General features: G+C 64.4%; 86 protein-coding genes. 48 read left to right on the top strand and 38 right to left on the bottom strand.

Annotated features, from left to right (window positions below; genetic code table 11):
* From K289_RS0124510 to K289_RS0124500, 3 genes are all read right to left on the bottom strand, one after another.
* A partial coding sequence (locus K289_RS0124510; protein WP_035685604.1) for a transposase occupies positions 1 to 268 on the bottom strand: 268 nt, incomplete at its 3' end.
* Positions 269 to 653: 385 nt separating this feature from the next.
* Positions 654 to 854, bottom strand: a complete 201-nt coding sequence (locus tag K289_RS0124505; RefSeq protein WP_027553972.1) for a hypothetical protein — start codon at positions 852 to 854, stop codon at positions 654 to 656.
* A gap of 1 nt (position 855) precedes the next feature.
* Positions 856 to 1,977, bottom strand: coding sequence for a hypothetical protein (locus tag K289_RS0124500; protein ID WP_156918164.1), 1,122 nt, complete (start codon positions 1,975 to 1,977; stop codon positions 856 to 858).
* A gap of 416 nt (positions 1,978 to 2,393) precedes the next feature.
* Between K289_RS0124500 and K289_RS0124495 the strand changes: the two genes are divergently transcribed.
* Positions 2,394 to 3,896 (top strand): metallophosphoesterase, encoded by a 1,503-nt coding sequence (locus K289_RS0124495; protein ID WP_027553970.1) that lies wholly within the window; start codon positions 2,394 to 2,396, stop codon positions 3,894 to 3,896.
* 93 nt (positions 3,897 to 3,989) lie between these two features.
* Entirely contained in the window at positions 3,990 to 4,802 is an 813-nt protein-coding gene (locus K289_RS0124490) for a tetratricopeptide repeat protein (RefSeq protein ID WP_027553969.1), read from the top strand.
* Positions 4,803 to 4,992: 190 nt separating this feature from the next.
* Here the strand turns inward: K289_RS0124490 and K289_RS0124485 are convergent, their stop codons facing one another.
* The 10 genes from K289_RS0124485 to K289_RS0124440 form a co-directional block, all read right to left on the bottom strand.
* Positions 4,993 to 5,967 carry a type II secretion system F family protein gene (locus K289_RS0124485; RefSeq protein ID WP_027553968.1) on the bottom strand — a complete coding sequence of 325 codons (975 nt, stop codon included), beginning with the start codon at positions 5,965 to 5,967 and terminating at the stop codon, positions 4,993 to 4,995.
* Between the two features lie 9 nt (positions 5,968 to 5,976).
* On the bottom strand, positions 5,977 to 6,954 hold the full coding sequence (locus tag K289_RS0124480; protein WP_027553967.1) for a type II secretion system F family protein: 978 nt from the start codon (positions 6,952 to 6,954) through the stop codon (positions 5,977 to 5,979).
* Positions 6,955 to 6,967: 13 nt separating this feature from the next.
* Entirely contained in the window at positions 6,968 to 8,431 is a 1,464-nt protein-coding gene (locus K289_RS0124475; protein WP_027553966.1) for a CpaF family protein, read from the bottom strand.
* Between the two features lie 21 nt (positions 8,432 to 8,452).
* A complete protein-coding gene (locus K289_RS0124470) occupies positions 8,453 to 9,721 on the bottom strand; it encodes an AAA family ATPase (RefSeq protein WP_027553965.1) in 1,269 nt (422 codons plus the stop codon).
* Positions 9,718 to 10,452, bottom strand: a complete 735-nt coding sequence (locus tag K289_RS0124465; RefSeq protein ID WP_027553964.1) for a CpaD family pilus assembly protein — start codon at positions 10,450 to 10,452, stop codon at positions 9,718 to 9,720. Before K289_RS0124465 ends, K289_RS0124470 begins: the two co-directional genes overlap by 4 nt.
* A gap of 20 nt (positions 10,453 to 10,472) precedes the next feature.
* Positions 10,473 to 11,948: a type II and III secretion system protein family protein gene (locus K289_RS0124460; RefSeq protein WP_027553963.1), complete on the bottom strand. Its 1,476-nt coding sequence runs from the start codon at positions 11,946 to 11,948 to the stop codon at positions 10,473 to 10,475.
* Positions 11,949 to 11,959: 11 nt separating this feature from the next.
* Positions 11,960 to 12,760, bottom strand: coding sequence for a Flp pilus assembly protein CpaB (gene cpaB, locus K289_RS0124455; RefSeq protein WP_027553962.1), 801 nt, complete (start codon positions 12,758 to 12,760; stop codon positions 11,960 to 11,962).
* 129 nt (positions 12,761 to 12,889) lie between these two features.
* A complete protein-coding gene (locus tag K289_RS0124450) occupies positions 12,890 to 13,414 on the bottom strand; it encodes a prepilin peptidase (RefSeq protein WP_027553961.1) in 525 nt (174 codons plus the stop codon).
* A 129-nt stretch (positions 13,415 to 13,543) separates the two neighbouring features.
* Entirely contained in the window at positions 13,544 to 13,684 is a 141-nt protein-coding gene (locus tag K289_RS50670; RefSeq protein ID WP_198024755.1) for a hypothetical protein, read from the bottom strand.
* Between the two features lie 76 nt (positions 13,685 to 13,760).
* Positions 13,761 to 13,925 carry a Flp family type IVb pilin gene (locus tag K289_RS0124440; protein ID WP_027553960.1) on the bottom strand — a complete coding sequence of 55 codons (165 nt, stop codon included), beginning with the start codon at positions 13,923 to 13,925 and terminating at the stop codon, positions 13,761 to 13,763.
* Positions 13,926 to 14,200: 275 nt separating this feature from the next.
* Between K289_RS0124440 and K289_RS0124435 the strand changes: the two genes are divergently transcribed.
* From K289_RS0124435 to K289_RS0124420, 4 genes are all read left to right on the top strand, one after another.
* Entirely contained in the window at positions 14,201 to 15,028 is an 828-nt protein-coding gene (locus K289_RS0124435; protein ID WP_027553959.1) for a sterol desaturase family protein, read from the top strand.
* A gap of 158 nt (positions 15,029 to 15,186) precedes the next feature.
* Positions 15,187 to 15,684: a pilus assembly protein N-terminal domain-containing protein gene (locus tag K289_RS0124430; protein WP_027553958.1), complete on the top strand. Its 498-nt coding sequence runs from the start codon at positions 15,187 to 15,189 to the stop codon at positions 15,682 to 15,684.
* A gap of 223 nt (positions 15,685 to 15,907) precedes the next feature.
* The gene (locus K289_RS0124425) at positions 15,908 to 16,486 is read left to right on the top strand and encodes a TadE/TadG family type IV pilus assembly protein (protein ID WP_027553957.1); all 579 of its coding nucleotides are present in this window, start codon (positions 15,908 to 15,910) and stop codon (positions 16,484 to 16,486) included.
* Positions 16,487 to 16,545: 59 nt separating this feature from the next.
* Positions 16,546 to 17,127, top strand: coding sequence for a TadE/TadG family type IV pilus assembly protein (locus tag K289_RS0124420; protein WP_245283986.1), 582 nt, complete (start codon positions 16,546 to 16,548; stop codon positions 17,125 to 17,127).
* Positions 17,128 to 17,255: 128 nt separating this feature from the next.
* Here K289_RS0124420 and K289_RS0124415 read toward each other — a convergent pair whose 3' ends face one another.
* The 3 genes from K289_RS0124415 to K289_RS0124405 all read right to left on the bottom strand — a co-directional run bounded on the left by K289_RS0124415 (position 17,256) and on the right by K289_RS0124405 (position 19,542).
* Complete coding sequence (locus tag K289_RS0124415; protein WP_027553955.1) at positions 17,256 to 17,468, bottom strand: cold-shock protein; 213 nt, start codon at positions 17,466 to 17,468, stop codon at positions 17,256 to 17,258.
* A gap of 269 nt (positions 17,469 to 17,737) precedes the next feature.
* Positions 17,738 to 18,025: a translation initiation factor IF-1 gene (infA, locus tag K289_RS0124410; RefSeq protein ID WP_027553954.1), complete on the bottom strand. Its 288-nt coding sequence runs from the start codon at positions 18,023 to 18,025 to the stop codon at positions 17,738 to 17,740.
* 26 nt (positions 18,026 to 18,051) lie between these two features.
* Positions 18,052 to 19,542, bottom strand: a complete 1,491-nt coding sequence (locus K289_RS0124405) for a DEAD/DEAH box helicase (protein WP_027553953.1) — start codon at positions 19,540 to 19,542, stop codon at positions 18,052 to 18,054.
* 519 nt (positions 19,543 to 20,061) lie between these two features.
* Here K289_RS0124405 and urtA point away from each other — a divergent pair.
* The 16 genes from urtA to K289_RS0124325 all read left to right on the top strand — a co-directional run bounded on the left by urtA (position 20,062) and on the right by K289_RS0124325 (position 34,905).
* Positions 20,062 to 21,384 carry an urea ABC transporter substrate-binding protein gene (gene urtA, locus K289_RS0124400; protein WP_027553952.1) on the top strand — a complete coding sequence of 441 codons (1,323 nt, stop codon included), beginning with the start codon at positions 20,062 to 20,064 and terminating at the stop codon, positions 21,382 to 21,384.
* Between the two features lie 99 nt (positions 21,385 to 21,483).
* Positions 21,484 to 23,094 (top strand): urea ABC transporter permease subunit UrtB, encoded by a 1,611-nt coding sequence (gene urtB, locus K289_RS0124395; RefSeq protein ID WP_027553951.1) that lies wholly within the window; start codon positions 21,484 to 21,486, stop codon positions 23,092 to 23,094.
* The gene (gene urtC, locus K289_RS0124390) at positions 23,091 to 24,269 is read left to right on the top strand and encodes an urea ABC transporter permease subunit UrtC (RefSeq protein WP_027553950.1); all 1,179 of its coding nucleotides are present in this window, start codon (positions 23,091 to 23,093) and stop codon (positions 24,267 to 24,269) included. Before urtB ends, urtC begins: the two co-directional genes overlap by 4 nt.
* On the top strand, positions 24,266 to 25,027 hold the full coding sequence (gene urtD / locus K289_RS0124385) for an urea ABC transporter ATP-binding protein UrtD (protein ID WP_027553949.1): 762 nt from the start codon (positions 24,266 to 24,268) through the stop codon (positions 25,025 to 25,027). The genes urtC and urtD overlap by 4 nt, the downstream gene beginning before the upstream one ends.
* A gap of 3 nt (positions 25,028 to 25,030) precedes the next feature.
* Entirely contained in the window at positions 25,031 to 25,726 is a 696-nt protein-coding gene (gene urtE, locus K289_RS0124380; protein WP_027553948.1) for an urea ABC transporter ATP-binding subunit UrtE, read from the top strand.
* A 36-nt stretch (positions 25,727 to 25,762) separates the two neighbouring features.
* Complete coding sequence (locus tag K289_RS0124375) at positions 25,763 to 26,608, top strand: urease accessory protein UreD (RefSeq protein ID WP_027553947.1); 846 nt, start codon at positions 25,763 to 25,765, stop codon at positions 26,606 to 26,608.
* A gap of 24 nt (positions 26,609 to 26,632) precedes the next feature.
* The gene (locus K289_RS0124370; RefSeq protein WP_027553946.1) at positions 26,633 to 26,935 is read left to right on the top strand and encodes an urease subunit gamma; all 303 of its coding nucleotides are present in this window, start codon (positions 26,633 to 26,635) and stop codon (positions 26,933 to 26,935) included.
* A gap of 12 nt (positions 26,936 to 26,947) precedes the next feature.
* On the top strand, positions 26,948 to 27,250 hold the full coding sequence (locus K289_RS0124365; RefSeq protein ID WP_371260848.1) for an urease subunit beta: 303 nt from the start codon (positions 26,948 to 26,950) through the stop codon (positions 27,248 to 27,250).
* 315 nt (positions 27,251 to 27,565) lie between these two features.
* Positions 27,566 to 28,105, top strand: coding sequence for an HD domain-containing protein (locus tag K289_RS0124360; protein ID WP_027553944.1), 540 nt, complete (start codon positions 27,566 to 27,568; stop codon positions 28,103 to 28,105).
* Positions 28,102 to 28,668, top strand: a complete 567-nt coding sequence (locus K289_RS0124355; protein WP_145927459.1) for a hypothetical protein — start codon at positions 28,102 to 28,104, stop codon at positions 28,666 to 28,668. The genes K289_RS0124360 and K289_RS0124355 overlap by 4 nt, the downstream gene beginning before the upstream one ends.
* Positions 28,665 to 30,380 (top strand): urease subunit alpha, encoded by a 1,716-nt coding sequence (gene ureC, locus K289_RS0124350; RefSeq protein ID WP_027553942.1) that lies wholly within the window; start codon positions 28,665 to 28,667, stop codon positions 30,378 to 30,380. Before K289_RS0124355 ends, ureC begins: the two co-directional genes overlap by 4 nt.
* A 141-nt stretch (positions 30,381 to 30,521) precedes the next feature.
* A complete protein-coding gene (locus K289_RS0124345; protein ID WP_027553941.1) occupies positions 30,522 to 30,821 on the top strand; it encodes a putative quinol monooxygenase in 300 nt (99 codons plus the stop codon).
* Between the two features lie 13 nt (positions 30,822 to 30,834).
* Complete coding sequence (ureE, locus tag K289_RS48895) at positions 30,835 to 31,479, top strand: urease accessory protein UreE (RefSeq protein ID WP_084788698.1); 645 nt, start codon at positions 30,835 to 30,837, stop codon at positions 31,477 to 31,479.
* A complete protein-coding gene (locus tag K289_RS0124335) occupies positions 31,460 to 32,188 on the top strand; it encodes an urease accessory protein UreF (protein WP_084788697.1) in 729 nt (242 codons plus the stop codon). Before ureE ends, K289_RS0124335 begins: the two co-directional genes overlap by 20 nt.
* 108 nt (positions 32,189 to 32,296) lie before the next feature.
* Positions 32,297 to 32,920, top strand: a complete 624-nt coding sequence (gene ureG / locus K289_RS0124330) for an urease accessory protein UreG (protein WP_027553938.1) — start codon at positions 32,297 to 32,299, stop codon at positions 32,918 to 32,920.
* Positions 32,921 to 33,246: 326 nt separating this feature from the next.
* Complete coding sequence (locus K289_RS0124325; protein ID WP_027553937.1) at positions 33,247 to 34,905, top strand: HWE histidine kinase domain-containing protein; 1,659 nt, start codon at positions 33,247 to 33,249, stop codon at positions 34,903 to 34,905.
* A gap of 258 nt (positions 34,906 to 35,163) precedes the next feature.
* On the opposite strand, the gene K289_RS0124320 is transcribed toward K289_RS0124325, so the two are convergent.
* Complete coding sequence (locus tag K289_RS0124320) at positions 35,164 to 35,712, bottom strand: sigma-70 family RNA polymerase sigma factor (RefSeq protein ID WP_027521710.1); 549 nt, start codon at positions 35,710 to 35,712, stop codon at positions 35,164 to 35,166.
* Positions 35,712 to 35,942, bottom strand: a complete 231-nt coding sequence (locus tag K289_RS0124315) for a NepR family anti-sigma factor (protein ID WP_027553935.1) — start codon at positions 35,940 to 35,942, stop codon at positions 35,712 to 35,714. The genes K289_RS0124320 and K289_RS0124315 overlap by 1 nt, the downstream gene beginning before the upstream one ends.
* 250 nt (positions 35,943 to 36,192) lie before the next feature.
* On the opposite strand from K289_RS0124315, the gene K289_RS0124310 reads away from it, so the two are divergent.
* From K289_RS0124310 to K289_RS0124300, 3 genes are all read left to right on the top strand, one after another.
* Positions 36,193 to 36,999, top strand: a complete 807-nt coding sequence (locus K289_RS0124310) for a response regulator (protein ID WP_027553934.1) — start codon at positions 36,193 to 36,195, stop codon at positions 36,997 to 36,999.
* Between the two features lie 191 nt (positions 37,000 to 37,190).
* Positions 37,191 to 37,790 carry a nuclear transport factor 2 family protein gene (locus K289_RS0124305; protein WP_027553933.1) on the top strand — a complete coding sequence of 200 codons (600 nt, stop codon included), beginning with the start codon at positions 37,191 to 37,193 and terminating at the stop codon, positions 37,788 to 37,790.
* A 302-nt stretch (positions 37,791 to 38,092) separates the two neighbouring features.
* Complete coding sequence (locus K289_RS0124300) at positions 38,093 to 38,497, top strand: hypothetical protein (protein WP_027553932.1); 405 nt, start codon at positions 38,093 to 38,095, stop codon at positions 38,495 to 38,497.
* Positions 38,498 to 38,537: 40 nt separating this feature from the next.
* Here the strand turns inward: K289_RS0124300 and K289_RS0124295 are convergent, their stop codons facing one another.
* From K289_RS0124295 to K289_RS0124285, 3 genes are all read right to left on the bottom strand, one after another.
* Positions 38,538 to 38,993, bottom strand: coding sequence for a hypothetical protein (locus tag K289_RS0124295; protein WP_027553931.1), 456 nt, complete (start codon positions 38,991 to 38,993; stop codon positions 38,538 to 38,540).
* 79 nt (positions 38,994 to 39,072) lie between these two features.
* Entirely contained in the window at positions 39,073 to 39,438 is a 366-nt protein-coding gene (locus tag K289_RS0124290; RefSeq protein ID WP_027553930.1) for a YqjD family protein, read from the bottom strand.
* A gap of 78 nt (positions 39,439 to 39,516) precedes the next feature.
* Complete coding sequence (locus K289_RS0124285) at positions 39,517 to 40,632, bottom strand: AI-2E family transporter (protein WP_027553929.1); 1,116 nt, start codon at positions 40,630 to 40,632, stop codon at positions 39,517 to 39,519.
* Positions 40,633 to 40,837: 205 nt separating this feature from the next.
* Between K289_RS0124285 and K289_RS0124280 the strand changes: the two genes are divergently transcribed.
* Positions 40,838 to 41,635, top strand: a complete 798-nt coding sequence (locus tag K289_RS0124280) for a L,D-transpeptidase (RefSeq protein ID WP_027553928.1) — start codon at positions 40,838 to 40,840, stop codon at positions 41,633 to 41,635.
* Positions 41,636 to 41,652: 17 nt separating this feature from the next.
* Positions 41,653 to 42,303, top strand: coding sequence for a DUF2865 domain-containing protein (locus tag K289_RS0124275; RefSeq protein WP_027553927.1), 651 nt, complete (start codon positions 41,653 to 41,655; stop codon positions 42,301 to 42,303).
* A 79-nt stretch (positions 42,304 to 42,382) separates the two neighbouring features.
* On the opposite strand, the gene K289_RS0124270 is transcribed toward K289_RS0124275, so the two are convergent.
* On the bottom strand, positions 42,383 to 44,476 hold the full coding sequence (locus tag K289_RS0124270; RefSeq protein ID WP_027553926.1) for a methyl-accepting chemotaxis protein: 2,094 nt from the start codon (positions 44,474 to 44,476) through the stop codon (positions 42,383 to 42,385).
* Between the two features lie 262 nt (positions 44,477 to 44,738).
* A complete protein-coding gene (locus tag K289_RS0124265) occupies positions 44,739 to 46,832 on the bottom strand; it encodes a methyl-accepting chemotaxis protein (protein WP_027553925.1) in 2,094 nt (697 codons plus the stop codon).
* A gap of 278 nt (positions 46,833 to 47,110) precedes the next feature.
* Between K289_RS0124265 and K289_RS50665 the strand changes: the two genes are divergently transcribed.
* On the top strand, positions 47,111 to 47,266 hold the full coding sequence (locus K289_RS50665) for a Thivi_2564 family membrane protein (RefSeq protein ID WP_145927457.1): 156 nt from the start codon (positions 47,111 to 47,113) through the stop codon (positions 47,264 to 47,266).
* Positions 47,267 to 47,325: 59 nt separating this feature from the next.
* Here K289_RS50665 and K289_RS0124255 read toward each other — a convergent pair whose 3' ends face one another.
* The 4 genes from K289_RS0124255 to cysD all read right to left on the bottom strand — a co-directional run bounded on the left by K289_RS0124255 (position 47,326) and on the right by cysD (position 52,812).
* Entirely contained in the window at positions 47,326 to 47,526 is a 201-nt protein-coding gene (locus K289_RS0124255; RefSeq protein ID WP_027553924.1) for a CsbD family protein, read from the bottom strand.
* Between the two features lie 80 nt (positions 47,527 to 47,606).
* Complete coding sequence (locus K289_RS0124250; RefSeq protein WP_027553923.1) at positions 47,607 to 49,772, bottom strand: malate synthase G; 2,166 nt, start codon at positions 49,770 to 49,772, stop codon at positions 47,607 to 47,609.
* A gap of 306 nt (positions 49,773 to 50,078) precedes the next feature.
* Complete coding sequence (cysC, locus tag K289_RS0124245) at positions 50,079 to 51,995, bottom strand: adenylyl-sulfate kinase (protein ID WP_027553922.1); 1,917 nt, start codon at positions 51,993 to 51,995, stop codon at positions 50,079 to 50,081.
* A gap of 22 nt (positions 51,996 to 52,017) precedes the next feature.
* Positions 52,018 to 52,812, bottom strand: coding sequence for a sulfate adenylyltransferase subunit CysD (gene cysD / locus K289_RS0124240; RefSeq protein ID WP_027553921.1), 795 nt, complete (start codon positions 52,810 to 52,812; stop codon positions 52,018 to 52,020).
* A gap of 244 nt (positions 52,813 to 53,056) precedes the next feature.
* Here cysD and cysG point away from each other — a divergent pair, with 244 nt between their 5' ends.
* From cysG to K289_RS0124180, 12 genes are all read left to right on the top strand, one after another.
* Positions 53,057 to 54,475 carry a siroheme synthase CysG gene (gene cysG / locus K289_RS0124235; RefSeq protein ID WP_027553920.1) on the top strand — a complete coding sequence of 473 codons (1,419 nt, stop codon included), beginning with the start codon at positions 53,057 to 53,059 and terminating at the stop codon, positions 54,473 to 54,475.
* Entirely contained in the window at positions 54,472 to 54,789 is a 318-nt protein-coding gene (locus tag K289_RS0124230) for a DUF2849 domain-containing protein (protein ID WP_027553919.1), read from the top strand. The genes cysG and K289_RS0124230 overlap by 4 nt, the downstream gene beginning before the upstream one ends.
* An 11-nt stretch (positions 54,790 to 54,800) precedes the next feature.
* Entirely contained in the window at positions 54,801 to 56,456 is a 1,656-nt protein-coding gene (locus tag K289_RS0124225; protein WP_027553918.1) for a nitrite/sulfite reductase, read from the top strand.
* Positions 56,443 to 56,958, top strand: a complete 516-nt coding sequence (locus K289_RS0124220) for a DUF934 domain-containing protein (RefSeq protein WP_027553917.1) — start codon at positions 56,443 to 56,445, stop codon at positions 56,956 to 56,958. Before K289_RS0124225 ends, K289_RS0124220 begins: the two co-directional genes overlap by 14 nt.
* On the top strand, positions 56,955 to 57,686 hold the full coding sequence (locus tag K289_RS0124215) for a phosphoadenylyl-sulfate reductase (RefSeq protein ID WP_027553916.1): 732 nt from the start codon (positions 56,955 to 56,957) through the stop codon (positions 57,684 to 57,686). The genes K289_RS0124220 and K289_RS0124215 overlap by 4 nt, the downstream gene beginning before the upstream one ends.
* 112 nt (positions 57,687 to 57,798) lie before the next feature.
* On the top strand, positions 57,799 to 58,800 hold the full coding sequence (locus tag K289_RS0124210; protein WP_156918160.1) for a sulfate ABC transporter substrate-binding protein: 1,002 nt from the start codon (positions 57,799 to 57,801) through the stop codon (positions 58,798 to 58,800).
* Positions 58,801 to 58,869: 69 nt separating this feature from the next.
* The gene (gene cysT / locus K289_RS0124205) at positions 58,870 to 59,676 is read left to right on the top strand and encodes a sulfate ABC transporter permease subunit CysT (protein WP_027553914.1); all 807 of its coding nucleotides are present in this window, start codon (positions 58,870 to 58,872) and stop codon (positions 59,674 to 59,676) included.
* 10 nt (positions 59,677 to 59,686) lie between these two features.
* On the top strand, positions 59,687 to 60,598 hold the full coding sequence (cysW, locus tag K289_RS0124200) for a sulfate ABC transporter permease subunit CysW (protein ID WP_027553913.1): 912 nt from the start codon (positions 59,687 to 59,689) through the stop codon (positions 60,596 to 60,598).
* Entirely contained in the window at positions 60,588 to 61,625 is a 1,038-nt protein-coding gene (locus tag K289_RS0124195) for a sulfate/molybdate ABC transporter ATP-binding protein (protein ID WP_027553912.1), read from the top strand. Before cysW ends, K289_RS0124195 begins: the two co-directional genes overlap by 11 nt.
* 89 nt (positions 61,626 to 61,714) lie before the next feature.
* The gene (locus tag K289_RS0124190) at positions 61,715 to 62,218 is read left to right on the top strand and encodes a CAP domain-containing protein (RefSeq protein WP_027553911.1); all 504 of its coding nucleotides are present in this window, start codon (positions 61,715 to 61,717) and stop codon (positions 62,216 to 62,218) included.
* 78 nt (positions 62,219 to 62,296) lie between these two features.
* Entirely contained in the window at positions 62,297 to 63,472 is a 1,176-nt protein-coding gene (locus K289_RS0124185) for a patatin-like phospholipase family protein (protein WP_027553910.1), read from the top strand.
* Between the two features lies 1 nt (position 63,473).
* Positions 63,474 to 64,262, top strand: a complete 789-nt coding sequence (locus tag K289_RS0124180; protein ID WP_027553909.1) for a 3-hydroxybutyrate dehydrogenase — start codon at positions 63,474 to 63,476, stop codon at positions 64,260 to 64,262.
* A gap of 203 nt (positions 64,263 to 64,465) precedes the next feature.
* On the opposite strand, the gene K289_RS0124175 is transcribed toward K289_RS0124180, so the two are convergent.
* From K289_RS0124175 to K289_RS0124165, 3 genes are all read right to left on the bottom strand, one after another.
* Positions 64,466 to 65,290 (bottom strand): sulfite exporter TauE/SafE family protein, encoded by an 825-nt coding sequence (locus K289_RS0124175; RefSeq protein WP_027553908.1) that lies wholly within the window; start codon positions 65,288 to 65,290, stop codon positions 64,466 to 64,468.
* 189 nt (positions 65,291 to 65,479) lie between these two features.
* Positions 65,480 to 66,847, bottom strand: coding sequence for a flippase (locus K289_RS0124170; RefSeq protein ID WP_027553907.1), 1,368 nt, complete (start codon positions 66,845 to 66,847; stop codon positions 65,480 to 65,482).
* Between the two features lie 115 nt (positions 66,848 to 66,962).
* Positions 66,963 to 67,805, bottom strand: a complete 843-nt coding sequence (locus K289_RS0124165) for a protein-disulfide reductase DsbD domain-containing protein (protein WP_027553906.1) — start codon at positions 67,803 to 67,805, stop codon at positions 66,963 to 66,965.
* Between the two features lie 141 nt (positions 67,806 to 67,946).
* On the opposite strand from K289_RS0124165, the gene K289_RS0124160 reads away from it, so the two are divergent.
* Both K289_RS0124160 and K289_RS0124155 read left to right on the top strand, forming a co-directional pair.
* On the top strand, positions 67,947 to 68,591 hold the full coding sequence (locus K289_RS0124160) for a YqgE/AlgH family protein (protein ID WP_027553905.1): 645 nt from the start codon (positions 67,947 to 67,949) through the stop codon (positions 68,589 to 68,591).
* Positions 68,592 to 68,788: 197 nt separating this feature from the next.
* Positions 68,789 to 69,643: a lysozyme inhibitor LprI family protein gene (locus K289_RS0124155; protein WP_027553904.1), complete on the top strand. Its 855-nt coding sequence runs from the start codon at positions 68,789 to 68,791 to the stop codon at positions 69,641 to 69,643.
* Between the two features lie 42 nt (positions 69,644 to 69,685).
* Here K289_RS0124155 and K289_RS0124150 read toward each other — a convergent pair whose 3' ends face one another.
* Both K289_RS0124150 and K289_RS0124145 read right to left on the bottom strand, forming a co-directional pair.
* Positions 69,686 to 70,573, bottom strand: a complete 888-nt coding sequence (locus K289_RS0124150) for a TauD/TfdA family dioxygenase (protein WP_027553903.1) — start codon at positions 70,571 to 70,573, stop codon at positions 69,686 to 69,688.
* 208 nt (positions 70,574 to 70,781) lie between these two features.
* Positions 70,782 to 71,561 carry an SDR family NAD(P)-dependent oxidoreductase gene (locus K289_RS0124145; protein WP_027553902.1) on the bottom strand — a complete coding sequence of 260 codons (780 nt, stop codon included), beginning with the start codon at positions 71,559 to 71,561 and terminating at the stop codon, positions 70,782 to 70,784.
* Positions 71,562 to 71,658: 97 nt separating this feature from the next.
* Here K289_RS0124145 and K289_RS0124140 point away from each other — a divergent pair, with 97 nt between their 5' ends.
* Positions 71,659 to 72,396 (top strand): SDR family NAD(P)-dependent oxidoreductase, encoded by a 738-nt coding sequence (locus K289_RS0124140; RefSeq protein WP_027553901.1) that lies wholly within the window; start codon positions 71,659 to 71,661, stop codon positions 72,394 to 72,396.
* A 61-nt stretch (positions 72,397 to 72,457) separates the two neighbouring features.
* Positions 72,458 to 72,835 (top strand): CsbD family protein, encoded by a 378-nt coding sequence (locus tag K289_RS0124135; RefSeq protein WP_027553900.1) that lies wholly within the window; start codon positions 72,458 to 72,460, stop codon positions 72,833 to 72,835.
* Positions 72,836 to 72,897: 62 nt separating this feature from the next.
* Here K289_RS0124135 and K289_RS0124130 read toward each other — a convergent pair whose 3' ends face one another.
* Entirely contained in the window at positions 72,898 to 74,634 is a 1,737-nt protein-coding gene (locus K289_RS0124130; RefSeq protein ID WP_027553899.1) for an SGNH family hydrolase, read from the bottom strand.
* A gap of 171 nt (positions 74,635 to 74,805) precedes the next feature.
* Complete coding sequence (locus tag K289_RS0124125; protein WP_371260847.1) at positions 74,806 to 76,128, bottom strand: lytic murein transglycosylase; 1,323 nt, start codon at positions 76,126 to 76,128, stop codon at positions 74,806 to 74,808.
* A gap of 261 nt (positions 76,129 to 76,389) precedes the next feature.
* Here K289_RS0124125 and K289_RS0124120 point away from each other — a divergent pair, with 261 nt between their 5' ends.
* Positions 76,390 to 77,265, top strand: coding sequence for a UTP--glucose-1-phosphate uridylyltransferase (locus K289_RS0124120; protein ID WP_027553897.1), 876 nt, complete (start codon positions 76,390 to 76,392; stop codon positions 77,263 to 77,265).
* An 81-nt stretch (positions 77,266 to 77,346) separates the two neighbouring features.
* On the opposite strand, the gene K289_RS0124115 is transcribed toward K289_RS0124120, so the two are convergent.
* Complete coding sequence (locus K289_RS0124115) at positions 77,347 to 78,843, bottom strand: diguanylate cyclase (protein ID WP_027553896.1); 1,497 nt, start codon at positions 78,841 to 78,843, stop codon at positions 77,347 to 77,349.
* A 147-nt stretch (positions 78,844 to 78,990) separates the two neighbouring features.
* Here K289_RS0124115 and K289_RS0124110 point away from each other — a divergent pair, with 147 nt between their 5' ends.
* The gene (locus K289_RS0124110) at positions 78,991 to 79,260 is read left to right on the top strand and encodes a hypothetical protein (protein ID WP_027553895.1); all 270 of its coding nucleotides are present in this window, start codon (positions 78,991 to 78,993) and stop codon (positions 79,258 to 79,260) included.
* A gap of 196 nt (positions 79,261 to 79,456) precedes the next feature.
* On the opposite strand, the gene K289_RS0124105 is transcribed toward K289_RS0124110, so the two are convergent.
* Both K289_RS0124105 and K289_RS0124100 read right to left on the bottom strand, forming a co-directional pair.
* On the bottom strand, positions 79,457 to 82,333 hold the full coding sequence (locus K289_RS0124105; protein ID WP_027553894.1) for an EAL domain-containing protein: 2,877 nt from the start codon (positions 82,331 to 82,333) through the stop codon (positions 79,457 to 79,459).
* Between the two features lie 141 nt (positions 82,334 to 82,474).
* On the bottom strand, positions 82,475 to 83,473 hold the full coding sequence (locus K289_RS0124100; RefSeq protein ID WP_027553893.1) for an NAD(P)H-quinone oxidoreductase: 999 nt from the start codon (positions 83,471 to 83,473) through the stop codon (positions 82,475 to 82,477).
* A 113-nt stretch (positions 83,474 to 83,586) separates the two neighbouring features.
* Between K289_RS0124100 and K289_RS0124095 the strand changes: the two genes are divergently transcribed.
* Positions 83,587 to 83,778: a DUF1192 domain-containing protein gene (locus K289_RS0124095; RefSeq protein WP_027553892.1), complete on the top strand. Its 192-nt coding sequence runs from the start codon at positions 83,587 to 83,589 to the stop codon at positions 83,776 to 83,778.
* A gap of 739 nt (positions 83,779 to 84,517) precedes the next feature.
* Positions 84,518 to 85,027: a DUF1465 family protein gene (locus K289_RS0124090; RefSeq protein WP_027553891.1), complete on the top strand. Its 510-nt coding sequence runs from the start codon at positions 84,518 to 84,520 to the stop codon at positions 85,025 to 85,027.
* Between the two features lie 205 nt (positions 85,028 to 85,232).
* Here K289_RS0124090 and rpmE read toward each other — a convergent pair whose 3' ends face one another.
* Complete coding sequence (gene rpmE, locus K289_RS0124085) at positions 85,233 to 85,460, bottom strand: 50S ribosomal protein L31 (RefSeq protein ID WP_027553890.1); 228 nt, start codon at positions 85,458 to 85,460, stop codon at positions 85,233 to 85,235.
* Positions 85,461 to 85,479 lie beyond the last annotated feature (19 nt).

Genomic DNA, 85,479 nt, shown 5'->3' with positions numbered 1-85,479 from the left:
TGCGGCGTGCCTCGCGTTCCAGGCGCCGGCTGGATTGCACCCGATTGAGATAACCGTAGATGTACAGCTTCAGGAGGACTGCCGGATGATAGGAGGGCCGGCCCGTCTCCTTGGCGATCACACGTTCGAACCCCATTCCATGTAGGTCGAGCGCCTCGACAAAGGCATCGATGACATAAACGGCGTTGTCCTCGCTTACCCAATCCTCCAGGCATTCCGGCAAGAGCGTCAGCTGGGATCTATCCGCGCCTTCAACGAAACGTCCCATCCGCACCCCCCATCAGGAAACGGAGGAATCGTAGCCGACTCGCGACTTTTCACACAGCCAGGGTCACGAGGCGACATTCCGGGGGCGGGATCGCGTGTCCGCATTACCCTCGAAAACAGACATCCCGGATTTATGAGTTCACGACCCAGCTCAATCTTCCGGGACGAGGTCAGCCGAAGCATGTCGCGGATAATCTGCGCCGGCCCGGAAAACCGGGCACGAAAATGCGCTCTAGCGGCGAGTTGTGGTTTCGACCTCGATGCTACTGACCTCCAGCCCGCAGGATCGTGCGAGAGCCCGCAGCTCGAGTTGGATCGTCTCGAGCTGATGGCTGTCGAGGTCTCGATCGATCGTGACCGTAGCGACGAGCGGCTTCTCCGTTTCGCTACTTCCTGGCCTTCTTCTTTTTCTTGGCTTTTTGCGCGTCACGATAGGCTTGGGTCGACTTCCAACCTTTCTCAAATTCCTTAACTCCGGCCTGGAATTGACGAAGCAGTTTGCGCGTCTCTGTGCTCTTGGGTGTCACCGCAATCCGGATAAACGTGCGACCCTTGTTGACGCGTTTGTGGACCTGGATATCCGCCATGCTAATTGCCCCTTGCCGTTGCCTGCAAGCGGCCCCGACGGGGGCCTGCCCCTTGCCAAGGTTTTCTGATGTTATCGGAGAATTCGGAGGCGTGGAAGATGCAGGGAGCGCCATCGATGCCTCTCAGCATGTACCAATCCGGCGCAGCGTCGTAAGTGTCCTCAATATCGACCGGCACACCTTGCGCCAGCCGGACAAAGCTCGCGGCCATGTTGTGCTTTCCAACCAGGTCGAAGATGTTGGTTGCGGAGGAAAACCGGCCTGCGTTGATTTCCGTGATGCAAGGAACGCCGCGCGCATTCTCCTTGAGATCCACGCTGAAAACGCCGGACACCTTTGCATCAAGCAATCGGATTGCACGTGTACAGGTGTCGACGACCTTCGGTTCGAACACGGTCTTTGCGAGGGCTGCTACGGAAGAAACTTGCGCTGGTTGGCTGCCCGTCCCGAGATAGGAAAGCCGTTCATAGGTCTTGATCAGCACCAGCTCGCCGTCCTTCCACAGGCTTTGACAGCCGAAATCGCGGCCCGGCAGGTACTCTGAAAGCATGAACGAGGAGACAGGCACGCCGCGCATCTCCTTCCAGTACCGGATCCAGCTGCGCGCCTGCTCCGGCGTCCGGACCGGCAGCGCACCAAGCGCGCCGGCCCCGTCCCGAACACGGCACCACAGCGGCCTGCCGCCCCTCAGCTCCTGAAAGATCTTGGTGATGTGCCTCAGATCCTTCACCTGATGGCTCGCGGGGGCGTCGACGCCGTTGTCGCGCAAGAGCGCATTGAGACGGTACTTGTCCCGGCAGATTTCCAGCACGGATGTGGGTGGCAGGAACAGATACTCGCTCAGCTGCTTGCGCACGCGCGACAGGCTATCCGGATCAGAATCAACCGTAGGAACAATGAGATCCAGGCGTTCTGTTTCGACAATCCATCGCAGTGCCTGGGACCATTCCGGGTGGTCCACGGGCGGAACGAGATAGTGTCTGTCCGCGTCGGATTTCTTCAGAGTGAACTGGTCGTCGTTACAGCCGACGATGAAGACAGGCTCGGCCCCCCTTCGCAGGCTGCGGGCCAGATTGTTGCTCGGAGCGTGACCAGCGTTCGTAAAGAGCAATCGCGCAGCCAACTGACTTCTCCTGCGTCTCACAGGGATATGTCGCCCATTGAAAAGACACTATGGATCATACGACGTAAAATAGACATTCAATTCCCACTGGGCCTTCTCCGACCGGGCCTTCGCCGCGATCGGACCGGCGGCGTGATGACCTTGCTTTTGTCCAGCATGCATCCACGCGGCTATTGCTGGCTGCCGCTGATGAGCCACGTCCTCGCGAAACGATCTTCGGACTCGCCTCGTATCTTGCTGTGAGAACAGCCGTTCACGCGACGCCGGCAAAGAAACGGGTGCAGGGCTTTACTAGCGCTGCGGTTGTGGCATTATTGTAGGGCATTTTAGATTGTGATTGCGTATTTTACCCGTATCGGGCGCAAGCATTTCTCTCATCGCTTTGGCGGCGCAGCATTCACAATGAGGCGGCGCAAATGGATAGGTCGTTCGTCATTGCGCAGATTTCCGACCTGCATCTGGACGGATCGGGCCGGCTGCTTCCCACGATCGAGGCGCTCGGGACAGCGCTAGGCGAGAGGATGGCACAGTTTTCGGCCGTCCCCGATCGTATCCTGTTGCTGACCGGCGATCTCGTGAACGATCCGACGCCGCGCGCGCTCGACGAGGCGCTTGCGGTCATCGCCTCCTTCCGGCAAAGCCGCTTGTTCACAGACATCCAGGCGATCGCCGGCAATCATGACGTCAAACGCCCGAGCCAGCGCAGCGGCCGGCACGATGCCTATGACTACCTGCATCTGCCGCGGACGTCGAAGAGCGTCTACTACCGCCAGTCAGGGCTCGACCTCGTGCTGCTGGATTCCAATAATGCCAGCCTGACCACGCTCGCAGGCAGCACGATCGATGAGAGCGCTTACAGCGCGGTGGTCACGCATTCCGCGCGGCTGAGCGTCGAGCTCGCGGGCAGCCTGGGCTCGGCCGAGCGCGCCGATTACGCCGAGCCCGTCGACAATCTGGTACGCGTGCTGGCGCTGCACCATCATCCGCTGCCGCAGGCCACCGGCGAAGGAAAACGCTTCCTCGGCGTCCCCGACGAGCCGCTGATGTATCTCGCCGCGCCCGCGACCTTTCTCGAAGCGGCCACCTCGCTCAACGTGAATCTGGTCCTGCATGGTCACCGGCATGTCGAGGGTCTCGCCCGCTATTCGATCCCCGATCCGCGCGCCACCCGGAGCGAGGGTGGCGAGGATTTCTGGCGCACGATCTACGTGCTCTCCTGTCCGTCCTCGACCGGGCAGGGCGGCGACGATGCCGGCTTCAACATCATCCATTTCGGGCCGTCGCCCGACATGGGCGGCCCGCAGCACCGGTTCGCGATCGCCCGCTATTGCCGGCCGCGCAATGACGGTGCCTTCAGGCCGCTCGACAGCAACCTGCCGGACGGCATCATCAGGCTGCCCACGGAGCGCGATTTCTCCCGCGATCCCGCCTTCCAGGCGGCGATCGAGATCGCCTCATGCGCGACGCCCTGGCGGGATCAGCTTCCGGCGCTGATTCGTCCGCTGCTGGTGCGACGCGCCTTCTACGATGACCGTGAACTGAGCTGGGCGGAGGCGCTTTACGCCTATCTCGTCACGTCAAGGGTGTGGAATGATCTCGACAGCAAGTCCACAAAATCGGTGTCCAGGCACGTGCTCAAGGCGTTGGCTGCGGCGGGGGCGCTGCTGAGCCTGTTGGTCGAGCAATCGGCGGATGTCCTCGGCATCGACCGCGGTGAGCTCGACGATCTCCGCGCAACCCGGGTGATCAATCGCGCCGACCTGCTGCGCCAACTGCCCAGGATGCCGCGCGGCGGCATCGACGAGCAGCAGCAGATCCGGCAGAGGCTGCAGCTGCTGCGGGAGCTGAACGATCAGGTGAAGGCGCTCGGCCTTGATCTCGGCCTGGGCGGCGAGGCGCCGCCACAAGCGCCGCCTTGAGAGGCCACGGAGCTGCCGTTAACCGGCCGTTAGGGTTAACAGTCTATTGCTGATGCGTTCGGCTCGATCAATCGGCTCCAGAGTCAAGGCGTCATGCGTCAACGGTTCAGTCTAGCCCGGCTTCTTGCGTCCACGTCGCTGGTCGCGGCGCTAGCCGCGGGCCTTGGCGGCTGTACGGCCATGTCGAAGCTCTCCGACGCCACCGGCTCGGTCGCGCCGCGCGCGGAAGCTGCTCCCACTGATCCCGCTCGTGCCGTCGAAGCCTATGGCGAGCGCTACCGCGCAAATCCCAAGGATGCCGACGTCGCGCTCGCCTATGGCCAGGCCCTGCGCGCCAACGGCCAGCGCGCGCAGGCCGCCGCCGTGCTCGAGCAGGCGACCATCGCCCATCCCGGCAACAAGGCGCTGCTCGCCCAGTACGGCCGCGCGCTCGCCGACAACGGCAATTTTCAGCAGGCGTTCGACGTGCTGTCGAAGGCGCACTCGCCCGACAATCCGGATTGGCGCCTGCTCTCGGTGCAGGGCACTGCGCTGGATCAGATGGGCCGGCACGAGGAGGCGCGCAGCTATTACGCGGCCGCGCTGAAGATCGCGCCGGGCGATCCCGGCGTGCTCTCCAATCTCGGCCTGTCCTACATGCTGTCGAAGGATCTGCCGAAGGCCGAGGAGGCGCTGCGGCAGGCTTACGCCTCGCCGCGCGCGAGCGCGCGGGTGCGGCAGAACCTCGGGCTGGTGGTCGGCCTCCAGGGGCGCTTTGCCGAAGCCGAGACCATCGTGAAGGCGGATCTGCCGCCGGACCAGGCGGCGGCCAACGTCGCCTACCTCAAGGACATGCTGAACCGCAACGAGGCGCCGCGCGGTGCGGCGAAGCGGACGCCGGTCGCCTCCCTCAGCCAGCCTGACTGATCAAAGCCATTGCTGACGAGAGGTTGCCGGAGCTCGTGCGCCGCGACACCGATTGTGCCTGCCGCATCAGATGCTTGGTGAGATCCGCAGGGCATCAAGCCGGCGGTTGCCGGCTACTTTGCATGGGGTTGTTTTCGATATTTTTTGGATCGGCCGCGCGCGATCAGGCGGCGCCTGACCGCAGCGCGCCTTAGTGCAGCTCCGCGACCTTGATGCCGGTCGGTCCGAGAATGACGACGAACAGCACCGGCAGGAAGAACAGGATCATCGGCACCGTCAGCTTCGGCGGCAGCGCTGCCGCCTTCTTCTCGGCTTCGTTCATGCGCATGTCGCGGTTTTCCTGCGCCATGACGCGCAAGGAGTGGCCGAGCGGCGTGCCGTAGCGCTCCGCCTGCTGGAGCGCGAGACAGACCGACTTGACGCCTTCGAGCCCTGTGCGCCTCGACAGGTTTTCATAGGCGACCTTGCGGTCCTGCAAGTAAGACAGTTCGGCGGTCGTCAGCGTGAATTCTTCCGACAGCGCAATCGACTGGCCCACGATCTCGGTGGCCACTTTCCGGAACGCCATCTCGACCGACATGCCGGATTCGATGCAGATCAGCAGCAGGTCGAGCGCGTCCGGGAAAGCGCGCTTGATCGAGAGCTGGCGCTTGGAGATCGCGTTCTTGAGGAACAGCATCGGCGCCTGGAGGCCGAGATAGGCCGCACCGATGCAGATGCCGATCTTGACCGGCATCGACTGCTGCATATGCGCGATCAGGAACACGTAGAGGATCGAGCCGATGAGCAGGACCAGCGGGGCCACCATGCGCGCGAACAGGAAAGTGATGTAGGGCGCCTGGCCGCGATAGCCCGCCATGATCAGCTTCTCGCGCGCGGCTTCCTGCGCCAGCCATTTGGTGAGGTTGAAATCCTCGACGACCTTGGAGACGAGCTGCTTGGGGGTCTGGCGCAGCGTGACCTTCTCGCCCTTGGCAAGGCGCTCGCGCTCGCGCTGCCGGATCCGCTCGCGCTCGCTCGCCACCGCCTTCATGCGCTTGGCGAGGCCTTCGCCTGCGAACAGCGGCATCACCAGCGTATAGACGGTTGCGCTGGCGGCGATGGCCGCCAGCAGCATGGTCATGAAGCGGACGTCATGCAGTTTCGAGACGAGAAATTCGACCATGCGGCACCGTCAGAAATCGAAATTGATCATCTTCTTCATCACCATGATGCCGACCGACATCCAGATGACGCAGCCGACCAGCATGAGCTGTCCGGTGGGATGGGTCCACAGCAGCGAGATGTATTGCGGGGTGGTGAGATAGACCAGGAACATCACGATCGGCGGCAGTGAGCCGATGATGCCGGCCGAGGCCTTGGCCTCCATCGACATCGCCTGGATCTTCTCCTTCATCTTCTTGCGGTCGCGCAGCACCCTGGAGAGATTGCCGAGCGCTTCGGAGAGGTTGCCGCCCGATTTCTGCTGGATCGACACCACGATGCCGAAGAAGTTGGCTTCCGGCAGCGGCATGCGATCGTAGAGCCGCGCGCAGGCTTCGCCGAGCGGCATGCCGATCGCCTGGGTCTCGATGATCGTCAGGAATTCGCTGCGCAGCGGCTCCGGCGAGTCGGCGGCGACAACCTTGATCGATTCGAACAGCGGCAGGCCGGCCTTGATGCCGCGCACGATGACGTCGACCGCGTCGGGCAGGGCTGCCAGGAACTTGTCTTCGCGTCGCTTCTTCAGGAAGCTCAGCGCCCAGCGCGGCAGGCCGAGGCCGCCGGCAAAGGCGAGACCGACGGCGCCGATCAGGCCTCCGCCGACAAACAGTGCGACCGCGCCCAGCACGCCGCCCAATATGGCGGAGGCGATCCAGAATTTCTGCGGCGTCCAGTCGAGCCCCGCCTGCGACAGGCGGACGCTGAGCGGAACGCTCTTCTCCTGCTGACGCCGCGCCTCGAGGTCCTTCAGCGTGGTCTCGACCTGCTCGCGGCGCGAACGCTGGCTCTTCTCGGCCTGGCGGGCGGTTGGGGCCTCAGCCCGGGAGATCGAAGCCCGGCGGCTCTCCGCCTGCCGCTCGCCGGACAGCAACGGATAGAGGAAGACCCAGGCGATGCCGCCGGTGGCGGCGGTCGCGAGGAAGGCGAAGGCGAGGACTTGCATGTTCATGGCGGTACCGTGCTCACGCCTTTGCCGCGACTTCGGCCGCGTCGAGCGCTGCGGCAAGGCGCTTCTCCTCGCCATAATAGCGGGCGCGCTCCCAGAACCGCGGCCGGCCGATGCCCGTCGAGCGGTGCCGGCCGATGATCTTGCCGTTGGCGTCCTCGCCCACGAGGTCGTAGACGAAGACGTCCTGGGTGATGATGGTGTCGCCTTCCATGCCCATCACCTCGGTGATGTGAGTGATGCGGCGTGAGCCGTCGCGCAGGCGCGCGGCCTGGACGATGACGTCGATCGAGGCGCAGATCATCTCGCGGATGGTGCGCGAGGGAAGGGAAAAGCCGCCCATCGTGATCATGGATTCGCAGCGCGACAGTGCCTCGCGCGGGTTGTTGGCGTGCAGCGTGCCCATCGAGCCGTCATGGCCCGTGTTCATGGCCTGGAGCAGGTCGAACGCCTCGGGTCCGCGGACTTCGCCGACGATGATGCGCTCGGGACGCATACGCAGGCAGTTGCGCACCAGCTCACGCATGGTGACCTGGCCCTCGCCCTCGATGTTGGGCGGGCGGGTTTCAAGCCGGACCACATGGGGCTGCTGGAGCTGAAGCTCGGCCGCGTCCTCGCAGGTGATGACGCGCTCGTCGTGCTCGATATAGTTGGTGAGACAGTTGAGCAGCGTGGTCTTGCCGGAGCCGGTGCCGCCGGAGATCAGCACGTTGCAGCGGACACGTCCGATGATCTGGAGGATCTCCGCGCCCTCCGGCGAGATCGCGCCGAACTTGACGAGCTGATCCAGCGTCAGCTTGTCCTTCTTGAACTTGCGGATGGTGAGCGCAGGGCCGTCGATCGACAGCGGCGGCACGATGGCGTTGACGCGGGAGCCGTCGGCGAGGCGCGCGTCGCAGATCGGCGAGGATTCGTCGACGCGTCGGCCGACCTGGCTGACGATGCGCTGGCAGATGTTGAGGAGCTGCTGATTGTCGCGGAAGCGGATGCCGGTGCGCTGGATCTTGCCGGCGACTTCGATATAGACCGTGCCCGCGCCGTTCACCATGATGTCGGCGATGTCGTCGCGCGCCAGGAGCGGTTCGAGCGGGCCATAACCGAGCACGTCGTTGCAGATGTCGTCGAGCAGCTCTTCCTGCTCGGCGATCGACATCACGATGTTCTTGATCGCGATGATCTCGTTGACGATGTCGCGGATTTCTTCGCGCGCCGATTCGGAATCCAGCTTGGCGAGCTGGGCGAGGTCGATGGCCTCGATCAGCGCGCCGAAGATGGTCGCCTTGACCTCGTAGTAATTGTCCGAGCGGCGGGTCTCGATGGTCGGGGCGGGCTTGGCGGGCGCAAGCGGCGGCGAGGCAATGGCCGGCGGGGGCGGCGCGCGCGACACCGTGGGCGCCGGAGCCTGGACAGGCTCTGGCGACACGGCACCGGGCTTGGGAGCCCGAAAGTCGGTGTCTGTTCCGCTACGCTTACCGAACACTTAACAACTCCATGCGGCGGCTTATTTTCCCCGCAACTTGTCAATCAGGGGTGAAAGCAGGGACGTCTTTTGCTTCTTGGTCTCGCTGCGGCCGGTCAGGCGCTGGGCGATCTGCAGGAACATCTCGATCGACTTGTGGTTGGCCGAGATCTCCGCGACCATCTGACCGTTGTTGGCCGCGGATCCGAAGATCTGCGGCTCGAACGGGATCGAGACGATCGGCTGGCTCTCGATTGCCTTGGCAAACTCGGTTGCGGCGATTTCCGGCCGTTTCGGGATGCCGACCTGGTTCAGGCAGTAGAGCGGCGGGCGGTCGTTGGGACGCGCGGCTTTCAAGAGATCGAACAGGTTCTTGGTGTTGCGCAGGTTGGCGAGGTCCGGCGCCGCCACGATCAGGATGTCGTCGGCCCCGATCAGCGCGCGCTTGGTCCAGCCCGACCATTGATGGGGAATGTCGAGCACGATGCAGGGCATGGTGGAGCGCAGCGTGTCGAACACGGCATCGAAGGCGTCGGTGCCGAAATCATAGACCCGGTCGAGCGTCGCCGGCGCAGCCAGCAGGCTGAGATGGTCGGTGCATTTCGACAGCAGGCGGTCGATGAAGGCGGTATCGACACGATCGGGCGAGAACACCGCGTCAGCGATGCCCTGCGGCGGATCCTGGTTGTAATCGAGCCCGGCCGTGCCGAAGGCGAGGTCGAGATCGGCGACGACCGCGTCCATGGCGAGGTCGCGCGCGATCGCCCAGGCGACGTTGTGGGAGATGGTGGAGGCGCCGACGCCGCCCTTGGCGCCGACCACCGCGATGATGCGGCCGACCGCCTTGGCTTCGGGCGCCGAGAACAGGTTGCAGATCGAGCGCACCACGTCGATGGCGCCGACCGGCGCGAGCACGTAGTCGCTGACGCCGCGGCGCACCAGCTCGCGATAGAGCATGACGTCGTTGATGCGGCCGATCACGATGACGCGGGTGCCGGCGTCGCAGACCGTGGCGAGCTGGTCGAGGCCGGTCAGCAGATCATTGCGGCCGTCGCTCTCCAGCACGATCACGTTCGGCGTGGGCGCCGAGCGGTAGGCTTCGATGGCGGCCGCCATGCCGCCCATCTGGATCTTGAGATGGGCCTTGCCGAGACGACGATCCTCGCCGGCCGATTGCACGGCGGCGGCGGTCTCCACGGTCTCGCAGAAGGCCTGGACAGAGACGCGCGGCGCAGGCGCGATATGCTCCTCGATCGGCGGCGGAGAAGCCTCCGGCTGCTCTTCTTGAGTCTGGCGAGCGTAGCTGATCATTTGCCGGTGTCGCTGAGTTTGGCCTTGTCGGCTTCAGGATAGGTGACCGCGGTTGAAGTCCCCTTGCGATACTTATCGAAGAGGACGGTGCGCCGCGGGGTGTACGATGGCGTTTCGGGCCGGGGCTGCTCGAGGTCCGACGGATTGTCGACCATGGCGGCCATGTTGCGCTGATAGGCGCAGCCGAAATTGTAGTATTGCTTGTTCTCGAACCAGCTCCTGTTCTTCATCGACGGACCGACGTCCTCGGGCCACAGGCCGCAGGGGCCCGCAACCGCGGCGATCTTCGAATAGGTCAGCCGGATCGGCGGCAGGAAGCGCTTGTCCTCGGGACGGTAGGGGCGGACCATGACTGCGCGCGGCGGCACGCCGGCGGCTGCCATCATCGCCTGGATCTCGCGCAGCGACTCCGCCGCCGGACGGGCATTGGGCGTGTCGGCCGGCACATCGATATGGATCGCACCGGTGCCCTCGCGCAGCCAGGTCGAGGCGAGGCCCATCACGTCGGCGCGCTGGGCCGCCGTCAGGCCGCCGCGGGCATGGCCGACGAAGACGACGATCGAGCGGTTTTGTTCTTCGATCGCGATCGGGTGACGCTGCTTGTAGTCGTCTGGAATGGAGGCGGTGACCGCCTCGTCGTGCTGGCAGCCGCCGAGCGCGAGCGCCATACCGACGAGCGCGCCACCGAGGCGGATGGCGCCCTTGCGAGTCTGGGGTAATCTTGTGATCATAGCGAAGTCCCCGTTCCGCCTCAGTCGGTAATGAAGCCGTAGGTGCCGCGGTAATTCCGCGCCGGTTCGGTCCGGCCAGGCACGCCGTAGATGCGATTGATGTTGCCGATCAGCTCGGCCTGCGGATCGGCGGGTGCGGCAAAGCCGTCATCCGGACGCGACAGGTCCTTCTGCGCCACTGCGCGCACGATATAGGGCGTCACGATCACGACCAGCTCGGTGGTGTTGTTGACGAAGTCGCGGCTGCGGAACAGCGTGCCGAGAATCGGCAGCTGCATCAGCCCGGGCAATCCGCTGACCGCCTGCTTGGTCTGATCCTGGATCAGGCCGGCCATCGCCATGGCCCCGCCGGAGGGAATTTCGAGCGAGGTCTCCGCCCGACGGGTCTTGATCGAGGGCACCGTCAGCGAGTTCACCGAGGTCGAGGTCACGGCCTGCGACAGGGTGACCGAATTTTCGTTGGACAGTTCCGAAACTTCGCTCATCACCCGCAGGCTGATCTTGCCTTCGGTCAGCACCACCGGGGTGAAGTTGAGCGAGACGCCGAACTTCTTGAAGCTGATCTGGGTGGTACAGACATGCGTGGTGGGATCGCACGCATAGCCGGCCGGCACAGGAAATTCGCCGCCGGCGATGAATGTCGCCGATTCACCCGAGATCGCGGTCAGATTCGGCTCGGCCAGCGTGCGGATCACGCCTGCGCTCTCCATCGCGCGCAGAGTGGCCTGCACCGAAGGGGCTCCGCCGAACTTCGCGGTCAGATTGTTGCCGTCGACGAGATTGCGGCCGAGCGCGGTGAACGGGTTGGAGTTGGTGAAGGTCACCACCGACGTGCCGTAGTTGAGGCTCGCGGAGAGGTCGATGCCGAGCTGCTTGACGATGCTGCGTTGGACTTCGGCGACCGTCACCTTCAGCATGACCTGGTCGCGGCCGCGGACCACGATCGAGTTCACTACCTTGTCGGAGCCGCCGGCGAGCCGCGCGGCGAGATCGTTGGCCTGCTGCGCCTCGACCGGGTTCGCCGCCGTACCGGTCAGGACGATGCCGTCGCCGAGACCGTCTATCTGGATGTCGGAATTGGGCAGAATTTGCTTCAGCGCGGCACGAGCGCCGTTGAGGTCGCGCTTGACCGCGATGTCATAGGCCGCGATCTGCTGACCGGCGGAATCGAAGAACACGATGTTGGTCTGGCCGACGGAGGCGCCGATGATGTAGGCGCGCTGCGCCGAGCGCACCACCGCATTGGCGATCTTCGGGTCGGCGACCAGTACGTCTTTGATGTCGCGCGGAAGGTCGATCACGATCGACTTGCCGACGCCGAGCGACAGGAAGCGCGCGTTCATCTGGCCGTCGGTGGCGACCGGCGCCACGGGGCGATAGTCGGCGGCGACCACGGGCGTGAGCGCCGGATTGAGCGTCAGCGCGGCCACGGCGGAAAACGACAGGGCGCGGACCACCGCGGTCCGCAGCTTCGCCGTGTTGACCCTGCATGTCATCTCGCAAGCCCTCATCGTGCTTTCGCCGTCTGACTTTGAATGCCGTAGCGAATGATCGAAACACCCTCGCGGTTCTGCGAGGACTCATCGAGCGTGATCTCACTCATCTTGACGTCGGCGATGCTGCGTAGTGCCAGCGACAGCGTGCCGCTCTGGCGAGCGGCCGAAAGCAGCCTGGTCTGCACGGGATTGAGCTCGAGGGTGACGGTCTTGCCGACCACCGCGCTCTGCCCGTCCTTCTCCTTCGGCGCCTGGTCGATGGCCAGGACGCGGACATTGACCAAAATGATCTCGGAGGTGACGATGTCCTGGCCGCCGGCGCTCTGGTCCGGATTCTTGAGGCGGCGAGTCAGAAGCACGTCGACGCGGTCGTTAGGCAGGATGAAGCCGCCGGCGCCCGTTTCCGGCGAGATCTCGGTCGAGACGGCGCGCATGCCGCTCGGCAGGATTGCTGCCATGAAACCGGAGCCCTCGGCCTTCACCAGCTTCTGGTCGCGGATCGGCTCGCCCTGGATGAAGGGCGCCCGGGCGATCGAACCGGTGACCTGGGTCACGCCCTCGGGGCGTTCGTTGCGGCGGATGAAGGTGGGGCTGGCGGTCGCTGCCGGCCAGGTCTGCCATTGCACGTCTTCCGGCTTCACTGTCTGGCCGAGGCCGATGTCGTTCTTGGCCACCAGCACGTCGACGGTCGGAAGCTGCGCGACCGGAGCGGCGGGGGGCGGCGCAGAATTGTCCGAACCGCTCGCGAGGTACGCGGCGACACCGCCGGCGCAGATAGCGACCGTCAGGACGACAATGCGTGCCCTATTCATACGCTTCACTTTCCAACAAGAACGCCGCGACGCTGCCGCCGCCGTGATGGGCAGTTGACCAGCTATTCGTCAAAGCATGGTTAATGAGGCGTATCTAAATCGCCTTAACGCCGGGTTTATGCCGTGCGTTCAGCGCAGTGCGAGGTGGACGAGATCGATCGCCTTCACCCACTCGGTGTCCGGGTAGACCATCAGTGCGCTCGTCGCGAGCGCGATGCCGTAGGGGATGCCGCTCTCCTTGGCATGCAGCCGCGCCAGCCAGGCCTGGCCGGCAAGCCCGTACGGCAACGGCCATTGCCGGAACTGGAGCAACAGCAGCGTGAGTGCCCCGCCGAACAGCGAGGCGTAGAGCAGGAAGTTCATCAGCTGCGCGAAGCCGAACCAGAGCGCGACGGAGGCAGCAACCTTCGCGTCGCCGCCGCCGACCCAACCCATCGCGAAGCAGGTGAAGGCCACCACCAGCATGAGCGCACCGGCGCCGACATGGGTCAGCATGTCGTAAGGTGCCATGCCACCGGCAATGGCGAGCACGAAGAAGCCGGCGACCAGCGCCAGCGACACGCGGTTCGAGATCGTCATCGTGAAGAGATCGCTCGCCGCCGCGAACGCCATCAGGGCCGGGAACAGCATAAGGCGCGCGAGGTCGAGGATCATGGGCTGCTTCCTGGGATCAGCGCATCTGTCGCGGGATCGGGACGTCGCCGCACGCTAGCGGGGAGTGCTAAAGAAACCGACAACGGCGATCGCGACCTCGACGCCGGGAAAATCCGGGTGCGGGCTGACTCACCAGATGCTGGCAATTCGCGCCGCGAGCGCGACCACCGCGAGCAGCAGCGCGAGGCAAACCCAGTAGGCCGGCGCGTCGGTCCGCACCGTTTCCGCTTCGTTTGCCGCAAACGCGGCATCGGTCCTGTACTTACGCAACACTACGGGAACTCGATGTATCCAGAAAAACAAAGGCCCCGGAGGTCCGGGGCTTTTGCTGCGGCCTGTCCGCCGCTTATTTCAGCGAGGAGCTGATCGAGCCGAACTTCGCGTTCATCGTGGTGCCGAGGCTGTTGACCACGGTGATGATTGCGAGCGCGATGCCAGCGGCAATCAGACCGTATTCGATCGCGGTGGCACCGGATTCATCCTTCACGAAACGCGCAATAAGGTTCTTCATGAGCTAAACTCCATCTCAGGTGTGTCGGCCTCGGTCAGGCGCTGTCCTCTACGCGCTCGAAGATGGGAGCCGAGCTCTTTCGGTAGGGTTAATCCGATCGCGTAAACTCGAATGCTGGGCGATGCTTTTCGCCAGAGTGAATTTGACCTTAAGACATCCGCGGAATCCGACCCTGTTCGCGGCGCACCGAAAGAGATAACCGGCGGCGGCTTCACCCTCCCTTAAAGTTCGCAGAGTACGCCTGAAGGCGCCACGAACTGGAAGGAATGGCGACGATGTCGAGCCTGCCCATGCAAGTCGCCTTGATGCTCGGCGAGACCATCGAGAAGGTCGTGCCCATCACGCTCCTGCTCGCACTGGTGTTCACGGTGCTCGAGCACTTCTGGGCCTGCAATCCCGGCGCGCCGTGGTGGCGCAAGCGGGAGATCGTGACCGACATCTGCTACTGGTTCTTCGTTCCGGTGTTCGCCCGCACGATGCGGATCGGATTGTTGATCGTCGGCGCCAGCGTCGTCTTCAACATTCACGATGCAGACGAGCTCATTGCCTTCTACGACAACGGCCACGGCCCACTGTCGCAGCTTCCGCTGTGGGTGCAGGGCGCACTGTTCCTGGTCCTTTCCGATTTCATGCTGTACTGGCTGCATCGGCTGTTTCACGGCGGCGGGTTCTGGAAGTACCACGCGATCCATCACTCCTCGGAGGAGCTCGGGTGGATCTCCGCGGCCCGCTTCCATCCCGTCAACCTCATGCTCGGCACGATCGGCGTTGACGTCGTGCTGCTGATGGCCGGCATTTCGCCGAACGTCATGATCTGGGTCGGCCCGTTCACCACCTTCCATTCGGCATTCGTGCACGCTAACCTGAACTGGACCTTCGGGCCGTTCAAATACGTGCTGGCGACGCCGGTGTTCCACCGCTGGCACCACACCTCGCTCGAAGAGGGCGGTGACACCAATTTTGCCGGGACCTTCCCGATCTGGGATGTGCTGTTCGGCACCTTCCGTATGCCGGAGGGTGAACTGCCGCAGGAATACGGCAAGGACGAAGCGACGATGCCGAAGGAGATCGCGGGCCAGCTCGCTTATCCTTTCCGTCAATAGCAATGGTCCGGCCTGAAGCGCTGTAAAACGCAAGGCCGTTCAAACAATAGTCGGCAAATTTGCGGAACGTTCACGAATTAAGGGCAGGCTAGAGGGGTCGGGCGCCGGCTCCGCCTCGGTATCGCTTCTGCCGGTATGTGACGTCCCGGGAGTAGAGTATGCGTAAAGAGTTGCTGCGCCGTCATGCGCGCGTCTGTCTTCTGGTCGCGGCCGCCGTGCTGGCGTCACCCGCTGCCGGCCTCGCCGAATCCAGTGCCGACACCATTGCCGTCAATGTCGATCAGGCCAAGCTCGTCAGGCTGTCGGGCAAGGTCGCCACCATCGTGGTCGGCAATCCCCTGATCGCCGACGTCACGCTCCAGCCGGGCGGCATGATCGTCGTGACCGGGAAGGGCTACGGCGCCACCAATTTCATCGCGCTCGACAGGGCCGGCGAGATCCTGGTCGACCGCCAGATCCAGGTCGAAGGCCCGAGTGACCGGCTCGTCACCGTCTATCGCGGGATCGAACGCGAGTCCTATAGCTGCATGCCGATTTGCCAGCGCCGCGTGACGCTCGGCGATAGCGACAACTTCTTCAACACCACGATGAGCCAGGCCGGCTCGCTGAGCAACTCCGCCAGCGGCAACGCCGGCGCGGCCGCCAAGACTAACTAAAGAGACCAACTGACAAAGCCAGCAGGCAAGTCATCCGGGCGGGATCGATGGGTCCCGCTCGGATGCTCTCATGCGCGCGGAGGATGATGCGTGCCGCACACCAGCGTGGTTAACGCATCGTCAAGGGCGCGGTCCGCCGCGGACGGATTGTCTGAAACACTTAAACAATCAGTTTTCGCTATTGATCGGGCAGATGATCGCAACTGCTGGGGAATTTGACGCGATGCCATCGCCTGCACCTTCGAGGTTCACGCTCCGGACCGCGCTGCGCCGCTTTCGCGGCAACCGCCGTGGATCCGCGGCCGTCGAGTTTGCGCTGGTCGCCCCGATGTTCTTCGCGCTCCTGTTCGCGATCATCGAGACTGCGCTGATGTTCTTCGCGAGCCAGGTGCTCGAGACCATCACGCAGAATTCCGCGCGCGTGGTTCTGACCGGCCAGTCGCAGTCCGGCACGGTGGCGCTCTGTGCGGTGAACTCCGTGAGTACACCGTGCACGCAGGCGACGTTCAAGAACTACGTCTGCAGCCAGATCCCGGCGCTGTTTGACTGCAACAGTCTCATCGTCGACGTCGAGAGCTATTCAAACTCCTTCGCATCGATACCTGCCGCCGCCAAGCTTGATGCGTCCTGCAATCTCAACACCACCAGCATGGGATTCAGTCCCGGGACCTCCAGCCAGGTCGTCGTGGTGCGGCTCTACTACATATGGCCGCTTTTTGTGACCGGGCTCGGCTACAACATCTCCTGCAACAATAAGTTTCTTCTCGTTGCGTCGGCCGTATTCCAGAACGAGCCCTTCTAACACTGTCGGATCTGAGCAGAACCATGCAGGCGATTGTGAAATTCTTGCGAGATGGCCGGATGTCTGCGTTCCTTGCGGACAGCAGGGCGCTCGCTGCGACCGAATTCGCGATGATCGTGCCTCTGATGCTCGTGACCTTCTTCGGAACGGTCGAGCTTTCGTCTGGGGTGGCGATCGACCGCAAGGTCACCTTGATTGCACGAACCCTGTCCGATCTGACGTCGCAGTCCGCGGGAACGGTAACCGATGCCAACCTGCAGAACACGTTCACGGCGAGCATCTCGATCGTGGCGCCTTACGACGATACGCCCGTGAGCGGCACGATCGCTCAGATCTATATCGACGCCAACAGCAAGGCGGTCATTCAATGGAGCAAGTCCGCCATCATCACGAGCGGTGCGACGCAAGCCACGCTGACGGCTCCGCCTCCGGCTCTGGCGGCTAACACCACGGTCACCACGATGATTCCGCCAACGCTCCTGATTCCGTCGACCTACCTGATCTTCAGCCAGGTTAGCTACACCTACACGCCTTCGGTCAAATTCGTCTTGAAGACGGGCATCACGCTGAGCGATGTGTCTTACACGCGGCCGCGCCAGGCAGCTTGCATCGCCTATGGCGGCGTCCCGACGGCGTGCTGAAAATCGCACGATGAGCGAGCTCGCCGGTATCGGCGAGTAGCGTCGCATGAAAAAAGGCCGTGCGTTGCGCACGGCCTTTTCCTTTGGTTGGTTCGCACGAGCCGATCAGGGCCTTAAGGCCCCGAGGCTCAACCGGCGGTGCGGAGGTTGTCCGCTGCCGACTTGCCCGAACGGCGATCGGCGACGATCTCGTAGGAGAGCTTCTGGCCTTCGCGCAGCGTGCCGAGACCGGCGCGCTCCACGGCGCTGATGTGAACGAACACGTCGGCGCCGCCATCGTCCGGCGCAATGAAGCCATAGCCCTTGGTCGCGTTAAACCACTTCACGGTTCCCATGCTCACGGGGGTAGTCCCTTCTCAAATATGCAGTGTCTGAGCCCGCTCGCGCAGGCAGGTTAGATCGAATTTTTGGAAGGGTCGTCAGCGTGTCTGAACCGGCTGTACCGGTGGATGCTAATGTCGTCCGGCCGAAAATCGATTGTTTGATTTTATTGGAAATAGGGCTTCAAAACAATCCTGACGCGCACGATTTTTTGATCGGCCGCGATTCGCGCGGCCGATCAGCATACAGGTCAGCATTCTAGTTCCGCGCCTAGGCGCCAGAGGGCTGGTTAGCGGCGGCGGAACTGACCTCCGCGCGCAGCACCCCGCGGCGGGCCGCCGGGCGTCGAGGGACGTTCGTCCTTGTGGCGGAAAATCAGGCGGCCCTTCTCCAAATCATAGGGCGACATCTCGACCGTGACGCGGTCGCCCGCCAGGGTCTTGATGCGATTCTTCTTCATCTTGCCGGCGGTGTAGGCCACGATCTCGTGCCCGGTGTCGAGCTGGACGCGGTAGCGCGCATCGGGGAGGATTTCGGTCACCAGTCCTTCGAACTGGATCAGCTCTTCCTTAGCCATTTGATTGGTCTCCAGGTCGTGGACGGCTAGTGCGAATGTGGATTGCGGTTCGGTCGGCCGTTGGGACGACTCTCGCGACGCAAAAAGGCAACGCCTTGTATTCCATCAGGCTTGCCGGCGCTATGCGCGGGACGCTGTTCCGACCGATCGGCTGGTGAGGAGTTCACCTTACCACCGGAACGACGGCGGCGGCGAGACCCCTTCGACGACTTGTGGGCATCGCCGGGCCGGCCATCAACAGGTCTGCCCTCGACATGCCGTCCTTCGCCATGCCGACCATCACCGTGTCTTGCGCCCTGCGGCCGCTGGCCAGGGCGACCGGACCGGCCCGGCCGGTGATGCTGCGAAGCCGCGGGAGACGGAGCATGAGCGGCCTCGCGGCCGGCATCGGTGCGATGATCCTCCCGCGGCAGCGCCACCCGGATCAACCGCTCAATGTCGCGGAGATAGCTAAGTTCCTCGCCGCCCGCGACCAGCGAGATCGCAGTGCCGTCGGCACCGGCGCGCGCGGTGCGGCCGATGCGGTGCACATAGGTCTCGGGGACGTTGGGCAGGTCGAAATTGATGACGTGGCTGATGCCGTCGACGTCGATGCCGCGGGCGGCGATGTCGGTGGCGACCAGGGTGCGGATCTCGCCGGACCGGAACTGGGCGAGCGTGCGCTCGCGATGGTTCTGCGACTTGTTGCCGTGGATCGCGTTCGCGGCGATGCCGGCCTTGGCCAGCGTCTTCACGACCTTGTCCGCGCCGTGCTTGGTGCGGGTGAAGACCAGCGCGCGATTGATCGGCTCGTCCTTCAGGAGCTTGGTCAGGAAGGCGGGCTTCGCCGAGAAGTCGACCTGGAGGATGCGCTGGTTGATCCGCTCGGCGGTCGAGGAGACCGGGGTCACCGCGACGCGGGCGGGGTCACGGAGCATCGAGTCCGCAAGCTCGGCGATGTCCTTCGGCATGGTAGCCGAGAAGAACAGCGTCTGCCGCTTGATCGGCAGCTTGGCGACGATTTTGCGGATGTCGTTGATGAAGCCCATGTCGAGCATGCGATCGGCCTCGTCGAGCACGAGGAACTCGACGCTCGAAAGCTTGAGTCCGTTGCTCTGCACGAGGTCGAGCAGGCGACCGGGGGTCGCGACCAGGACCTCGACGCCCTGCATCAGTGCGCGGACCTGACGGCCCATCGGCACGCCGCCGATGGCGAGCGCCGAGGTGAGGCGGATGTGGCGGCCATAGGCATTGAAGCTGTCGAGGATCTGGCCGGACAGTTCGCGGGTCGGCGACAGCACGAGGACGCGGCAAGTCTTGGCCTGCGGCCTGATGCGGTTCTCGAGCAGGCGGTGCAGGATCGGCAGGGCGAAGGACGCGGTCTTGCCGGTGCCGGTCTGGGCGATGCCGACCACGTCGCGGCCGGTCAGGGCCAGCGGGATGGTCTGGGCCTGGATCGGCGTGGGGGTGACGTAATTTTCTTCACGAAGCGCGCGGGCGATGGGTTCGGCGAGGCCGAAGTCCTGAAACGAAGTCAAAAGAGGGGTTCTTTCATGTCAAAAGCGAACGCCCGGCGCAGTCAGCGGGGCGCGCGCAAAAGGGTGTCGGGAAGACACCTGCGTGTTTGGGGTGTCGGATGGCTTGGGTGATATGGGGCAAGCCAGAGGCCCGAATGGGCTTAAGAACACGCGGCTCGCAACGAGCCCTTGATTCGCAAGAACTCTCGGCCGTCATATGGAACATCGAGGGGGCGCTTTCAAGGCAGGTAGCCCGGCATTGCTGATTGCAGTGCAAAAATAGTTATGCCGGAAATTTAGACAGAAGCACTGTTTTGCTCAAAAGTTAGACTGATTGCCGCATTAGCATACATTTCACTCGCTCAAGTTTTGAGCAGATTGACTGCGGCGAAACTTCGATTTCACGGAAATTCAAAAGATAAAACAACGGCTTATTGGGTGATCAACCCATGGCATGGTTCTTGCGAATCCATTAATCGCTGGCGGCCGTGGGGCCGTTCGCAGCGTTTTTCACGTCTGCGTCAGGGAGATGATAGACCCATGCTTACCAAATCCACTCACGATATAGCGGCGTCATTTAGCCGCCGCGGCGTGCTCGCCGCGACCGCCGGACTGATGCTCGGTCTGGCTTCCTTTACCGGTGCGAAGGCTGCGGACGACACCATCAAGGTCGGCGTGCTTCATTCCCTGTCCGGCACCATGGCCATCAGCGAAACCACGCTGAAGGACACCATCCTCTTCCTGATCGACGAGCAGAACAAGAAGGGCGGCGTGCTCGGCAAGAAGCTCGAGGCCGTCGTCGTCGATCCCGCTTCCAACTGGCCGCTGTTCGCCGAGAAGGCGCGCGAGCTGATCACCAAGGATAAGGTCTCGGTCGTGTTCGGCTGCTGGACCTCGGTGTCCCGCAAGTCCGTGCTGCCGGTGTTCAAGGAGCTGAACAACATCCTGTTCTACCCCGTGCAGTACGAGGGTGAGGAGAGCGAGCGCAACGTGTTCTACACGGGTGCTGCGCCGAACCAGCAGGCGATCCCTGCCGTCGACTACCTGATGAAGGAAGAGAAGGTGAAGCGCTGGGTGCTCGCGGGCACCGACTACGTCTATCCGCGCACCACCAACAAGATCCTGGAAGCCTATCTGAAGTCGAAAGGTGTCGCCCAGGAAGACATCATGATCAACTACACGCCGTTCGGTCACTCCGACTGGCAGACGATCGTGGCCGACATCAAGAAGTTCGGCTCGGCCGGCAAGAAGACCGCGGTGGTCTCGACCATCAACGGCGACGCCAACGTTCCCTTCTACAAGGAGCTCGGCAACCAGGGCATCAAGGCGAAGGACATCCCGGTGGTCGCGTTCTCGGTGGGTGAGGAAGAGCTCGCCGGCATCGACACCAAGCCGCTGGTCGGCCATCTCGCCGCCTGGAACTACTTCGAGTCGATCAAGAATCCGGCGAACGAGAAGTTCATCAAGGACTGGCAGACCTACACCAAGAATCCGAAGCGCGTGACCAACGATCCGATGGAAGCGCACGTGATCGGCTTCAACATGTGGGTGAAGGCAGTCGAGAAGGTGAAGTCGACCGATCCGGACAAGGTGATCGACGCGCTCCCCGGCATCGAAGCGCCGAACCTGACCGGTGGCGTATCGAAGATGCTGCCCAACCACCACATCACCAAGCCGGTGTTCATCGGCGAGATCAAGGGCAACGGCCAGTTCGACGTGGTCTGGAAGACTCCGAGCCTCGTTCCGGGCGACGCCTGGTCGAAGGAGCTCGACGGCTCCAAGGACCTGATCGGCGACTGGGTCCAGAAGAAGTGCGGCAACTTCAACGTCAAGACCAACAAGTGCCTCGGCTCGGGATCCTGATCCAGGGGCACCCGACCGAGGTCTGACGGTCCATTGCACGCTAGGAGAGGGCGGCGATCCCGCCGCCCCCTCCACCCATTTCTGCCGGGGTTTTTCACTGTGCCAGCCAAACTGTCCGCTCGACTCTGCTCGCTTCTGCTCGCATTGCTCCTGGTCGCGTTCGCGCTGCCGGCTTTCGCCGGTCCGTTCGAGGATGCGGTCGCCAAATTTGCCAACGACGAATTCTCCGATACGGAGGAGGCGATCGGCGTGATCGCGAGCAGCGGCAATCCGCTGGCCTTTTCGATCATCAGCGCGCTCCAGGACGGCCGCCTGATGGCCGATCCCGACAGCAAGAAGGTCTATGTCACCGGCACCGACGGCAAATCGGTCGACGCCGCGACCGGACAGCCGGTCGCCAGCGTGCCCGACAGCGCCAGCGCGGTCCGCCTCAATAACCGCCTGCGCCGTAGCGTCGATGCCGCGCTCGGCAGCCTGACGCTGCAGTCGCCGGATCTGGCGACGCGCCTGCAGGCCGCGCAATCCGTGTTCAAGTCGCATGAGGAGACGGCGCTCGATGCCGTCGAGAGCGCGCTCGCCAAGGAAACCAACAGGTCGGTCAAGTCGGCGCTGGGCGAGGCCCGCGCGGCGATCCTGCTGTACAAATCCGACGCCACCGAGGTGCAGAAGCTCGAGGCGGTCGCCATCATCAAGGCGCGCGGCGACCAGGAAGCGCTTGCGCTCCTCACCGGCATCGGCGGCGACCAGCCGGCTTCGGTGACCAAGGCGGCAGCAAGCGCGATCGGATCGATCCAGAGCTCGCTCGCGGTCTGGTCCACGGTGCAGAACGCCTGGTACGGCCTCTCGCTCGGCTCGGTGCTGCTGCTCGCGGCGATCGGGCTTGCGATTACCTTCGGTGTGATGGGCGTCATCAACATGGCCCATGGCGAGATGGTGATGATCGGGGCCTACACCACCTTCGTGGTGCAGGAGGTGATCCGCACCCGCTATCCCGGCCTGTTCGACTATTCGCTGCTGATTGCCGTGCCGCTTGCCTTCCTCGTCGCCGGCGCGATCGGCGTCTTGATTGAGCGCAGCATCATCCGCTTCCTCTATGGCCGTCCCCTGGAGACGCTGCTGGCGACCTGGGGCCTGTCGCTGGTGCTGCAGCAGGCCGTGCGCACGGTGTTCGGCCCGACCAACCGCGAGGTCGGCAACCCCTCCTGGATGAGCGGCGCCTTCGAGCTCGGGCAGATCACCATCACGTACAACCGGCTCTGGATCCTCGTCTTCACGCTCGCTGTGTTTGCGATCCTGCTCGCCATGCTGCGCTACACCGCGCTTGGCCTCGAGATGCGCGCGGTGACGCAGAACCGCCGTATGGCGGCCTCGATGGGCATCGCCACCTCGCGCGTCGACGCGCTGACCTTCGGCCTCGGCTCGGGCATCGCCGGCATCGCCGGCGTGGCGCTGTCGCAGATCGACAATGTCAGCCCCAATCTCGGCCAGAGCTACATCATCGACAGCTTCATGGTCGTGGTGTTCGGCGGCGTCGGCAATCTCTGGGGCACGCTCGTCGGCGCCTTCACGCTCGGCATCGCCAACAAGTTCCTGGAGCCGGTCGCCGGCGCCGTGCTCGGCAAGATCGCGATCCTGGTTCTGATCATCCTGTTCATTCAAAAGCGCCCGCGCGGCCTGTTCGCGCTCAAGGGCCGTGCGGTGGAAGCATGACCCCTCACATGCTCACGCGATCGCCGGACCGCGGCGCGACGATCTTCCTCGCCATCGTCGCGGCCTGCGGGATCCTCATCCCGCTCTCCAACCTGCTGTTGCCCGCGAGCTCGTTCCTCCAGGTGCCGACCTATCTCGTCGCGCTGTGGGGCAAATATGTCTGCTACGCCGTCCTGGCGTTGTCGATCGATTTGATCTGGGGCTATTGCGGCATTCTCTCGCTCGGCCACGGCGCGTTCTTCGCGCTCGGCGGCTACGCGATGGGCATGTACCTGATGCGGCAGATCGGCTCCCGCGGGGTCTACGGCAATCCGATCCTGCCGGACTTCATGGTGTTCCTGAACTGGGAGAAGCTGCCCTGGTACTGGTACGGCTTCGACATGTTCTGGTTTGCGGCGCTGATGGTGCTGGTGGTGCCGGGTCTGCTCGCCTTCTGCTTCGGCTGGCTCGCCTTTCGCTCCCGCGTCACCGGCGTGTACCTGTCGATCATCACGCAGGCGATGACCTATGCGCTGCTGCTCGCGTTCTTCCGCAACGATTTCGGCTTCGGCGGCAACAACGGCCTGACCGACTTCAAGGACATCCTCGGCTTCAACGTCCAGGCCGAGGGCACGCGTGCGGCGCTGTTCGCGCTGAGCTGCCTGGCGCTGATCGTCGGCTTCCTGGTCTGCCGCGCCATCGTCTCCTCCAAACTCGGCAAGGTGCTGATCGCGGTACGCGATGCGGAGTCGCGTACGCGCTTCCTCGGCTACCGCGTCGAATCCTACAAGCTGTTCGTGTTCACGGTGTCGGCCTGCATGGCCGGCGTCGCCGGCGCGCTCTACGTGCCCCAGGTCGGCATCATCAATCCGAGCGAATTCGCGCCGGGCAACTCGATCGAGGCGGTGATCTGGGTCGCGGTCGGCGGCCGCGGCACGCTGATCGGCGCCGCGCTAGGCGCCGTCGTCGTCAACTACGCCAAGACGTTCTTCACCTCCGGCATGCTGGCGCCGTACTGGCTGTTCATGCTGGGTGCGCTGTTCATCCTGGTGACGCTGCTGTTGCCGAAAGGCATCGTCGGCACCTTCAATTCCTGGTGGGAGTCGTCCAGAGAAAAACGCCTGGCCGGGGCCGCTGCGAGCGCCGCGGCTGAAGACGGCATCACCGAGCCGAAGCTGGCGGAGAAGCGGTCATGAACGTCATGGACACCCGCGCGACTTCCGCAATGCTCTATCTCGACGGCGTGCACGTCTCGTTCGATGGCTTCCACGCCATCAACAATTTGTCGCTGACGCTCGAGCCCGGCGAGATGCGCGCCATCATCGGCCCGAACGGTGCCGGCAAGACCACGATGATGGACATCATCACCGGCAAGACCAAGCCCGACGAGGGCACTGTGCTGTTCGACGGCGTCACCGACCTGACGCGGCTGGATGAGACCCGGATCGCCGAGCTCGGAATTGGCCGCAAATTCCAGAAGCCGACCGTGTTCGAGAGCCAGACGGTTCAGGACAATCTGCTGCTCGCGCTCAACGTCGATCATTCCGTGCGCGGAACGCTGTTCTGGCGCGGCAGCAGGGCGGAGTCGGAGCGCATCGACAAGGTGCTGGAGACGATCCGCCTTACCGACGCGCGCAACCGCCTCGCCGGCAGCCTCAGCCATGGACAGAAGCAGTGGCTCGAGATCGGCATGCTGCTCGCGCAGGATCCGAAGCTGCTGCTGGTCGACGAGCCCGTTGCCGGGATGACGGACGTGGAGACGCATCTCACCGCGGAGCTGCTCAAGGAGATCAACAAGACCCACACCGTCATGGTGGTCGAGCACGACATGACCTTCGTGCGCGAGCTCGGCGTCAAGGTCACCTGCCTGCACGAAGGCTCCGTGCTTGCGGAGGGCACCATCGACCAGGTCTCGTCCAACGAGCGGGTCATCGAAGTGTATCTGGGACGCTGACGCATGCTCGAGGTCAAGGACATCAATCTCTTCTACGGCGCGGCACAGGCGCTGCGCGGCGTCTCGATCTCGGCCGAGCCGGGCAAGGTGACCTGCGTGCTCGGGCGCAACGGCGTCGGCAAGACCTCGCTTTTGCGCGCCATGGTCGGCCAGTATCCGATCTCGTCGGGCTCGATCGTGTTCGACGGCAGCGACATCACCTCGCTCAAGCCCTATGAGCGGGCGCGCAAGGGCATCGGCTTCGTGCCGCAGGGCCGCGAGATCTTTCCGCTGCTGACGGTCGAGGAGAACCTCAGAACCGGCTTCGGTCCGCTCAAGCGCGAGGACAAGCACATTCCGGACGACGTGTTCTCGTTGTTTCCGGTGCTGGAATCCATGCTCGGCCGGCGCGGCGGCGACCTCTCCGGCGGCCAGCAGCAGCAGCTCGCGATCGGACGCGCGCTGGTGATGCGGCCAAAACTGCTCCTGCTCGACGAGCCGACCGAGGGCATCCAGCCCTCGATCATCAAGGACATCGGCCGTGCCATCTCCTACCTGCGCAACCTCGGCAACATCGCCATCGTGCTGGTCGAACAATATCTCGACTTTGCCTGCGAACTCGGCGACAGTTTTGCCGTGATGGACCGCGGTGCGGTGAAATTCACCTGCGACCGCAGCAATCTCGACCCGGGCGAAATCAGCCGCCAGATGGCGCTGTAGGCCGGGACATTCTGCGGCGACCGGCTGGGGAGACGGATGCGCAGCGAGCTATCAGCCAATTCTTCCGAGTTGGAGTCTTCCGTGTTCGAGGCCAACCGCGCCCGCGGCGCGGTGCGGTTCGACGTGCATGCCAGGGATGGGGTGACGCGGCGTGGAGCCCTGCATGAGTCCGGCTCCCTGCGCGTGCGATTTCCCTCGCCGGAGGGCGAGGGAATGTCCGGCGTCTTTGTCAACACGGCTGGCGGTGTCGCCGGCGGCGATAGCTTCGACATCGAGATCACGGCGACCGATGCCGCGCGGCTGACGCTGACCACGGCGGCCGCGGAAAAGATCTATCGCGCGCCCGGGCCGGCGGCGCAGCTCAACATCGCCTTGAAGGTCGGCGCTGGCGCGTATCTTTCCTGGCTGCCGCAGGAGACGATCCTGTTCGATCGCGCGCGCGTGCAGCGCCGCTTCGACATCGAGCTCGATGAGACAGCGTCGCTCCTGCTTTGCGAGATCGTGGTGTTCGGCCGCACCGCCATGGGCGAGCGCATGGAGCAGGGCGAGTTCGTCGACCGCTGGCGCCTCTCCCGCGGCGGCAAGCTGGTGTTTGCCGAGACCGTCAGGCTTGACGGCGACATCGGCAAGAAGCTCGCGCGGCCAGCGGTCGCCAAGGGTGGGGCTGCGATCGGCACGGCCCTGATCGTGCCGGGCGACGAGGCTCTGGTCGAGCGCATCCGCGAGGCGGCGGACTCTTTTGCCGGCGAGGTCGGGATATCCGCCTGGAACGGATTTGCAATGGCGCGCTTCTGTGCCCAAGATGCGGCGCGCTTGCGCGCCGACATGATGGCGGTGCTGGCGCGCACGGGTGCGGCCTTGCCGCGGCTGTGGCTGAATTGACGATGTGAAGGGAAGAGATTTCGCATGAACCTGTCTCCCCGCGAAAAGGACAAGCTTCTGATTTCGATGGCGGCCATCGTGGCGCGACGGCGGCTCGACCGCGGCGTCAAGCTCAACCATCCCGAGGCGGTTGCGATCATCTCCGATTTCATTCTCGAAGGCGCGCGCGACGGCCGCACCGTCGCCGAACTGATGCAATCCGGCGCCCAGGTGCTCACCCGCGACCAGGTGATGCCGGGTATCCCCGAGATGATCCACGACATCCAGGTCGAGGCGACCTTTCCGGACGGGACAAAACTCGTCACCGTGCACGAGCCGATCAGGTAGGAGCGCAACATGATCCCCGGTGAACTCTTCATCCAGGACGGCGAGATCGAGCTCAACGCCGGCCGCAAGACCGTGACGCTGACGGTCGCCAACACCGGCGACCGCCCGATCCAGGTCGGCTCGCACTACCATTTCTTCGAGACCAACCCCGCGCTGAAGTTCGACCGCAAGAAGGCGCGCGGCATGCGCCTCGACATCGCCGCCGGCACCGCCGTCCGCTTCGAACCCGGCCAGACCCGCGACGTCCGACTCGTCGCCATGGCCGGCAAGAAGACCATCTACGGTTTTCGAGGCGACGTGATGGGAAAGCTGTAGGGCAAGGCCGAGGCGAGTGCCGTGATCCACAGTGAGGTGAGCACAGCTGTCTCGCTCCCTCCCCCCTTGCGGGGAAGGGTCGGGGAGGGGGGTGAGCCCCGGGCTCTGGCAGGAGTGATTGTGCACGCTCGCGCAAGCCAGTTGCGTGGCGAAATTGATTTCACTGAGAGCGCTGCCCTCACGATACTGCAGGCCGCGGAGCAAGGTGCACCCCCCTCCCTAGCCCTCCCCCGCAAGGGGAGAGGGAACGGAGAGGCCGTGTCCAGGAACGAAGTACGTAACGGCACGGTTGAGGCGGAAACGGAGGTTCTTGCCATGCTGTCACCCGTCCGCCTCATCTCCGAAGCTGCCGAGCTTGCCGCGCGCCGACACAACGGCATGGCGCGCAAGGGCCGCGGCAATGAGCCTTACATCAATCATCTGGCTGAGGTCGCGAACCTGCTTGCGGCCGCGACCGATGGTGCCGATGCCGAGCTGGTTGCGGCCAGCTGGCTGCATGATGCGATCGAGGATACCGACACCACGCGCGAGGAGCTCGCGCAGAAGTTTTCCGAGCGTGTCGCCGCGCTCGTGGTCGAATGCACCGACGACATGAGCCTGCCGAAAGCCGAGCGGCGGCGCCGGCAGGTGGTGGATGCGCCGAAGAAGTCGGCCGGCGCCAGGCTGATCAAGATCGCCGACAAGATCAGCAATATCGGCGCACGCATCCACTCGGAACCGACCCCCGAAGAGCGCGAAGACCTCGTCGACTATCTCAGCTTCTCCGAGAAGGTTGTGGCTGGTTGCCGCGGCACCAATGTGGTGCTGGATCGCATTTTCGATGAAACAGTCGCGCTTGCGAGGAGCACGCTGTGAGTGCTGCCACGGGATCTCGTGCAAACGGGTACGTCCTGCGAGTGGTCGGTGCGTTCATCGCTTGCCCGGGTATTCTTTGCTGTATCTGCGGAGCAGCCTTCGCAGATGAAACGAAATGGCGCCTGGCAAAGCCCGTCGGCGACACGCTGATGCTCTATACGGCGGACACCGATGAGGCGACCGATGCGCTTGGAGCTCTCGTTCTTGAGTGCCAAGCCGGTTCGGGCCTTGCGAAGGTCGACAAGGTCATCGTGGATAAGAACGAGAGGAGCGCGATTGCCAAATTGGTCGTCGACGACAGTTATCCAACCGTGGAACTCAATCCCGGACCTGAGAAATCAAGTCTTGACGCGATTACCAGTTCGGACGTCAGCGGCTGGGGATACCGTTTTCAGATCAGCACGGATGCGCCGGCGTTCGACCTGTTCAGCAACACGGGCATTCTCAAGTTCAAGATCGGCGGCAGTTCGATTCAGTCCGGTATCAAGGCCGGTCTCGACAAGATAACCGAATTTCAAACAGCCTGTAGCAAGCCACTCGACAGACCAAAGGCTTCAAAATGACATCCAGAATTTCCCGACGCGTCTATGCCGACATGTTCGGCCCCACCACCGGCGACAAGGTGCGGCTGGCCGACACCGACCTCATCATCGAGGTCGAGAAGGATTTCACCACCTATGGCGAGGAGGTGAAGTTCGGCGGCGGCAAGGTCATCCGCGACGGCATGGGGCAGTCGCAGGTCACCAACCGGCAGGGCGCGGCCGACACGGTCATCACCAATGCGCTGATCGTCGATCACTGGGGCATCGTGAAGGCCGACGTCGCCATCAAGGACGGCATGATCTCGGCGATCGGCAAGGCAGGCAATCCCGACATCCAGCCGGGCGTCACCATCATCATTGGCCCCGGCACCGACGTGATCGCGGGCGAAGGCAAGATTCTCACCGCCGGTGGCTTCGACAGCCACATCCACTTCATCTGCCCGCAGCAGATCGAGCACGCGCTGATGAGCGGCGTCACCTCGATGCTTGGCGGCGGCACCGGTCCCTCGCACGGCACCTTCGCCACCACTTGCACGCCGGGCCCCTGGCACATCGCGCGGATGATCCAGTCGTTCGACGCTTTCCCGGTCAATCTCGGTATCTCCGGCAAGGGCAACGCCTCGCGGCCCGCCGCGCTGGTCGAGATGATCAAGGCCGGCGCCTGCGCGCTGAAGCTGCACGAGGACTGGGGCACCACTCCGGCCGCGATCGACAACTGCCTGTCGGTTGCGGACGATCACGACATCCAGGTGATGATCCACACCGACACGCTGAACGAATCCGGCTTCGTCGAGGACACGATCAAGGCCTTCAAGGGCCGCACCATCCATGCCTTCCACACCGAAGGCGCCGGCGGCGGTCACGCCCCCGACATCATCAAGGTCGCAGGCCTGAAGAACGTGCTGCCGTCCTCGACCAACCCGACGCGGCCCTTCACCCGCAACACCATCGACGAGCATCTCGACATGCTGATGGTGTGCCACCACCTCGATCCCTCGATCGCGGAAGACCTCGCCTTTGCCGAGAGCCGCATCCGGAAGGAGACCATCGCAGCCGAAGACATTCTGCACGATCTCGGCGCGCTCTCGATGATGTCCTCGGACTCGCAGGCCATGGGCCGGCTCGGCGAGGTCATCATCCGCACCTGGCAGACCGCGGACAAGATGAAGAAGCAGCGCGGATCGCTGCCGCAGGACAAGGGCAAGGACAACGACAACTTTCGCGTCAGGCGTTACATCGCGAAGTACACCATCAATCCGGCGATTGCGCATGGCGTCTCAAAACTGATCGGCTCGGTGGAGAAAGGCAAGCTCGCCGACCTCGTGCTGTGGTCGCCCGCCTTCTTCGGCGTCAAGCCGGACTGCATCATCAAGGGCGGCTCGATCGTGGCGGCACCCATGGGCGATCCGAACGCCTCGATCCCGACGCCGCAGCCGGTGCATTACCAGCCGATGTTCGGCGCCTTCGGCAAGGCGCGGACGGCATCTTCCGTCGTCTTCACCTCGAAGGCCGCCGTCACCGGCGGGCTTGCGCGGAAGCTTGGTATCGACAAGAAGCTCTATGCGGTCCAGAACACCCGCGGAAAGATCTCCAAGAAGAGCATGATCCATAACGACGCCACGCCCAAGATCGAGGTCGATCCGGAGACCTACGAGGTCCGCGCCGACGGCGAGTTGCTCACCTGCGCGCCCGCCGAGGTGCTGCCGATGGCGCAGCGATATTTCATGTACTGAAATAGCGCCTCAACACATGTCCCAAAAGTATGTCCCGGGGGGAGGGTCCGGAGGCAGCTTTTCCCGATTTGCGTTCGATCCCGCCTGGTCTAATGTCGCGCCCGGTATCTTACCTCAGAAGAAAAGCCGGGAGGATTTCTCGTGATCTACGTCGTTGCCACTTTGACCATCAAGCCCGAAACGCGCGCCGAATTCATCGCAGCCGCCACCGCGTGCATCAAGGAGACGCGGAAGGAGCCCGGCAACATCGCCTATGATTTGCATGAGAGCGTCACCGATCCCTCCAAGATGGTGTTCGTCGAGCAGTGGGAAAATGCCGAGGCGCTGGTGCCGCATCGTGCCATGGAGCACATGAAGACGTTCGGCCGCGTGGCTGTGAAGTGTTTTACGGCACCGCCGAAGATCGAAGTGATCACGCCGGAAAAGGTCGAGACCAGGTAACAGGGTAAAGTATATGATCCGGGCGACGCAGGTTAGGGGACAGCACCGCTTCGCGGAAGCAGCGGCGGATACGGTCGTGCTCGATTTCGACGATCGGCACCGCCGTCGCATGGCGATGACGGGCACGCGCGGGCTCGAATTCCTGCTTGATCTCGAAAACGCCGTCGCCCTGCGTGGCGGCGATGCCCTGGTGCTGGAGGACGGCCGGCTGGTCGAGGTGGTCGCGGCGCCCGAGCCGCTGCTGGAGATCCGCGGCCGGGATCCGCACCACCTCATCCGTGTCGCCTGGCATCTCGGCAACCGCCATCTGCCGACGCAGATCATGGCCAAGAGCCTGCGCATCCGCCGCGACCATGTCATCGAGGCGATGGTGAAAGGGCTGGGTGCGCGCGTGATCGAGATCGAGGCGCCATTCGATCCCGAAGGCGGCGCCTATGCCGACGCAGCTCATGGGCATGACCACACGCATGGGCATGACCATGCGCATCATGATCACGGCCATCACCATCACGATCATGACCACGATCACCGCGGCCATGATCACCATCATCATGATCATGCCGCGCATGACCACGGCCACGATCATCATCACCACGATGAGCATTGCGACCATCCGGACCATCACCACGGCCACAACCATGCTCATGACCACAAATGAGCCGGTCGAGGCCGGCCGTTTGACCGAGCATGAGGCGGCGGCGCTGTATCGTCTGATGACCTGGCTATCGCCGGCCTTTCCCGTCGGCGGCTTCTCTTATTCCAGCGGCATCGAATGGGCGGTCGAGGCGGGCGACATTGTCGACACCGCGACGCTCGCCGATTGGCTCGACGCGATGCTCGGCGACGGCTCGGGCTTCTGCGACGCGACCTTCCTCGTCCACGCCTATCTTGCCGCCGAGGCGGGCAAGGATGCCTCGCTATGCGAGATCGCAGAGTTCGCTGCGGCCTTTGTGCCCTCGCTCGAGCGGCAGCTCGAGACGACCTCGCAGGGGCGCGCCTTCGTCGACATCGCGCGAGCGGCGTGGGATGCCGACCGGCTGGATGCCATGGTCGCGGCATGCCGCACGCCATTGGTCTATCCCGTCGCTGTCGGCGTGGTCGCGGCCGCCCATGGCGTGCCGCTCGCGCCGACGCTGCACGCCTTCCTGCACGCGTTGGTCTCGAACTGGATCTCCGCGGCGAGCCGGCTCATTCCGCTCGGCCAGACCGACAGCCAGCGCGTGCTGGTGAGGCTGGAAGCTGCGGTCGCCGCGACCGCCAATCGTGCTCTGCTTGCGACGCTGGACGATCTCGGCGGCGCGACGTTTCGCGCCGACCTCGCCAGTCTCCGCCACGAGACGCAATATACGCGGCTGTTCAGGTCGTAACCACGAATGCACGTGGCTATGCATCGGTGTGGCCTCAGCTTGCCGCGACAATAGAGTTCGGTGGTAATGGGTCCTGGCTTTCGCCAGGACGACGATAGGAACGGATCAATGGCTAAATCTCACGGCCCCCTGCGCGTCGGTGTCGGCGGCCCGGTCGGATCGGGCAAGACTGCGCTGATGGACCTGCTCTGCAAGACCATGCGCGAGCGCTACGACATCGCCGCGATCACCAACGATATCTACACCAAATGGGATGCGGAATTCCTGGTGCGCTCGGGCTCGCTGACGCCGGACCGCATCGCCGGCGTCGAGACAGGCGGCTGTCCGCACACCGCGATCCGTGAGGACGCCTCGATGAATCTCGCTGCCGTAGCGGACATGCGCGCAAAGTTTCCCGATCTCGACCTGGTGCTGATCGAGTCCGGCGGCGACAATCTCGCTGCCACTTTTTCCCCGGAGCTCGCCGATCTCACGATCTATGTCATCGACGTGGCGGCGGGCGACAAGATTCCGTCCAAGGGCGGCCCCGGCATCACCCGGTCCGACCTCCTGGTCATCAACAAGATCGACCTCGCGCCCCATGTCGGCGCCTCCCTGGAGAAGATGCAGACCGATGCCAAGCGGATGCGAGGCGAGCGTCCCTTCGTAATGACCAACCTGAAGAAGAGCGAGGGGCTCGACCGCATCGTCGGCTTCATCGAGGCCAAGGGTGGTTTGAAGAGGGGGGTTTGAAGAGCGAGGTTTGAAAGGTCGGCTAGCGGTGCGCGACGACATAACGCAGGCTTTTCCGGTCGTTAACGCCTGCGGCCAAACTTATCCGCGGAACAAATTTGCGCCATGGCGATTAACGATCTTGGTGCCCGGAGCAAAGCCGTATTGGCCGGACGTTCGGCCGGGCGAATTAAGCTTTTCGGGCAACCCAAGTTGCGTCCTGATGCCTCCTCCTTCATTATTGGCTTCGTCACTGAGGTCCACTCTGTTTCGGCACTTGGCCGTTCGAGCGGCGTTCATATGCTCCGTGTTTGTTGCCGACCTCCCACTTTCTTCTGAGTAGACGCGTGGTCCGGCTGGGTTTCATCATCGGCTTCATCGCCCTGCTCGGAGCCCTGCTCTCCGGGCTCGCGGCCTATCGCGTGCACGACCAGGAGCTGGCGCTCGACCGCATCGCGCTGGCGCGCGCCATCGACGTGCATGCGAGCCTGGTGCAGGACCGGCTGACCGAGCGCGAGCTGCTCGCGCGTGTCGCCTCCGGCCTGTTCCGCGCGCCGTCCGTGATCAAGCCCAACATGCTGGAGCCGCTGCGCTCGGCCATCTACGCCTTCAAGACCGATTTCGTGGTGGCCGGCTGGATCGCCCGCCTCAAGCCAAACGAGCTGGCCGCGGCGCAGACGGCGATCGCGGGCGCGGGCTTTCCCAATCCGAAGATACGCACCTTCGACGACAAGCCGATCGATCCCGCCACCGTCACCCAGCCGATCGATGTGCTGATGGACCTCGAGCCGCGCAGCGACGAGACCAAGGCGCTGCCCGGCCGCAGCTACGATCAGGATCCGGTTCTCAGCGCCATGCTGACGCGGGCCAGGGTCGAGAAGAGGTCGGTCGCCTCCGACCCGGTGCCGCTGCTGCGCGGCAACGGGCCGGTCGGCGTCGTCGTGGCCGCGCCCGTCATTCCCGAGGGCGCGACCGAGCCGGCGGGCTTCATCACGTTTTCCTACGAACTCGCCTCGCTGATGCTGACCAATGACGATCTGTCGTTGTTCTCCGTGGCGCTGAAGGATCCGCGCAAGGACGGCAGCGAGCTCGTGGCCAATGACCAGGGCGTGGTCTCCACGCGCCTCGCGTTGGCCGATGGGCCGGCGCCGTCGGCGACGCGCACGCTGAGCTTCGGCGGCCGCGACTGGCAGTTCAGCTATTATGCCAAGACCAATTCGGCACGGCGCGCGGAGCAGACCGCCGTCATCGTGGCGGCGATCGGCTTCGCCATCACGGCGATGGTCTGCGGTCTGTTCGGTTATGTCGCCTACAACAATCTGAGGCTCAGCCGGGAAATCCAGGTGCGGATCGGCTTCGAGCGGCGCCTGACCGCGGTCATCGACGAGCTGAATCATCGCGTCAAGAACATCCTGGCGGTGATCCAGTCGATCGTGACGCGCACGCTGCGCCACGGCTCCGACATCGATGTCGCGCGCGAGCTGTTGATCGGGCGCATCCACGCCATGTCCAACGTGGTCTCGCTGCTCAGCGAGAGCCAGTGGCAGGGTGTCAAGCTGAAGGGCCTGTTCGAGGCACGCGCCATTCCACATGCCGATCGCATCGCCGTCAGCGGTCCGGACATCGCGGTGAGCGCGCGCGCAGCGCAAAGCCTGTCGCTGCTGTTCTTCGAGCTCGCCTCGCATTCCGACGAGGGGTTGTCGCTGGTCGGCAAGCATCCGCACATCACCGCGAACTGGACGGTGACGGGCGAAGAGGGCGCGGAGATCTTCCACTTCCGCTGGGAGGAGTTCAACACCAGCGAGGCGACGCGCCGTCCCGATTCTGATTTCGGTCTGATCCTGCTCGATCGCGTCGCCCCCGAAGCGCTCGGGGGCGCCGCCAAACGCTATTTCACCGACGCCTCCTACATCTACGAACTGACCGCGCCGATGGAGACCGTCGTCGACATGACCGAGCGCGACCGCACCGAGAAATTCTCGCAGCCAGTGCGGCCGGTGCGCTAGAGTTGGATGCGGTAAAAGCTGCCGCGAGCTCCTTTTCCCTCTCCCCTTGTGGGAGAAGGTGGCGCGAAGCGCCGGATGAGGGGTTCTATCCGCGAACTCAAATCGAGAGGTTCACGCGCGGAGCGAGACCCCTCATCCGGCGCGCTACGCGCGCCACCTTCTCCCACAAGAAGGGGAGAAGGGAAGACGCGCATGTGGAGGCGGCCGCCCAATCAGGCGGCCACCTCCACCTTTCCTCGCTGTTCTGACTGCTGCCGGCTAGCCGCCGCTGCCGCCGATCACGGCGCGCACGGTCTCGTCCGGGCCGAAGTCCTCGGCGCCGTCGACATAGAGCAGGGCCGCGAGCTTCGAGCGCGCGCGGTTGACGCGACTCTTGATCGTGCCGACCGCGCAGCCGCAGATCGAAGCCGCGTCCTCATAGGAGAAGCCGGAGGCACCCACCAGGATCAGTGCTTCGCGCTGGTCCTGCGGAAGCTTGTCGAGCGCAGCGCGAAACTCTTCGAACTCGAGGTGCGCGTTCTGCGACGGCTGCGTCTTCAGCGTCTTGGCGTAGTTGCCTTCCGCATCCTCCACCTCCCGCCGCCGCTTGCGATAGTCGGAGCGGAACAGGTTGCGAAGGATCGTGAACAGCCACGCCGGCAGGTTGGAGCCGGGCTGAAACGAATCGATGTTGGCGAGCGCCCGCAGCAACGTTTCCTGCACCAGATCGTCGGCGCGATCGGCGTTGCCGCTAAGCGAGATGGCGAAGGCGCGCAGGCTCGGCACGGCCGCCAGGATATCGTCGCGCAGGGATTCAGTGAGGGGCATTAGTCCCTCCCATGGTTGTCGTTGGTTCCCCCATCGTTTTCCACCTGGGGTGTCGCGCCCGGCGCATCAAGCTTTTTTATGAGCTCCGCGAACCGGTCGGGAACGCCCTGCCGCACGACATCGTCGTACATGGCGCGCAACTGGTGCCCAATCCGGGACTGAATCTCCGGCGTGAGGCCACCCTTGCCGGGGGTCGTGTTCTTGCTGGCTTGAGACTTTAGATCTTTCATGACTTGAGATCTTTCATGACCTGTTCCACGCTTCCCCGAGTTAAGTGACTGCAAAACAGAGACTTTTTCTCAATCGGGAGCCGTTCCCTGGACTGGGCTAATGCAAGCGCGAAGAAAAAGTTCCAGCCGCCGCGGAACTTTTCTTGGTTTCAGGCGTAAGTCAGGGCGAGCAGGGGAGGTCCGGGCTGGCCTCTGCCGTAACTGACGCTTGGTCCACTTGAGGATTGGCCCGAAGATGAATGGAGTGGGGATGTCCCGTTCACAGCTTGTTGCTGAACACTTGCCGTTATTGCGCCGGTATGCACGCGCCCTGACGGGCAGCCAGGCCTCCGGCGACGCCTATGTCGCAGCCATGTTGGAAGCCATGCTCGGCGATCCCTCCGTGCTCGATGAGAGCCACGGACCGCGGGCCGGCCTGTTCCGGCTGTTCACCCAGATCTGGAATTCGGTCTCGGTCAACGACGACTCCGAAGTCACCACCTTGCCGATGCCGCCGGAGCGGCGGTTGTCGAACATCACCCCGCTGCCGCGCCAGGCGTTCCTGCTGCTGTCGCTCGAAGGATTTTCGGAAGAGGAAGTCGCCTTCATCCTCGGCACCGATGTCGCGGAGACGCGCCGTCTCGCCGACGCCGCGGGACGCGAGATGGCCGCCGAGATCGCCACCGAGGTGCTGATCATCGAGGACGAGACCTTCATCGCCATGGACCTCGAGAGCCTGGTGAAGAACCTCGGCCACAACGTCGTCGGCGTCGCCCGCACCCATTCGGATGCGGTGGCGCTGGCCAAGAACAAGCGGCCGGGCCTGATCCTCGCCGACATCCAGCTCGCCGACGGCTCCTCGGGTCTCGACGCCGTCAACGAGCTCCTGCGCACGTTCGAGGTGCCGGTGGTGTTCATCACCGCCTATCCGGAGCGCTTCCTCACCGGCGAGCGTCCCGAGCCGGCATTCCTGATCTCGAAGCCGTTCCAGCCCGCAATGGTGTCGGCGGTGGCGAGCCAGGCGCTGTTCTTCCAGCGCAACTCGCGCAACCGCGCGCCGAAAGCGCCTGCGGCGTAAGGAAGGCGCCCGCACTTCGGCGCGTAATGACGATTTGATCCGGCGTACCGCAGGGTGCGCCGGATTTTTCTTGCCGGCTTTTCTTGCCGGGTTCTTCCTGGCGGCTTGCCGCGCTTGACGGGCGCCGAATGGATTGCTCATACGTCGTGCAGCAGCCGCGTTGCGGCGGCGACGCAATGGGAGATCTATCCATGGACCAGCCGCTGCTCGATCGTCTTGCCATCCGCGACCTCGTCGAGAACTGGGCGGTCTGGCGCGATGCCGGCGACTGGGAGCGCTTTGCCACCGTCTGGCACGAGGAAGGCTGGATGTCCGCCACCTGGTTTCAGGGCCCGGCGCGGGATTTCATCCGCGTCAGCCAGGAAGGATTCGCCAAAGGTGTGCGCATCCTGCATTTCCTCGGCGGCACCAGCATCGATCTTTCCGGCGAGCGCGCCATCGCGCAGACCAAGATGACCATCTCGCAGCGCGCGCCGGTCCACGACGTGCTCTGCGACGTCGTCTGCACCGGACGCTTCTACGATTTCCTGGAGAAGCGGCAAAGCAAGTGGGGCATTGTTCGCCGCCAGCCGATCTACGAGAAGGACCGGATCGATCCGGTCGATCCTTCGGCAATCCTCCCCCTCGATGCGCAGGCTCTGGCCGCGCTGCCCGAGGGGTATCGCCACCTCGCCTACATGCAGGAGCTGATCGGTTACAAGGTCAAGCGCGACATGCCGGGCCTTGTCGGCGCCGAAGTCGAGAAGCTCTATGCCGAAGGGCAGGAGTGGCTCGCGGGGAAGGCGAAGTAAGCTGGGGCAAAAGCAAACCGCAAAAAAAACAAACCGCAGAAAAAAGTAAGGCGCGACTGGCATCACCACAGTCGCGCCCTACGTCGCCGGTTTATGGGGCAGGGGGGAATAACCGGCTGTTGAGACGACTCCCGGCCGCGAAAGTCGTTCCAAGCCCGATCCAAATTTTTTTTTGAGCTGCGCGATTTTTTTGAGCCGCGCGATTTTTTTCGCACACGGTTAAGTGATCGTAGCGCCCGAGAACCCCGGACATTCCGGCAGCGTTGTTCCGCCGATCGCCATGGGGCGAGGGACGAACAATAATGTCACAGATTCACAAAGTATTTTTGGGCGCCGTCGCAATTGCCGCGACGCTTGGTGCAGTGCAATTCGCCTCCGGCCATGACCTTGCCAGCCGCTGGCAGGCCATTTCCGACAAGCCTAGTCATATCGTCAATCGTGCCGGCAAGGCAGACCGGGCCGCCGAGCTGAAGCCGGCCGCGACTCCGACCCGCACCGTATCGATGCGGCTCAACGATCTCGCCGATACGTCGGTCCTGTTGCGGGTTCCTGCGGTGATCGAGGCTGGCAATGCCAGCAATGCCAAGCCCCCGCCGTCTCTGCTGAAGAAGCAGGGCCGCAGCAAGCCGACGATCGCCTGCGAGCCGATGGTCAGCTCGCTGACCGAGGTCGCAAAGCTGCTGCAGCCTGGCCGCTGCGTGACCTGATCCCCGCGGGATGATTCTGATCTGAATTTTCCGCCAGCGCTTACTCGGCCGGCTCGGCCGCGGCGTCTTCCGCTGCGCCGCCGCGGCTCGCCATGATCCCGAGCGCGACGCCGCCGATGGCGAGGATCGGCAGCAGCCGCTTGATACCGATGGCGCGGACGATCTGAAGCCCGGTCGCGAGCAGCATGGGGTCGGTCAGCATGCTCTGCGCCGCCGACTTCGCGGCGCGCTCGGCGGCGATGCGGGCGCGCTTTTGCACCGCCCGCTTGTAGCCCCAATACGTCGCCGCTGCGGCCACGGTGAGCAGGAAGAAGATGCCGGCGCCGGCGAGGCATGCCTGCACGGGACCATATTTTTCCAGGACCGATATGAATGCTGCCGCGCACAGGAAGCATGTGGTGATGAAGAGTGCGAATGCGGCGCCGGCGGCGAGGGACGTCAGCCGTACCGTCGTGCCTGTCGACGCGCTGATGCTGTCAACGATACGCTGAAACATGGTCTTGCTCCTCAAATGCCCACAAGCCAGCCGCGGCGGCGCGGCGCGCCGCCGTCACCCGAACGGTCACCCCGCATCGTCAGCGGCGCCAGGCGAGGCCGATCAGGAAGCCGATACCGAGCGCGAGCCCGACGGTTGCGAGCGGGCGCTGGGTGATCGCGTCCTCCAGCGTCTCCTCGATCGAGCCATAGGCGTCCTGCGCCGCGTCCATCATCGCGCTGCTGCGCTCCGACATGTCATCCATCGCCGAATCCACGTTCTGGCGTGCCTGGCGATAGCCGCGCCGCGCCTGCTTGCCGGCTGAATTGGCGAAGGTGTTGAGCGCGTCGGTGATCTGTTCGGTGAGGGCTGCGATATCGCTTTTCACGGCTGCTACATCCTTCTCGAGGCGTTCTCTGGTGGCCTTGTCGGTCCAGTCTCTCATTCCGGCTTCGGTCGTTGACATCAGAAGCTCCGAATTGTTGGCGGCTGAGATGACCGGGAAACGTTTCGTCATCGGCTAAGTTCCGCCGCGGAAACCCGGTCACGCCTGCGGCAGCTGCGGCGAGTCCGCCGGCATCAGATGCTCCTTCACGATCAGCGCGACGATCAGCAGCGGCGACGACAGGAAGGCGCCCATCGGCCCCCACATCCAGGTCCAGAATGCCAGCGCGAGCAGAACGGCCAGGGCATTCAATGCCAGCCGCCGGCCGATGATGGTCGGCGTGACGAAGTGGCCTTCCAGGAAGGCGATACCGCCGAAGGCGAGCGCGGCGACGAGGCCGCCGCTGATGGTCGGGAAGGCGACGAGCCCCACCACGACGAGCACGGCGAACATTGCGATCGGACCGATGATCGGGATGAAGTTCAGCGTCGCCGCCAGCGCGCCGAGCCCGGCCGGATTCGGCATGCCGGTGAGGGCGCAGACGATTCCGGTGGCGATGCCGAGGCCGATATTGATGACGCTCACGGTCAGGAGGTAGCTGCCGAGATGGTCCTCGATCTCGTTGAGGATGCGGAGCGTGCGCAGCCGCGCATCACGGTCGCTGAACGTCATGATCAGCGCCCGCCGCAGGTCGCGCCAGCTCGCGATGAACAGGATGAGCGTGGCGAAGAACAGCAGGAATTCGGTGAAGGTCGGCGACAGGAATTCCAGCGTCGGCTGCACCCATTCGAATTTCGGCATCTGGAAGCTCGGCAGCGCTTCCGAGCCGCCGCCGACCATGGCCTGCAGCTCCTGCCACAGCGCCAGCGGCCGGTCGAAGACGTGCAGCTTGTCCTTCAGCTGCGCGCCCAATTCCGGCAGGCGCGAGCTCCACTCCATCGCGGGCGAGGCGATCAGCGCGACGACGAAGGCGACCAGAGTGGTCACTGTTATGACGATCAGCACTGCGCCGAGCGCGCGCGGCACCTTCTGCCGCTCCAGGAAGTTTGCAGCCGGCGACAGCATGGTGCCGGTGACGAAGGCCATCACCACGGGCAGGAAGAACGCCTTGCCGACATAGAGCACGGTCGCGATCGCAATGACCAGTAATCCTGCGAGCGCGAAGGCGACGAACTCGGTGCGACGGATGACGGGCGGCAGCTCACTGTGGCTGTCGGGAAGCGGTGCGCCTTCGCTGTTGCCGGGGATCAGACGTTCACTGGGAAGGACGCGCACAATACCTCTCCCGCACGGGAAATCTGCTCCGCGCCCATTGGTAGAGTGAGAACGCGTCAGCAGCGCGCGGGTTCCGTCGCGCCTTCGTGAACAAGCGCTCGCTTGACTGTGACGTCGCCGCAAGTGTTCGCGGAACTTGAGTCGGTCCGCGGGCGTTTGTTGGAGCACCGCATCACCCAGATGCACACATCCAACGGGGCAGCACATGACAAAGTTATCTGCAGTCCGCCGCCGCTTCTCGCCGCGCGCCGCCACCGCTCTTGCCTTCGCGACAGCATTGTTGACCGTGCCGTTCGGCGCCGCGCACGCGCAGATGTTCGGCTATGCGCCGGTACAGCCGCTGGCATATCCGCAGGACCAAGGCTATTCGCGGGGTTACACAAACCAAGCGCCTCAGGCCGTCGACGAGGATGCCGCGCTGCCCGAGCGCCTGCGCAAGCAGATCGTCAGCTTCGACCGCAGCGAGCCGGCCGGCACCATCGTCATCGATACCGGCAACACCTACCTCTACTATGTGCTCGGCAATGGCCGCGCCATCCGCTACGGCGTCGGCGTTGGCCGCGACGGCTTCACTTGGTCGGGCGTGCAGAGCGTCGCGCGCAAGGCGGAATGGCCGGACTGGCATCCGCCGGCCGAGATGATCGCGCGCCAGCCCTATCTGCCGCGTTTCGTCGCCGGCGGCCCGGGCAATCCGCTCGGCGCGCGCGCGATGTATCTCGGCTCCAGCGAATACCGCATCCACGGCACCAACGATCCCAGCACGATCGGCAAGTTCGTTTCCTCCGGCTGCATCCGCATGACCAATGAGGACGTCATCGATCTGTTCGGCCGGGTCAATGTCGGCGCCAGGGTGGTGGTGCTGCCGAAGAGCGCGCCGCTGATGGCCAAGGGTGGCGACAAGGGGGGCGACAGGAGCGGTGATGCCGTGCGCAAGCGACCGGCGGCGACGACGCTGCCTTCGGGCCGCCAGGCCCTGAGCATCGCGACGTCGTCGGTGAACTGAAGAGCATATGAGGCTGCATGAATAGACGTTCGATCGGCAAACCGGCCTGGATCGCGGCACTCTTTACCGTCGTGTCTCTCGGCCTGGCGCCGACCCCGTCGGCGCGCGCGCAGGATTTCTTCTCGGCACTGTTCGGCGGCTTCCGGATGCGGCCGCCGCCGCAGATCCGGGTACCGTTCCCGACCGACGACGTGCCGCGTTACGAGACGCCGCGCTCGCGCGCCAGCTATGATGGCGGCGCGGCCTATTGCGTGCGCAGTTGCGACGGCCGCTACTTTCCGGCGCAGGGCAATGATGCCGAGAGCAAGGCGCAATCCTGCAAGAACTTTTGTCCGGCCGCCGAAACCTCGCTAGTCTATGGCAGCAACATCGACGACGCCGCGACCGACAGCGGAAAGTCCTATTCCGACCTGCCGAACGCATTCCGCTACCGCAACGAGATCGTGGCGGGCTGCACCTGTAACGGCAGGGATGCGGTCGGGCTCGCGCCGGTCAAGGTCGATGACGATCCGACCTTGCGCAAGGGCGACATCGTCGCGGGCCGGGACGGCCTCGTCGTCGCCAACCGCAACGCCAGCGATCGCAGCGGCGCCGCAATGAACTTCTCCCCGCTGCCGGAGAAGGTCCGCGCCAAATTCCGCCACCTGCCGGTGGTCGCGAAGGAGTAGGGGGAGGGACTCAGCTTTACGTGCTGATCGTCGCCCAGTCTTCGCCGGGACGACACCGAGAGTGTGATGGCTGGGTACCCTACGCCGCGCGGATCTTGCCGAGGAAATCGCTGACCTGATGGCCGAGCTGCCGGCTCTGGGTCTCCAGCATTTCGGACGCCTGCCTGACGTTCTCTGCCGCGCCGGCGGCGGTGTCGGCGTCGGCTTTCACGCCGGTGATGTTGTCCGAGACATTCTTGGTGCCCTGCGCCGCATATTGCGTGCTGCGGGTGATCTCCTGCGTGGCCGCACCCTGCTCCTGCACGGCGGCGGCAATAGCAGTGGCAACCTCGTTCACCTCGCCGATGATGCCGCCGATCGCCTGGATCGCGCTGATGGCGTCGCCCGCGACCTTCTGAATGTCGGCGATCTGCTCGGAGATCTCCTCCGTTGCCTTCGCGGTCTGGCTCGCCAGCGACTTCACCTCGGAAGCCACCACCGCAAAGCCGCGACCGGCCTCACCGGCGCGCGCCGCTTCGATCGTGGCGTTGAGCGCCAGCAAATTGGTCTGTGCCGCGATGCTGTTGATCAGGCCGACGACCTCGCCGATGCGGCCGGCCGATTGCGCCAGCCCCTGCACGGTGCCGTCGGTCTCGCGCGCCTGGTTGACGGCGCGACTGGCGATGCCGGCCGCATGCGCCGCCTGCTGGCTGATGTCGTTGATCGAGGCGCTGAGCTCCTCGGCTGCGGCGGCGACGCTTTCGACACTGCCGGAGGCGTCGTTTGACGCCTTGCCCGCGACCTCGACGCGTTCATTGGTCTGGCGCGACACGGCGGACAATTCGCCCGAGGTCTTGCGCATTTCGGCCGACGCATCGCTCAACTCGCCCAGCGACTTCTGCACCACGCCCTCGAATTCGCCGACATAGGCCTCGACCGCGCGTTGGCGCGCAGCGGCGCCGGCATTGCGCTCGCGCTCCTGCGCCTCGATCTTCAGCTTGTCGATCGCCTGCTGCTTGAAGGTTTCCAGCGCGCCGGCGAGTGCGCCGATCTCGTCGTGACGGTCGAGATAGCCGCTGTCGACGCCGAGGTCGCCGCCGGCGACCTTCAGCATGGCATCGCGGATCCGGTGCAGCGGCGTGATCACGCGGCGGCTCACCGCCAGCATCGCGGCGCCGGTCAGGGCGATTGCGATCGCGAGCAGTGCCGTATTGACGATCAGCGACTGCACCGCAGTCGCGCGCTGGGCCGCCGAATGGTCCTTGGCGGCAGCAAGCGCGGCGTCGGCGAGCTTCACCGCGGTCATCATGCGGTTGACCGAATAGGGGCTCCACTGATTGGCCGTCATCGACGGCTTCTCACCCTTGGCGACGGCCGCGATGATGCCGTCACGCGTGCTCCCATATTGGGGGTCGAAATAGACGGATTTGGCTTCTGCCATCGCCGCGCTCAACGCCGGCGGCAGTTGCATACCGGTAGCGGCAAGCTCGATCGCGTTCCAGGCGGTCGCGGTGCCGCCGACCCATTTCGTATAGGCGAGCTGGACCTCAGGCGCGATCTTGCCGCTGCCGAGTGCGTTGCCGACGATCAGCGAGGATTCGCCGGCGTTCAGGCGCAGCAGCCAGGCCATCTGCTTGATCATCAGCGGCTGGTCGATGGTCGGGTCCTGGTGGTTGACGCTTGCGGCGAGGAGGGGCGACAGCTTTTCGAGGATCGCCATCAACCCGTCCTCGCTGTCGGTGTATTCCTTGGCGAGCGCCGTGCGGCGCGACGCCTTTGGCTTGGCGACCTCGGTCCAGAATTCCGCCTGCGCCGCGAGCAGCGCCTTGTTGAACCGGTCGAGGTCGGCGACCATCGCGTCGCGCTGCGGGAGGTCGATCGAAGGCAGGATCTCGATCGCGCGGGCCAGTGCCGGCATCAGGTCGTTACGGATGTCGCGGATATATGTCTCGATGTCCTTGTCCATCTGGATATCGGACGTGAGTTGCCGGTTGCTGGTCGAGCGGTCGGCGCGGATGTTGGCCATTGCCTTGAACACGTCCGCCGAGGCTGCCGAAATCGCGACGATCCGATTGGTCGCTTGCAGCCGGGTCCAGGAGCTCCAGGCATTCAGCGAGAATCCGACGTCCACGACGAGCGCGGTGGACAGGATCACTGCCTTCAGCAGCGAAGATACGGTCAAGCGATTGAGCATGGGACACCCCGGTACGTTTCGAAGTTCGTGGCCCCCAACGGCAGCCCCCACGAACTTCGAGAACCAAGGGATGCACGCACTGCGCGTATGCCTCCTGGCAGGCGCGCTGGGCGCATTTGGCCCGAAAAGGGTAAAAACTTAGACAGTGGCGCTGCCGTAAAATTACGGAGTCGTTAACGATTGGGGGCGGCGTCTCATCATCGTCCTGGCTTTCGCCGGGACGACACGGGGGCTTGTGGCCGCTTACCTGCAACCCACAGCCTTACGCCGCCCTGATCTTGCCGAGGAAGTCGCTCACCTGCTGGCCGAGCTGGCGGCTCTGGGTCTCCAGCAGCTCGGAGGCCTGCTTCACATTCTCGGCGGCGCCGGCTGCGGCGTCGGCGTCGGCTTTGACGCCGGTGATGTTGTCGGAGACGTTCCGGGTGCCCTGCGCCGCATATTGCGTGCTGCGGGTGATCTCTTGTGTCGCCGCGCCCTGTTCCTGCACGGCGGCGGCGATGGCGGTGGCGACCTCATTCACCTCGCCGATGATGCCGCCGATCGCCTGGATCGCGTTGATGGCGTCACCCGCCACCTTCTGGATGTCGGCGATCTGCTCGGAAATCTCTTCCGTCGCCTTCGCGGTCTGGCTCGCCAGCGACTTCACTTCGGAAGCGACCACCGCAAAGCCGCGGCCGGCCTCGCCGGCGCGGGCCGCTTCGATCGTGGCGTTGAGCGCCAGCAGGTTGGTCTGTGCCGCGATGGTGTTGATCAGGCCGACGACCTCGCCGATACGCCCCGCCGACTTCGCAAGGCCCTGCACGGTGCCGTCGGTCTCGCGCGCCTGGCCGACGGCGCGGCCGGCGATCCCTGCGGCATGGGCGGCCTGCTGACTGATGTCGTTGATGGAGGCGCTGAGCTCTTCAGCCGCGGCCGCCACGCTGTCGACGCTCATCGAAGCGTCATTGGAGGCCTTGCCGGCGACCTGGACGCGATCGTTGGTCTGGCGCGACACGGCCGACAGATCGCCAGAGGTCTTGCGCATGGCGCCGGAGGCTTCGCCGAGCTCGGCCAGCGTCTTGCGGACCGCGCCCTCGAATTCGCCGACATAGGCCTCGACCGCGCGCTGGCGCACTGCTGCGCCCGCGTTGCGCTCGCGCTCATGCGCCTCGATCTTCAGCTTGTCGGTGGCCTGCTGCTTGAACGTTTCCAGCGCGCCGGCGAGTGCGCCAATCTCGTCCCTTCGGTCGAGATGGCCGCTGTCGACGGTGAGGTCGCCGCCGGCGACCTTCAGCATGGCGTCGCGGATGTTGTTGAGGGGATGGATGACGCGGCGGCTGACCAGCATGATCGCACCTACGGCAAGGCCGAGCGCGAGCGCGAGCAGAACGAGCTGCACGATCAGCGCGCGCTGCGCGGCGCCGCGCTGCTCCAGCGTGTAGGTCCCGGCGGCGTCCAGGGCGGCTTCCGCGACCGCGACCGCGCTCGCCATGCGGCCGACCGTCACGGGGCTCCACTGGTTCGCCGTCATCTCGGCCTTTTCACCCTTGACCAGCGTGTCCGCAAGACGATCACGCAAGGCCAGATATTGCGCATCGAAATAGCCGGTCTTGGCCGCCGCCATGGCGGAGGCGAGCGCCGGGGGCAACTGCATGCCCGAGGTCGACAACTCCAGAGCCTTCCAGATCGCCGTCGTGCCGCCGACATACTGGGTATAGGCGTAGCGGCCTTCCGGCGTGATCTTGCCGGCCGCAAGCCCGGTCGAGACGATCAGCGAAGCCTCGCCCGCCGTGTTGCGCAAGAGCCAGGCGTTCTGCTTGATCGACAGCAACTGGTCGATCGCGGCGTCCTGGTGGTTGACGGTCGCGGCCAGGATGTTCGACAGCTTGTCGAGCGTGTCGAGCAGGCCCTGCGTCGTCTCCATATATTCCTTGGACAAGGCAGCGCGGCGTTGGTCCTTAGGCTTCGCCACCTCCTCCCAGAACTGCTTCTGTTCCTCCGTCAGCAATTTGTAGAGGCGGGCAAGCTCCGGCACTAGCGTGCCCGATTGCGGAAAGTCCAGGGTCGGCAGCAGCTCGAGCGCGCGCGCCATCGCGGGCATCTGCGCATCGCGCAGGTCCCGCAGATATTTCTCAATTGTGGGATCCATCGGCTCGGCCGCGTTGAGGAGCCGCGTGGTGGTCGAGCGGTCGGTGCGCAGATTGTGCATCGCCTTGAACAGGTCGGCGGAGGCGTAAGCGATGTGCGAGATGCGGGTCGCGGTCGCGAGGCGGTCCCAGGACTCGTAGGCGGTGAGCGAGAGCGCAATCACCACGCAGACCGACGTGATCGCTATCACTGCCTTCAGCAGCGCGGACACGGTCAGACGATTCAGCATCGAAACCCCCAATTCCAAATTCCAAGCTTCGTTAAGGGCACTCCCAACTGCAAATGAAGGAAAACAGGGAGGGCGCTCGTGATCTGCAATCGCGTGCCGCTCGCGGCTTGCCCCGAACGGTTTCGGCATTCCGAAGCAAAAGGGTAAAATTTTAGGCAGCGGGCCCGCCGGTAGAAGTACGTATTTACCAGAAGTTGTAAGGGGTTGCCGGATATGGAACCGGGAGCGAGGGGTGCGCGTTAGGACATCGTTAGGAATTGCCTGAAGGGGGCTTTGCGATGTTGATCGGCGTACTCGTCACCTTTCTCGTCGTTATTCTCGTTCTTTATCTCATCAACATGTTGCCGATGGACGGCCGCGCCAAGCAGATCGCGCGCATCATCGTCATCATCATCGGCGTCGTGTCGCTGCTGAAATATCTCACGGTGTTCTAGCGGGGCTACGAGCAAAAAAGCCCCGGCGTGAGCCGGGGCTTCGTTTGCATTATCGCGCCCTAGTGCAGCGACTTGAGCCAGTCGTCGACGTCCTGACGAACCTGATCCTTGGCCTTGCCGTAGCGCTCCTGGAGCCGGCCTTCGAGCTGCTCGCGACGGCCCTCGATCAGTTTGAGGTCATCGTCAGTGAGCTTGCCCCACTTCTCCTTGGCCGAACCCTTGAACTGCTTCCAGTTTCCTTCGATGCGATTCCAGTCCATGGCCATCTCCAATCAGTTGATGGCCGGACAACGCGATCGGCGCGCGGCCGTTCCGCCGCGCGCCGTGACCTTTCGCCCGATCAGCCCGCGGCTTTGGCCTCGCGGCGGCGCGCGGTGAGGATGTATTCGGTGTAGCCGTTCGGCTGCGTGCGGCCCTTGAAGACGAGATCGCATGCCGCCTTGAAGGCGACGCCGTCGAAGGCGGGCGCCATCGGCTTGTAGAGCGCATCGCCCGCGTTCTGCTTGTCGACAACCACAGCCATGCGCTTCAGCGATTCCATCACCTGCGCTTCGGTGATGACGCCCTGGTGCAGCCAGTTGGCGAGATGCTGGCTCGAGATGCGCAAGGTCGCGCGGTCTTCCATCAGGCCGACATCGTGAATGTCGGGCACCTTGGAGCAGCCGACGCCCTGGTCGATCCAGCGTACGACATAGCCCAGAATGCCCTGGCAGTTGTTGTCGATCTCTTGCTTGACGTCGTCGGGCGCCCAGTTCGACTTCGACACCGGAATGGTGAGGATGTCGGAGAGCTTGGCGCGCGGTCCGCCCTTGGTGAGCTCTTGCTGGCGCGCGATGACGTTGACCTGGTGATAGTGCAGGGCGTGCAGCGTCGCGGCGGTCGGCGAGGGCACCCAGGCGGTGGTGGCGCCAGCCTGCGGATGCGCGATCTTCTGCGCCAGCATGTCCGCCATCTTGTCGGGCGCGGCCCACATGCCCTTGCCGATCTGGGCGTGGCCGGGCAGGCCGTCGATCAGGCCCATGTCGACGTTCCAGTCCTCATAGGACTTGATCCACGGCTGCGCCTTCATCTCGTTCTTGCGGATCATCGGACCCGCTTCCATCGAGGTGTGGATCTCGTCGCCGGTGCGGTCGAGGAAGCCGGTGTTGATGAAGACGATGCGCTTGGAGGCCTGCTGGATGCAGGCCTTGAGGTTGACGGTGGTGCGGCGCTCCTCGTCCATGATGCCGACCTTGAGCGTGTTCTCCGGCAGCGACAGCATCTTCTCGACGCGGCTGAAGATCTCGCAGGTCAGCGTCACCTCGTCCGGTCCGTGCATCTTCGGCTTGACGATGTAGACCGACCCGGTGCGGCTGTTCTTGCTCTTGGACAGACCCTTGAGGTCATGGATCGCAAGCAGGCCGGTGACGGCGGCATCGAGGATGCCTTCCGGAATCTCCTCACCCTTCTCGTCCAGCACCGCGTCGGTGAACATGTGGTGACCGCAATTGCGGATCAGCAGCAGGCTGCGGCCGTGCAGCTTCACCTCGCCCTTGCCGTCCGGCGTCTTGTAGCTGCGGTCGGTGTTGAGCGAGCGCGTCAGCGTCTTGCCGCCCTTCTCGAAATCGGCCGAGAGGGTGCCATTCATCAGGCCGAGCGTGTTGCGATAGACCAGCACCTTGTCCTCGGCGTCGACCGCGGCGACCGAGTCCTCCATGTCGAGGATGGTGGAGACCGCGGCCTCCATGATCATGTCGGCAACCCCGGCCGGATCGTCCTTGCCGATCGTGTTGCTACGGTCGATCTTGACCTCGACATGCAGGCCGTTGTTGACGAGCAGCACCGCGGAGGGCGCGGCCGCATCGCCCTGGAAGCCGGCGAATTGCGCAGCGTTCTTCAGCGCGGTGGCATTGCCGCTCTTCAGCTTCACCGCGAGCTGGCCGGCGACCACGCTGTAGGCGGTGACGTCGGTGTGGCTGCCGGTCGCCAGCGGTGCGGCGGCATCGAGGAACGCCTTGGCCTTGGCGATCACCTTGTCGCCGCGCGATTTGTTGTAACCCTTGCCGCTCTCGGAAGGATCATGCGGAATCGCATCGGTGCCGTAGAAGGCATCATAGAGCGAACCCCAGCGCGCGTTCGCCGCGTTGAGCGCGTAGCGTGCATTGGTGAGGGGCACGACGAGCTGCGGACCGCAGATCTTGCCGATCTCCTCGTCGACATTGGCCGTCTCGACCTTCTGCGTCGCGGGCTCGGGCAGGAGATAGCCGATCTCCTTCAGGAACGCGGTATAGGCGTTGATGTCGAACGGCTTGCCCTTGTTGGCGCGGTGCCAGTCGTCGATCTTGGCCTGGAACGTATCGCGTACCGCCAGCAGCGCGCGGTTCTTCGGCCCAAGATCTTTGAGGATGGCGGCAAGCCCCGCCCAGAACGCGTCAGGCGCGATCCCGGTTTTCGGGGCCGCTTCCTTCGCGATGAAATCAAACAGGACCGGGGCGATCTTCAATCCGTGGGCGTCGACGCGTTTCATGATGGGCTTTCTCGTTGGAAATGGCTGTTTTTGCCTGCTTTTGACCCGTCAGCAGCAAAATGCGCCCATAAAGGGCGGCTTTCGGGGCCCTATTAGCCCCAAAACCAGGGCCGTGAGAAGGCCCCTAAACGCTTGTCAAAATGTCAAGGTGAGGTGCGGGCGGCCCCACGCACCGTTGTCATTTGCCGCGAAAGCGGGGAATCCAGTACGCCGCGGCCTCTTGGTATCCCAACGCTGTCTCTGAAATACTGGGTCGCCCGGTCCGCACATCAAGCCGGGCGACGACAGATTGGGAATAGGACAGACTCAAATATTCGCCGCGAGATCGACCATCTCGTCGAACAGCACGCCGGTCTCCTTCAACATCCGCTCGATCTCGTCGGCCGCATCCGCAACCGTCCGCGCGGACGTGTCGATGACGAGCTCGGCGGCCTGCGGCGTCTCGTAGTCGTTGCCGATGCCGGTGAACGAAGCGAGCGCACCCGAGCGGGCCTTCTTGTAGTGACCCTTGGGGTCGCGTTCCTCGCACACGGCCGCAGGCGTTGCGACATGGATCTCGCGGAACGTGGTGTCGGCGATCCGACGTGCCGTAGCGCGGTCTTCGCGGGCCGGCGAGACGGCGGCGACGATCGCGATATGGCCGTTGCGCGCCAGATGCGTTGCGACTTCGGCGAGGCGGCGGATGTTCTCGCTGCGGTCGGCGGCGGAGAAGCCGAGGTCGCTGTTGAGCCCGGCGCGCAGCGTGTCGCCGTCGAGCAGGATGGGCGAGCCGCCGTTGGTGAACAGCCGCCGCTCCAGCGCCTTCGCCAGCGTCGACTTGCCGGAGGCTGGCAGGCCGGTGAGCCAAACCACCGCGCCGTTGTGGCGATAGCGCGCGGAGCGCTCGTCGGGCCGCAGCGCCGATTCCACCGGCACGATGTCGACCGGCACGGCGCGCTGGCCGGCATCCACCGACAGCACCAGACCGCCGCCGGCGATGCGTCCGGAGACTTCGATCACGAGGCGGCCGGTGCGCGGGTTCTCGGTGTAGGGATCGGTCGCGATCGGATTGGACAGTGAAATGTCGATCTCGCCGACATGGTTGCGGCCGATCGCCTTGTTCTCGGTGCTCGAGAGCTCACCGGGATCGACCGCCTTCTCGATCGCGACCACGGTGGCGCGGCTTTCCTTCGGTCCGCAGCGCACCAGCAGCTGGTCGCCCTTGGCGAGAGGCTTGTCGTGCAGCCAGAAGATGCGCGCGCGCAGCCGGCGCGTCTCGCGCGGAGCCGTGCCCGCATGCGCGATGATGTCGCCGCGCTCGATGAACAGCTCGCGGTCGAGCGTGATGCCGACCGAGCGTCCCGCGCCCTGCCGGGTCGCGACCGGCGTCACCGGCCAGCTTTCGACCGTCTTGATCTTCGCGATCTTGCCGGCCGGCATGATCACGATCTCGTCGCCGGCGATGAGGCTGCCGGATTCGATGCGGCCCGCGACGATGCGGCGGTCATCGAATTTGTAGATCGCCTGCACCGGCAACCGCAGCGCCAGCGCCTCGAGCGGGCGCGCCGGCTCGAGCCGGTCGAGCGCCTCGACCACGGTCGGGCCCTTGTACCAGCCGATGCGGTCGGTGCGCGTCGCAACGCCGTCGCCGTCGCGGGCGGAGATCGGGATGATCGCGGTCGGCGTCACGCCGAGGCCATTGAGATGCGCGGAGATCTCGTCGCTGATCGCCTTGAAGCGATCGGCGGCGAAGTCGACGCGGTCCATCTTGTTGACGACGATCGCGACCTGCTTCACGCCGAGCAGATGCAGGAGATAGCCGTGCCGCCGGGTCTGGTCGCGCACGCCTTCGAGCGCGTCGATGATCAGCACCGCGCCGTCGGCCTGCGAGGCGCCGGTGATCATGTTGCGCAAGAATTCCGCGTGGCCGGGCGCGTCGATCAGCACGATGTCGCGCGAATTGGTGCGGAAGCGGATCTGCGTGGTGTCGATGGTGATGCCCTGGTCGCGCTCGGTCTGCAGCGCATCGAGCAGGAACGACCATTCGAACGGCATGCCGCGCCGCGCGCTGACGGCTTGCAGCATTTCGAGCTTGCCCTCGGGCAGGCTGCCGGTCTCATGCAGCAGCCGGCCGACCAGCGTAGACTTGCCGTGGTCGACATGGCCGACGATGACGATGCGGACCTGCGGACGCGTGGTGCCGTTCGGGGTAGCGGGCGAAGCCGTGGTGACGATCATATTCATAGCCGCGTTGCGTCCTCAGGGATCAGAGATAGCCGGCGACGCGCAGACGCTCGAAGGCGTCTTCGGTCTCGTGATCGAGCGCGCGGCCGGCGCGCTCCGGCACCTTGGTCTGTTCGAGCTCAATCAGGATCTCGTCGATGGTTGATGCGGTCGACGCGACCGGATTGGTGATGTCCTGATCGCCCAGCGAGCGATAGCGCTTGCCGTTCTGCGACAGATAGAGCGGGATGATCGGGATGTTCTCGCGCTTGGTGTAGGCCCAGATGTCGGCCTCGGTCCAATGCAGGATCGGGTGGATGCGCAGATGCGCGCCCGGCGGCGGCGAGGCGTTGAACTGGTCCCAGAACTCCGGCGGCTGGTCGCGCACGTCCCAATTGCCTTCGAGCCCGCGCGGCGAGAACACGCGCTCCTTCGCGCGGGTTGCCTCCTCGTCGCGGCGGATGCCGGCGATCAGGCCGTCAAAGCCGAATTTGCCGAGCGCCATTTTCAGGCCTTCGGTCTTGCGCGCGGCGGAGCGCGCGGCCGGCGGCAGGGTCGGATCGACGGCATCGATCGGCGGGCAGGGCTCGACGCGAAGGTCGAGGTCCCACTCTTTTCCGTAGTGATCGCGGAAGCGATACATCTCCGGAAACTTCTTGCCGGTATCGACGTGAAGGGCAGGGAACGGCATGCGGCCGAAGAACGCCTTCCGCGCCAGCCAGATCATGACGTTGGAGTCTTTCCCGAGTGACCACAAGAGCGCGATCTTCTTCAGCCGGGCGAAGGCCTCGCGGAAGATGTAGATGCTCTGCGCCTCAAGCTGGTCGAGATGGTCCATACTCGGAGCAAGGTCGGCAGAAAATTCTTGCGCGCGCACGCGCTCGGCGAGCGCCGGGCTGCTCAGTCCGTCAGCTGCGGAATCGTCCTTGAGAAGATGCATCTCTGCCACTTTGCGTTTGGAGGCGAAAATTCTATAGTCGCAGCGCAGAAGAGAAGAAAAAATTTTCTCTTTGCGCGCTCGAAACGACACATATATAGAAAATAATTCCAGTCAACCCCGAATTGGGGGAAACGAGTATCGCATGCGGTTCTTGCCGGTGTTCCTCGATCTCAAGGCCGGTCCGGTGGTCCTCATCGGCGCGGGCGAGCTTTTGCGCGCCAAGCTGCGCGTGCTCGCGGCCGCCGGGGCGCGCATTCGCGTGCATGCGATCGACCGCAATCATGACCTCGGCGATGCTGGCACCGCGCACATTGAATTCGATGCCGGCGATCCGCTTGTCGCCGATCTCGCTGGCGTCATCGCCGTCGTCTGCGCAGGAGCGGGCGATGTCGGCGTTGCGATGTCAGCGCGCGCCAAGATGCTCGGCCTGCCCGTCAACGTCATGGACGACCTCGAGCATTCCAGCTTCATCTTCCCGGCGATCGTCGATCGCGGCGATGTCGTGGTCGCCGTCGGCACCGGCGGCACCTCGCCGGTGGTGGCGCGGCGCGTGCGCGAAAAGATCGAGGCGCTGCTGCCGGCCCGCATCGGCGAGCTTGCCGAGTTCATCGGCGGCTTCCGCAAATCGATCAACGAGCGCATCGCCGAGTTTCCGTTGCGCCGCCGCTTCTGGGAGCGCGTGGTCGACGGTCCGATCGGCGCCGCCGTGCTCGCCGGCCGCAAGGATGAGGCGGATGCGGCACTCAAGGCTGTTTCAGATCCGTCCGCCTTCGCGCGCGCCGACAAGCCGGAGGGCTCCGTCACGCTGGTCGGCGCAGGCCCCGGCGATCCCGATCTTCTGACCATCAAGGCGCTGCGCGCGTTGCAGGACGCCGATGTCGTCTTCCATGACGAGCTGGTCTCGGTAGAGATTCTCGACCGCATCCGTCGCGACACCACGCGCGTTCCCGTCGGCCGCCGCGTCGGCAAGCCCGGCATCGGCCAGGACGCCATCAACCGGCGGATGATCGAGGCCGCACAGGCCGGCCAGCGCGTCGTGCGGCTGAAGGGCGGCGATCCCTTCGTGTTCGGCCGCGGCGGCGAAGAGGTTGAAGCGTTGCGGGCGGCGGGCGTCGCCTATTCGATCATTCCCGGCATCACCGCCGGCATCGGCGGCGCCGCCGATTTCGAGGTGCCGCTCACCTACCGCCATGAAGCCACGCGCATCACCTTCCTCACCGCGCACAAGGCGCGCGATGCCGAAACCGTCGACTGGTCGACACTGACCGATACGAAAATGACCGTCGTGGTCTACATGGGCATGACTGCCGCGCCTGCCGTGCGCGCCGGCCTGTTCGCGGCCGGCCGTTCGCCGGAGACGCCGGTCGGTGTGTTCGCCCGCGTCACCCGGCCCGATGCGCAAGCCGCGATCGGCACGCTGCGCGACCTGCCCGAGCTCGTGCGGCGGACCAATGGCGGTCCTGCCATTCTCATCATCGGCGAGGTGGTCCGGCATGCCGGTTCCCTTCGCCGCCAAACTCCCAAACAAATCATCTCTGACCTGTTGGATGCAGCCGAATGACCTCCCCGCTTGAACAAAAGAAGATCCGTATCGCCGGTACCTCGGTCGTGACCGCCAATCGCACCTGGGATGGTGCGGTGGTCTATCGCACCGCCAGCAAGGGCTGGTCCGCCGACCTGTCGGAGGCTGCGATCGTGCGCAACTCCGATGAGGCAAAAGCGTTGCTTGCGGAGTCCGTTGCCGATGACGTCGGCGCCGTGGGTGCCTATATCGCTCCGGTGCAGGTCGGCGAGGACGGCAAGGTCGAACCCGGCAATCTGCGCGAACAGATCCGCCGCACCGGCGTGACCATCGGACAGCCGGCCCAGGTTTAAGGCACTCTCTTATGTACGCTTACGATGAAATCGACCGCACGCTGGTCAACGAGCGTGTCTCGGAATTCCGCGACCAGGTGAAGCGCCGCCTCTCCGGCGAGCTCACCGAGGACGAATTCAAGCTTCTGCGGCTTCAGAACGGCGTCTATCTGCAACTGCACGCCTACATGTTCCGCGTCGCGATCCCCTATGGAACGCTGGCGTCGAACCAGTTGCGCGCGCTCGCCCATGTCGCGCGCAAATACGACCGCGGCTACGGCCACTTCACCACGCGGCAGAACATCCAGTTCAACTGGATCAAGCTCGCCGAGCTGCCGGACGCGCTGGCTGATCTCGCCGAGGTCGGCATCCATGCGATGCAGACCTCCGGCAACAACATGCGCAACGTCACTTCGGACCAGTGGGCCGGCGTCGCGCCGGGCGAAATCGAGGATCCCCGCATCTGGTCGGAGCTGATCCGCCAGCACACCACGCTGCATCCCGAATTCTCGTTCCTGCCGCGCAAGTTCAAGATCGCGATCACCGCGTCGGATCACGACCGCGCCGCGATCAAGATTCACGACATCGGCCTGCGCCTGATCAAGAACGAGAAGGGCGAAACCGGCTTCGAGGTGCTGGTCGGCGGCGGTCTCGGCCGCACGCCGTTCATCGCCAAGACCATCAAGCACTTCGTGCATGGCCGCGATATCCTGAGCTATATCGAGGCGATCCTGCGCGTCTACAATCAGTACGGCCGCCGCGACAACATCTACAAGGCGCGCATCAAGATCCTGGTGCACGAGCTTGGCATCGAGAAGTTCTCGCGCGAGGTCGAGGAGGAGTGGCAGCACATTCGCAACTCCTCGCTTCAGATCGACGACGAAGTGATCGAGGACATCCGCTCGCGCTTCACCTATCCGGCCTATGAGAAGCTGCCGCACATGCCGGACGAGCTGCGCCAGGCCGCGGCCGATCCGGACTTCGAGGCGTGGCGCAGGAACTCGGTCGCCCCGCACAAGATCCAGGGCTACTCCATCGTTACGATCTCGCTGAAGCCGACCGGCAAGCCTCCGGGCGATGCGACCGCCGAGCAGATGGACGCTCTGGCCGATCTCGCCGACAAATATTCCTTCGGCGAAATTCGTGTCGGTCACGAGCAGAACCTGGCGCTGCCGCATGTCGCCAAGCGCGACCTGCCGGCGTTGTGGAAGGCGCTCGACAAGCTCGGGCTCGCCACGCCCAACGTGAACCTGATCACCGACATCATCGCCTGCCCGGGTCTCGACTATTGCTCGCTGGCGAATGCGCGCTCGATCCCGATCGCGCAGGAGCTGACGCGGCGCTTCGCCAATCACGAGCTTGCCAACCTGATCGGCCGGCTGCACATCAACATCTCCGGCTGCATCAACGCCTGCGGTCATCACCATGTCGGGCACATCGGCATTCTCGGCGTCGAGAAGAACGGTGAGGAGGTCTATCAGATCACCATCGGCGGCCGCGCCGACGAGAGCGCCGCGCTCGGCAATCTGATCGGCCCCGGCGTGAAGTTCGACGAGGTCGCAGACGTCGTCGAGGACATTGTCGAAGCCTATCTCGCGCTGCGCGAGCGACCGGAAGAGCTGTTCATCGACACGGTGAAGCGTCTCGGTGTCGAGCCCTTCAAGGAGCGTGTCTATGCCACTCGTTAATGGCGGAAAGATCGTCGACGACAGCTTCGTCAAGCTCGCCGTCGATACGCCGCTGCCTGAGGGCGGCGACATCCTGGTGCCGGCCGAGCGCTTCCTCGGCGATGCGGAGGCATTCCTCGCACGCGCCGGCAAGGTCGGCGTGATCTGGCCGAACAACCGCGACATCGACGAGCTGGTGCCCTTCCTCGGCAGGCTGGCCGCGGTGGCGCTGGTGTTCCCAACCTTCCGTGACGGACGCGCCTATAGCCAGGCACGGCTCTTGCGCGAACGCTTCAATTATCGCGGCGAGGTGCGCGCAACGGGTCAGGTGCTGCGCGACCAGTTCGTGTTCATGCTGCGCGCAGGCTTCGATGCCTTCGACGTCAAGAAGCAGGCCGACGCCGAGGCCTTCATGCAGACGGCGAAGCGCTATTCGGTGTTCTATCAGCCGACCGGGGACGGCCGCATCACGGCGCTGCACCGGCGCATGCAGCTGCGCCATTCGGAAGGTGTCGGCACGTGAACGCGATCGCGGCACAGGTTTCATCAGCGTCGGTCTCTGCGCTGCCGTCGGCGGAAGAGCTTGATCGCACTCTGCGCGACGCCTCGCCCGCGGAGGTCATCGCTGCCGCTCTGAAGGCCGTTGGCCGCGACAAGCTCGCTCTGGTGTCGTCATTCGGCACGGAATCGGCGACGCTGCTCAAGGTGATGGCGGATGTCGATCCCGCCATCCCCGTGATCTTCCTCGACACCGGCTGGCTGTTCGAGGAGACGCTCGCCTATCGCGACACGCTGATCGCAACACTCGGGCTGAAGGACGTCCGTTCGATCAAGCCGGCGGAGGAAACGTTGTCGCGCGAGGATCCGGACCGCGAGCTCTGGTTCTCCGATCCCGACGCCTGCTGCCGTATCCGCAAGGTTGAGCCGCTGGCGCGTGCGCTCAAACCGTTCTCGGCCTGGATCAATGGCCGCAAGCGCTTCCAGGGCAATGCGCGCGCCGATATTCCGGTCGTCGAGGACGACGGCGCGCGGTTGAAGTTCAATCCCTTCGCCAATGTCTCGCGCGAGGAGCTGGAGGCGATCTTCGTCCGCGCCAAATTGCCGCGGCACCCGTTGGTCGCGTCAGGATTCCTGTCCGTTGGCTGCATGCCCTGCACCAGCCGGGCGGCCGAAGGCGAGGATTCTCGCGCCGGCCGGTGGCGGGGCCGGGCCAAGACAGAATGCGGCATTCACACGATGAAGATTTCGTAGCACAGTCAGGTTGCCACGCTGCGAACAAGGAAATCCAGTTCCGTTGACTTAAGCGCGTTTCGCCCCGAGTTATGGCTGCACGCCTTCGCCGACACTGTCGTCGTCGAAGTGAATGGAGATGGATATGATGCGTCGTATCGTTCCGCTCGCTGCAGGACTCCTCTGGGCAAGCTCGGCTCTCGCCGCTGACATCAATTTGTTGAACGTGTCGTACGATCCGACACGCGAGCTCTATGTCGAATTCAACAAGGCGTTTTCGCGCGTCTATCAGAAGGAAACCGGCAAGAGCGTCGAGATCAAGCAGTCGCATGGCGGCAGCGGATCGCAGGCGCGTGCGGTGATCGACGGATTGCAAGCCGATGTCGTGACGCTTGCGCTCGCCTATGACATCGACGCGATCGCCGGCAAGGGCCTCACCGCCGCCGATTGGCAGAAGCGGCTGCCGCAGAATTCGTCACCCTACACCTCGACCATCGTCTTCCTGGTGCGCAAGGGCAATCCCAAGGGCATCAAGGACTGGGACGACCTTATCAAGCCCGGCGTTGCCGTGATCACGCCGAACCCGAAGACCTCGGGCGGCGCGCGCTGGAATTATCTGGCGGCCTGGGGTTTTGCGCAGAAGAAATACGGCTCGGCCGACAAGGCCAAGGAGTTCATCGGAAAACTCTATCAGCAGGTGCCGGTGCTCGATACCGGTGCGCGCGGCGCGACCGTGACCTTCGTCGAGCGCGGCGTCGGCGACGTCTTGCTCGCCTGGGAGAACGAGGCCTACCTCGCCCTCAAGGAGTTCGGCGCCGAGAAGTTCGAGATCGTGGCGCCGCCGCAATCGATCCTCGCCGAGCCGCCGGTCGCGATCGTCGACAAGGTTGCCGACAAGAAGGGCACCCGCAACGCCGCCGATGCCTATCTGCAATATTGGTACACCAAGGAAGGTCAGGAGATCGCCGCGCGCAATTTCTACCGCCCGCGCGATCCGGAGATCGCCAAAAAGTACGAAAACGCCTTCGCCAAGGTCGAGCTGTTCACGATCGATGATTTGTTCGGTGGCTGGACCAAGGCGCAACGGGAACATTTCGCCGATGGCGGCGTCTTTGATCAGATCTACAAGAACTGATCGGGCGTTGCCGTAGAGAGGGCTGTCACAGGGGGACTGGTGAGCGCTATCACAGCACGACGCCGGACACTGCCGGGCTTCGGTCTCACGATGGGACTGACGCTGTCCTGGCTGTCGATCATCATCCTGATTCCGCTCGCCGGCCTGTTCCTGAAATCCTTCGAGCTCAGCCCCGAGCAGTTCTGGAACATTCTCTCCAGCCGCCGCACTTTGAACGCGCTGCGGGTCTCGTTCGGGCTCGCCTTCGCGGCGGCCTGCGTCAATCTGGTGATGGGCAGCATCATCGTCTGGGCGCTGGTGCGCTACCGCTTCCCCGGCCGGCGGCTGTTCGATGCCATTGTCGACGTGCCGTTCGCGCTGCCGACGGCGGTTGCCGGCGTCGCGCTGACCTCGCTGTTCGCCGAGAAGGGCTGGCTGGGCGCGCCGCTGGCGGCGCTCGGCATCAAGGTGGCGTTCACGCCGGTAGGCATCTTCGTCGCCATGATCTTCATCGGCATTCCGTTCGTGGTCCGCACCGTGCAGCCGGTGCTCCAGGATCTCGATCCCGAGATCGAGGAAGCCGCGGGCAGTTTAGGGGCAAGCCGCTGGCAGACGATCATTCGCGTGATCCTGCCTTCGCTTGCGCCGGCGCTGCTGACCGGACTGGCGCTCGCCTTCGCGCGCGCCGTCGGCGAATACGGCTCGGTGATCTTCATTGCCGGCAATCTGCCCAACGTTTCCGAGATCGCGCCGCTGCTGATCGTGATCCGGCTCTCCGAATTCCGCTATGCCGATGCGACCGCGATCGCGGTCATCATGCTCGTCGTGTCATTCGTCACGATCTTCGCTGTGAACCGGTTGCAGCGCTGGGCGCAAAACCGGATCCCGGCGCGTTGAGGTGGATGCGATGACCCTGCAGATCGCAGATACCGTCTCGCTCTCGCCGTCGCAAGCGAAGGCGCGCGCGCATGCGGTTGCCGCGCGCGACAACCTCCGCACCGAGCCGAGGGCGGTGCGGATTGCCATCATCACGCTGGCTGTGCTGTTCCTCACCGTCTTCGTCGTGCTGCCGCTGGTGGTGGTGTTCGCGCAGGCGTTCTCGAAGGGCATTCTGGCCTATCTCGCCGCGCTCTCCGAGCCGGAGGCGCTGGCCGCGATCAGGCTGACGCTGCTGGTCGCATTGATATCGGTCGGGCTCAATCTCGTGTTCGGCCTGGTCGCGGCCTGGGCGATCGCCAAGTTCGACTTCAGGGGCAAGACCTTCCTGATCACGCTGATCGATCTGCCGTTCTCGGTGAGCCCGGTGATCTCGGGCCTCGTCTTCGTGCTGCTGTTCGGCGCGCAGGGCTATTTCGGCGGCTGGCTGCGGGAGCACGACATCCAGATCCTGTTCGCGGTGCCCGGGATTGCGCTGGCGACCACATTCGTGACCTTCCCGTTCGTGGCGCGCGCGCTGATCCCCTTGATGCACGAGCAGGGCACGCAGGAGGAGGAGGCCGCGATCTCGCTCGGCGCCTCGGGCCTGCAGACCTTCTTCCGCGTCACGCTGCCCAATATCAAATGGGGCGTGCTCTACGGCGTCCTGCTCTGCAATGCGCGCGCGATGGGCGAGTTCGGCGCGGTGTCGGTCGTCTCCGGCCACATCCGCGGCGAGACCAACACCATGCCGCTGCTGGTCGAGATCCTCTACAACGAGTACCAGTTCGTCGCCGCCTTCGCGATCGCCTCGCTGCTCGCGATGCTGGCGCTGATCACGCTGATCGCAAAAACCGTTCTCGAACGTCATCTGGGCGAAGGACACGCATCCCGTGACCATTGAAGTCAGGAATCTCGTCAAGAAGTTCGGCAGCTTCGCGGCGCTCGATGGCGTCGACCTCAAGGTCGACAATGGCGAATTGCTGGCGCTGCTCGGCCCGTCCGGCTCCGGCAAGACGACGCTGCTTCGGATCATCGCCGGCCTCGACTGGCCTGACAGCGGCGAAGTGTCCTTCAACGGCGAGGACGCGTTGGCGCAAGGCGCGCGCGAGCGTCACGTCGGCTTCGTGTTCCAGCACTACGCGCTGTTCCGCCATATGACGGTGTTCGAGAACGTCGCCTTCGGCCTGCGCGTGCAGCCGCGGGCGGTTCGCAGGGACGAGGCGACCATTCGTGCGCGCGTCAAGGATCTGCTCGATCTGGTGCAACTCGACTGGCTCGCCGACCGCTATCCGAGCCAGCTCTCGGGCGGCCAGCGCCAGCGCATTGCGCTGGCGCGCGCGCTGGCGATCGAGCCGCGCATCCTGCTGCTCGACGAGCCCTTCGGCGCGCTCGATGCCAAGGTGCGTAAAGAGCTGCGCAAATGGCTGCGCTCGCTGCATCACGAGATCAACGTCACCTCGATCTTCGTCACCCACGACCAGGAGGAGGCGCTTGAGGTCGCCAACCGAGTCGTGGTGATGGACAAGGGCCGGATCGAGCAGATCGGCTCGCCCAACGAGGTCTACGAAAGCCCGGCGACCGCGTTCGTCCATGGCTTCATCGGCGAGTCCATCGAGCTGCCGGTCCATGTTGCCGACGGCGTGGTCCGGCTCGGCAACCGGCCGCTCGGGCTTGCGGTGGACGGGTCGGCGTCTGGCGCGTCACGACTGTTCGTGAGGCGACACGACATGCAGGTCGGCCCGGCCGGCAGCGGGGCCTTCGAGGGCGCCGTGCAGCATGTGCGGAATTTCGGCCCGGTGCAGCGAGCCGAGGTGGCGCTGTTCGGCGGCGAGACCATCGAGATCGACGCCCCGCGCGACAAGGAACTGCGCGCCGGCGACAGGATCGGCCTCGAGCCCCGCCGCTACCGGATATTTGCGGGCGGCTGAGGCCGTCACACAGGGCAAATTTTCCTCAAAATTCACCTTTCAGCCACGGTTGGTATGCAACAACGGCCCCTTCATTGGGGGCCTTACTCATGCGCGCCGCGGCCGCAATTCTCATCCTTTTGCTGTTGGCCGGCTGTGCGGGCAACGAAGCGCCGGTCCAGCAGCCCTCGATGTATGCAGACATGGCGGTCCCGGGCGCGAAGCTCGATGCACAGGCCGCCGCGGTGATGATCTCGCAATACCGCCAGAACAACGGGCTCGGCACCGTCATCATCGACCCCGATCTGACCATGCTCGCCGAATCCCAGTCCAGCGCCATGGCGGCGGCGAACAAGATGGACCACGACGTCCGCGCCCCCCTGGGCAAGCGTCTCAATGCCGGCGGCTATCCGGCCACCGTCGCGGTCGAGAACATCTCGGCCGGCTATCATACGCTGGCAGAAGCGTTTTCCGGCTGGCGCGACTCGCCTCCGCACCGGGCCAATATGCTCAAGAGCGGTGTCACAAAATTGGGCATAGCAGCGAGCTATGCTCCGGGCACCAAATACAAGGTGTTCTGGACCATGATCCTGGCCTCGACGGACCCCCGATAAGCCAGACTTGATCCCGGGATGCATTGACGCCGCGGCAGACTGTCGCCACGGTGGCTCGCCTTTTGCTATTGTTCCCGTATGACAGATCATAGCCCGGAAGTCGCAACTGTCCCCGCGAATGCGCAACGCGTCCTGGTCCTGCAGGGCGGCGGCGCGCTCGGCTCCTATCAGGCCGGTGCCTATCAGGCGCTGTGCCATTTCGGCTTCGAGCCGGAATGGGTCGCCGGCATCTCCATCGGCGCGGTCAATGCCGCCATCATCGCCGGCAATGAGGGAGAGACCCGCATCAAGCGGCTGAAGGAATTCTGGGAGATGGTCTCCGCGCCGGTGCCGTGGAAACCGATCGGCAAGAGCGATCACAGCCGCGAGCTGTTCAACTCCACCAGCGCCGCGCTGATCGCGACCTTCGGCGTGCCCGGCTTCTTCGTCCCGCGCGTTCCGCCCGCGCCGCTGTGGCCGCCGGGCCATCCCGAGGCGGAAAGCTATTACGACACCGCGCCCTTGAAGAAGACGCTGGAGCGGCTGGTCGATTTCGACCGCATCAACGACCTGAAGACACGCCTGTCGGTCGGCGCGGTCGGCGTCACCTCGGGCAACTTCAAATATTTCGACAATTACGAGTTCAAGAAGCTCGGCAAGAAGATCGGCCCCGAGCACATCATGGCCTCCGGCGCGTTGCCGCCGGGCTTTCCATCCGTCATCATCGAGGGCGAGCATTATTGGGACGGCGGCATCGCCTCGAACACGCCGCTCGATTACGTGCTCGATGCCGAATTCCAGCGCGACATGCTGATCTTCCAGGTCGACCTGTTCAGCGCGCGCGGGGACTTGCCGGTCTCGCTGCTCGAGGCCACCGAGCGCGAGAAGGATATTCGCTTTTCCAGCCGGACGCGGATGAACACCGACAAGAACAAGCAGATCCACAACGCCCGCCGGGCCGTGCGCGACCTGATCGGCAAGCTGCCGGATTACCTGAAGAACGATCCGTCCGTCGAATTCCTCGCCAAGGCGGCGCGCGAAAGCACCGTGACCGTCGTGCACCTGATCTATCGCAGCAAGAACTACGAATCCTCGTCCAAGGATTACGACTTCTCGCATGTCGCCATGGTCGAGCACTGGGAAGCCGGCGTGCGCGACGTGCACCTGTCGATGCGCCACAAGGATTGGCTCGAGCGGCCGCAGTCCGGCGAGACCATGGTGACCTACGATCTCACGGGGGACGTCTCCGTGCCCCCGGCAAAAAGGAGCGAATAAAATGGGTAGTCTGTCAGGCAAGAACGCCGTCGTCACCGGATCGACCAGCGGCATCGGGCTCGCTTATGCGCGTGCCTTCGCGCAGGCTGGTGCCAACGTCGTCATCAACGGCTTCGGCTCGCCCGAGGATATCGAGAAGGAACGCTCGAAGATCGAGTCCGACTTCAAGGTGAAGGCGATCTATTCGCCCGCCGACATGACCAAGCCGGCCGAAATCGCCGACATGATCGCGCTCGGCGAGAAGACCTTCGGCTCGGTCGACGTCCTCGTCAACAATGCCGGCATCCAGTTCGTCTCGCCGATCGAGGAATTCCCGATCGAGAAGTGGGACCAGATCATCGCGATCAACCTGTCCTCGGCGTTCCATGCCATCCGCGCCGCGGTTCCCGGCATGAAGAAGCGAAGCTGGGGCCGCATCATCAATACCGCGTCGGCGCACTCGCTGGTCGCCTCGCCCTTCAAGTCGGCTTACGTGTCGGCCAAGCACGGCATCGCCGGCCTGACCAAGACGGTGGCGCTGGAGGTCGCGACTCACAAGATCACCTGTAACTGCATCAGCCCGGGCTATGTCTGGACGCCGCTGGTGGAGAAGCAGATCCCGGATACCATGAAGGCGCGTAACCTGACGCGCGAGCAGGTCATCAACGACGTGCTGCTCGACGCGCAGCCGACCAAGGAATTCGTCACCTCCGAGCAGGTCGCGGCGCTGGCGCTGTTCCTGTGCAGCGACGATGCCGCGCAGATCACCGGCACCAACCTCTCGATCGACGGCGGCTGGACCGCGGAATAGGGCTTCGGATTCGCATGACGCAAGCGGCGGGAGCGCTATGCTCCCGCCGTCTTTCGTTTGATGGCTCCAGGCCGTAGGCTCGGCAAAGGCGCCTCAGCGCCGTGCCTACCCTCTTTCTCCGAGTGAGAAGTGGTGGGCACGCTTCGCTTTGCCCACCCTACGAAGCAGGGCGATGATTGATGGAGAGCGCAGCGTTTTTCGGCTCAATGGCTCCAGGCCAGAGCCGTCACGATGGCGGATGGCAGGTTCAGCTCGGTGAACATGATCTTGCCGGAGACCACGATGAGGACGCAGGCGAGCGCGAGGCGCAGCACCGTCTCCGGCATGCGGGTCGCGCTGTAGCTGCCGACGATGATCCCGGGCAGCGAGCCCATCAGCAGCACGCCCATCAGGTGCCAGTCGACCGAGCCGAGCATCCAGTGACCGGTGCCGGCCACCAGCGTCAGCGGCACCGCATGCGCGATGTCGGAGCCGACGATGGTCGCCATCGGCAGGCGCGGATAGAGCAGCAGCAGCACGGTCACGCCGACCGCGCCGGCGCCGACCGAGGAAATCGACACCAGCACGCCAAGCACGACACCGGTGACGACGGTCGCAATCGCCGTGGTGCGGTCATCGAGCTTCTCCAGGCGGCGGCGATAGCGTTCCATGATCGACTTGCGGAAGATCAGCGAGGCCGCCGTCAGCATCAGCGCAAAGCACAGCACCAGATTGACGAGATTGCGCTCGGCATCGCTCTTGAGATCGAGCTTCCACAGCACGAGGAGCGTCAGCGCACTCGCCGGGATGCTGCCGCAGGCGAGCCGCAGCACTGCTGGCCAATGCACGCTCTTCGACCAGCCGTGCACGACGCTGCCGCCCGTCTTGGTGGCTGCGGCATAGAGCAGATCAGTTCCGACCGCAGTCGACGGGTGGACGCCGAACAGCAGGATCAGGAGCGGCGTCATCAGCGAGCCGCCACCCACGCCGGTCATCCCGACAAGCAGGCCGACGCCGAATCCCGAGGCGACGTACAATGGATCGATCATGCTGGGAGAATCTTAGGTTTATCTCGTCATTTGGGCAATATGACGTAGAATAAACTTTCCCTGAGGCGCAACCGCTCGGATCAAATAAGAAAGATCATACTACGGGCCCAAGATGGGGCAGCCATTTTGTCCTGCTCGCAGGCGTCTCGCGAAATGGCGTTCCCCACAGGGGAAGGCAAGTTGTCAGGTCTATTTCCCGAACGCCAGCACGTGCAGCCCCAGCCGCTGCCTGACGATCCAGAACAGCAGCACAGTCTCGAAGGTCAGCGAGATCGAGGTCGCGGCCGCAGCGCCGTGGCCCCCGAAGCGCGGCACCAGGGCAATGCAGAGCACGACGTTCATCGCGAAGGCGAGGGCGTAGGCCAGGGCGCAGATCTTCTGCTGGCCGAGCATGTTGAGCAGACGTTCGACCGGGCCGATCGCGGCGCGCACCACGAGCCCGATCGCGGCAACGAACATGATGTCGTAGCCGACCACGAATTGCGGTCCGAACAGCCAGAGCAGCGGCTTGCCGAGCGCGAGCAGCACAACGGTCGCCGCCAGCGACGGCCAGAACGTCCAGTTGATGGCGTGGGCCACGTAAGCCGACAGGCGCGCCTTGTCGCCGAGGGCGTTGTACTCGGCGAAGCGATGCGCTGTCGTCGCCGACATCGCGTAGTGGATGAAGGAGACCAGCGCCAGCGTCTTCACCACGGCGAAGTAGACGCCGACTTCCTCGGAGGGGCGGAACTGCTGCAGCACCAGAACGTCGGTGTAGGAGAGCAGCAGGTAGAAGCTCTCGACCAGCAGGATCGGTAGCGAGACCGCGAGCCAGCCGCTGATGTCATAGGCCTTGGGACCGGGCTCGATGTGGTCGGCGAGCTTGCGATTCAGCATCACCATCTGGCCGGTCATCGCGATCCACACCGCGCCGGCGCTCGCGACCATCGCCGCAACGGCGCCGAGATGGTAGCCGAGCAGGAAGGCGCCGGCCGTGATACCGATGATGAGCGCCTGGCGGATGATGAACTGCGGCATCAGGCCGAGCTGCATCCAATCATGCGAGCGCGCGATGCCGTCCTGAGTGTTGGCGACGACGAAGGCGGGCAGCGTCATGCAGCCGATATAGAGCGGCAGCTCCTCGGCCGGACCGATCCAGGGCGAGAGCAGTTTGACGATGCCGGCGAGGCCAAGCGACACCAGCGTGGAAACGGCGAAGGTCAGCCAGCGGCTGCCGGAGAGGAAGCCGCGCAGCAGCGCATGCTCGCCGCCGGTACGATATTCCGGAATGATCTTTTGCGCCGACGCCGAGATGCCGAAATCCATCATGCTGCCGAGCAGCAGCACCCAGGTCCAGACATAGACATAGATGCCGTAGTCCGACGTGCCCATCCAGCGCGCGAGCAGCACCTGCGAGAAATAGGCAAGGCCAGCGCTGATCACGCGTATCATGAAGATGGTGCCGGCAAGCCGCCGCGTCAGCGACGCTTCGCTCGACCCGCCCGAGAGTTTGCCGCGCAGCCGCGCGACCAGGCCGGCCGGTCCGGTCGTTGCGGATTGTGCGTCCATCACGGCCACGTCGAAGGGATCCCTGGGCGTTCCGCAAGCTGCGGCAGCCTTCGACCTAGCAACCATTCGTTAAGATTCGGTTGGGTGCCCAAGGTCGTCCTGGCTTTCGCCAGAACGACTCTCCCTAGTCCAGTTTCGTGTTGAACTCGTACGACTTGTCCGGCCCGACCAGCGTGAACTTCAACGCCGCGCCATCAGGCTTGGCGCCTGGCGGCAGTCCGTCGAGCTCGAAGGCAAAGCGTTTCACCCCCGGCGGGCTGTGCTCGACCAAGGCCGGAATCGGCAGCGCCCAGTCGAGCGTCGGTCCTTCCACGAACAAATTGACGTTGCGCGCGTCCGCCGGCGCGACGACGTCGACGATCACCTTGGTGGCCCCGTCGCGCTTGACGTCGCGGATGGTCAGCGGATTGGGATCGCCGATATTGGCGGGCTTGGGCACGGTGTCCAGCGCCGCACGCAGATTGGCGTCCTCGGTCGAGGCGACATTGTTGAAGCCGAGCTCGGCGCTGGCCTCGACGGGAATGCAGAGCTTTTCGCACACGGCATAGTTGATCTCTGCGCGCAGCGTTACCGGCTTGTCAGGCGCCTTGGCGACGATGCGCAAGGGCAGCACGATCTGGTCGTGATAGCCGATCGAATGGCCGCCGGCACCGTCGTCGAATTTCTGCGGCGCCGGCCACATGACCGTCACCGTCTCGACATTGTCCGACTTCGAGAAGTCGAACCGCGGCGGAACACCGGAATCGCCGGGCATACGCCAGTAGGTTTTCCAGCCCGGCTGGATCTGAAAGGCGATGCCGCCGAGCAGGACCGCGCCGCTGCGCGATCCCGCGAGCAATCGCACCGCGGAATGTCCGTCGCGCTGCCAGGGCGAGGCGTCGTCGGCATGGGCTGCAAACGCCAGCGACGACGCAAGCAGGGTGGTTGCGACGCCAATCGCCGCACGCATGGGAACTCTTGTCAGCATAGCACGTCTTTACAGGGGCATCCCGGGGCAAACCATTGAATTGCTTGTGATGAATGTGGCTGAATCGGGCTTCCTCAAGCCTTGATTTGACAGCCGCCGGGCCCGACATCAGGATAGGAATTGAAACCGGAGTGCTTCCCCATGGCTCCTGAAGGCAAAAGGACTGGCGAGAGCACCCAGAATGTGGGCTCTGCGCCGCATAATTCGGCCGGGTATCTCGACGGCCGTCTCCTGATCGCAATGCCGGTGATGGGCGATCCCCGCTTTGAGCGCTCGGTGATCTATCTCTGTGCTCATTCGGCGGAAGGCGCGATGGGCATCATCGTCAATCATCCTGCCGGTAGCATCGATTTTCCCGAGCTCCTGGTCCAGCTCGGCATCATCAAGAAGGGCGAGCAGATCAAGCTGCCGGAGAACGCCGAAAGCATGAAAGTGCTGCGCGGCGGCCCGGTCGACACCGGCCGCGGCTTCGTGCTGCATTCCAGCGACTTCTTCATCGAGAACGCGACGCTCAGGATCGACGACGGCGTCTGCCTCACCGCCACCGTGGACATATTGCGAGCGATCGCCAACGGCTCAGGGCCGAAGCACGCCATCCTCGCGCTCGGCTATGCCGGCTGGGCGCCGGGCCAGCTCGAGACCGAGATCCAGAGCAACGGCTGGCTGCATTGCGATGCGGATACGGATCTGATCTTCGGCGACGACGTCGACGACAAATACGCCCGTGCCCTGCGCAAGATCGGCATCGATCCCGGCATGCTCTCGAACGAGGCGGGGCACGCGTAGCTGCACGTTTGGCCTTCGTCCTGGCTAAGCCGGGACCCCTGCGCGCGTGCTTGCGCTCGCCGCGATGGCCAAAATCGGTTCTATCCAACCCAAAGACTGCGCAATCTGAGTTTGGGCGGCGTCATGAGCCGCCGAGCGGTAGGCTTAGCATCGATTTGCTGCTATCGGGTCGCGCGCAGCTCACTGGGTGACCGCAAATGAAATTCCCCTTTCTGGCCTCCTTATGGGCTCTGGTTCTCGTTCACCCGTCTCCTCTGTACGCACTTGATTGCACCAAGGCTTCATCACCGGGCGAGAAGCTATTCTGCGCGACGCCCAAACTGAAAAAGGCCGACGAGGCGATGAGCGCCGCGTATTTCAAACTCCTGCGCGAGACGACAGATCCGGAGTTTCACGATGCGCTGATCCGCAGTCAGCGGCGATGGCTGGAGGTGCGCGAACACGGCCCTGACAGATTCGGACAAGCGAAACGCGACACGACCGATGACCGCGAAATTCTGTTTACAGCAACCTATGATCGAATGATATTTCTGCAAAGCGGCGACCCAATCCTCAACATGGAGCAACAGCGAAAACTCCGCCTGAAAGATAGCGGTGGTGCGTTCGCCGGCTACAAGACGAGCTGCGTTCTTCAGCCCCCACCTTATGGAAGTTGGAATTACGAGTGCTGGGGCGAAGCGTTGCGCCAGCAAAATGAAAGAATTTGCAGCTCGGTCGTCGAATGGGCAAGCGGTTACATGACCGAACACCGAGCTGTCAGCGTCTTGAAAGATGGCAAGCCAACATTCGTAGCAACTTGTTCGACCGGCCATGCCTCGACGAGCGAGCAGTGCCCCTTACCCGACGGCGACGTCTGGAACAAACTGGATGGTCGCTGGAATACAAACCCGGCAGCGTCCGACAACTTGCCGGCATGGGATGCAGGGGACCTTTGGAAATACGATCCGGATATTTCACTGAATGCAACCGATCAGCGGTGGATGCAGGATTGCCTCTTCGCTCCGACTTACCCTCCGTCGCCGGAAACGAGCCGCCCCCAGCCCGGGAAGTGATGCCGTCCCGGCCTTCGCCCCGACGATGACGGTGGCTGAATCCTACTCCGCCGCCCGCTGCTGCGCTGTCGGCTCGGTGCCGGCAACAGTGGCGCGGCGCATGTCGCGGGGCTGAGACTGGTCGTAGCGGCGCACGCGGTGCATGGTCTGGCGGTTATCCCACATCACGAGGTCATGCAGCTTCCATTTGTGGACGTAGACGAACTCCGCCTGTGTCGCGTGCTCGTTGAGATCGCGCAACAGGAGCCGGCCTTCGGGCGCGCTCATGCTCACGATCTTGCCGGCATGCGATGACAGATAGAGCGACTTGCGGCGATGGACGGGATGGGTGCGCACCAGGCGTTGCAGCACCGGCTTGAACATCTCCTTTTCCTCGTCCGTATATTCGGTGAAGCCGAGCGAACCGCGCGAATACATCAGCGAGTGCTCGCAGACGAGATCGTCGATCTCCGCCTTGGTCTCGTCGTCGAGCGCGTCATAGGCCGCGCGCATGTCGGCGAATTCGGTGTTGCCGCCCTTCGGGTTGACCACGCGCGCCGACAGCAGCGAGAATTTCGCAGGGATCGGCCGGAACGAGCTGTCGGAATGCCACAGGCAGTTGCCGAGATTGAACAGATGCGTGCGGCTGTCCTTTGCCAGCGGCTTGCCATCCTTGCCGAGATTGGAGACGTCGTTGAGGCCCGATTGGAGACGGTAATCTTTCTCCTTGGTCACCGTGCCGCCGCGCGCGTCCTCGCGCTGGCCGAAATTCAGCGCGAACGCCATCTGCTGCTCGTCGGTGATGTCCTGGTCGTGGAAGACGAGCACGGCGTATTTGTCCATCGCGGCCTCGACCTCGCGCGCCTCGTCCGGCGTGAGCGGCTTTCGCAGGTCGAGGCCCGAAACCTCGCCGACAAAATGCTTCTGAAGCTGCCGGACGGCGATCGTCATGGCGTTTCTCCCGCGAGTGCGAGCGGTTGGTCCCGCTCTGCTATCGAAAAAAGCTACTCCCGCACCCGGCGATGTCAACGCTTGGCGCGCATGGCTCGTAAGCATGATCCGGAGAAGTGCGAAGCGGTTCTCCCTCGCGACAAACGCGGAACGCGTTTGCGCGGAGATCATGCTCGAACCATAACCTAAAACGCGATCTCGTCGCGCTTTAGGCGTTGCGCGCCATCAGGCCGCCGTCGACGGGGATCACCGCGCCGGTCAAAAAGGATGCGGCCGGCAGGCACAGGCTGAGCGTCATATGCGCGACCTCTTCCGGATCGCCGTAGCGGCCGAGTGCGGTGCGGCGCTTGGCGTAGATGGTCTTGTGCTCTTCCGAAATACGGTCGGTGATCGCGGTGCGGATCGGCCCCGGGCAGATGCAGTTGACGGTGATGCCCTCGCGGCCGAGCTCCGCGGCGAGCGAACGGGTGAGGCTCGCCACGCCGCCCTTCGCTGCCGAATAGGGGCTGTGCAGCGCGGTCGCGCCGAGCGCCTCGGTGGAGGCGATGTTGACGATGCGCGGGCTGTTCGATTTGCGCAGGTGCGGAAGCGCCGCGCGGATGATGCGCGGATGCGCCGTCAGCATCACGGCGATGCTCTTGGCCCATGCGTCTTCGTAACCTTCGTCGTCGATCGCGACACGCACGGAGATGCCGGCATTGTTGACGACGATGTCGAGCCCGCCGAAATGCGCCGCGACGTCATCGACCACGCGCTTGATCTCGCCGGCATCGGCGACATCGAGCTTCCAGGCCTTCGTCGAGCCGCCGTTCCCAGCGATCTCCTTCGCGACAGCCTGTGCGCCTTGCTCATCGAAATCGGTGACGGCGACATGCGCGCCTTCGGCCGCGAACACGCGCGCCGTCGCGCGCCCCATGCCGCTCGCGGCACCGGTGACGAGTACGGTCAGGCCCTTCACGGACCGGCTGAGCTGCTTGAACTCGGACATGTTGTTTCCTCGGGCGCGCTTGGTTCTTGTTATGAGATTGACAAGGCTTGCATCGATCCGCAGACAGGTCAAACAAGCAAGAACAGGGGAGGCCGCGATGGCGAATGAGCTCGATTTCACAGGCAGGCAGGTGCTGGTCGTCGGCGGTTCCAGCGGCATCGGCAACGGTATCGCGCAAGCCTTTCGCGCCAGGGGCGCGCATGTTGCGGTTTGCGGCACGCGTGCTCACGCCAAGGAATATTCGGCGGAGGAAGGGTCTGATCTCACGGGTCTCGCTTACGCCCAACTCGACGTCAGCAGCGCCGGCGCGATTGAAACGTTCAAGCCGCCCTTCGATCGGCTCGACGTGCTCGTGCTGGCGCAAGGCGGAGTGCTCTATCGCCGCGGCGAATTCGAGATGGCGGGCTTTCGCAAAGTCGTCGAGGTCAACCTGATGAGCCTGATGGCTTGCGCCACGCGATTTCATTCCATGCTGCGGGATGCCAAGGGTTCGCTGATCATCATCTCCTCGACTGCCGCCTATCATTCCACCATGGGCAATCCCGCCTACAATGCGTCCAAGACCGGCGCGGTCGGATTGACGCGGACGCTCGGCGAGGCCTGGGCCGAGGACGGCATCCGCGTCAACGGCATCGCGCCGGGCCTCGTCGATACCAAGATGACGAAGGTAACAACCGACAATCCCAAGCGGCTCGAAGGCGCGCTGGCGCGCATTCCGCTGCGGCGATTGGGCACGCCGGCCGACATGGCGGGCGCCGCCCTGTTTCTGGCCTCGCCGTTGTCGTCCTACATCATCGGCCAGACCATCGTGGTCGATGGCGGGCTCATTCTATAAAACCAAAGGAACTGCGCCGCGCCTGGTCGGTTACTTGGGCTGACCCCCGAGGAGGACCATCATGGACAACGACCGGATTGTCGGATCGGCCAAGGAATTCTCTGGACGCGCGGAAGGCGCCGTCGGAGAGATGGCGGGCGAGGCGACGACGCAGGCATCAGGCCGCGTGCGCGAAGCTGCCGGCACGGTGCAGGATCTCTACGGCCAGGCCAAGGACGCAGCGCGCGATGCAGGCGCGACCGCGGCCGGCTACGCCAAGGATGCTTATGATGCGGGCGAAGACACGTTCCGCGACGGCACGCAGGCGATCGCCAAGAAGGTGCGGGACAATCCGTTCGGCGCATTGCTGGTCGCCGGCGGCATCGGCTTCGCGCTCGCCCTGCTGATGTCGCGTCCCGCGCGCCGTCCGCCGCCGCGCTGGCGCCATTACGGCTGGTAGCCGATCACGTCATAGCGGGACGCCGCGTCAGCGGCGAACCCCATTGCGCGATAGGCGCGTAACTATCGGAACATTTCCGCCGAGCGCCCAACGTTGCCCGGCGGACGCGGGATCGCCGGATTGGGATTCGGATTGCGCGGCCCCGGCGTGAATTGACGCGGCTGCTGCGGCGGCGAGCCGAAGCCGAAGAAATCGCGGAATGAGGGCGTGGCCTGCGCCGGCTGCTGCTGTTGCTGCTGCACCGGAGGCTTCTTCGGCGCGGGCCTCGGCGGCGCGATCGCTGCGGCAGCGCCACTGCTCGCCGAGCCGGGAGTGGCACCGCCGCTGCCATCCGGCGTCGTCGTCGCCATCGGGGTGTCGCCCTTGGCCTGTTCGCGGCCGACCTCGCGGCGCGGCCAGGCATAATCGTCCGCACGGCCCGCGGGCGCGCTCAGGGGCTCTCCCTTCACCAGCGTTTTGGCAGCGAGCGCATCGACGGCAGCGGGACGCGAGCCCGGTCCGCCCAGCAATTGATCGGTCGAGATCGCGGCCGCAACCAGCGGCACGATCGGGCCGGCCAGCGGTCGCGGCGCGGGCTTGCCGGGCTCGGCACTGGTGTCGGGCGTTGCCGGCTCGCTCGGCAATGCGATCGGGCCGGAGCGGCCCGCGAGCAGGCGCGTGATCTCGCGCTCGACATAGTGCGCGAGCTTGCGGGCGCCGGCCTTGGTGAAATAGACGCCGTCATAGGTGCGGAGCTGACGGATCTGGCCTTCGAAGTCGGGGCCCTTCTGCAGGAAGCGGCCGGCTTCGTCGACAAAGCCGTCCCAGACGTCGACGTAGGTGATGCCGGCCTTGCCGGCGCCTTCGCGGTAGAGCGAATCCAGGAACAGCATGTCCGCCGTGCCCTTGGGCCCTCGGATCGCGGGCAGGCCGACCCAGAGCACCGGCACGCCCTTGGCTTTGAGGACGGCGGCGAGCTCCTCGATCTTCTTGCTGTAGAGTTCGACCCAGCGGTCGTCGCGGAATTCATAGAGGCCGTTCGGCGAGCGTGCGGTCTTCTCGGCGGATGGGGTCTGCGGCGCGTCGGCGCTGTCGACGTCGTCCTGCGGCAGGTCGGTATCGGCCGATTTGTCGTCCGGTTTGGCGGTCGTGTCGGCGCTACCGGGTTTGGCGTCGCCCGGCTTTGCCTGCGGCTTGGCGCGCGCGCCCTTGTCGTTCTTCTTGTCCGTTTTGTCCGTTGCCTTGTCCGATTTGTCGGGCGCTGGCTCGCGGATCGCGACGCGGTCGTTGAGGCCGAGCATGACGACGATGACGTCGGGCTTTTCGGTCTCGAGGATTCCCCTCGCCGCGGCCGCCCAGTCGGAGGGCTCACCGCGCGGCTGGTACTTGATCAGACCGGACGTTGTCTTGTGCTTGCGGATCACGCCCATGTCGGGCTGTTCGGTGTAGGCATCCTCCAGGCCATAGGCGAGCCAGTCAGCCATGGCGTCGCCGATCACCAGCACGTTCTTCTCGGCGGTCGTTTCGCGTTTCGCCGGCGCCGGGGCGCGCGAAAAATCCTGGCGCGGGGCCTGCTGCTGCTGCTGAGGCTGCTGGAATGGCGCGAAGAAGTCGCCGCCGAACCAGCCGCCGCCATGGCGCGGCGGCGGCGCCGATCGCTGCGGAGGCCCGCCGAAGCCGGGGAAGTTGAAGAACTGTGCCGAGGCGGGTCCTGCGACCGAGACCAGAATCGCAAGCGCCGTCCCCAGCGCGATCAACGGGCCGGTCTCGGTCAGCGTCTTGAACAGGGACGCCTTAAACGGGGACTTGGGCTTCGACATGCGATCTCGGGCACGCGCAACGGCTGTTGGAATAGGCTCAACATAATAACGGAATCGGGCCGCAAACGGGCAGATTCTCTCGCAGATTCTTTGAGCCATACACCGGGGATCGGCCGTTCCCGTCAAGGGCATCAGCCAAAATTCCCGTTCAGGGTTACTTTCGCCCCGGTTTCAGCGTCCCCGCAGCCGTTCCAGCATGTCGGACGAGGCAAATCCGTCCGCCGGGGCCCCGATCGAGGCCTGGAAATTGCGCAGCGCCTCCCGGGTCTGGCCGCCGAACTGGCCGTCCGGGGTGCCCTTGTAGAAGCCGCGCTGGGCGAGCAGCTGCTGCAGCTCCAACCGCTCCGCGCGGGACAGTTCCCGTTCCTGCCGGGGCCAGGGCTGGGTGAAGGGCTGGCCGCCGCGCAGGCGGTCGGCGAAATGACCGATCGCCAGCGCATAGGCCTCGGCCGGATTATATTTCATGATGACCCGGTAGTTCTGCAGCATCAGGAAACCCGGCCCCTCGGCGCCGGCAGGCGCCAGCAGGTAGGCCTTCTCGGCCGGATGCGGGAACGGTTGCCCGGCCGGACGGGTGATCCCCAGCTTCTCCCATTGCGCGATCGTCATCGCCTTGGCGCGATCGGCCAGCATGTAGTTGAAGCCCTTGGGCACCACGACCTCAAAGCCCCAGGTCTGGCCGGCCTGCCAGCCATCCTTCTTCAGATTGTTGGCGGTGGAGGCGATCAGGTCGGCGGGATTGTCGACCACGTCGCGCCTTCCGTCGCCGTCGGCATCGACGGCGTAGCGCTTGAACGCGGTCGGCATGAACTGCGTCGGGCCGAACGCGCCGGCCCAGGAGCCGCGCATCTGCTCAGGCCTCAGATCGCCGCGGTTGAGGATCTCCAGCGCGGAGAGGAATTCGTCCCTGAAATAGGCCTGGCGGCGGCCGATGCAGGCGAGCGTCGCGGTCGATTGCAACACGCTGCGGTCGCCCATCTGCGTCGAATAGTTGGATTCGATGCCCCAGATCGACGCGACGATGTAGCGATCGACGCCATAGGCCTTTTCGGTCGCGTCGAACTGCGCCTTGTATTTGGCGAGCACCTCGCGGCCCTTGGCGAGCCGGTTGTCGTTCACGAGGATGTCGAGATAGTCCCAGATCGATTTGGTGAACTCCGGCTGCGAGTCCAGGAGATCCATGATGCGCAGGTCGGGCGACAGGTCCGCCGTGAAGCGCTGAAAATTCTCCTGGGTGATGCCGCGCCGTGCGGCATCAGGCCACATCCCGGCAACGCAATTGTTGAAGTTGCCCGCCGCCTCGCGGATTGCGGATGCCGTCATCAGCGGATGACCGGAGGCACCGTCCTCGCCGCTCCAGGGTTGGGCGCCGCCGGGCTGGGCCTGCGAAGGCGCCGGGTTCGATCCGGAAAAAATGCCGCCAAACAAATTGGACAGGCCGCTCTGCGCCTGCGCATTTGCGGGCAGCGGGAACGATAGCATGGCCGCAAGCATTGTTGCGCCGGTCAAAGGCCTCGCGAATTTCGCCATCCCTGCCACTGATTGCCTCATGTCCTGCCCGTCCGGCCAAAAATCCGCCTTCAGGAGGCCCCGTTGCGGTTGCCAATATCTTAACAAAGGTGAACTTTTGTAGGCGGCCTTGTCATCAAATACGCCGGGCAAGGGCCCTACATCCGCCTTTGTTAGCGGCTGCAAACCGTCTAGCAAGCACTCATTGCTTCGTTCACGCATCTCTCAAGGTATTCGATCGAGCCCATGAAAATCCGCAAAGCTGTATTCCCGGTCGCCGGCCTCGGCACCCGTGTCCTGCCCGCCACCAAGGCGATGCCGAAGGAGATGCTGACCATCGTCGACAAGCCGCTGATCCAGTACGTCTATGACGAAGCGAAGGAAGCGGGCATCGAGCATTTCATCTTCGTGACCGGCCGCAACAAGAGCGTCATCGAAGACCATTTCGACCGCATGTTCGAGCTCGACACCACGCTCACCGCGCGCGGCAAGAAGGCTGAGCAGGAGATCTTGGCGCAGAACCAGCCGGAGGCGGGCGCCGTCAGCTTCACCCGCCAGCAGGCGCCGCTCGGCCTCGGCCACGCGGTCTGGTGCGCGCGCGACATCGTCGGCAACGAGCCGTTCGCGGTCGTGCTGCCCGACGAGCTCGTGCTCAACACGCCGGGCTGCCTGAAGCAGATGATCGAGACCGCGGCCACCCTCGGCGACAAATCCAACCTGCTCGCGGTCGAGGCGGTGCCTGACCATCTGACCCATCAATACGGCATCTGCGGCGTCGGCAAGCGCAACGGCAAGATGTTCGAGGTCGACGGCATGGTCGAGAAGCCGCCGAAGGGCACCGCGCCCTCCAATCTGTCGATCACCGGCCGTTACATTCTCCAGCCGGAGATATTCAAGATCCTGGAAACGCAGGAGCGCGGCGCCGGCGGCGAGATCCAGCTCACCGACGCCATGATCGGCCTCGCCAAATCGCAGAAGTTCTACGGCGTCGAGTTCGAAGGCGAACGCCATGATTGCGGCTCCAAGGCCGGCTTCCTGCGCGCCAACATCGCCTACGGCCTGAAGCGCCCGGAGCTGCGCGACGGACTGATGGCGGAGATGAAGAAGTATCTGGGGCAGTAGCGCGGGCTGTTTGCTCACGCATTATTTCGCCATCCCTCCTGGTGTGGTGCGTGAAACCACCCTGGCGGCGAGGACTGCGCCTCACGCCACCAGCGACAGCTTCGGCAGGTTCGCGACCACGGACTGGTTGCGGCCGCCGGCTTTGGCGGCGTAGAGCGCCTTGTCGGCTGCATTCACCAGGATCGACCACTCCAGGCCGGCGGTGGGAACGAGGCTCGCGACGCCGCAGGAGACCGTCGACGTCGTCTGGTCGTCGGACCAGCCCTGCACCTTGCAGCGGATCGTCTCGGCGATCTTGAACGCATCGGTGGCCGAGGTGTTCGGCAGCAGCACGGCGAATTCCTCGCCGCCGTAACGCGCGGCGCAATCGCCGGCGCGGCGCACCGAATCGGAAATGCAGATGGCGATGCCGACCAGCACCTGGTCGCCGGCCTGGTGGCCGAACGTGTCGTTATAGGCCTTGAAGTGATCGGCATCGATCATCAGAAGCGCAACGGACGTCTGCTGGCGCATGGCGCGGCGCCATTCCACGTCGATGACGGAATCGAACTTGCGGCGGTTGCGCAGGCCGGTGAGCGCATCCGTCGTCGCCATCTCCTCGAGCTTGCGCTCGGCCTCGGCGCGCCGGCCGATCTCGCGGGCGAGCACGATGGTCGAGCCCAGCACGAACAGTGCGAGCACCAGCACCACGGCGCCGATGCGCAGGGCCTCCGTCCGCCAGAGCGCGAAAACGACGTCGAGCGGCTTTCCCGCCACCACGAACAGCGGACTGGCCCCATTGCTGCGGACGTAAAGGCGCGGCGTTTCGTCGATCGGTCCTTGTCCTGCGAACGAGCTGCCGATCCTCAGATTGTTGGCCTTCCAGCGCTGACGCTCGGAGAGGTTCGTGCCGATCACGTCGAGGTCGAACGGCCGCCGCATCATGATGGTGCGGTCGCGCCTGAGCACGGTGATGGTGTCCTCGGGCTCGAGGCTCAGCCGCTCGAACAATTCATGGAAATAGCTGAAGCGGATCGAGCCGGCGACGACGCCCATGAAGCCGCCATCGGTGTCGCTGATGCGCCTGCTCAGCACGATCGAATAGGCGCCACGGAACAGCATCGGGCGGCTGATGAACAGGCCGGCGCCGGGATTGTCGCGATGGACCCTGAAATAATCCTCGTCGCTGCGGTTCTCCGGGACGGGATCGAGCGTGGAGGCGTCGATGGTGAGCCTGCCCTCGGCGTCGAACACCTGGATGGCGCCGAAGTGCCTCGCCGTGGTGGCATGGTCGAACAGGATGAGCTGGCGGATCGGTTTCGAGACGGTGCCGATCTCGGGCAGCAACATGTTGCTGGCGACCGCCTTGAGCGACAGGTCGTAGACGTCGATGTTGCGGCTGATGTCGGCCTCGATGGTCGTGGCCAGGTTTTCCAGCGTCTGGCGCGCGAGCGCCTCCTCGCCGCGACGCATGTCCAGCATGACGTTGACGCAAATGGCGGAAAAGCCGATCACCGTCACGACCGACGAGACGATCAGCAGCTTCGCCGAAATCCGCCACGGCCGGCGGGCCATGACTTCGCGCCATCCAGACAGCATCGCTTGCTCCCGACACCAACGGATGCGCCCGAATGATTGCGTAGTGTTTAAGTCGGGACGAGGGTAGTGCAATCGGTTAAGAATTGGTTTCCAGGGCGCACGCTTTTAGGCAAGGCAGGCCTTTGGACCAGCGAGATGAGGACGGCGGTGAACGACTACGACGCGCTACGCGATTACCTGATGCGGCAGAAGCAGACCGAGTTCGTGTTGAGCTTTGAACAGATCGAGGAGATCATCGGCGCCGCACTGCCGCGCGCGGCGCACCGCGCCTCGTGGTGGGACAGCCTGCGCAGCCCCGACATCCAGATGCCGCAGCGCGAAGCCTGCCTTGCCGCGGGCTTCGTGGCGACGCGGATGCCGGACGGCCAGAGCGTGCGGTTCAGGAAGCAGCCGAGCCAGCGGCGGCGGCAGGGCTAATGCGAGCAGCGCATGTCGCTGCCTTCCCTTCTCCCCTTCTTGTGGGAGAAGGTGGCGCGAAGCGCCGGATGAGGGGTTGCCTCCGCAGAGAGAGGCTTCAATTTGAGGGATCTATCCGCGCGGAAAGAAACCCCTCACCCGTCTCGCCGCTTCGCGCCGAGCCACCCTCTCCCGCAAGGGGAGAGGGGAAGGAAGGTCAGCTCGCCGCTTCCAGCCGCACTTCGGTGAGCAGCCGCATCGCGGCGTCGGCATCCATCGGCTCGCCGAAGGCAAAGCCCTGCGCGTATTCGCAGCCCATCTGGTAGAGCTCGACTGCGTCGGAATCGGTCTCGGCGCCTTCCGCCACCACGTCCATGCCGAGATCATGCGCGAGCGCGATGATCGACTTCAGGATCACCGGGCGCGTGCCGCGGCTGGTGGTGCGGACGAAGGACTGGTCGATCTTGATGGTATCGAACGGGAAGCGCTGCAGATAGGCGAGGGAGGAGTGGCCGGTGCCGAAATCGTCGAGCGAGAGCCCGGTGCCGAGCTCGCGGATCCGCGTCAGCATCTGCGCCGCGTGCTCCGGATTCTCCATCACCAGCGATTCCGTCAATTCGAGCTTGAGCGTGCCGCGCGCGACCGAGGAGCGCGACAGCACGGTGCGGATGTCGTGGATGAGATCGTGGCGGAGCAGCTGCCGCGAGGAGACGTTGACGGAGGCGAAGATCGGCTCGCGCGAGCGCATCGCGCGCTGCCACACCGAAAGCTGCTTTGCGGTCTGGTCGAGCACGAACATGCCGAGATCGACGATCAGGCCGGTCTCTTCGGCGATGCTGATGAATTCCGACGGCGACATGCGCCCGAGCTTGGGATGATCCCACCGCGACAGCGCCTCGAAGCCGGCGATCGAACGGTCCTCCAGCCGCACGATCGGCTGGTAGAGGATCGTGATCTCCTGGCGCTCGATGGCGCGGCGCAGCTCGCTTTCCAGCGTCAGGCGATCGGTCTTGCGGGCGCGCATCGCCGGCTTGTAGACGTCGATACGGTCGCCGCCGATGCGCTTGGAGTGATACATCGCGAGCTCGGCGTCCTTGATGATCTCGTCGGTGAGCTGCGTCTGCGGATCGGAGAGCGCGAGGCCGATCGAGGCGGTCAGGAAGATCTCGCGGTCGTTGAAGGCGATCGGCGCGCGGATGGTCTTGCGGATGGTCTCGGCAAAAGCGGTGATGCGGGCGGGATCCTGCTCCGACAACAGGATCAGGCCGAACTGGTCGCCGGCAAGCCGCGCCAGCGTATCCTGCGGCTTCAGGATGCGGGTGAGGCGGCGGGCGAGCGTCAGGAGGATGGAGTCGCCGACCGCGATGCCGACGGAATCGTTGACCTGCTTGAAGCGGTCGAGGTCGATCACCATCAGCGTCGGCCGCAGCGTCGGCATGGTCTTGGCGAAATTGGCGACCGCGTTGAGCCGGTCCATGAACAGCTTGCGATTGGGCAGGCCGGTCAGGTTGTCATGCACGGAATCGTGCAGCAGGCGCTCCTCGGCGTTGCGCAGCTCGGTGACGTCGGTGAGCGTGCCGACCACGCGCGAGACCTCACCGTCCGAGCCGACCACCGGGCGCGCCTTCAGCGCGAACCACATGAAATGGCCGTCCGGTGTGCGCAGGCGGAAATCCTGCACCAGGCGGCCGCGGCGCTGGTCGAGCACGCTGTCGAGCGCGGCGCGGAAGCGATCCTGGTCGAGCGGATGCAGCACCTCGAGCCAGGACGCGGCCGGCCCTTCGAGCGCACCGCGCTTCAGGCCGAGCAGGGCTTCGGTCTCGGGGCTGGTGAAAACCTTGTCGGCGGAGACGTCCCAGTCCCAGATCAGGTCGCCGGAGCCGGCGAGCGCGAGCGCCCGCCGCTCGATGTCGGAGACGACCCCTGTGGTGGTGGCGCCGCCGGCAAAGGCGTGCTGCATCACCGTGAATCCGATCAGCATCACGATCAGCACGAGGCCGCCAAGCAGCGCCGGGCCGACGATGTCGTTGGTGACGGAGCCCGCGACCGTCATGCCGGCCGCAACCACCCAGACCAGCAGCAGGAACCAGGTCGGGATCAGCAGCACCGCACGGTCGAAGCCGTGGGTGGAGAGATAGACGATCAGCGCAAAGCCGGCGAAGGCGATCAACACCAGCGACATGCGCGCGATGCCGGAGGCAACGGCCGGATCGAACAGCGCCAGAGCAACCAGGGCCCCGAGGAAGAGGAGCCAGAGCACCGTGATGTGCGAATAGCGCACATGCCAGCGGCTTAAGTTGAGATAGGCGAACAGGAACACCAGCAGCGTCGCCGCGAGGATCGCCTCGCCCGCCGCGCGCCAGATGCGCTCGGCGTTGTTGGACATGTCGAGCACCTTGCCCCAGAAGCCGAAATCGACGCCGATATAGACCAGCACCGCCCAGGCCAGCGCCGCGGCCGCCGGGAACATGATGCTGCCCTTCACCACGAACAGAATGGTCAGCACCAGCGCAAGCAGGCCGGAGATGCCGATCACGATGCCCTGGTAGAGCGTGAAGGAATTGACCTTGTCCTTGTAGGCCTCCGGCTCCCACAGATAGAGCTGCGGCAGCTTGTCGGTGCGCAGTTCGGCAACGAAGGTGACGACGGCGCCCGGGTCGAGCGTGATGCGGAACACATCCGCGGTCGCGCTTTCCTGACGCTCAGGCCGGTCGCCGACCGACGGCGTGATGGTCGCGATGCGCGACAGGCCGAGGTCGGGCCACAGCAGGCCGGATGACACGATGCGATAATGCGGAGCGACGATCAGGCGGTCGAGCTGGTCGTCGGTGTTGTTGGCGAGCGCAAACACCACCCAGTTCTGGCCGCCTTCGCGGGCGCGCACCTCGATGCGGCGGACGATGCCGTCGGTGCCGGGCGCGGTGGAGACCTGGATGCGGTCGGTGTCGCTGCGCTGATGCTCGAGAACGCCGGTGAGGTCGATCGCGGGCGCGTCGCCGCGGACGCTGACGGCGTCAAGCGCGCGCGCCGGGCACGCGCCGACAAGAATCATGAGGCCCAGCGCTATGGGCGCGAGGCACCTGATCAGACGCAAGGCCAGTTCTCCGCGTTCGACGCAAACTCTTCAGTGCAAGGCGTTTGTCCGAACGGAACGAGATGGTTCGGCGCTCCGCGATAGATGCCACGAAAGCGAGGAAAATCAAAGGGTTTCCGCCGTCTCCTGTGGGCCTCTGGCCTAGACCTCCAACACAATTTTGCCAATATGTGCGCTCGTCTCCATCCGCCGGTGCGCGTCCGCGGCCTTTTCCAGCGGGAAAGTGCTGTCCATCAGCGGCTTGACGCGACCCTCCTGCAGAAGCGGCATCACTTTCGCCTCGATCGCGGCCACCATCGCCGCCTTGTCCGCATTACTACGGGGGCGCAGCGTCGAGCCGGTATGCGTGAGGCGCTTGACCATCACCTTGGCGATGTTGACGTTGACCTTGGGGCCGTTGAGCGTCGCGATCTGCACGATGCGGCCGTCGACTGCGGCGGCGTCATAGTTGCGGTCGACATAGTCGCCCGCGACCATGTCGAGGATCAGGTTGGCGCCAGCATTGTTGGTCTCCGCCTTGACCACGGCGACGAAGTCCTCGGACTTGTAGTTGATGGCGCGGTCCGCCCCCAGCTTGAGGCAGGCGTCGATCTTGTCCTGCGAGCCGACGGTGACGATCACCTTGGCGCCGAAGGCCTTCGCGAGCTGGATCGCCATGGTGCCGATGCCGGAGGAGCCGCCATGGATCAGCAGCGTCTCGCCGGCCTTGAGGCCGCCGCGCTCGAACACGTTGTGCCAGACCGTCATCAACGTTTCCGGAAGCGCGCCGGCTTCCTTGATCGACAGCGCCGGCGGCACCGTCATGGCCTGACCGTCCTGGGCGATGCAGTACTGCGCATAGCCGCCGCCGGCGACGAGCGACATGACCTTGTCGCCGATCTTGTGCCGCTTGGCGTTGCTGCCGACAGCCACCACTTCACCCGCGACCTCGAGGCCCGGCAGGTCGCTGGCGCCGGGCGGCGGCGGGTAGGAGCCGGAGCGCTGCGCCACGTCGGGGCGGTTGACGCCCGCGGCCTGCACCTTGATGAGGATCTCGTCGGGGCCGGGCTGCGGAACGGTGCGCTGTTCCGGCACCAGCACCTCCGGTCCGCCGGGCTTGGAGATGGCGACCACGGTCATTTGCGCGGGCAGCTTTTCCATGATTTGTCCTTGCAAGCGTGCGAGATGGATCGAGCGCCATTGATTAGCCAGCGCGGTCCATGCTGGCAACCGTCTCAGCCGCGTTTGGCCGCGCGAAAGCAGGAGGAACGTCGATGCCGATGGAAGACGACGACAAGCCTCGCAAGAAGATCAGTCACGAGATCGGACAGGATCTCTCACTGTTGTCGGTGGAGGAATTGACCGAGCGCGTCGCGCTTCTGAAGGCGGAGATCGCAAGACTGGAAGAAGCCGCCACCAAGAAGCGTGCCTCGCGCGATGCGGCGAACAGTTTTTTCAAGTCGTAGCAGTGCGCACGTTTGCGCCGCGTGGCGCCGAACCTCCCCGGCGTCATTCCGCGGCGGCGCGTCAGCGCCGAGCCCGGAATCCATAACCACAGGCCTTTGAAACGGGCAAGCCGACAGAGCCGGGCCATTCCCTCTGCGCGTGGCTATGGATTCCGGGCTCGCGACTTCGCCGCGCCCCGGAATGACGGCGGATAGAGAAACACACAGCGCGTCCGCAACGTCACGGCCGGGCTCGTCCCGGCCATCCACGTCCTTTTATCTCACTCGTCGCTAGCAAGAACGTGGATGCCCGGGACAAGCCCGGGCATGACGGGCCCAGTGCTCCGCAATGCCTCGGCCAATGACCGACATAGCTAATGAACCCTCAAAATAATCGCTCGTTTACGGTCGATTAAGCTTTCGGGTTTATGACTGGAACCGTCCTCGTTTGGACACCGAGTGGCTCCTGTCCACTCTGTTTGACGCCTCCCTGTTATCAACTTTCAAAGCCGCCGGTCTCCGGCGGCTCTTTTTTTGCGTTCAAAGCGTTTCCGAGCGAAGTGGGCACCGGTTCGCGTCAAGAAGCGCGTCAAAACAAAAGCCTTCCCCTGCGTCTAGCCGCGGTTGCATTCCGAGGAATGACCCGCGGAAACCATATCCGCGCTTGTCGCTGGACTCCGCGCCCCACCCGCGCAATGATTTGTTCATCATAAGCCGGCGCCAAAGCCGGGCGGTAACAGTTGCGTAAGGGGCGTTAACCATGGAACGTTTGCAAGCCGACGGCGCTCTCGTTCAACTCAGCGAGCGGTTCACCAATTCTGCGGCGTTCGGCGCCCTGTTTCGCGAGGGCATGGACCTCGTCGAAGAGACCGCGGCCTATCTCGACGGCGCCGGCCGCACCGAGGCCAAGGCGCTCGATCGTGCCGTCAGCCTCACCTACGCGACCGAGAGCATGCGCCTTACGACGCGCCTGATGCAGCTCGCCTCATGGCTGCTGCTGCATCGCGCGGTCAAGGAAGGCGAGATGACGCTGGTCCAGGCCAACCGCGAGAAGACCAAGGTCAAGCTCACCGCCGCCGATCCCGGTCCCGCCGACACCATCGAGAAGCTGCCGGGGCAGTTGCAGGACCTGATCCATCGCTCGATGAGCCTCCAGGCGCGCGTGCGCCGTCTCGACACCACCATCCACACGCCGCCGACCGATCGCACCGCGATCGGCAACCCGCTGGTGCCGCACCTCAACGCGCTGAAGGCCGCGTTCGAACGGTAACCGCTCAGGTGTTCTAGGGTGGGCAAAGGCGCTTAGCGCCGTGCCCACCATTTGTCTTTCGGGATCGCGACGAGAAGCGGTGGGCACGCTTCGCTTTGCCCACCCTACAGATCTTGGGCCCTTTTCGAGGGCGCGCCCCCCCAAAAAACAAAAACGCCCCTGGTCTCCCAGGGGCGTTTTTCGTTCGCGGCCGATGGGGCCGGAATCAATCCTTTTTGAGAAAGCCCGAAAACTTCTTCTGGAAGCGCGAGACGCGGCCGCCGCGATCCATGATCTGCGCGGAGCCACCGGTCCAGGCCGGGTGCGACTTCGGGTCGATGTCGAGGTGGAGCTTGTCGCCTTCCTTGCCCCAGGTGGAGCGGGTCTGGTACTCGGTCCCGTCGGTCATCACGACCGTAATGGTATGATAATTCGGATGAATTTCGGCTTTCATGGCAATTCGCCGGCGCCCG

The sequence above is a fragment of the Bradyrhizobium sp. Cp5.3 genome, assembly GCF_000426265.1.
Taxonomy (GTDB): Bacteria; Pseudomonadota; Alphaproteobacteria; order Rhizobiales; family Xanthobacteraceae; genus Bradyrhizobium; species Bradyrhizobium neotropicale.
Note: the sequence above shows the minus strand (reverse complement) of the source record. Positions and strands in the feature narration are given on the sequence as shown.

Bases quoted from the DNA above. Each gene is read 5' to 3' on its own strand.
- K289_RS0124505 (WP_027553972.1), bottom strand. From the start codon at position 854: ATGGCGGATATCCAGGTCCACAAACGCGTCAACAAGGGTCGCACGTTT.
- K289_RS0124495 (WP_027553970.1), top strand. From the start codon at position 2,394: ATGGATAGGTCGTTCGTCATTGCGCAGATTTCCGACCTGCATCTGGAC.
- K289_RS0124490 (WP_027553969.1), top strand. From the start codon at position 3,990: ATGCGTCAACGGTTCAGTCTAGCCCGGCTTCTTGCGTCCACGTCGCTG.
- K289_RS0124485 (WP_027553968.1), bottom strand. From the start codon at position 5,967: ATGGTCGAATTTCTCGTCTCGAAACTGCATGACGTCCGCTTCATGACC.
- K289_RS0124480 (WP_027553967.1), bottom strand. From the start codon at position 6,954: ATGAACATGCAAGTCCTCGCCTTCGCCTTCCTCGCGACCGCCGCCACC.
- K289_RS0124470 (WP_027553965.1), bottom strand. From the start codon at position 9,721: ATGATCAGCTACGCTCGCCAGACTCAAGAAGAGCAGCCGGAGGCTTCT.
- K289_RS0124465 (WP_027553964.1), bottom strand. From the start codon at position 10,452: ATGATCACAAGATTACCCCAGACTCGCAAGGGCGCCATCCGCCTCGGT.
- K289_RS0124460 (WP_027553963.1), bottom strand. From the start codon at position 11,948: ATGACATGCAGGGTCAACACGGCGAAGCTGCGGACCGCGGTGGTCCGC.
- cpaB (WP_027553962.1), bottom strand. From the start codon at position 12,760: ATGAATAGGGCACGCATTGTCGTCCTGACGGTCGCTATCTGCGCCGGC.
- K289_RS0124450 (WP_027553961.1), bottom strand. From the start codon at position 13,414: ATGATCCTCGACCTCGCGCGCCTTATGCTGTTCCCGGCCCTGATGGCG.
- K289_RS0124440 (WP_027553960.1), bottom strand. From the start codon at position 13,925: ATGAAGAACCTTATTGCGCGTTTCGTGAAGGATGAATCCGGTGCCACC.
- K289_RS0124435 (WP_027553959.1), top strand. From the start codon at position 14,201: ATGTCGAGCCTGCCCATGCAAGTCGCCTTGATGCTCGGCGAGACCATC.
- K289_RS0124430 (WP_027553958.1), top strand. From the start codon at position 15,187: ATGCGTAAAGAGTTGCTGCGCCGTCATGCGCGCGTCTGTCTTCTGGTC.
- K289_RS0124425 (WP_027553957.1), top strand. From the start codon at position 15,908: ATGCCATCGCCTGCACCTTCGAGGTTCACGCTCCGGACCGCGCTGCGC.
- K289_RS0124420 (WP_245283986.1), top strand. From the start codon at position 16,546: ATGTCTGCGTTCCTTGCGGACAGCAGGGCGCTCGCTGCGACCGAATTC.
- infA (WP_027553954.1), bottom strand. From the start codon at position 18,025: ATGGCTAAGGAAGAGCTGATCCAGTTCGAAGGACTGGTGACCGAAATC.
- urtA (WP_027553952.1), top strand. From the start codon at position 20,062: ATGCTTACCAAATCCACTCACGATATAGCGGCGTCATTTAGCCGCCGC.
- urtC (WP_027553950.1), top strand. From the start codon at position 23,091: ATGACCCCTCACATGCTCACGCGATCGCCGGACCGCGGCGCGACGATC.
- urtD (WP_027553949.1), top strand. From the start codon at position 24,266: ATGAACGTCATGGACACCCGCGCGACTTCCGCAATGCTCTATCTCGAC.
- urtE (WP_027553948.1), top strand. From the start codon at position 25,031: ATGCTCGAGGTCAAGGACATCAATCTCTTCTACGGCGCGGCACAGGCG.
- K289_RS0124375 (WP_027553947.1), top strand. From the start codon at position 25,763: ATGCGCAGCGAGCTATCAGCCAATTCTTCCGAGTTGGAGTCTTCCGTG.
- K289_RS0124370 (WP_027553946.1), top strand. From the start codon at position 26,633: ATGAACCTGTCTCCCCGCGAAAAGGACAAGCTTCTGATTTCGATGGCG.
- K289_RS0124360 (WP_027553944.1), top strand. From the start codon at position 27,566: ATGCTGTCACCCGTCCGCCTCATCTCCGAAGCTGCCGAGCTTGCCGCG.
- ureC (WP_027553942.1), top strand. From the start codon at position 28,665: ATGACATCCAGAATTTCCCGACGCGTCTATGCCGACATGTTCGGCCCC.
- ureE (WP_084788698.1), top strand. From the start codon at position 30,835: ATGATCCGGGCGACGCAGGTTAGGGGACAGCACCGCTTCGCGGAAGCA.
- K289_RS0124335 (WP_084788697.1), top strand. From the start codon at position 31,460: ATGCTCATGACCACAAATGAGCCGGTCGAGGCCGGCCGTTTGACCGAG.
- ureG (WP_027553938.1), top strand. From the start codon at position 32,297: ATGGCTAAATCTCACGGCCCCCTGCGCGTCGGTGTCGGCGGCCCGGTC.
- K289_RS0124320 (WP_027521710.1), bottom strand. From the start codon at position 35,712: ATGCCCCTCACTGAATCCCTGCGCGACGATATCCTGGCGGCCGTGCCG.
- K289_RS0124315 (WP_027553935.1), bottom strand. From the start codon at position 35,942: ATGAAAGATCTAAAGTCTCAAGCCAGCAAGAACACGACCCCCGGCAAG.
- K289_RS0124310 (WP_027553934.1), top strand. From the start codon at position 36,193: ATGTCCCGTTCACAGCTTGTTGCTGAACACTTGCCGTTATTGCGCCGG.
- K289_RS0124305 (WP_027553933.1), top strand. From the start codon at position 37,191: ATGGACCAGCCGCTGCTCGATCGTCTTGCCATCCGCGACCTCGTCGAG.
- K289_RS0124300 (WP_027553932.1), top strand. From the start codon at position 38,093: ATGTCACAGATTCACAAAGTATTTTTGGGCGCCGTCGCAATTGCCGCG.
- K289_RS0124295 (WP_027553931.1), bottom strand. From the start codon at position 38,993: ATGTTTCAGCGTATCGTTGACAGCATCAGCGCGTCGACAGGCACGACG.
- K289_RS0124290 (WP_027553930.1), bottom strand. From the start codon at position 39,438: ATGTCAACGACCGAAGCCGGAATGAGAGACTGGACCGACAAGGCCACC.
- K289_RS0124280 (WP_027553928.1), top strand. From the start codon at position 40,838: ATGACAAAGTTATCTGCAGTCCGCCGCCGCTTCTCGCCGCGCGCCGCC.
- K289_RS0124275 (WP_027553927.1), top strand. From the start codon at position 41,653: ATGAATAGACGTTCGATCGGCAAACCGGCCTGGATCGCGGCACTCTTT.
- K289_RS0124270 (WP_027553926.1), bottom strand. From the start codon at position 44,476: ATGCTCAATCGCTTGACCGTATCTTCGCTGCTGAAGGCAGTGATCCTG.
- K289_RS0124265 (WP_027553925.1), bottom strand. From the start codon at position 46,832: ATGCTGAATCGTCTGACCGTGTCCGCGCTGCTGAAGGCAGTGATAGCG.
- K289_RS50665 (WP_145927457.1), top strand. From the start codon at position 47,111: ATGTTGATCGGCGTACTCGTCACCTTTCTCGTCGTTATTCTCGTTCTT.
- K289_RS0124255 (WP_027553924.1), bottom strand. From the start codon at position 47,526: ATGGACTGGAATCGCATCGAAGGAAACTGGAAGCAGTTCAAGGGTTCG.
- K289_RS0124250 (WP_027553923.1), bottom strand. From the start codon at position 49,772: ATGAAACGCGTCGACGCCCACGGATTGAAGATCGCCCCGGTCCTGTTT.
- cysC (WP_027553922.1), bottom strand. From the start codon at position 51,995: ATGAATATGATCGTCACCACGGCTTCGCCCGCTACCCCGAACGGCACC.
- cysD (WP_027553921.1), bottom strand. From the start codon at position 52,812: ATGGACCATCTCGACCAGCTTGAGGCGCAGAGCATCTACATCTTCCGC.
- cysG (WP_027553920.1), top strand. From the start codon at position 53,057: ATGCGGTTCTTGCCGGTGTTCCTCGATCTCAAGGCCGGTCCGGTGGTC.
- K289_RS0124230 (WP_027553919.1), top strand. From the start codon at position 54,472: ATGACCTCCCCGCTTGAACAAAAGAAGATCCGTATCGCCGGTACCTCG.
- K289_RS0124225 (WP_027553918.1), top strand. From the start codon at position 54,801: ATGTACGCTTACGATGAAATCGACCGCACGCTGGTCAACGAGCGTGTC.
- K289_RS0124220 (WP_027553917.1), top strand. From the start codon at position 56,443: ATGCCACTCGTTAATGGCGGAAAGATCGTCGACGACAGCTTCGTCAAG.
- K289_RS0124210 (WP_156918160.1), top strand. From the start codon at position 57,799: ATGGAGATGGATATGATGCGTCGTATCGTTCCGCTCGCTGCAGGACTC.
- cysW (WP_027553913.1), top strand. From the start codon at position 59,687: ATGACCCTGCAGATCGCAGATACCGTCTCGCTCTCGCCGTCGCAAGCG.
- K289_RS0124190 (WP_027553911.1), top strand. From the start codon at position 61,715: ATGCGCGCCGCGGCCGCAATTCTCATCCTTTTGCTGTTGGCCGGCTGT.
- K289_RS0124185 (WP_027553910.1), top strand. From the start codon at position 62,297: ATGACAGATCATAGCCCGGAAGTCGCAACTGTCCCCGCGAATGCGCAA.
- K289_RS0124180 (WP_027553909.1), top strand. From the start codon at position 63,474: ATGGGTAGTCTGTCAGGCAAGAACGCCGTCGTCACCGGATCGACCAGC.
- K289_RS0124175 (WP_027553908.1), bottom strand. From the start codon at position 65,290: ATGATCGATCCATTGTACGTCGCCTCGGGATTCGGCGTCGGCCTGCTT.
- K289_RS0124165 (WP_027553906.1), bottom strand. From the start codon at position 67,805: ATGCTGACAAGAGTTCCCATGCGTGCGGCGATTGGCGTCGCAACCACC.
- K289_RS0124160 (WP_027553905.1), top strand. From the start codon at position 67,947: ATGGCTCCTGAAGGCAAAAGGACTGGCGAGAGCACCCAGAATGTGGGC.
- K289_RS0124155 (WP_027553904.1), top strand. From the start codon at position 68,789: ATGAAATTCCCCTTTCTGGCCTCCTTATGGGCTCTGGTTCTCGTTCAC.
- K289_RS0124150 (WP_027553903.1), bottom strand. From the start codon at position 70,573: ATGACGATCGCCGTCCGGCAGCTTCAGAAGCATTTTGTCGGCGAGGTT.
- K289_RS0124145 (WP_027553902.1), bottom strand. From the start codon at position 71,561: ATGTCCGAGTTCAAGCAGCTCAGCCGGTCCGTGAAGGGCCTGACCGTA.
- K289_RS0124140 (WP_027553901.1), top strand. From the start codon at position 71,659: ATGGCGAATGAGCTCGATTTCACAGGCAGGCAGGTGCTGGTCGTCGGC.
- K289_RS0124135 (WP_027553900.1), top strand. From the start codon at position 72,458: ATGGACAACGACCGGATTGTCGGATCGGCCAAGGAATTCTCTGGACGC.
- K289_RS0124130 (WP_027553899.1), bottom strand. From the start codon at position 74,634: ATGTCGAAGCCCAAGTCCCCGTTTAAGGCGTCCCTGTTCAAGACGCTG.
- K289_RS0124125 (WP_371260847.1), bottom strand. From the start codon at position 76,128: ATGCTTGCGGCCATGCTATCGTTCCCGCTGCCCGCAAATGCGCAGGCG.
- K289_RS0124120 (WP_027553897.1), top strand. From the start codon at position 76,390: ATGAAAATCCGCAAAGCTGTATTCCCGGTCGCCGGCCTCGGCACCCGT.
- K289_RS0124115 (WP_027553896.1), bottom strand. From the start codon at position 78,843: ATGCTGTCTGGATGGCGCGAAGTCATGGCCCGCCGGCCGTGGCGGATT.
- K289_RS0124100 (WP_027553893.1), bottom strand. From the start codon at position 83,473: ATGGAAAAGCTGCCCGCGCAAATGACCGTGGTCGCCATCTCCAAGCCC.
- K289_RS0124095 (WP_027553892.1), top strand. From the start codon at position 83,587: ATGCCGATGGAAGACGACGACAAGCCTCGCAAGAAGATCAGTCACGAG.
- K289_RS0124090 (WP_027553891.1), top strand. From the start codon at position 84,518: ATGGAACGTTTGCAAGCCGACGGCGCTCTCGTTCAACTCAGCGAGCGG.
- rpmE (WP_027553890.1), bottom strand. From the start codon at position 85,460: ATGAAAGCCGAAATTCATCCGAATTATCATACCATTACGGTCGTGATG.